Annotated in this window: 115 protein-coding genes, 1 tRNA gene and 1 pseudogene; 62 read left to right on the plus strand and 55 right to left on the minus strand. The window is 63.0% G+C overall.

Translation table 11 applies throughout. From position 1 onward, the window contains the following. Nucleotides 1–95: 95 nt before the first annotated feature. Nucleotides 96–701, minus strand: coding sequence for a hypothetical protein (locus EOC83_RS18890; protein WP_063169173.1), 606 nt, complete (start codon nt 699–701; stop codon nt 96–98). Between the two features lie 112 nt (nt 702–813). Beyond that, complete coding sequence (ykgO, locus tag EOC83_RS18895) at nt 814–939, minus strand: type B 50S ribosomal protein L36 (RefSeq protein WP_006203764.1); 126 nt, start codon at nt 937–939, stop codon at nt 814–816. A gap of 240 nt (nt 940–1179) precedes the next feature. Between ykgO and EOC83_RS18900 the strand changes: the two are divergent. Beyond that, nucleotides 1180–1603, plus strand: a pseudogene (locus tag EOC83_RS18900) (lysozyme inhibitor LprI family protein). 6 nt (nt 1604–1609) lie between these two features. Here EOC83_RS18900 and EOC83_RS18905 read toward each other — a convergent pair. The 9 genes from EOC83_RS18905 to EOC83_RS18945 form a co-directional block, all read right to left on the minus strand. Continuing rightward, the gene (locus tag EOC83_RS18905) at nt 1610–2689 is read right to left on the minus strand and encodes a 5-(carboxyamino)imidazole ribonucleotide synthase (protein ID WP_063169172.1); all 1080 of its coding nucleotides are present in this window, start codon (nt 2687–2689) and stop codon (nt 1610–1612) included. Beyond that, entirely contained in the window at nt 2686–3183 is a 498-nt protein-coding gene (gene purE / locus EOC83_RS18910) for a 5-(carboxyamino)imidazole ribonucleotide mutase (protein WP_063169171.1), read from the minus strand. The genes EOC83_RS18905 and purE overlap by 4 nt, the downstream gene beginning before the upstream one ends. Before the next feature lie 102 nt (nt 3184–3285). Continuing rightward, the gene (locus EOC83_RS18915; RefSeq protein WP_063169170.1) at nt 3286–4179 is read right to left on the minus strand and encodes a ribokinase; all 894 of its coding nucleotides are present in this window, start codon (nt 4177–4179) and stop codon (nt 3286–3288) included. Next, complete coding sequence (locus tag EOC83_RS18920; protein WP_013529211.1) at nt 4176–5051, minus strand: MurR/RpiR family transcriptional regulator; 876 nt, start codon at nt 5049–5051, stop codon at nt 4176–4178. The genes EOC83_RS18915 and EOC83_RS18920 overlap by 4 nt, the downstream gene beginning before the upstream one ends. Beyond that, a complete protein-coding gene (locus EOC83_RS18925) occupies nt 5048–6016 on the minus strand; it encodes an ABC transporter permease (RefSeq protein WP_032899090.1) in 969 nt (322 codons plus the stop codon). The genes EOC83_RS18920 and EOC83_RS18925 overlap by 4 nt, the downstream gene beginning before the upstream one ends. Before the next feature lie 9 nt (nt 6017–6025). Further along, complete coding sequence (locus tag EOC83_RS18930; RefSeq protein WP_027162481.1) at nt 6026–7540, minus strand: sugar ABC transporter ATP-binding protein; 1515 nt, start codon at nt 7538–7540, stop codon at nt 6026–6028. A gap of 68 nt (nt 7541–7608) precedes the next feature. Then, nucleotides 7609–8661 (minus strand): substrate-binding domain-containing protein, encoded by a 1053-nt coding sequence (locus EOC83_RS18935; protein ID WP_024502965.1) that lies wholly within the window; start codon nt 8659–8661, stop codon nt 7609–7611. 41 nt (nt 8662–8702) lie between these two features. Next, nucleotides 8703–9692, minus strand: a complete 990-nt coding sequence (locus EOC83_RS18940) for a TIM barrel protein (RefSeq protein WP_063170351.1) — start codon at nt 9690–9692, stop codon at nt 8703–8705. A 364-nt stretch (nt 9693–10056) separates the two neighbouring features. Continuing rightward, complete coding sequence (locus EOC83_RS18945) at nt 10057–10260, minus strand: DUF465 domain-containing protein (protein ID WP_013529216.1); 204 nt, start codon at nt 10258–10260, stop codon at nt 10057–10059. Between the two features lie 239 nt (nt 10261–10499). Between EOC83_RS18945 and EOC83_RS18950 the strand changes: the two genes are divergently transcribed. The 4 genes from EOC83_RS18950 (at nt 10500) to EOC83_RS18965 (ending at nt 14030) form a co-directional block, all read left to right on the plus strand. Further along, nucleotides 10500–10679, plus strand: coding sequence for a YdcH family protein (locus tag EOC83_RS18950; RefSeq protein WP_013529217.1), 180 nt, complete (start codon nt 10500–10502; stop codon nt 10677–10679). Between the two features lie 334 nt (nt 10680–11013). Further along, nucleotides 11014–12267, plus strand: a complete 1254-nt coding sequence (gene ispG / locus EOC83_RS18955) for a flavodoxin-dependent (E)-4-hydroxy-3-methylbut-2-enyl-diphosphate synthase (RefSeq protein WP_024502967.1) — start codon at nt 11014–11016, stop codon at nt 12265–12267. Between the two features lie 5 nt (nt 12268–12272). Next, nucleotides 12273–13127, plus strand: a complete 855-nt coding sequence (locus EOC83_RS18960) for a lytic transglycosylase domain-containing protein (RefSeq protein WP_063169169.1) — start codon at nt 12273–12275, stop codon at nt 13125–13127. An 87-nt stretch (nt 13128–13214) separates the two neighbouring features. Beyond that, a complete protein-coding gene (locus tag EOC83_RS18965; RefSeq protein WP_082826558.1) occupies nt 13215–14030 on the plus strand; it encodes a Stf0 family sulfotransferase in 816 nt (271 codons plus the stop codon). Nucleotides 14031–14048: 18 nt separating this feature from the next. Here EOC83_RS18965 and EOC83_RS18970 read toward each other — a convergent pair whose 3' ends face one another. The 3 genes from EOC83_RS18970 to EOC83_RS18980 all read right to left on the minus strand — a co-directional run bounded on the left by EOC83_RS18970 (nt 14049) and on the right by EOC83_RS18980 (nt 18373). Next, nucleotides 14049–16388 carry a response regulator gene (locus EOC83_RS18970; RefSeq protein WP_013529222.1) on the minus strand — a complete coding sequence of 780 codons (2340 nt, stop codon included), beginning with the start codon at nt 16386–16388 and terminating at the stop codon, nt 14049–14051. A 114-nt stretch (nt 16389–16502) separates the two neighbouring features. Next, on the minus strand, nt 16503–17309 hold the full coding sequence (locus EOC83_RS18975; RefSeq protein ID WP_063169167.1) for a methyltransferase domain-containing protein: 807 nt from the start codon (nt 17307–17309) through the stop codon (nt 16503–16505). A gap of 146 nt (nt 17310–17455) precedes the next feature. Continuing rightward, the gene (locus tag EOC83_RS18980) at nt 17456–18373 is read right to left on the minus strand and encodes a polyprenyl synthetase family protein (protein WP_063169166.1); all 918 of its coding nucleotides are present in this window, start codon (nt 18371–18373) and stop codon (nt 17456–17458) included. Between the two features lie 222 nt (nt 18374–18595). On the opposite strand from EOC83_RS18980, the gene EOC83_RS18985 reads away from it, so the two are divergent. The 3 genes from EOC83_RS18985 (at nt 18596) to EOC83_RS18995 (ending at nt 20315) form a co-directional block, all read left to right on the plus strand. Continuing rightward, nucleotides 18596–19357, plus strand: a complete 762-nt coding sequence (locus EOC83_RS18985; RefSeq protein WP_013529225.1) for a transglycosylase domain-containing protein — start codon at nt 18596–18598, stop codon at nt 19355–19357. A gap of 140 nt (nt 19358–19497) precedes the next feature. Beyond that, nucleotides 19498–19680, plus strand: coding sequence for a 50S ribosomal protein L32 (gene rpmF, locus EOC83_RS18990; RefSeq protein WP_008834724.1), 183 nt, complete (start codon nt 19498–19500; stop codon nt 19678–19680). A gap of 233 nt (nt 19681–19913) precedes the next feature. Beyond that, nucleotides 19914–20315 carry a hypothetical protein gene (locus EOC83_RS18995; protein WP_013529226.1) on the plus strand — a complete coding sequence of 134 codons (402 nt, stop codon included), beginning with the start codon at nt 19914–19916 and terminating at the stop codon, nt 20313–20315. 263 nt (nt 20316–20578) lie between these two features. Here EOC83_RS18995 and EOC83_RS19000 read toward each other — a convergent pair whose 3' ends face one another. The 3 genes from EOC83_RS19000 to EOC83_RS19010 form a co-directional block, all read right to left on the minus strand. Further along, nucleotides 20579–21010: a heme-binding protein gene (locus EOC83_RS19000; RefSeq protein ID WP_063169165.1), complete on the minus strand. Its 432-nt coding sequence runs from the start codon at nt 21008–21010 to the stop codon at nt 20579–20581. A gap of 164 nt (nt 21011–21174) precedes the next feature. Beyond that, the gene (locus EOC83_RS19005; protein WP_013529228.1) at nt 21175–21408 is read right to left on the minus strand and encodes a hypothetical protein; all 234 of its coding nucleotides are present in this window, start codon (nt 21406–21408) and stop codon (nt 21175–21177) included. 77 nt (nt 21409–21485) lie between these two features. Further along, complete coding sequence (locus EOC83_RS19010) at nt 21486–22007, minus strand: helix-turn-helix domain-containing protein (RefSeq protein WP_013529229.1); 522 nt, start codon at nt 22005–22007, stop codon at nt 21486–21488. A 98-nt stretch (nt 22008–22105) separates the two neighbouring features. Here EOC83_RS19010 and EOC83_RS19015 point away from each other — a divergent pair, with 98 nt between their 5' ends. Both EOC83_RS19015 and EOC83_RS19020 read left to right on the plus strand, forming a co-directional pair. After that, nucleotides 22106–22942, plus strand: coding sequence for an alpha/beta hydrolase (locus EOC83_RS19015; protein WP_063169164.1), 837 nt, complete (start codon nt 22106–22108; stop codon nt 22940–22942). 94 nt (nt 22943–23036) lie between these two features. Beyond that, on the plus strand, nt 23037–23693 hold the full coding sequence (locus EOC83_RS19020; protein WP_063169163.1) for a glutathione S-transferase family protein: 657 nt from the start codon (nt 23037–23039) through the stop codon (nt 23691–23693). Nucleotides 23694–23698: 5 nt separating this feature from the next. Here EOC83_RS19020 and EOC83_RS19025 read toward each other — a convergent pair whose 3' ends face one another. From EOC83_RS19025 to EOC83_RS19035, 3 genes are all read right to left on the minus strand, one after another. Continuing rightward, the gene (locus EOC83_RS19025; RefSeq protein ID WP_063169162.1) at nt 23699–23962 is read right to left on the minus strand and encodes a metalloregulator ArsR/SmtB family transcription factor; all 264 of its coding nucleotides are present in this window, start codon (nt 23960–23962) and stop codon (nt 23699–23701) included. Between the two features lie 32 nt (nt 23963–23994). After that, nucleotides 23995–25242, minus strand: a complete 1248-nt coding sequence (locus EOC83_RS19030) for an MFS transporter (protein ID WP_024502978.1) — start codon at nt 25240–25242, stop codon at nt 23995–23997. Nucleotides 25243–25331: 89 nt separating this feature from the next. Beyond that, entirely contained in the window at nt 25332–25526 is a 195-nt protein-coding gene (locus EOC83_RS19035; protein WP_063169161.1) for a DUF1192 domain-containing protein, read from the minus strand. A 123-nt stretch (nt 25527–25649) separates the two neighbouring features. Between EOC83_RS19035 and EOC83_RS19040 the strand changes: the two genes are divergently transcribed. The 3 genes from EOC83_RS19040 (at nt 25650) to EOC83_RS19050 (ending at nt 28143) form a co-directional block, all read left to right on the plus strand. Continuing rightward, a complete protein-coding gene (locus EOC83_RS19040) occupies nt 25650–26660 on the plus strand; it encodes an NAD(P)H-quinone oxidoreductase (protein WP_013529235.1) in 1011 nt (336 codons plus the stop codon). Nucleotides 26661–26821: 161 nt separating this feature from the next. After that, nucleotides 26822–26962 (plus strand): DUF1127 domain-containing protein, encoded by a 141-nt coding sequence (locus EOC83_RS19045; RefSeq protein ID WP_013529236.1) that lies wholly within the window; start codon nt 26822–26824, stop codon nt 26960–26962. Nucleotides 26963–27447: 485 nt separating this feature from the next. Beyond that, nucleotides 27448–28143: a DUF1013 domain-containing protein gene (locus tag EOC83_RS19050; RefSeq protein WP_013529237.1), complete on the plus strand. Its 696-nt coding sequence runs from the start codon at nt 27448–27450 to the stop codon at nt 28141–28143. A gap of 62 nt (nt 28144–28205) precedes the next feature. Here EOC83_RS19050 and EOC83_RS19055 read toward each other — a convergent pair whose 3' ends face one another. The 4 genes from EOC83_RS19055 to EOC83_RS19070 form a co-directional block, all read right to left on the minus strand. After that, nucleotides 28206–28925 (minus strand): YafY family protein, encoded by a 720-nt coding sequence (locus EOC83_RS19055; RefSeq protein ID WP_013529238.1) that lies wholly within the window; start codon nt 28923–28925, stop codon nt 28206–28208. Between the two features lie 125 nt (nt 28926–29050). Continuing rightward, nucleotides 29051–29458: a hypothetical protein gene (locus tag EOC83_RS19060; protein WP_063169160.1), complete on the minus strand. Its 408-nt coding sequence runs from the start codon at nt 29456–29458 to the stop codon at nt 29051–29053. Nucleotides 29459–29533: 75 nt separating this feature from the next. Beyond that, the gene (locus EOC83_RS19065; RefSeq protein WP_063169159.1) at nt 29534–30124 is read right to left on the minus strand and encodes a DJ-1/PfpI family protein; all 591 of its coding nucleotides are present in this window, start codon (nt 30122–30124) and stop codon (nt 29534–29536) included. Nucleotides 30125–30208: 84 nt separating this feature from the next. After that, nucleotides 30209–30376: a hypothetical protein gene (locus tag EOC83_RS19070; protein ID WP_013529241.1), complete on the minus strand. Its 168-nt coding sequence runs from the start codon at nt 30374–30376 to the stop codon at nt 30209–30211. 309 nt (nt 30377–30685) lie between these two features. On the opposite strand from EOC83_RS19070, the gene EOC83_RS19075 reads away from it, so the two are divergent. Next, a complete protein-coding gene (locus EOC83_RS19075; protein WP_024502993.1) occupies nt 30686–31633 on the plus strand; it encodes a ring-cleaving dioxygenase in 948 nt (315 codons plus the stop codon). Between the two features lie 114 nt (nt 31634–31747). Beyond that, complete coding sequence (locus EOC83_RS19080) at nt 31748–31909, plus strand: hypothetical protein (protein ID WP_013529243.1); 162 nt, start codon at nt 31748–31750, stop codon at nt 31907–31909. A 20-nt stretch (nt 31910–31929) separates the two neighbouring features. Here EOC83_RS19080 and EOC83_RS19085 read toward each other — a convergent pair whose 3' ends face one another. The 7 genes from EOC83_RS19085 to tkt form a co-directional block, all read right to left on the minus strand. Next, nucleotides 31930–32643, minus strand: a complete 714-nt coding sequence (locus EOC83_RS19085; RefSeq protein WP_063169158.1) for an SGNH/GDSL hydrolase family protein — start codon at nt 32641–32643, stop codon at nt 31930–31932. 62 nt (nt 32644–32705) lie between these two features. Further along, nucleotides 32706–33446: a thioredoxin family protein gene (locus tag EOC83_RS19090; protein ID WP_063169157.1), complete on the minus strand. Its 741-nt coding sequence runs from the start codon at nt 33444–33446 to the stop codon at nt 32706–32708. 164 nt (nt 33447–33610) lie between these two features. Continuing rightward, a complete protein-coding gene (locus tag EOC83_RS19095) occupies nt 33611–34636 on the minus strand; it encodes a class I fructose-bisphosphate aldolase (RefSeq protein ID WP_024502995.1) in 1026 nt (341 codons plus the stop codon). 133 nt (nt 34637–34769) lie between these two features. Continuing rightward, nucleotides 34770–35966, minus strand: a complete 1197-nt coding sequence (locus tag EOC83_RS19100) for a phosphoglycerate kinase (protein ID WP_013529247.1) — start codon at nt 35964–35966, stop codon at nt 34770–34772. A gap of 145 nt (nt 35967–36111) precedes the next feature. Beyond that, complete coding sequence (locus tag EOC83_RS19105; protein WP_013529248.1) at nt 36112–38001, minus strand: potassium/proton antiporter; 1890 nt, start codon at nt 37999–38001, stop codon at nt 36112–36114. A gap of 218 nt (nt 38002–38219) precedes the next feature. After that, a complete protein-coding gene (gene gap / locus EOC83_RS19110; protein ID WP_013529249.1) occupies nt 38220–39230 on the minus strand; it encodes a type I glyceraldehyde-3-phosphate dehydrogenase in 1011 nt (336 codons plus the stop codon). Nucleotides 39231–39388: 158 nt separating this feature from the next. Next, a complete protein-coding gene (gene tkt / locus EOC83_RS19115; RefSeq protein WP_063169156.1) occupies nt 39389–41380 on the minus strand; it encodes a transketolase in 1992 nt (663 codons plus the stop codon). A 263-nt stretch (nt 41381–41643) separates the two neighbouring features. Between tkt and EOC83_RS19120 the strand changes: the two genes are divergently transcribed. The 4 genes from EOC83_RS19120 (at nt 41644) to EOC83_RS19135 (ending at nt 44193) form a co-directional block, all read left to right on the plus strand. Beyond that, a complete protein-coding gene (locus EOC83_RS19120) occupies nt 41644–41916 on the plus strand; it encodes a DUF4164 domain-containing protein (protein ID WP_013529251.1) in 273 nt (90 codons plus the stop codon). An 11-nt stretch (nt 41917–41927) separates the two neighbouring features. Continuing rightward, nucleotides 41928–42293, plus strand: coding sequence for a cell division protein ZapA (locus EOC83_RS19125; protein WP_013529252.1), 366 nt, complete (start codon nt 41928–41930; stop codon nt 42291–42293). A gap of 224 nt (nt 42294–42517) precedes the next feature. Continuing rightward, entirely contained in the window at nt 42518–43177 is a 660-nt protein-coding gene (locus EOC83_RS19130; RefSeq protein ID WP_063169155.1) for a peroxiredoxin, read from the plus strand. A 143-nt stretch (nt 43178–43320) separates the two neighbouring features. Then, nucleotides 43321–44193, plus strand: coding sequence for an MBL fold metallo-hydrolase (locus EOC83_RS19135; protein ID WP_063169154.1), 873 nt, complete (start codon nt 43321–43323; stop codon nt 44191–44193). 138 nt (nt 44194–44331) lie between these two features. Here EOC83_RS19135 and rpoH read toward each other — a convergent pair whose 3' ends face one another. Together rpoH and EOC83_RS19145 are read right to left on the minus strand one after the other, a co-directional pair. Next, the gene (gene rpoH / locus EOC83_RS19140; protein ID WP_127325970.1) at nt 44332–45243 is read right to left on the minus strand and encodes an RNA polymerase sigma factor RpoH; all 912 of its coding nucleotides are present in this window, start codon (nt 45241–45243) and stop codon (nt 44332–44334) included. Nucleotides 45244–45444: 201 nt separating this feature from the next. Next, on the minus strand, nt 45445–46485 hold the full coding sequence (locus EOC83_RS19145; protein ID WP_127325972.1) for an RluA family pseudouridine synthase: 1041 nt from the start codon (nt 46483–46485) through the stop codon (nt 45445–45447). A 27-nt stretch (nt 46486–46512) separates the two neighbouring features. Here EOC83_RS19145 and EOC83_RS19150 point away from each other — a divergent pair, with 27 nt between their 5' ends. The 7 genes from EOC83_RS19150 (at nt 46513) to EOC83_RS19180 (ending at nt 50421) form a co-directional block, all read left to right on the plus strand. Beyond that, complete coding sequence (locus EOC83_RS19150) at nt 46513–46896, plus strand: fimbrial protein (protein ID WP_013529257.1); 384 nt, start codon at nt 46513–46515, stop codon at nt 46894–46896. A 48-nt stretch (nt 46897–46944) separates the two neighbouring features. Continuing rightward, the gene (locus tag EOC83_RS19155) at nt 46945–47352 is read left to right on the plus strand and encodes a VOC family protein (RefSeq protein ID WP_063169153.1); all 408 of its coding nucleotides are present in this window, start codon (nt 46945–46947) and stop codon (nt 47350–47352) included. A gap of 90 nt (nt 47353–47442) precedes the next feature. Beyond that, nucleotides 47443–47517: transfer RNA gene (locus tag EOC83_RS19160), tRNA-Glu, on the plus strand. 248 nt (nt 47518–47765) lie between these two features. Continuing rightward, nucleotides 47766–47942 carry a Flp family type IVb pilin gene (locus EOC83_RS19165; RefSeq protein ID WP_063169152.1) on the plus strand — a complete coding sequence of 59 codons (177 nt, stop codon included), beginning with the start codon at nt 47766–47768 and terminating at the stop codon, nt 47940–47942. A 274-nt stretch (nt 47943–48216) separates the two neighbouring features. After that, complete coding sequence (locus EOC83_RS19170) at nt 48217–48798, plus strand: VOC family protein (RefSeq protein WP_013529260.1); 582 nt, start codon at nt 48217–48219, stop codon at nt 48796–48798. 22 nt (nt 48799–48820) lie between these two features. Next, nucleotides 48821–49678, plus strand: a complete 858-nt coding sequence (locus EOC83_RS19175; RefSeq protein WP_013529261.1) for a glutathione S-transferase family protein — start codon at nt 48821–48823, stop codon at nt 49676–49678. A 374-nt stretch (nt 49679–50052) separates the two neighbouring features. Next, nucleotides 50053–50421, plus strand: a complete 369-nt coding sequence (locus EOC83_RS19180; RefSeq protein WP_063169151.1) for a hypothetical protein — start codon at nt 50053–50055, stop codon at nt 50419–50421. A 15-nt stretch (nt 50422–50436) separates the two neighbouring features. On the opposite strand, the gene EOC83_RS19185 is transcribed toward EOC83_RS19180, so the two are convergent. Further along, on the minus strand, nt 50437–50649 hold the full coding sequence (locus EOC83_RS19185; protein WP_013529263.1) for a hypothetical protein: 213 nt from the start codon (nt 50647–50649) through the stop codon (nt 50437–50439). A gap of 306 nt (nt 50650–50955) precedes the next feature. Between EOC83_RS19185 and EOC83_RS19190 the strand changes: the two genes are divergently transcribed. Beyond that, nucleotides 50956–51870 carry a DUF2865 domain-containing protein gene (locus tag EOC83_RS19190; RefSeq protein ID WP_063169150.1) on the plus strand — a complete coding sequence of 305 codons (915 nt, stop codon included), beginning with the start codon at nt 50956–50958 and terminating at the stop codon, nt 51868–51870. Between the two features lie 123 nt (nt 51871–51993). Continuing rightward, entirely contained in the window at nt 51994–52230 is a 237-nt protein-coding gene (locus EOC83_RS19195; protein WP_013529265.1) for a hypothetical protein, read from the plus strand. A gap of 87 nt (nt 52231–52317) precedes the next feature. Here EOC83_RS19195 and EOC83_RS19200 read toward each other — a convergent pair whose 3' ends face one another. Further along, nucleotides 52318–52668, minus strand: a complete 351-nt coding sequence (locus EOC83_RS19200) for a hypothetical protein (protein ID WP_013529266.1) — start codon at nt 52666–52668, stop codon at nt 52318–52320. 191 nt (nt 52669–52859) lie between these two features. Between EOC83_RS19200 and EOC83_RS19205 the strand changes: the two genes are divergently transcribed. The 7 genes from EOC83_RS19205 to phoB all read left to right on the plus strand — a co-directional run bounded on the left by EOC83_RS19205 (nt 52860) and on the right by phoB (nt 64118). Next, entirely contained in the window at nt 52860–57425 is a 4566-nt protein-coding gene (locus EOC83_RS19205; protein WP_164747166.1) for a PAS domain-containing protein, read from the plus strand. Nucleotides 57426–57937: 512 nt separating this feature from the next. Then, nucleotides 57938–58966, plus strand: a complete 1029-nt coding sequence (locus EOC83_RS19210) for a substrate-binding domain-containing protein (RefSeq protein WP_027163159.1) — start codon at nt 57938–57940, stop codon at nt 58964–58966. Between the two features lie 96 nt (nt 58967–59062). Further along, nucleotides 59063–60529, plus strand: a complete 1467-nt coding sequence (pstC, locus tag EOC83_RS19215; RefSeq protein WP_063169148.1) for a phosphate ABC transporter permease subunit PstC — start codon at nt 59063–59065, stop codon at nt 60527–60529. Further along, complete coding sequence (gene pstA / locus EOC83_RS19220; protein ID WP_063169147.1) at nt 60526–61842, plus strand: phosphate ABC transporter permease PstA; 1317 nt, start codon at nt 60526–60528, stop codon at nt 61840–61842. The genes pstC and pstA overlap by 4 nt, the downstream gene beginning before the upstream one ends. Nucleotides 61843–61859: 17 nt before the next feature. Next, nucleotides 61860–62678 carry a phosphate ABC transporter ATP-binding protein PstB gene (pstB, locus tag EOC83_RS19225; protein WP_013529271.1) on the plus strand — a complete coding sequence of 273 codons (819 nt, stop codon included), beginning with the start codon at nt 61860–61862 and terminating at the stop codon, nt 62676–62678. 26 nt (nt 62679–62704) lie between these two features. Further along, nucleotides 62705–63412 (plus strand): phosphate signaling complex protein PhoU, encoded by a 708-nt coding sequence (phoU, locus tag EOC83_RS19230; RefSeq protein ID WP_013529272.1) that lies wholly within the window; start codon nt 62705–62707, stop codon nt 63410–63412. A gap of 16 nt (nt 63413–63428) precedes the next feature. Beyond that, nucleotides 63429–64118, plus strand: coding sequence for a phosphate regulon transcriptional regulator PhoB (phoB, locus tag EOC83_RS19235; RefSeq protein ID WP_010911896.1), 690 nt, complete (start codon nt 63429–63431; stop codon nt 64116–64118). 16 nt (nt 64119–64134) lie between these two features. On the opposite strand, the gene EOC83_RS19240 is transcribed toward phoB, so the two are convergent. Continuing rightward, a complete protein-coding gene (locus EOC83_RS19240; protein ID WP_063169146.1) occupies nt 64135–65382 on the minus strand; it encodes an ROK family protein in 1248 nt (415 codons plus the stop codon). Between the two features lie 269 nt (nt 65383–65651). On the opposite strand from EOC83_RS19240, the gene xylF reads away from it, so the two are divergent. The 4 genes from xylF to EOC83_RS19260 all read left to right on the plus strand — a co-directional run bounded on the left by xylF (nt 65652) and on the right by EOC83_RS19260 (nt 70755). After that, a complete protein-coding gene (gene xylF, locus EOC83_RS19245) occupies nt 65652–66692 on the plus strand; it encodes a D-xylose ABC transporter substrate-binding protein (protein ID WP_013529274.1) in 1041 nt (346 codons plus the stop codon). A gap of 142 nt (nt 66693–66834) precedes the next feature. Then, nucleotides 66835–68187 carry a sugar ABC transporter permease gene (locus EOC83_RS19250; RefSeq protein ID WP_063169145.1) on the plus strand — a complete coding sequence of 451 codons (1353 nt, stop codon included), beginning with the start codon at nt 66835–66837 and terminating at the stop codon, nt 68185–68187. An 11-nt stretch (nt 68188–68198) separates the two neighbouring features. Beyond that, nucleotides 68199–68999 (plus strand): ATP-binding cassette domain-containing protein, encoded by an 801-nt coding sequence (locus EOC83_RS19255; RefSeq protein WP_063169144.1) that lies wholly within the window; start codon nt 68199–68201, stop codon nt 68997–68999. Nucleotides 69000–69126: 127 nt separating this feature from the next. Beyond that, on the plus strand, nt 69127–70755 hold the full coding sequence (locus EOC83_RS19260) for a CHASE domain-containing protein (RefSeq protein WP_063169143.1): 1629 nt from the start codon (nt 69127–69129) through the stop codon (nt 70753–70755). 95 nt (nt 70756–70850) lie between these two features. Here the strand turns inward: EOC83_RS19260 and EOC83_RS19265 are convergent, their stop codons facing one another. The 6 genes from EOC83_RS19265 to EOC83_RS19290 all read right to left on the minus strand — a co-directional run bounded on the left by EOC83_RS19265 (nt 70851) and on the right by EOC83_RS19290 (nt 74331). Beyond that, on the minus strand, nt 70851–71096 hold the full coding sequence (locus EOC83_RS19265; protein ID WP_013529278.1) for a YMGG-like glycine zipper-containing protein: 246 nt from the start codon (nt 71094–71096) through the stop codon (nt 70851–70853). 83 nt (nt 71097–71179) lie between these two features. Further along, the gene (locus EOC83_RS19270) at nt 71180–71506 is read right to left on the minus strand and encodes a hypothetical protein (RefSeq protein ID WP_013529279.1); all 327 of its coding nucleotides are present in this window, start codon (nt 71504–71506) and stop codon (nt 71180–71182) included. 121 nt (nt 71507–71627) lie between these two features. Next, complete coding sequence (locus tag EOC83_RS19275) at nt 71628–71807, minus strand: hypothetical protein (protein ID WP_063169142.1); 180 nt, start codon at nt 71805–71807, stop codon at nt 71628–71630. A gap of 123 nt (nt 71808–71930) precedes the next feature. After that, a complete protein-coding gene (locus EOC83_RS19280; protein WP_063169141.1) occupies nt 71931–72962 on the minus strand; it encodes a sensor histidine kinase in 1032 nt (343 codons plus the stop codon). A gap of 179 nt (nt 72963–73141) precedes the next feature. Continuing rightward, nucleotides 73142–73309 carry a DUF1328 domain-containing protein gene (locus tag EOC83_RS19285; RefSeq protein WP_013529282.1) on the minus strand — a complete coding sequence of 56 codons (168 nt, stop codon included), beginning with the start codon at nt 73307–73309 and terminating at the stop codon, nt 73142–73144. Nucleotides 73310–73536: 227 nt separating this feature from the next. Further along, a complete protein-coding gene (locus EOC83_RS19290; RefSeq protein WP_013529283.1) occupies nt 73537–74331 on the minus strand; it encodes a response regulator in 795 nt (264 codons plus the stop codon). A 213-nt stretch (nt 74332–74544) separates the two neighbouring features. Between EOC83_RS19290 and EOC83_RS19295 the strand changes: the two genes are divergently transcribed. Together EOC83_RS19295 and EOC83_RS19300 are read left to right on the plus strand one after the other, a co-directional pair. Beyond that, the gene (locus EOC83_RS19295; RefSeq protein ID WP_032809255.1) at nt 74545–74748 is read left to right on the plus strand and encodes a NepR family anti-sigma factor; all 204 of its coding nucleotides are present in this window, start codon (nt 74545–74547) and stop codon (nt 74746–74748) included. Between the two features lie 3 nt (nt 74749–74751). Continuing rightward, nucleotides 74752–75303: an RNA polymerase sigma factor gene (locus EOC83_RS19300; RefSeq protein WP_013529285.1), complete on the plus strand. Its 552-nt coding sequence runs from the start codon at nt 74752–74754 to the stop codon at nt 75301–75303. A gap of 13 nt (nt 75304–75316) precedes the next feature. On the opposite strand, the gene EOC83_RS19305 is transcribed toward EOC83_RS19300, so the two are convergent. Next, entirely contained in the window at nt 75317–75688 is a 372-nt protein-coding gene (locus EOC83_RS19305) for a response regulator (protein WP_027163154.1), read from the minus strand. Nucleotides 75689–75856: 168 nt separating this feature from the next. Between EOC83_RS19305 and EOC83_RS19310 the strand changes: the two genes are divergently transcribed. The 3 genes from EOC83_RS19310 (at nt 75857) to EOC83_RS19320 (ending at nt 77543) form a co-directional block, all read left to right on the plus strand. Then, nucleotides 75857–76618: a Crp/Fnr family transcriptional regulator gene (locus EOC83_RS19310; protein ID WP_027163153.1), complete on the plus strand. Its 762-nt coding sequence runs from the start codon at nt 75857–75859 to the stop codon at nt 76616–76618. 128 nt (nt 76619–76746) lie between these two features. Further along, a complete protein-coding gene (locus tag EOC83_RS19315) occupies nt 76747–77073 on the plus strand; it encodes a DUF883 family protein (RefSeq protein WP_013529287.1) in 327 nt (108 codons plus the stop codon). Between the two features lie 11 nt (nt 77074–77084). Then, the gene (locus tag EOC83_RS19320) at nt 77085–77543 is read left to right on the plus strand and encodes a hypothetical protein (protein WP_013529288.1); all 459 of its coding nucleotides are present in this window, start codon (nt 77085–77087) and stop codon (nt 77541–77543) included. A 13-nt stretch (nt 77544–77556) separates the two neighbouring features. On the opposite strand, the gene EOC83_RS19325 is transcribed toward EOC83_RS19320, so the two are convergent. Beyond that, nucleotides 77557–79032, minus strand: a complete 1476-nt coding sequence (locus EOC83_RS19325; protein ID WP_063170350.1) for an HWE histidine kinase domain-containing protein — start codon at nt 79030–79032, stop codon at nt 77557–77559. A 206-nt stretch (nt 79033–79238) separates the two neighbouring features. Between EOC83_RS19325 and EOC83_RS19330 the strand changes: the two genes are divergently transcribed. Continuing rightward, nucleotides 79239–79442, plus strand: a complete 204-nt coding sequence (locus EOC83_RS19330; protein ID WP_013529290.1) for a hypothetical protein — start codon at nt 79239–79241, stop codon at nt 79440–79442. A gap of 29 nt (nt 79443–79471) precedes the next feature. On the opposite strand, the gene EOC83_RS19335 is transcribed toward EOC83_RS19330, so the two are convergent. Then, the gene (locus EOC83_RS19335; RefSeq protein WP_013529291.1) at nt 79472–80392 is read right to left on the minus strand and encodes a diacylglycerol kinase family protein; all 921 of its coding nucleotides are present in this window, start codon (nt 80390–80392) and stop codon (nt 79472–79474) included. Nucleotides 80393–80642: 250 nt separating this feature from the next. On the opposite strand from EOC83_RS19335, the gene EOC83_RS19340 reads away from it, so the two are divergent. Continuing rightward, entirely contained in the window at nt 80643–81962 is a 1320-nt protein-coding gene (locus EOC83_RS19340) for a PRC-barrel domain-containing protein (protein WP_063169140.1), read from the plus strand. 51 nt (nt 81963–82013) lie between these two features. On the opposite strand, the gene EOC83_RS19345 is transcribed toward EOC83_RS19340, so the two are convergent. Further along, nucleotides 82014–83585 carry an alkaline phosphatase family protein gene (locus tag EOC83_RS19345; RefSeq protein ID WP_063169139.1) on the minus strand — a complete coding sequence of 524 codons (1572 nt, stop codon included), beginning with the start codon at nt 83583–83585 and terminating at the stop codon, nt 82014–82016. Nucleotides 83586–83810: 225 nt separating this feature from the next. On the opposite strand from EOC83_RS19345, the gene EOC83_RS19350 reads away from it, so the two are divergent. From EOC83_RS19350 to EOC83_RS19375, 6 genes are all read left to right on the plus strand, one after another. After that, nucleotides 83811–84743 (plus strand): VOC family protein, encoded by a 933-nt coding sequence (locus EOC83_RS19350; protein WP_024503019.1) that lies wholly within the window; start codon nt 83811–83813, stop codon nt 84741–84743. A gap of 4 nt (nt 84744–84747) precedes the next feature. Beyond that, on the plus strand, nt 84748–85368 hold the full coding sequence (locus EOC83_RS19355) for an alpha/beta hydrolase (protein WP_027163149.1): 621 nt from the start codon (nt 84748–84750) through the stop codon (nt 85366–85368). Nucleotides 85369–85370: 2 nt separating this feature from the next. After that, nucleotides 85371–85670, plus strand: coding sequence for a GNAT family N-acetyltransferase (locus EOC83_RS19360; RefSeq protein WP_013529296.1), 300 nt, complete (start codon nt 85371–85373; stop codon nt 85668–85670). Nucleotides 85671–85810: 140 nt separating this feature from the next. Further along, nucleotides 85811–86869, plus strand: a complete 1059-nt coding sequence (locus EOC83_RS19365; protein ID WP_013529297.1) for a dipeptidase — start codon at nt 85811–85813, stop codon at nt 86867–86869. 98 nt (nt 86870–86967) lie between these two features. Continuing rightward, a complete protein-coding gene (locus EOC83_RS19370; protein WP_063169138.1) occupies nt 86968–88278 on the plus strand; it encodes a flavin monoamine oxidase family protein in 1311 nt (436 codons plus the stop codon). A gap of 210 nt (nt 88279–88488) precedes the next feature. Further along, the gene (locus EOC83_RS19375) at nt 88489–88899 is read left to right on the plus strand and encodes a hypothetical protein (RefSeq protein ID WP_013529299.1); all 411 of its coding nucleotides are present in this window, start codon (nt 88489–88491) and stop codon (nt 88897–88899) included. Nucleotides 88900–89013: 114 nt separating this feature from the next. Here the strand turns inward: EOC83_RS19375 and EOC83_RS19380 are convergent, their stop codons facing one another. Then, nucleotides 89014–91101: an ATP-binding protein gene (locus EOC83_RS19380; protein ID WP_027163147.1), complete on the minus strand. Its 2088-nt coding sequence runs from the start codon at nt 91099–91101 to the stop codon at nt 89014–89016. Between the two features lie 67 nt (nt 91102–91168). Beyond that, nucleotides 91169–91942 (minus strand): response regulator transcription factor, encoded by a 774-nt coding sequence (locus EOC83_RS19385; RefSeq protein ID WP_181172685.1) that lies wholly within the window; start codon nt 91940–91942, stop codon nt 91169–91171. A 46-nt stretch (nt 91943–91988) separates the two neighbouring features. Here EOC83_RS19385 and EOC83_RS19390 point away from each other — a divergent pair, with 46 nt between their 5' ends. Next, nucleotides 91989–92690: a response regulator transcription factor gene (locus tag EOC83_RS19390; protein WP_063169136.1), complete on the plus strand. Its 702-nt coding sequence runs from the start codon at nt 91989–91991 to the stop codon at nt 92688–92690. A 72-nt stretch (nt 92691–92762) separates the two neighbouring features. Here EOC83_RS19390 and EOC83_RS19395 read toward each other — a convergent pair whose 3' ends face one another. Together EOC83_RS19395 and EOC83_RS19400 are read right to left on the minus strand one after the other, a co-directional pair. Further along, nucleotides 92763–92930: a hypothetical protein gene (locus EOC83_RS19395; protein ID WP_013529303.1), complete on the minus strand. Its 168-nt coding sequence runs from the start codon at nt 92928–92930 to the stop codon at nt 92763–92765. 37 nt (nt 92931–92967) lie between these two features. Further along, a complete protein-coding gene (locus tag EOC83_RS19400; protein ID WP_063169135.1) occupies nt 92968–93300 on the minus strand; it encodes a hypothetical protein in 333 nt (110 codons plus the stop codon). 353 nt (nt 93301–93653) lie between these two features. On the opposite strand from EOC83_RS19400, the gene EOC83_RS19405 reads away from it, so the two are divergent. Then, a complete protein-coding gene (locus EOC83_RS19405) occupies nt 93654–94109 on the plus strand; it encodes a L,D-transpeptidase (protein WP_013529305.1) in 456 nt (151 codons plus the stop codon). A gap of 198 nt (nt 94110–94307) precedes the next feature. Here the strand turns inward: EOC83_RS19405 and EOC83_RS19410 are convergent, their stop codons facing one another. Together EOC83_RS19410 and EOC83_RS19415 are read right to left on the minus strand one after the other, a co-directional pair. Continuing rightward, complete coding sequence (locus EOC83_RS19410) at nt 94308–97391, minus strand: efflux RND transporter permease subunit (RefSeq protein ID WP_063169134.1); 3084 nt, start codon at nt 97389–97391, stop codon at nt 94308–94310. After that, on the minus strand, nt 97388–98719 hold the full coding sequence (locus EOC83_RS19415; protein WP_013529307.1) for an efflux RND transporter periplasmic adaptor subunit: 1332 nt from the start codon (nt 98717–98719) through the stop codon (nt 97388–97390). The genes EOC83_RS19410 and EOC83_RS19415 overlap by 4 nt, the downstream gene beginning before the upstream one ends. 145 nt (nt 98720–98864) lie before the next feature. Here EOC83_RS19415 and EOC83_RS19420 point away from each other — a divergent pair, with 145 nt between their 5' ends. Next, nucleotides 98865–99398: a TetR/AcrR family transcriptional regulator gene (locus tag EOC83_RS19420; RefSeq protein WP_024503025.1), complete on the plus strand. Its 534-nt coding sequence runs from the start codon at nt 98865–98867 to the stop codon at nt 99396–99398. A gap of 124 nt (nt 99399–99522) precedes the next feature. Next, a complete protein-coding gene (locus EOC83_RS19425) occupies nt 99523–101124 on the plus strand; it encodes an inorganic phosphate transporter (RefSeq protein WP_063170349.1) in 1602 nt (533 codons plus the stop codon). Between the two features lie 426 nt (nt 101125–101550). Here the strand turns inward: EOC83_RS19425 and EOC83_RS19430 are convergent, their stop codons facing one another. Both EOC83_RS19430 and EOC83_RS19435 read right to left on the minus strand, forming a co-directional pair. Beyond that, nucleotides 101551–102711, minus strand: coding sequence for a patatin-like phospholipase family protein (locus EOC83_RS19430; RefSeq protein WP_024503027.1), 1161 nt, complete (start codon nt 102709–102711; stop codon nt 101551–101553). 47 nt (nt 102712–102758) lie between these two features. After that, nucleotides 102759–103505: an acetoacetate decarboxylase gene (locus tag EOC83_RS19435; RefSeq protein ID WP_063169133.1), complete on the minus strand. Its 747-nt coding sequence runs from the start codon at nt 103503–103505 to the stop codon at nt 102759–102761. Between the two features lie 223 nt (nt 103506–103728). Here EOC83_RS19435 and EOC83_RS19440 point away from each other — a divergent pair, with 223 nt between their 5' ends. The 6 genes from EOC83_RS19440 (at nt 103729) to EOC83_RS19465 (ending at nt 110217) form a co-directional block, all read left to right on the plus strand. Beyond that, nucleotides 103729–104517 (plus strand): 3-hydroxybutyrate dehydrogenase, encoded by a 789-nt coding sequence (locus EOC83_RS19440; protein ID WP_063169132.1) that lies wholly within the window; start codon nt 103729–103731, stop codon nt 104515–104517. 461 nt (nt 104518–104978) lie between these two features. Then, nucleotides 104979–106307: an NAD(P)H-dependent oxidoreductase gene (locus EOC83_RS19445; protein WP_024503031.1), complete on the plus strand. Its 1329-nt coding sequence runs from the start codon at nt 104979–104981 to the stop codon at nt 106305–106307. 2 nt (nt 106308–106309) lie between these two features. Next, entirely contained in the window at nt 106310–107338 is a 1029-nt protein-coding gene (locus EOC83_RS19450; RefSeq protein ID WP_063169131.1) for a thiamine pyrophosphate-dependent dehydrogenase E1 component subunit alpha, read from the plus strand. Beyond that, complete coding sequence (locus EOC83_RS19455; protein ID WP_027163140.1) at nt 107338–108336, plus strand: alpha-ketoacid dehydrogenase subunit beta; 999 nt, start codon at nt 107338–107340, stop codon at nt 108334–108336. The genes EOC83_RS19450 and EOC83_RS19455 overlap by 1 nt, the downstream gene beginning before the upstream one ends. A gap of 3 nt (nt 108337–108339) precedes the next feature. Further along, nucleotides 108340–109734 (plus strand): pyruvate dehydrogenase complex dihydrolipoamide acetyltransferase, encoded by a 1395-nt coding sequence (locus EOC83_RS19460; RefSeq protein ID WP_063169130.1) that lies wholly within the window; start codon nt 108340–108342, stop codon nt 109732–109734. Between the two features lie 114 nt (nt 109735–109848). Continuing rightward, complete coding sequence (locus EOC83_RS19465; protein WP_013529317.1) at nt 109849–110217, plus strand: hypothetical protein; 369 nt, start codon at nt 109849–109851, stop codon at nt 110215–110217. Here EOC83_RS19465 and EOC83_RS19470 read toward each other — a convergent pair. Next, nucleotides 110214–111185: a sugar-binding domain-containing protein gene (locus EOC83_RS19470; RefSeq protein ID WP_027162947.1), complete on the minus strand. Its 972-nt coding sequence runs from the start codon at nt 111183–111185 to the stop codon at nt 110214–110216. The genes EOC83_RS19465 and EOC83_RS19470 overlap by 4 nt on opposite strands. Nucleotides 111186–111433 lie beyond the last annotated feature (248 nt).

Here is a 111433-nt window from a genome sequence, read left to right on the forward strand (position 1 = left end):
GGGGAGTAGGGGAGTAGGGGAGTAGGGTGTGTGTTCCGCAGGTGCGATCTGCCCCTACTGTCTTACTGCCCTATTCCCTTACTCCCCTAGAGCAATCAAATGCCTTCACCGGCAAGTTCCTCCGAAATCGTGCCGACCTGGTCCTGGGCGCTGCGCATCATCGGATAGATGGCCAGCACCTTTTGCCAGGCCTCGAGCGCCGATTGCTTGTGGCCGGTCAACGCCATGATCTGCGCCAGGCCGGACAGCGCACCGAAATGGCGCGGCTCGAGCTGCAGCGTATGGTCGATGTCGGACATCGACTTGCCGTAGTTCTTCATCATGAAATGGACGGTGGCGCGCCGGTTCCAGCCCTCGGCATAAGTAGGCTGCAAAGTCACCACCTGGTCGAGGAAATCGAGCGCGACGTCGAACTTCTGGCCCTCGACGGCTTTTTGCGACCATTGCATCATCAGGTCGATCGAGGCGCTGCCGGATTGCGACCACTCGCTCCAGATGTTGCCGGCGATGCGCTCCGCCGCCTTTTCGTTGCGTTCGCGTTTCAAGTCGCTGAACAGCTGATCGAGGCGGGCTTGTTTCGTCGTTGGGGCGGGCGGCGCATCCTGAGTGGACGGCGGCGCGACAGCACCATCCGCCCATGCCGGGCCATAAATGACGCCGGAAACAAGCAGAGATGTCAAAAATGCAAAAGGAATCCGCATCGCCGGACTCTAGTCCCGGGCGAGAGAACGTCAAACTGAATTTGGCGTGAAAAGGCCGGCAGACGGCGACAAGCATCAAATGGGCGGAGGCGACAGCCTCCTGCCCGAAAACTCAGCCCTGACGTGCCTTGTAGCGCGGGGCGGTCTTGTTGATGATGTAGATGCGGCCCTTGCGGCGAACCAGCTGGTTGTCGCGGTGACGCGCCTTCAGCGCCTTGAGCGAATTCTTGATCTTCATGGTCTTGCCTGTCGGTGTGGACCCGGTTGGGTCGAAATTTTAAGGCGCGCCAGAAGACGCGCCTTTGAACTGTGGGTGGCTCATAAACGAGGAGCCTTGTCCCTGTCAACCGCAAGCGTGCTCCATAGCGGCTGTGAATCATCCCTGTCATCAATTATCCGCCATGTCTGCCTTGCGGCATTGCGCGGCCCTGGGCCGGCTGGGATGATGCGGTCGCCGTGAAATGATTTGGAGACGACTATGCGCCGGATGTTCCTGGCCGCCTGCCTTGTCCTGCTGGCGGCAGCTTCGGTTGCGCGCGCGCAGGAATGCGACCGCAGCGACGACAGCCAGCAAATGATGAACATCTGTGCCGGCGAGGATTACCAGGCGGCCGACGCCAGGCTCAACACGGCCTATCAGAACCTCACCAGCTCGGACGATGCCAACGGCAAGAGATTGCTGCAGGTGGCGCAACGCGCCTGGATCACTTTTCGCGATGCCGAGTGCGCGCATTCCACCGCCGCCAGCGAAGGCGGATCGATCCATTCGATGGAAGTTTCGCAATGCCTGACCCAGATTGACCAATGACCGCGTCAAGCAGCTCGCTGCCGCGGCCAATTGCGAGGAAGGCGATGGGAGTTGCGCCAATACAGGGCAGGACGAGAGCGACGACGCGCAGTAGGCAACCTTATGAGGCGCGACGTCTGATCCGAGTGAAATGACCCATCTTGCGGCCGGGCCGCGCTTCGGTCTTGCCGTAGAGATGCAGCATCAGATCGGGCTCGGCGAGAAGCTCCGGGACGCGCAGCACATCGTCGCCGATCAGGTTTTCCATCACGCAGTCGGAATGGCGGTCCGGGCCGCCGAGCGGCAGGCCGGCGATGGCGCGGATATGCTGCTCGAACTGCGAAACGACACAGGCGGCTTCCGTCCAATGGCCGGAATTGTGCACGCGCGGCGCGATCTCGTTGGCCAGCAGCGAGCCATCGGCCAGCACGAAGAACTCGACGCCGATGACACCGACATAGTCGAGCGCCGCAAGGATCTTCGATGCGGCCGTTCGGGCTGCTTGCGCCGTCTCCGGCATAATGGCGGCCGGCAAGGTCGATGTGTGGAGAATGCCGTTGCGATGGATATTCTCGGCTGGATCGTAGGCGACAACCGCACCGTCCAGCCCACGCGCCGCGATCACCGATATCTCGCGCTCGAACGGCACGAAGGACTCCAGAATCAGCGGCACATTGCCCATCGCCTCGCATGTGCCGGCAAAACCGCCGGCTTCCATGTTGCGGAAGACGCGCTGGCCCTTGCCGTCATATCCCATGCGCCGGGTCTTCAGGATGCCGCTGCCGTCGAATGCTTTCAGCGCCGCCGCCAGCTCGTCATCATTGTCGACGGCGTGGAAATCGGCGGTGGCAATGCCGATGCCGTTGAGGAATGTTTTTTCGTCCACCCGGTCCTGCGCCACTTCCAACGCACGCGCCGGCGGATAGACCGGAACCTTGGCCGCCAGCGCGCTGGCCGCTGCGACCGGGACGTTCTCGAACTCGTAGGTGATGACGGAACTTGACGCTGCCAGGTCGGCAAGGGCGGCCGGGTCGTCATAGGCGGCTGTTATCTGCCGGTTGGCGACCTGTGCGGCCGGGCAATCCGCTTGCGGCTCCAGCACCACGGTGCGGTAGCCGAGACGGGCGGCAGCAACAGCCAGCATGCGGCCGAGCTGGCCGCCGCCAATGATACCGATGGTCGATCCGGCGGGCAGGCTCACGGCGTATCCGTCGGTTCAGCCGCGACCTTGGCAGTCTGCGCGGCGCGCCAGGCATCCAGACGGACGGCAAGGCTGTCATCGTTCAGGGCCAGCACGGCGGCGGCCAAAAGGGCTGCGTTGGCGGCCCCAGCCTTGCCTATGGCCAGCGTTCCAACGGGAATGCCGGCTGGCATCTGGACGATGGACAGCAGCGAATCCTGCCCGGAAAGCGCTTTCGATTCCACCGGCACGCCGAACACCGGCAATGGCGTCATCGCCGCCGTCATGCCGGGCAGGTGTGCTGCACCGCCGGCGCCGGCGATGATCACCTGGTAACCGGCCGCCTTGGCGCCCTTGGCGAAATCATAGAGCCGGTCCGGTGTACGATGCGCGGAGATGATGAGCCGCTTGTGCGGGATGCCAAGTGCTTCCAGCGTTTCGGCGGCATGGCGCATCGTCGCCCAGTCGGACTGGCTGCCCATGATGATGGCGACGTCGGCGCGTTGATCGTCCAAGTCCGTGTTCCCCGGCGACAAAGGCGCGCCTTAGCGGAATTCGCGCGAGGCCGCAAGGATAGGCGGCCGCTGCTGCGGTCTGGCAAGACGGAAACCAGCCGGTCAGATGCCGTCGCGCTCGGCCTCTGGCGTCGAGACCAGCAAGGCCGAAGCCGCGTTGGCGGCGGTGATGGCCGCCCGCATGGTCTGCCCACGGGCAAGTCCCGCGGCCAGCGCGCCAACGAATTCATCGCCGGCGCCATGCGTGCTGGCGACCTTGACCGGGATGGCGGACAGCGCAAAGGCCTCGCCGCTCCGGTCGCAACAGGCGACGCCTTCGCCGCCCGCCGTGACGATCGCCACGGGATAGAGATCGGCCAATAGCCGTGCGGCTTGCGCGGCCCCGTCGAGTGTCTCGACCACTGCCGTGCCAGCCAGGAATTCCGCCTCGATGGCGTTGACCACCAATATGTCGACCAGGGCGATCAACTCCTCGGAGAGTTTGCGCGCGGGGGCCGCGTTGAGCACGACGCGGCTGCCCCGTGCCTTGACTGCGCGTGCGGCGGCAATGTTGGCGGCTTCCGGCACTTCGTTCTGCAGCAGGAGCACCGCCGTCTGTCCCACCACATCGGAAGCAGAGGCACTGTCGGCATGGCCCAGTGCCAGATTGCTGCCCGAGACGATCACCGCGCCATAGTCGCCGCCTTGGTCGAAGATCGCCACGCTCATGCCGGAGCCGGCGCCAGCGGCCACCCGCACGAAGCGGCGGTCGACCTTGGCGCGATCGAGATTGGCCAGCAACGCCCGCCCGAAATCATCGTCGCCGACGGCGCCGATCATCGCCGCATACACACCGGCTCGCGCCGCCGAGACGGCCTGGTTGCCGCCCTTGCCACCGCATTTGGGGTGCCAGGCATGGCCGGTCACCGTCTCGCCCTTGCGCGGGCGGTCGGGCGCGTCGACCATAATGTCGTAATGCAGGCTGCCGAACACGGTCACCAGCGGCGTTGTCGTCATGAGCCCCGGTCTTTTCGTTTCGATGTCACCGCCGACATAGTGCGGCCGAGATTTCGCTCCGCCGCCTGATAGTCGCGCTGCGCCACCGCGACGAACAACGCGTCGAGAATGTTGAGCTGGGCAATGCGGGCCGCTGCGTTCTCGCCCATCAGCGGCGAACCCTGCGCGGTCGAGCACAGAACGATATCGGCGACGGCGGCCAGGGGCGAGTTGTCGTAATTGGTGATGGCCAGCGTGCGGGCACCGTTCTTGCGGGCCAACTGAATGGCGTCGATAACGGCCGACGTGTTGCCCGAATGCGAGAAGCCGACGGCGATGTCGTCGCCGCCGAGCAGCGAGGCCGACATCAGCATCATGTGCGAATCGTCGTAGACGGATGCGCGGATGCCGATGCGCAGGAATTTGTGCGAAACGTCGCGCGCGATCTGCGCCGAGCCGCCGACGCCATAGAAATCCCGGTTCTTGGCACGGAAGAGCAGCTCGGCGGCGCGGTCGAAATCCTCGATGTCGAGGATCGCCAGCGTCTCCTCCAGCGCCTGGATGGAGGTGCGGAACACTTTTTGCACGATCTCGGCCGAACTGTCGTCGGATGACAGTTCCTGGTGCATCTCGGCGGTCGGCAGGCGACTGTACTCATAGACGGCGGTGCGGAAGTCGCGATAGCCGGAAAAGCCGAGCTTCTTGGCGATCTTGACCACCATCGCCTCGGACACGCCGGATTCCTCGGCGATCTGCTTCAGCGGAATGCTCTCGTCGAAGCCGCGCCGGCCGAAGACGGTTTCCACCACCTTCGCCTCCAGCGGAGTGAGATGCGGCATCATCATGCGGATGCGCGGTCCTACCGCTTTCAGGTCCAGCCCGCTCAAGGTCATCCACGCCCCCTCGTCACGCGATCGATAAGCATCGCGGCGAGGATTATAAGACCAGTTGCCAGAAGCTGATAGAAGGACTGGACGTTCATCAGCGTCAAACCGTTGCGCATGGCGCCGAGGATGACGGCGCCCAGGATGGTGCCGACGACGCTGCCCTTGCCGCCCATCAGCGAGGCGCCGCCGATGGCGGCAGCCGCGATGGCGTCGAGCTCCCAGAGATTGCCGAGGATGGGTTCGGCGGCGCCCAACCGGCCGATCAGGATCTGCGCGGCAAGCGCCGCCAGCAGGCCTGAGATCATGTAGGCGGCGATCTTGGTGCGGGCAATCGGCACGCCGGCGATGTAGGCCGCCTCCTCGTTGCCGCCGACGGCGAGCAGATATTCGCCGAAGGGCGTCTTCTTCAAAACGACCCAGGCGACGACAGCCACGCAGGCGACGATGACGACCGCCAGAGGCAGTCCGAACAGCGAACCGTTGAAGACGGCGCGAAAGCCTGGGGGCAGGCCGAGGACCGGATTGCCGCCGGTGTAGATCAGCGCCAGTGCCCGATAGGTGCTGAGCGTTCCCAACGTGACGATGAAGGGCTGCAGCCCAACATGGGCGACGAGCACGCCGTTGACGAGGCCGCAGGCAAGACCAATGGCGAAGCCGGCGGCGATGGCCAGCGGAAACGGCACGCCGGCGACCATCATAGAGGCCGAGATGACGGCCGAGAGTGCTGCCGTCGGCCCGACCGACAGGTCGATGCCGCCGGAGATGATGACCAGCGTCATGCCCAGCGCCAGACAGGCATTGATGCTCGACTGCTGCAGGATGTTGATCAGGTTGCGCTCGGCGAAAAAGCCGGGCACCAGCGCGCCGAACACGGCCAGGATCACGACAAGCCCGATCAGCGTGCCGGCGTCGCGCATGGAAACACCGCGCAGGAATTCGGCCTGGGACCGCACCAGAGTGGCATCCGACATATCCGTCACCTACTGCCTTGCCGGCTGTGCGGCCGGCGTTTGCGTTTGCGGGATGGCGTGCGCCGCGATCGCCTGTTCTGAGAGATTTGCCCTATCGAGTTCGGCGGCGATGGTGCCGTCGCGCATGACCAACACGCGGTCGGCAAGCCGGATCACCTCGGGCAGTTCGGAGGAGACGACGACCACCGCATGGCCCTCGGCGGCGAGTTCCTCGATCAGATGATAGATCTCCGCCTTGGCGCCGACATCGATGCCGCGCGTCGGCTCGTCGAACAAGAGGATGCGTGTTCCCGCCGCCAGCCAGCGGCCGATGATCGCCTTCTGCTGGTTGCCGCCGCTGAACAGGCGGATCGGCCGGTCGAGCAGGAATGGGCGCAGATTGACGCGGCTCATCTTCTCGGCCGCCACCTGTTTCAACCTGGCGTGATCGATGAGGCCGCGCGGCGCGAACACGGCCATCGAGGCCAGCGCCATATTGCTGGTGATCGAGCGCAGCGGCACGATGCCTTCGCGTTTGCGCTCCTCCGGCACCAGTCCGACGCCGGCGGCAATCGCGTCACGCGGGCTGAAGAACCGTGCCGCCTTGCCGTCGATTGCAATCGTCCCGGCCGTGGCGCGATCGGCGCCGGCCAAGAGCCGCAGCAGTTCAGTGCGGCCGGAACCGACCAGGCCGGCAATGCCCAGCACCTCGCCGCGATGCAGATCGAACGACACGTTGCGCACCTTCGTCGCCGAGGAGAGGCCACGCGCGCTCAGCATGACCTTGTTCGTGGCATGGGAATTATGCTGCTCCTGCGCCAGTTCGCGGCCGACCATCATCGCCACGACCGCTTTCTCCGACAGGTCGTTCAGATCGACGGAATCGACGACGACGCCATCGCGCATGATGGTGGCGCGCCGGCAGATGCCGAACACCTCGTCCAGCTTGTGCGAGACATAGACGACGGCGACGCCGTCGCGGGCGAGGCCGGTGATGACTTGCGCCAGCCGTTCGAATTCGCTCGGCGTCAGGCTCGATGTCGGCTCGTCCATGGCAACGATGCGGGCGCGATCGAGCAGCGCGCGGGCGATCTCGACAATCTGCCGCTGCGCCACCTTCAGGGTACCGAGGGGTGCAGCCGGATCGATGGAGGGATCGATGGCCGCAAGAGCCTCCGCAGCACGGCGCTCCTGTTCGCGCCGGGCGACGAAGATGGCGCCGCGCGTCAGCGGATGGCCTAGGAACATGTTCTGGGCGACGCTAAGGCGTGGTACCTGCTGCAATTCCTGATGGATCATGGCGACGCCCGCAGCGCGTGCGGCGACCGGGTTGGCGAGTGTAACCGGCTTGCCGTCGATGAGGACGCTTCCCGCTGTCGGCGTGTGGACGCCAGACAGGATGCGCAGCAGCGTCGACTTGCCGGCGCCATTTTCGCCGAGCAGGCCGTGGATTTCACCGGCACCTACCGAGAACGACACGCCGTCAAGCGCCCGCACGGCCGGAAACAGCTTGGAAATGCCCTGGAATTGCAGCCGGGGTGACATTGGGTTCTATCTCCGGGCAACGGTGCCGGCGGGAGCGAATTGCTCTGGCCGGCACTCGCCGATTGGCCTTACTGGCCCGCAGCCGCGTCCTCGAGCAGTGCCTTGCGCGCGCCGGCGCCGGAATAGCGGTCGGCATTGTCCTTGGTGATCAGTGCCTGGGGCGTGGCGACGACGCGGGGCAGCTTCTGTCCCGCGACGAGACGCAGAGCAGTTTCCAACGCCACTTCGCCGGTCAGCACCGGGAAACTGTCGACCGTGCCGGTCAGTTCGCCGGCCCGTATGGAGGCATAGGCGTCGGAAATGCCGTCGGTGCCGAAGACCGCAACCTTGTCCTGCAGGCCGGCGGCCTTGACTGCCTCGACGATGCCGAGCGCCATGCCGTCATTGTTGGCATAAAAGCCGATCAGGTCGGGGTGCTGCTGCAGGATGTTGGTGGCCGCATCATAGGAGGTCTGGCGGTCCCAGTTGCCGGGAACGCTGGCGACGACCTCGAACTTGCCTGCCTCGGTGATGGTCGACTTGAAGCCGTCGGTGCGCTGCACGGCGGCATAGACGCCAGCCTGGCCTTCGACGATGGCGACCTTGCCGCCATCCGGACGGTTCTTGATGAACCATTTGGCGACGCGCACGCCATTGTCGCGCTGGACATTGCCGACATAATGTTCGGCCTGCGGGATCACGGCGTCATTGACGTTGACCACCGGCACGTTGGCGGCCTTGGCTTGCTCCATGATCGGCTGCAGATTGGCATCCGTCTGCGGCGAGACGAGCAGCACGTTGTAGCCCTGCGTCACCAGGCCTTCGGCGATGGTGAGCTGGCCGAGCTGGTCGCCCTCGCTTTGCGCTGCCTGATAGACGACGGGAACGCCGACCTTGGCGCCGAATGCCGTGTAGCCCTCGCCCAGCGAGCGCCAGTATTCATTGGTCAGCGTCTTGGAGACGGCGCCTGCCTTGGTGCCTTCGGGCAGCTTGGGGAACGCGCCGAATTTGGCCTCGACCTGCGACCAGTCGATGCGGTCCTTTTCCGTGTCGGAATTGAGCGGCGCGAGGTCGGCCGAAAAGGCAGAGCCGATCGACAGCGCCATCAGTGCGGCGGTAGCCGTGGCAAGCAGAAGTTTCATTGTATTCCTCCCTTGTTGAAAACGATAATGGTGCGCATGCCTCAGCTATCCGGCCCGAGCATGATTTCCTGGATGATGGCCTGCGACGTCACCGCATCCTGGCTGTCCATGGCGGCGGACAGGCGATTGTCCTGCCCCAGCCGGTCGACGACGCGCAGCATGCGCTTGACGGTGGCGATGTTGACTTCGCACTCGCGCACCGGATCGAGCCCGGTCATGTCGGGGAACGTGTCGAAATAGATGGCGCCGGCGTAACCGTCGCGGCGAATCTGCCTGAGCAACTCGATGGTCTGCAGCGTGTGCACCGCGCCGACCATCAGGCCGTCGTCGCGCTTGGCGTAGCCGTCGTTCAGATGCACGCCGAGCAGCTTGCTGTGGCGCGCCACCAGGGCCGCGGCAAAGGCCGGCTGTTCGTCGGCATAGAGCACATGGGCGAAATCGAGGGTGACGCCCAGATTGGGCAGGCCGACATCGCGGATCGCCAGCAAGGTCGTCGCCGCATCCGGCATCAGGCTGTAGGAGCGTGGTTCGTTCGGTTTGTACTCAAGGCTGATCTGACAGTCGGGATCATGCGCGGCTACTTCACGAATCCCATCGATTTCGTGTTGCCAAAGCGTCACATAGTCGGCCTGGAAGGCGTAGTCGAAGCCATCCTGGCCGAGCCACAGCGTCATCAGGCTGGCGCCGGCCTCACGCACGGCATCGATGCCGGCTTTGGTCAGGTCGATGGCCTCGCGGCGCACCGCCGGATCCGGATTGGTGAATGCGCCGAGCTTGAAGGCGGGGTTGGAGTAGTAGCGCATGGCAAAGCCATTGATGGAAAGCCCGAGATCGCCGAGTTTGAGGGCGATTTCCGCAGGCTTTTCACTGACATGGTCGGGAAAGTTGAGGTCGAGATCGGTAAGCCCGCCGACCTTGGCGGCGCGCGCCGCCATCTGCAGCAGCGACGGCTTGCCGGTAAGATCAGGCCATTCGGCCTGCGGCCGCGAGGCAAAGGAATTCAGGCGCGTGGCGAAACGAGTGGCTGTCATGGTCGATCCTTCAATCGTCATGACTTCACATAAATACAAATATTTGTAAAGTTATTGTTTTGAGGGGCGGGCGGTGAGCTGTGTCGACGGCCGGGGCTGAGCCGCGCGAAGGCGCAGGTTTCCCAGCGGCGTCGCCGGACAATCCGTCAGAACGGTGGGATCACTGACCGAGAGCGTGCGACGAAGCCGTCGAGTTCGAGGTGCTCCATGTGCGAGATCGCCCGGCAGGACGCGCCGTCGCGGCTAGTGCACCGGCGAAAAAGAGCCCAACGATTGACCGGCCAAAGGCACCGTCACACGACCGCGCAGGGAGATGCAGATCGCCGCTGCCTGGCGCTCGATCAGCGTCAGCACATCACATCGTTCACGCAATGATGTCGGGAATGATCTTGTCTTCCAGCGCCATCAGCCGGTCCTTGAGGAACAGCTTCTTCTTCTTCATGCGCTGGATCTGCAGCGGATCGCAGGCCATGGCGATCATCGCGTTGATGGCTGCATCGAAATCGGCGTGTTCCTGCTTCAGGCGGGAAAATTCGAGGCGAATATCGGCCTGTTCCTGATCGGACATTCTCTACCGTCTGCACGTCTGCGGCGCCCAAAGCTGGGCCTGATTGGGCGGGGCCGGGTGTTTTGTCACCGGCGTGCAGCCCATATCACATTTCACAGTGTCGTGGAATGCTACCACGGATCATTCGACATCGCCCGCGGAAGGTGACACACTGTCACCGTGCCGTCACAGAAGCGAACCTGCGGTGGACGCGCCGTGACGGTTGCAATCGAGGAAAACCATGAAAGGGAGAACCAATCATGTCTCTTGCATCCCATCTTGATGAGTTGCAGCGGAAACACGGCGACATCGAACGTGAAATCGATGACGCGATGAATCATCCATCGGTCGACGACCTCGAAATCGTGAATCTTAAGCGACGCAAGCTGGCACTCAAGGACGAGATTGAAAAACTAAGAGGAAAACCGACCACGCATTGATGCCCTCCTGACATAGCCGCGCGGTATCCGCGGCCTCTTTTCCCGGCGGCTCCCCGCCGCCGGCGTGGAGAGGTTTGATTTCCCAGCACGGTCTGTCAGCCGAAGCTGGACTTGCACCCGGCTTAATATCCGCTTCGGCCGTCGCCCGTTTCGCCAGATCATCGATTGTTTTTGGTCGTTGGCGACGTGCCGATTCGGGCCAGTGGCGACCTGTCGCCATTGACAAGCCATCTTTGCTCCTCCACCTCATGCCCGGACCTCAGCGCATCGGCCCGGGGCGTCGTTGTGCGCCCATGCAGGACACAAGATGCTCCAGAGACAAAAGGCTGCCGGCATGACCGGATATTTTTCCTCTCCTTTCCCCCGCCGCACCTCGGTCGGCGTCGATGTCGGCGGCGTGGTCGTCGGCGGCGGCGCGCCCGTTGTCGTCCAATCGATGACCAACACCGACACGGCCGATATCGACCAGACCGTCGCGCAGGTCGCAGCACTGCACCGGGCCGGCTCCGAGATCGTGCGCATCACCGTCGATCGCGACGAGAGTGCCGCCGCCGTACCGCGCATTCATGAGCGGCTTCAGCGGCTTGGCATCAACGTGCCGCTGGTCGGCGATTTCCACTATATCGGCCACAAGCTCTTGGCCGATCACCCGGCCTGCGCCGAGGCGCTGGCCAAATATCGGATCAACCCCGGCAATGTCGGCTTCAAGGACAAGAAGGACCGGCAGTTCGCCGACATCGTCGAGATGGCGATCAGGCATGACAAGCCGGTGCGCATCGGTGTCAACTGGGGCTCGCTCGACCAGGAGCTTTTGACCCGGCTGATGGACGACAACCAGGACAAGGGTTTTCCGCTGACGGCGCAAGAGGTGATGCGCGAGGCGATCGTGCAGTCGGCCATTCTCTCGGCCGAGATGGCGGAAGAGATCGGCCTTGGCCGCGAGAAAATCATCCTGTCGGCCAAGGTCAGCGGCGTGCAGGACCTGATTGCCGTCTATGCCGAGCTCGCCACCCGCTCCAACCATGCACTGCATCTCGGCCTGACTGAAGCCGGCATGGGCTCGAAAGGCATCGTCGCTTCGTCGGCCGCCATGGGCATCCTGCTGCAGCAAGGCATCGGCGACACCATCCGCATCTCGCTGACGCCGGAGCCGAATGGCGACCGCACGCGCGAGGTGCAGGTTTCGCAGGAATTGCTGCAGACGATGGGGTTCAGGCAGTTCGTGCCGATCGTCGCCGCGTGTCCCGGCTGCGGCCGCACGACCTCGACCGTGTTCCAGGAGCTCGCTCAGAACATCCAGGCAGATCTCAGGAAGAACATGCCGGTGTGGCGCGACAAATATCCCGGCGTCGAGAACCTCAAGGTCGCGGTGATGGGTTGCATCGTCAACGGCCCGGGCGAGTCCAAGCATGCCGATATCGGCATTTCGCTGCCCGGCACCGGCGAGACGCCGACGGCGCCTGTCTTCGTCGACGGCAAGAAGGCGGCGACGCTGCGCGGACCGTCGATCGCGGCGGATTTCGAGAAAATGGTCGCCGACTATATCGAACAGCGGTTCGGTCGCGGCGGCAAGGCCGCGGCAGAGTAGGTCAAATGCAGCGTTTCCTGTGGGCGACGCTGGTCCTGCTGTGTGGGCTAGTCTGGTCGACACTGGCTCAGGCCGATCCGCCGCAATCCGCCAAGCAACGGCTTATCGACAAGGTCTGCAACCTGATCCAGGCGCATGCCGACCAGAATGGTTTGCCCAGGGATTTCTTCGCCCGGCTGATCTGGAAGGAGAGCCGTTTCGATCCCAACGCCGTCAGTCCCGTCGGCGCCGAAGGCATTGCCCAGTTCATGCCGGGAACCGCCAAGATGCGCGGGCTTGCCAATTCCTTCGACATCAATCAGGCGATCCCGGCTTCGGCGAAATATCTCGCCGAAATGAAAACCGGCTACGGCAATCTCGGCCTGGCGGCCGCCGCCTACAATGCCGGCGAGAGCCGGGTGTCGCGCTGGCTCAGTTCCGGCGGTTTCCTGCCGATGGAAACCGAAAGCTATGTCTTCGACATCATGGGCGAACCAGCCGACAAGTTCACCGACCGAGCCTATGCCGGAAGGGTCGAACCGCTCGACGCTAAGGCGGATTTTGCCGTCGCTTGCCGAAAACTGCCGGTGATCATGTCGCGGACCGTGGCGATGGCCTCGATCAACGTAAAGCCGTGGGGCATCCAGGTGGCCGGCAATTTCCGCCGCAGTGCCGCGATCAACCAGTGGCTCAGGATAAGGAGCCGGTTCCCGGCCCTGCTCAACGGGCACGATCCAGTGGTCAGCCGGGTGCGCACGCCGATCGGCCGGCGGGGTATCTATGCGGTCAGGATCGGTGTCGACCACCGCGCCGATGCAAACGTCATCTGCCAGAAATTGCAAAGCATCGGTGGGGCATGCGTGGTGGTGCGCAACCGGTGATTTGACCCCTGCCGGCAGGGTATTTTGTCTGAGAGAGGCATTTAGAAAGCGACAGCCGTGACGTCGCATCCACCAAGGATTTCAGCTATGGCGGCGGTCATCTTACCAGGAGCGACAGCCCCTGCCTTTGACAAGCCGCGTGGGCACAACATGTTCGATGGATACATTATCTGCGGCACACCGAGGACCGGAAGCACGCTGCTGTGCAAGCTCCTGGCGTCCACCAAGACCGCCGGCGATCCACATTCGTTTTATCGGCGCCAGGACGTGGTGGAGTGGGCCGAAGAGTGGAAGCTGCTCGATCGCGCCGCGATGAGCGAGCGCGAATTCGATGCCGCTTACCTCAATGCTACGATCGCCGCTGGCAAGGGTGGGACCGGCCTCTTCGGTCTCCGCTTGATGCGCGAAAATCTGGATGAGCTTTCGGCGATCCTCGGCCGGATTTTCCCAAAACTGTCATCCGACAGAGCACGGTTCGAAAGAGCATTCGGCAATGTTCTCTACATACACCTCTCGCGGGAGGACAAGCTTGCGCAGGCTGTCTCCCTGATCAAGGCAGAGCAGACCGGTCTTTGGCATATCGCTCCCGACGGCACCGAGATCGAAAGGGTCGCACCGCCGAAAGAGCCCCAATATGATTTCGAGCGGATCAGGCGTGAGGTCGAGGTACTCGAGACCTATGATGCGGCATGGAACATTTGGTTCGCTGAGCAAGGCATAACCCCGCTTCGGGTTGGCTACGAGCGCCTTTCGAGCAATCCGGCGGCGACGTTGCTAGGCATCTGTGAAGTCTTGGATGTCCAAGCACCAGACGCCGAAGATGTAAGGCCCGGCGTCGCAAAGCTCTCCGACGACACCAGCCTCGACTGGATGCGCCGCTATCGCCTCGACGCAGCCGCCTGATGCATCGATGGAGGCAGGCTAGGCCGTCTTGGCCACCACGGTCTCGCTGAGCCAGGTGCCGATCTTGGTGCCCAGTCGGTCGGGCGAAACGGGCTTCGGCAGATAGTCGTCCATGCCCGATTCGATGCACTTGTCGCGATCGCCCTTCAGCGCATGCGCGGTGACGCCGATGATCGGAATGTGGGTGCCCGTCGAGGTCTCCATGGCCCGGATCGCGCGGGTCGCTTCGTAGCCATTCATCTCCGGCATCGAGACGTCCATCAGGATCAGCTTGGGGCGCAGCGCCCGGTACATCTCGACCGCCGTGCGGCCGTTGCCGGCGATGCGGTAGCTCAAGCCCAAGCCATTGAGGATCTGGCCGAAGACCAGCTGGTTCACGTCGTTGTCCTCGGCAATCAGGATGTCGATCGGTCCGTTCGGCGTGGTTGTCGATTCCGGTGCTGCCGCGACTGGCAGCGCCGGGCCGCGGATGACGGTAAAGGCAGGCGGCGCTGCCGGGGGAGCCTGGACGATCGGTTCGCGGACAAACTGCGCCTTGCCGACCTGCGAACGGGCCTTCTGCACGACCGAAATAACGGTGCCGAGCAGGACCGCAGAGCGCGCCGGCTTCGTCAAATGCGCGGCAATGCCGAAGTCGATGATCATCTTGCCGAAATCGACCTGGTCGACCGAGGTCAGCAACACCACCGGGATGGAGGACAGCCGGCTGTCGGAAGCAATTGCCCTGGCGACGTCGGCGCCGTTCATGCCGGGCATCTGGTAGTCGAGGATGATGCAGTCGACGGCGGCGCCCAACTGAAAGGCGCGATCGAGGAAGGCCAGGCCGACGGCGCCGCTTTCGGCGGCGGCACAGTCGAAGCTCCAGCTTCTGAGCTGCTCGAGCAGGATTTCGCGGTTGACCGGATTGTCATCGATGACCAGCACGCGCGCGCCGGTGACGTCGACCGGCACGATCTCGTCGCGCGCCGCGGCCTGATGCGCGGGCAGCGGCACCGCGAACCAGAACACCGAGCCGCGGCCGATCTCGCTCTCGACGCCGATCTTGCCTGCCATCAGGTCGACGAGGCGTGCTGCGATGGCCAAGCCCAGCCCCGTGCCCTCGTGACGGCGGGTGGACGAGCCGTCGACCTGCGCGAATTTTTCGAACACGTTCTGCAGTTTCTCGGCCGGTATGCCGATGCCGGTGTCCTCGACGCGGATCTTGAGCTGGACCACGTCGTTGACGATCTCGCCGCCGACGTCGATCAGCACGTGACCCTTCTCGGTGAACTTCACTGCGTTGCCGAGCAGGTTGGTGATGATCTGCCGGAACCGGCCGGCGTCGCCGACGACATGGGCCGGCAGGCGCGGATCGACGCGCACGATCAGTTCGAGGTTCTTTTCGGCGACGCGCGCCGAGACCAGCGTCGCCACGTCCTCGACCGCCTCGGAAAGGCGGAAGGGAGCAGGGTCGAGGGTGAGCTGGCCAGCATTGATCTTGGAGAAGTCGAGGATGTCGTTGATGATGGTGAGCAGCGCGTTGCCGGACTTCACGATAACGTCGGTGAAGGTCTTTTGGCGTGGGGTCAGATCGGTCTTGGCCAGCAGTTCGGCCATACCGAGCACACCGTTCATCGGCGTGCGGATCTCGTGGCTCATATTGGCCAGGAATTCCGATTTGGCGCGGTCGGCGGCCTCGGCCTTGAACAGGGATTCGGCGGATTCGGCAAAGGCGCGGCGGATCGCCACTTCCATCGGGCGGAAGATCCAGAAGGCGACGATGGCAAGGGCCGCGAACAGGATGCCGCTGGCCCACAACAACAGCCTGTCGCTGGAGGCATCGGCCAGATGGCGCTCATCATCCATGGCGGTGCGGACGCGAACCAGCATGGGTTGGGCGAACAGGTCATTCTGGTTGCGGATTTCGCGATAGCTCCACTCGTCGACCTTCTGCGCCACCGACATCAGGTTGAAATTGCGCACCATGTCGCGCGGCGACCAGAACAGATCGCCGTTAACTGAAGCGGATTGGAGTTCGTCGACGGTTTTGATCGACAGCCGCGGCTTGATCGCCGCAAGCTGGGCGGTCAGCGTCTCGATCTCGCCGGTCAGGCGCTCCGAATGGCCGCGCGCCGATGTGGTCAGGGCATCGCGTGTCTCCGCCCGCCAGGCGGTGCCGGTCGTCTCGGCAAAGCTGGTCGCGTTGCGCAGGTCTCGGGTGAAGATGACGAGATTGCTGCTCAGCGCATCGATGTCGCGGCGAAAGGAATTGACGCGATCAAGCGCAATCACGATGCCGGCGGAAGCCAGCGCGAAGATCAGCAACCCTGAAATATAGCGGATCCGGACCGACCGGATGAAGGACGAATATTCAGGCATGCGCAACCCCAACACATACGCACCATTTTAATGGCCGGGATTACGCTTCATTTACATTAAAATTTCGTTCGTTCGGGCAGGCGAGCCGTGCGAGCCGCCGGATGGACAGCGCGCCTAGGCCGCGTCCACGACGAGGGCGCGGATGCGGCCACTCACCGGGCCTTCCCCGAACCGTTTCCCAAGGGCATTCGCCACGTATCGCGTCACCTCCTCCAGCGAGCCACCGCGCGCCTCGATCTCGACCCGCAGGGGCGTGCCCTGGCAATAGGCCGTGGCCGCCTCATATGGCGAGGAAGCGGCGCTGACGGCATCCAGCGGCTCTATGGTAATGTTACGGAAGCCGGCGGCATGCAGGTCGGCGCGGATGACGTCCGCATCGTGATAGCCATGCGGTGTCCTTGCCATGAAGCGAGGCGGATCGGCCGGGAAAAAATGGCCGAGCGCCCGCGTCACCTCATCGGCAAACTCGTTCTCTTCGATGGCACCCCAGACGTTGAACAGGAAGTGTCCGCCCAGCCGCATCACGCGCCGAACTTGCCCGTAGGCGCCCACCCGATCGGGGAAGAACATCGCGCCAAACTGGCAGGCCACGGCGTCGAACTGTGCGTCCTCGAAGGGCAGCGCCTGAGCATCGGCCTGCTGCCAGGTGATGCGAGGATCGTCCACCATCCGCGTGCGTGCGTGGTCGAGCATGGGCTGGTTGAGGTCGGTGACCACGATGCGCGCTTGCGCCGGCAGCTTTGCTGCGAGCGCACGTGTCACCACACCGGTGCCCGCCGCCACTTCGAGCACCGATTGCGGCCCGAGCTTCGACACCCGCTCCGCCAGATCCCGCGCATATGGCTCGAAGATCAGCGGCACCATCGCCCGGTCGTAGATCTCGGGAATGGAACCGCTGAACAGCTTGTCGGTGGTCGACATGGCATCCTCCAACTCTTATCCGCACCGCGTGCTTGCCGTGCGGATGTCAATCCTCTGCCTCGGCAGGCTTCCGCTCAAGTTCTATTTCAGAACCGGCCGGCGGGGACGTGCGTGCAATCAGCTCGATGTTCCGGCTGGCACCAACCTTAGCTGTTACGCGCCGCCACGAATGTCGCCGCTTCTTTCAGCAACTGGGCATCGTCGCCATAGGGCTCAAGCAGCGCATGCGCCTGTTGGACGAGGCCGTGCAGCTGGCCGCGTGCCCAATTTGCACCATGCAAGGCCACCAGCGTCGCCTTGCCGGCGGCGGCGTCCTTGCCGGTCGCCTTGCCCATCTGGCTGGCGTCGGCGGTCAAATCGAGCAGGTCGTCGGCAAGCTGGAAGGCAAGACCGATCGCCGAGCCGAATTCGGCCAGCCGCTCGCGGTCATCGGCCGGGGCGCCGGCGATGAGGGCGCCTGCCTCGCAGGCGAAGCGGATCAGCGCGCCGGTCTTCATCGCCTGCAGCCGGATGATGCCGGCCTCGTCCGGCGGCGTCTGTTCGGCTTCGAGATCGAGCTTCTGGCCGCCGACCATGCCGCCTGCTCCGGCGGCGCGGGCAAGCGCCAGCACCAGGGCTGCCCGCCGCTCCGCCGGCAGCGCGGTCGACTCGCCGGCAATGATGTCGAAGGCCAGCGTCAGCAGGGCGTCGCCGGCCAGGATCGCGGTCGCCTCGTCGAAGGCCTTGTGCACGGTCGGCTGGCCGCGACGCAGGTCGTCGTCGTCCATGGCGGGCAGATCGTCGTGGATCAGCGAATAGCAATGCACGCATTCAAGTGCGGCGGCGACACGCAGTGCCGCCTCGCCGTCGGTGGAAAAAAGGGCGGCACTTTCCATGACCAGGAAGGGCCGCAGGCGCTTGCCGCCGTTCAGCACGCCATGGCGCATCGCCGCCATCAGCCGGTCCGGCCGGGCGATCTCGCCCGAAAGCGCGCGGTCGTCGAGCAGTCGCCGCAGCAGCACCTCGACGGCGGCTGCCCGCCTGATCAGCGCCATTTCGAACGCCATTTGGTCGTCATTCGTCATGGCCGGGACCGGTAGCCGACACTCAGACGTTGCGCAAGAAGGCAAGCGCCATTATGCCGGAGCAGTATGAGCCCGTTCGGAAACTCTACTCCTGCGGTCATCTGAGGGCGTTTTCTGCGCTTCCGGTGCTTGCGTACTCTAATGTACGCTCCGCTCCGGTTCTCGAAAACACCGTCACATGACTCACAGGAGCGCGTTTCAAAACGAGCTCTCTGGCACGGGTTGGGCGGCTTGGCGGAACCGATCGTCGATCATGAAACCGAAAAGCTGGACATGGCGACGAGATCGCGGGGCGTAAACCGCCGTGGTCTCAAGCGCTGGGTCCGGCGCGGCATCGTCGTGGCCGCGGTGCTGGCCTTGATTCCGGTCGTGCTGACATTTCTGTACCTGCCGTTCTTCGTGCATCCTGTCTCGACGCTGATGCTGAAGGACCTGGCGACCTTCTCCGGTTACGACCGCCGCTGGGTGTCGATCGATGACGTGTCGCCGGTGCTGGCCAATTCCGTCATCATGTCGGAGGACGGGCAGTTCTGCTTTCATCGTGGCGTCGATCTCGGCGAGCTGAGAGGCGTCGTCGACGATGCGCTGGCCGGCGAAGCGACGCGCGGCGCCTCGACCATCACCATGCAGACGGTCAAGAACCTGTATCTCTGGTCGCGGCCGCTGGGCTCGGTGCGCAAGGTGGTCGAATTGCCGCTGGCCGTCTATTTCGATGCGGTGATGTCGAAACGGCGCATCATGGAAATCTATCTCAACATCGCCGAGTGGGGGCCGGGCATCTACGGCATCGAGGCCGCGGCACAGCACCATTTCGGCGTCTCGGCAAAACAGCTGTCGCGACGGCAGGCCGCCCTGCTTGCGGTCTCTTTGCCAAATCCGATCGCCCGCAATCCGGCCAAGCCCGGGCCTGGCCTGAGGCGGCTTGCCAATCTGATCGAGCGGCGAGCCGGCCGCTCGGGGGCCTATGTCGGTTGTCTCCGCTAGCCGATCCAAAAAAATTCGCGCCAGTGCTGGCCAAAACGGCACAGGGCGTGTATAGGCACCCGACTTTCTCAGATTTAGGCCCCGACATGGCCCTTTCACGAGGGCGGGCGGGGCTTTTGACCATGTAGTGGAGCATATCCATGGCCGTTCCGAAACGTAAAACCTCTCCGTCCAAGCGCGGCATGCGCCGCTCGGCCGACGCCCTCAAGGCCCCGACCTATGTCGAGGACAAGAATTCCGGCGAAATGCGCCGTCCGCACCATATCGACCTGAAGACCGGCATGTATCGCGGTCGCCAGGTGTTGACGCCCAAGGAAAGCTGAGACCAGCCTTCCAAAGGTTTGAATTCCAAAAGGACCGGCCAGTGGCCGGTCCTTTTGCGTTTGGGGGGCGGGGTAGCGCGCATCTCGACGCGTGGGCGGCAATCGTTGCAGGCAACCGGCTGACATTGTTGTTGCGTGCGGTCTTCGACCGTGTTCAACGCTGCCATCGAAACATCTTGACGGCGTGCCTGTGGCGCATTCTACAAAGGATTGCCCCCACATGGAGACGCCAGATGTTCGGTGCCATTCCGCTGCTGATCGTGCCTTTCGTGCTCTACAATCTCGGACTGCTGGGAATATTCGGCAGCGGTGACGATCCGTGGGCAAGCGAGGTCTTCTCATTCAGCATGATGTCGGGTGGCGTGTTCTCGATGACGCTTGGCGATCTGATGGTGCTGATTGGGCTGATCTTCCTGTTCCTCGAAATGGCGAAGTCGGTGCGCACCACCAACGCCTCGATCATGGACCATCTTCTGTCGACGCTGGTCTTCGTGGCCTTCCTGGTCGAATTCCTGCTGGTGAAGGGTGCGGCCCATTCCGTCTTCTTCACGCTGATGGTCATCGCGCTGTTCGACGTGCTGGCCGGATTCGCGGTGTCGATGCGGTCGGCCAGCCGGGACATCAATTTGAATTAGGTCCCCCGGCGCGGAAGGCGGAAGTTTGACGGGCACTTGCGCTGACAGTTGGCGCAAACGCCCCTAACGTCGTCATCCCAGGGCGTAGCAAGGAGCGTAGCGACGGGCGCAGACCCCAGGGTCCAAGCCGCGACACGTGAGCGTTTCAGCGGTCCAGAATTCTGCTCCGCTGCACTCTACGGCGGATGTTACGGAATGGATCCTCGGGTCTGCGCGACGGAGCCTCGCTCCTGCTCCGCCCGTGGATGACGAAGTTCCCGACCTCACCCCGGATCGGCGGTGAAACCGGCGGCCTCGATGCCGGCGATTGCCGCGGCTTCGTCATTGTCCGACGTGTCGCCTGAAATGCCGACGGCGCCGATGATGGCACCGGCCTTGTCGCGGATCAGCACGCCGCCGACGACCGGCAGCACGCGCCCGCCCGAGACGTCCGAGATGCCGGCGACGAGATGCGGGCGCTCCTTGGCGAAGGCCTCGACTTTGCGCGAGCCCATGCCGATGGCGAGCGCACCATAGGCCTTGCCGGCCGACATTTGCCGACGCAGGAACGAGGCGCCGTCCTGGCGCTGGAAGGCGACCAGATGCCCGCCGGCGTCGAGCACCGAGACGCCGAGCGGCTTGAGCTTGAGATCGGAGCCCTTGGCAAAGGCGGTTTCGATGATTTGCCTGGCTTTTTCGAGCGGCAGTGCGGTCATGGCGGTCTCCTGTTTGAAACGCGTCGATCATCGACCGTCGGCGGGTGAGATAACATCCCGGTTCCGGTTGAAATTGCTTCGCGTGAAAAGGCGGGATGGAAAACAGCCTTCGCCGGCTCTTCCGGATAAGCGTTGCCGCTTGTATGGCTCCAGACGTGGCTGGGCTACTTCTTCTTGGCGCGGGCCGGTTTCTTGGCGGGTTCCGCCGGCGCGTTGGCGAGGTCTTCCGCTTCCTTGGCGAGACGCAGTGCCCGCAGCTTGTTGGTCTTGGCCTGGCGGGCGTCGCTCTCGGCGGCGTATTCGGCCATCGCCTTCTGGCGGACGGTTGCCGCCTCTTCCTGCTTCTTGAAGCGCAGGTCGGCGCGTGCGCGGGCAGCATCCCGAGAGTTCTCAACCAAGACCTTATCCAATCCCGTGAATTGTGATTTTCCGCTTCTTCTAGCAGAGCCGGCCCCAAAACGGGAAAATAAGTTGGTTACGCGGCCGGGCTGGCGGCGAGGGCCTTGCTGGCAACCACGGCCTCGTAGGCGGCCTGCAAGGTCGCGCGGACAGAAGGGCCAGACATTGTATCGAGCGGCATGCCGAGATGTTCGTGCCGCAACTCGTCCATGAATTTGTCCCACATAGGCTGTCCGCCCTTTTCCAGCAGTTCGGCGCGGATCGACAATTCGTCGCTGACCGGCAGCCAGACGCGGCCCCAGGCGCCGAGATGGGCCAGGATCGGAACCAGCGTGATCGCCATCTCGGTCAGGCTGTAAATCGCCTTCTGCTTGTGCGAGGGATCGTCGGCCTTGGTCAGCATGCCCAGCTCCATCAGGCGCTTCAGCCGGTCGGCGAGGATGTTGGAGGCGATGCCTTCCATCGATCCGTTGAGCAGCTCGCGAAAATGGCGCCTGCCGCCGAAGATCATGTCGCGAAGGATGATCAGGCTCCAGCGGTCGCCGAAGACTTCCAGCGACAGATTGATCGGGCACCCGGACCGGCGATCCATGCTCATGAGATTTTTCTCCAAAACCGGTTGCATTATCGTAGCAGTTTTATTATCGTGCAACCGATTGCAAAATGCAATCAGTTTTGCAGAGAGGAGACTGCGTGATGAGGACCACCGAACGCCCTGAGATTATATCCGAAGTCTTTGGCGATCCGGCGAACCCGCCGCTGTTGCTGATCATGGGAGCGATGGCCTCGATGCTGTGGTGGCCGGAGGCGTTCTGCCGGAAACTGGCCGGTGCCGGCCTGTTCGTGATCCGCTACGACAATCGCGATACCGGCCGTTCGACGAAATACAAGCCGGGAGAGCCGCCCTACACGTTCGATGATATGGCCGACGATGCAATGCATGTTCTGGACGACCACGGCATCGGCAAGGCGCATGTCGTCGGGATGTCGATGGGCGGCATGATCGCGCAGCTTGTGGCGTTGAAACATCCCTCGCGTGTCGTATCTCTGACTGTGATCAGCAGTTCGCCGGTGGGAATCGACACATCCGGCCTTCCCGGGACGACCGAAGCCTACATGGAACACTCGGCCGAGGGCGCCAAAGTCGATTGGTCGGACCGTGGTCAAGTGGTCGATTTCATCGTCAGGGATGCACGGGCGATCGCCAGCACCACGCATCCATTCGATGCGGCGGGGATACGGGCCTTTGTCGAGCAGGATTACGACCGCTCCGGCGGCTTCCTGAGCGCGACCAACCATTTCATGCTCAAGGGCGGCGCCGCCTGGAAGGGCCGCCTGCACGAGATCGCGGCGCCGCTGCTGGTCATTCACGGCACGGCGGATCCGATCTTTCCGGTCGAACACGGCGAGGCGCTGGCCGAGACGGTCACCGGCGCAAGACTCATTCGCATCGAAGGTGGCGGCCACGAGCTGCATCCGGACGACTGGGCCGAGATGTCCGCAGCGATCATCGCGCATGTCCAAGCCGGTTGAAGCAGCATAGGCTGGTTTGACGGACAAGGCTAACCGCAACAGGCGTGCCGCAGGGTAGCGGCCACCGACAATCCACGAAACAGACGAGCAAAAAATGTCCCTGACACTTCATTTCCATCCGCTGGCCTCCTTCTGCTGGAAGCCGTTGATCGCGCTGTACGAGAACGCCACGCCGTTCACGCCTGTCATCGTCGACCTTGGCGATGCTGAATCGCGCGCGGCCTTCCTGAAGATCTCGCCGGCCGGCAAGATGCCGGCGCTGCGCGACGATGCGCGTGGCCGTACGGTGCTGGAATCGAGCATCCTCGTCGAATATCTGGCCGCGCACTATCCGGGGCCGGTCGACCTCGTTCCCGCCGAGATCGACATGGCGTTGGCCGTCCGCCAAGCTGACCGTTTCTATGATTTCTATGTGCAGGAGCCGATGCAGAAGATTGTCGGCGACCGGTTGCGCCCCGGCGACAAGACCGACCCGTTCGGCGTCGAGCAGGCTCGCGACCGGTTGCGCAATTCCTACGCCATCATCGAACAGGACATGCAGTCGAAGATCTGGGCGATGGGCGACAGCTTCACCATGGCCGATTGCGCAGCCTCCCCCGCGCTGTTCTATGCCAACAAGGTCGAGCCGTTGGGCGACAGGTACCCGGCTGTGAAGCGCTATCACGACCGCCTGCTGCAGCGCCCCGCCTTCGCTCGGGTGATCGGGGAGGCGCAGCCCTACTTCAAGTTCTTCCCCTACAACAACGGTTGATCGGGTCAGGTTTCCCAGAACTGATCGAGCCAGATGTTGAGTTTGAGGAAGCCAGTGCCGCTCACCGTGTAGACGCGCCTTGTTCCTTCCGGCTTGGCGTGGACCAGGCCGGCATCGAGCAGCACTTTCAGATGTTGCGACACGGCTGGGCGCGAGACCGGCAAGCCGGCGGCCAGTTCGGTGACGGTTTTCGGGCCGCGGCGAAGTTCTTCCAGAAGATGGCGCCGGTTGGGATCGGCAATCGCCATGAAGGCGTCGGAAAACATCATGCCTGTATTAGTGAGGCAAAGCCTTTCGAATCTCAACCGTCTGCTTCTGCTTTTCTTCTGGGATCAAGCCGCAATGCTTCCGGGGTGACCGAGCGGTCGGCCGGCTGCGTCTTGAAGGCGTCACGATCCCCGATCGGCACCGGCGCGCGGCGGCTGATGCGCAGCAGCGTGTAGCCCGCCAGGCAGAGATGCGCGAAGGCGGTCGCCAGGAACAGACCTTCCGGGCGCATCCAGCCCATCAGGGCAGCCGCAAGCAAAGGTCCGATCATCGTGCCGAAGCCATAGAGCAGCAACAGCCCGCCAGATACCTTGACGAAATCCTCCGAGCGCGCGTGGTCGTTGGCATGCGCCACGGCGATGGAATAGAGCGTATAGGCGAAGGCGCCATAGGCGGCGGTGAAGACGATGACGAAGACGCCGGAGCGTGGCTCGAACAGGAAGATCATGAGCGCGAAGAAGGCCCCGCCGAAAGCCGCCCCCGCCAGCACGAAGCGCCGGTCGGTCTTGTCGGACAGGCGCCCGGCCGGAAGCTGCATGGCGGCACCGGCAACGACCACAAGGCTCATCATCAGGGCGATCTCGGCCGTGGAAATGCCGATGCGCGCACCATAGACTGCGCCAAGCGTGCCCCAGGCGCCGTTGGCGATGCCGATCAGCACGCAAGCGACCGCCGACACCGGCGAATTGGCATAAAGGCCCCTGACATCAAGTGAGACATCCTGCAGCGGCTTGGGGTGGGAGGCGGTCGAGACCGCCGTCGGAATGAGCGACAGGCAAAACAGGATGCCGGTGATCATGAACAGCGACGCGGACTTCACGTCGCCGCCGGCGACGATCATCTGCCCACCCATGATCGAGGCATAAGTCACCATCATGTAGAGGCCGAAGACGGTGCCACGGTTCTCGTTGGTGGCCTTCTCGTTCAACCAGCTTTCGATGACCATGAAGGCGCCGGCCATGGTGAAGCCGGTGAAGGCGCGCAGCAGGATCCAGACATACTCGTCGATGATCAGCCCGGTGAGCAGCGCCACGATGGCGCCGGATGCGGCAAAGGCGCCAAAGGCGCGCACGTGGCCGGCGCGGCGCACGATGCGCGGTGCGAAGAAGCAGCCGGTGACGAAGCCGCCGGCCCAGGCCGTGCCCATCAGGCCGAGCGATGCGGTCGAGAAGCCTTCCAACTGACCGCGCAGGGGCAGAAGCAGCCCATGCAAACCAGATGCCGCGAGCAGGAAAGCGGTGCCGCGAAGCAGCGAGAGGATCGGTCGGTAGGTTGCGAACATTGGTTGATCCGGCTCAGGTTTGGCGGGGACGCTGGGTCTGAAGACAGTCGCATTCGGGCTTTTCGGCGGCGGGCTTTACGCCCGAGCGCCTATCTGCGGCGGAACAGTGCTTCGGCCGCGGATTTGGTGGTGTCCTTGGCCTTGAGTTCGGCTTCCAGGCGGGCGATTTCGTCGCGCAGGATGCCGATCCGCTCAGTCAAGTCGCTGACGGAAAGCAATGACAGGTCCTGCCCGATCTCGTGCGGGCGCGCCTTCTTCTTGGGTTCGTCGTCGAAGATCGCCATCGTCGCTCCTCCTCCGCCAAGACCAGATTGGCCATTTGCCTGATTTGGCAATCAGCATACATAGGGCAGGGGCGTCGATGCAAACAGCCGATCGGACAACGGCGAGGAAAGACGGGAAATCTCATGGCGAGCGGACAGAAAATTCCGGCAAGGATGACGGCCATCGCGATCTCGGAGCCGGGTGGCCCTCGGGTGCTGAAGCCGGAAACACGCGACGTGCCGCAGCCCGGCCCCGGCGAGATCCTGATCAAGGTGCATGCCGCCGGCGTCAACCGGCCCGACGTCCAGCAGCGCAAAGGCGCCTATCCGCCACCGCCCGGCGCATCCGACCTGCCGGGCCTCGAGGCATCGGGTGAAGTCGCCGCCCTTGGCGACGACATATCACGCTGGCGCATTGGCGACCGCGTCTGTGCGCTGACGCCCGGCGGCGGCTATGCCGAATATGTCAAGGTCCATGCAGGGAGCGTGCTGCCGTTGCCCGCCGGCTTCACCCACACCGAAGCCGCGGCGGTGCCGGAGAATTACTTCACCGTCTGGCACAATGTGTTCGAGCGTGGCGGCCTCAAGAAAGGCGAGACGCTGCTCGTCCATGGCGGCTCGTCCGGCATCGGCACGACAGCAATCCAGCTTGCCTCCGCCTTCGGCGCCTATGTCATCACCACTGCCGGCAGCAAGGAGAAATGCGACGCCTGCCTGAAGCTCGGCGCCGACCGGGCGATCAATTATCGCGAGGCGGATTTCGTCGCCGCGGTGAAGGAGGCAACGGGTGGCAAAGGCGCCAATGTCATCCTCGACATGGTCGGCGGCGACTATGTGGCGCGCAATTATGAGGCCGCGGCGGTCGAAGGCCGCATCGTCCAGATCGCCGTTCAGGCCGGCGCTGTCGCAAGCGCGGACTTTTCGAAGATCATGGTCAAGCGGCTTACCCACACAGGTTCGACGCTGAGGCCGCGAACCGTCGAGTTCAAGGCGGCGATCGCGGCGGCGCTGGAAGCGCAGGTGTGGCCGCTGCTCGGCACGCGCAAGGTTGCCCCTGTGATGGACATGATCTTCCCGCTCAGCGAAGCCTGGCGGGCGCATGAGCGCATGGAAGAGGGTGAGCATATCGGCAAGATCGTGCTCGACGTAGGCTGACAGCGCGCGAGGTCAGCGCCTCGCTGCCCACAAGATGAACAGAAGCTTAATGCTGCAATGCAGCATTTGCATCATTGCTATGCAAAATCAGCCATTCAAGTCCTCATCGATGACGCCTATTTGAGCACCATCGAAACGAACATCATTCTGGAGGGACTACCATGAACCCGATCCGCGCTTTCCGTAACTGGCGTATGTACACCGAGACCGTCCGCGAACTGAACCGTCTCAACGCACGTCAGCTCAGCGATCTCGGCATCAACCGCGCCGACATCGAAAAGATCGCCCGCAGGGCTATCTAAAGCCACGTCCTGGTCCGCTCCGGCGGGCCCAAGCCGTGGAAGCCAGAGCCGCACCAGACGAACTTTGTCGCGGTTCCGAGCCCGCTGGACCCAGTCCGGCGGGTTTTGTCGTTTTGGGCGGGAGATCAACGACCGTCCCAACCGATACCGGCCATCGAGCAGGGTTGACCTCGGTTTCCTGCATGGCATCTTGGCTCGGCGCTTTCACAAGGGCGAACCCTGATGGAAGCAGCGGCTCCGGCATGACAGGGGTGCCCCTATCTCAACCGATCTTTGCCAAGACCGGAACTCGCCAGCGAAGCCAGCTTGTCGTTCTGTTCAAGAGCGCGGAACGTTTTCGGTAAGTACCCACGGCTTCCGGTCTTTGCTCCAAAAACGTTGCGAAAGGACCCGAGAGCGGTTATACAGACCGCGAATTTCCCATTTTGGTGGCTCTAAACCACCGCCCGCGCGGGAACGCGGGCGAACGAGAAGGATTTGTAAAAATGGCCAATACGCTGCTGATGCCCAAGGCGACCGCCGTCTGGCTGGTCGACAATACCGCACTTTCCTTCGAGCAGATCGCGCAGTTCTGCGGACTGCATCCGCTCGAGGTCAAGGCAATCGCCGATGGCGAAGCGGCGCAAGGCATCAAGGGCATGGACCCGATCATGACCGGACAGCTGACCCGCGACGAGATCGCCCGTGCCGAGAAGGACCCGAACCAGCGCCTGAAGCTTTCGGACCCCAAGGTGCGGGTGCCCGAATCCAAGCGCAAGGGTCCGCGCTACACGCCGCTGTCGAAGCGCCAGGACCGGCCGAACGCGATTCTGTGGCTGGTGCGCAACCATCCCGAGCTCAAGGACGCGCAGATCTCGCGTCTCGTCGGCACCACCAAGTCGACGATCGAGCAGATCCGCGAGCGCAAGCACTGGAACTCAGCCAATCTGCAGCCGATGGACCCGGTGACGCTGGGTCTCGCCTCGCAGATCGACCTCGACATGGAAGTCAACCGCGCCTCGCGCGGCCGCGAACAGGCGCAGCCGGTCGGCGACACGCTGCTGCCGGCGGCCCTGACCGAGCGGTTGGTGCCGGCTCCCGAGAAGCCGAAGGACGAGGACGCCGAACTCGACGCCAACGCCGTGTTCGCCAAGCTCTCGGCCTTGAAGTCGAAGAACACGGACAATGACGACGACGAGTGAGGTTGTCTGATATCCAAGAAAAAGCCCGCTTCGAGCGGGCTTTTTTCTAACTGCGTCGGGTCTCAGCTTCGCGCGGCGCGGTCCGGCGCCATGCCATAGTCCTCGCTGCGCTCCACCGCGCGGTAGAAGTCGGCAAGCTGCTTGCCGCGCTCCGGCTTGAAGATGCGGCCGGCGATGACCACCGAGGCGATGCGATCGATGCGGAAGGCGCGGAAATCGTCGCGCATCTCGCACCAGGCGACCAGCGTCCACACCTTGCCCCAGAACCACAGGCCGAGCGGGCGGATATCGCGGGCGGTGCCGCGGCCGGCCTCGTCGGAATAGTCGATGGTCAGCACCTGGCGCTTTTCGACCGCGCGCTCGATCAGGTCGATCGCCTCGCGGGCGGCGTCGCTGACCACCCACATCGGTGTGTGGATCTCGGTGCGGGCGATGCGGTCTTTCTCCGCATCGGGCAATACGGCGCCGATCTTGACCAGCGCTTCGTCGGCGGCCCGCGCCATGGCGGCACCGCCAAAGGCACGCACCATGCGGGCGCCGGCGACCAGCGCGACGATCTCGTCACGCGTGAACATCAGCGGCGGAAGGTCGAAACCCTCCCTCATCATGTAGCCAACGCCGGCCTCGCCGTCGATCGGCACTCCGGTCGACTGCAAATCGGCAATGTCGCGATAGATGGTTCGCTCGGAAACTTCGAGCCATGTGCCGAGCTTCTGGGCGGTGACCAATCGGCCACCGCGCAGATGCTGCACGATCTGGAAGAGCCTGTCGGCGCGGCGCATCGTATGGTCCCTCGGCGTTGTCTCTATGCATGCCGCCCGAAACCGGTCCACCTCTGGGTGGCATGCATCGTGTTTTCGCGCATGCCGTTATCCCAAAACCGCAGAACACTTTTGGGCGGCATGCCTCATGGTTTCAGCCCTTCGCGCTTGCGCTGCGCGGCGACGAACTCCGCGCCGAAGGACAATTTCTTCGTCGTCGGTGTTTTCGCATCGAGCACGCGCCAGAACGGTGCCACGTCACTCGGCGTCATGCCGCGCTGGAGGTCCTCGTTGGCGGCTTCGGCAACAGTGCGCAGATGATAGCCTATGGTGACCGGGCATGTCACTTCGGCGCCATGCTCGACGGCAAGTGCTGTACGCAGCGCACGCACATCCATCTCGACGCCTTCGGGAATCGAGCGGATGAAATCATCGACCTGGCGCGCTGTCGGCACCAGCATAGGCTGGCCTTCGACGACATCGGCCATCGTGCGCGGCGTCGGCTTGACGCCGTTGATGCCTGGTGTGCTCAGTCTGTCGTTCCAACTCTTCATCGATCGTCCTTTCGACCGCCGATGCACGGGTGCCCTAAGCTGGCACCATTGCACGGCCCTCCTGACAGCATACTGTCAGGAGGCTTCAGCATACTCCTTGGCAAACAGCGTTCGCATCCGAGCGAGATCGCTGCCTCTTTCGGGGTAGAGCGTCTTCAGAAAGGCGAGCGCGAAGGTGCCCGGCGCCGAGCCTGGCGCGGAAACAATTTTGCCGTCGGCCATGGCATGCGGCACATCCTGATAGAGGCTGTCGCCGGCATAGCCGGCCTCATGACCATTGATCCAGTCGCGGCCATTGCTCGTATGCCTGGCCTTCTCGAACAGGCCGGCGCGGGCTAGCGCCAGCGTGCCGGCGCAGATGCCGCCGACCACGCCGCCGCGCGATGCAACAGCATTGAGCAGATCAGCAACATCGGGCGGTGCCTTGCCGGCCCACTCATCGGAGCCGATCACGGCGATGGCGTCGAGATCATCATTCTCATCCGCCCCGGCCGATCGATCGGGCGTCAGCCGAAAGCCGCTGATCCCGGTCACTGGGTTGCCATCAGGCGTCAGCGACACGGCACGGGCGCCGAACCATTCGACCGCCGAGGCCGCCAGCAGCCCATACTCCCAGTCGGCAAAACCTTCGATGAAAAGGAAACCGATCGTCTTCTGTTCGGGCATAGGCTCGCTCCCATCCTCACGCACCGGACCTGTTATCTGGGCGTTGACGCGCCCACATCCAATCGCCGGGTCGAAAAATTGGCTTCAATTGCCCCGAGGGCCACGGTCCGCATACATGTCCGGCCAGCCGATATCCTTGCGAATATCCGCCGGCAGCGAGTTCATGAACCGCTGGGTGCGGATCTCGTTGCGCATCGTGCGGATCTTGCCGACATAGTGCTGCATGCCGCGCAGAATGGTGTAACCGTTCATGGCCAGTCTCCTCTCTCTGTATGGAGGTACTATCGCATACCCCTCCTGACAGCAGTCTGTCAGGAGGATGTCAGGCGCGAGACGATAGTTGCGACCAGTGCGCGCGACGCAGGCAAGGCATCGCTTTTCGCCGCATAGAACGGTGCCGAAGGCAGGTTCGCGACTTCCGATTGTTCATAGCGACGACGTGCTCTGGGCGCCGCTGTTCAGTTTCCGGCGACGGACTGTCGGAATACGAGGCCTTCAGCGGGGTGACCGCAGTTCTGATATGGAGGGAGAAAATTGTTCCCCAACAGCAGGGAGACGACGATGAGCTTGCAACTGACAGGTATCCACCATCTGACCGCCATCACCGCCAATGCGCCTGGCAATCTTCATTTTTATACGAAGGTGCTGGGTCTGCGGCTGGTCAAGAAGACCGTAAACCAGGACGACACCTCGGCCTACCACCTCTTCTATGCCGACGGCGAAGCGACACCGGGCACCGACCTTACCTTCTTCGACTGGCCGGTCGGCCGCGAGCGGCGCGGCACGCACAGCATCGTGCGGACCAGCCTCAGGGTCGGCAGCCAGGAGAGCCTTGCCTGGTGGAAGCAACACTTGACCGACGAAGGCCTGGCAACAGGAGAGATCGGCGACATCGGCGGTTATGCGTCACTGGACTTCGAAGATCCCGAGGGCCAGCGTCTGCGCCTGGTCAGCGATGGCGGCAAGGGCGGCAGCCATCCCTGGGCGCAAAGCCCGGTACCGGCCGAGCACCAGATCCGCGGGCTCGGGCCGATCGTCATCAGCGTTCCCGACATCACCAACACCGAGGCGGTGGTGACCACGGTGATGAACATGCGCAAGGCGCGCGACTATGCCTCGCCGGAGGGCCAGGTTCACGTCTTCGAAATGGGCGAGGGCGGGCCGGCGGCGGAGCTGCATGTCCTGGTGCAGCCGGGACTGGCGCCGGCACGGCAAGGTGCCGGTGCGGTTCACCATGTTGCCTTCAGGGCGCCGGACCAGGAAACGCTGCATCAATGGACGGCGCGGCTGGCCGAGTTCCGGCTGCCGTCGAGCGGCGAGGTCGAGCGCTATTATTTCCGTTCGCTCTACTTCCGCGAGCCGAACGGCATCCTGTTCGAGATCGCAACCGACGGTCCGGGGTTCACCGCCGACGAGCCGCTGGAAACGCTGGGGGAAAGCCTCGCCCTGCCGCCATTCCTCGAACCGAAGCGCGCTTCGATCGAGGCTGGCCTCAAGCCGCTGAAGTAGATCGTTTGCCGGTCAAAGGGCGCCGCGTTCCGGTTCGGGATCCCGGCGTCCGTTCTTTCTCAGGCAATGAACGACGTGCTTTGACAGCCGGGCGCGTTGCTGGTCAAAGGCGGCATGACGAAATTCCTCGCCCTTGTCATCGCCGGTTTCATGGTCATTCAACTGATCAAGCCGCTTGGCTGGCCAGGCCTCAAGCGACGCGGTGATTTCTGGAAGCTGGCACTGCTCGCCATGGCCGCGATTTCACTGGCGGCCGTGCTCGGGCATTTGACGTAGGACGCACTTGTCGTCGCTGCTCAATGGCCAAGCACCGGGCCGACCAGATGCTCGGCCCAGGCCCGGTAGCCTGCTTCCGAGGCGTGAAAGCCGTCCGAGGCAAAGCCGGCTTCCGGATTGGTGATCGGCAGGCGCGGCGCCGGCACCGCGCCGCGCTCCAGGCAAAGGCGTTCGCCCATCCGGTTCATGTCGGTGGCGCGGATCTCAAGGATCTTTCCGAGCAGCGGCGGCATGGCTGGCGCCCGCGTGAACTCCAGCACCGGCGACCACACCACGCGCGCTTCCGGCCATTTGGCGCGCAGGCCGTAGAGCAGGCCACCGAACTCCTTCTTGAAGCGCGGCACGGAGTGGAAATTCTTGGTGTCGTTGGTGCCGATGGCCAGCACGATATGCGTCCACGGATCGGCCGACAGATTGGGCAGCACATGGTCGCGGATCTGGCCGGACGTTGCCGAATTGAAGCCGGCCGCCCGCCAGCGCACGGCGCGGCCGGTGCTTTGTGAAATCAGCACGGCGAGTTGCGCGGCAAGCCCGTCTTCCGAATTGCCGATGCCGACCGAAGCGGCGGAGGAATCGCCCAGCACCAGAAGCGAGATTGCCGGTGCTGCGCCTGATATTTCGTGCATGACCGGCCCTTGCGCCGGCAGCATGCGCGTGGTGCGGCGTCGCACGCCGAGGCCTTGCCAGATATAGACCGGGAAGGCGAGCCAGGAGAGTAGGGCCGGGAAGCGCATGGCAGTACCGTTAAACGATCAGCGGCAGCCTTAGCGAATGTTTTGGCCGACGGGAACGATCTTCAATCGCAGCAACTCGCCTGCCCCGCCTGCTTGCCCTGATATTCGTCGTGCAGCCGCACCCAATCCATCAGGCCGTGATAGGGGCCGTTCTCGTTGCGGCCCTTCGGCGTCATGTCGAGATAGTCGTAGGCGCCGATCTGCGCCTCGCCGCCGCGGGCGCGCGACATGAAGGTGAGGAAGATGTCGCCGGTCTCGTCCCTGTAGAAGACGCTGGTGCCGGGAAGCTCCTTCGATGTCCGTGGACGGGTCTCGAAATTGTAGGTGGTGCAGCCGGCGGCGATCTGCTTGTCGGTGAAGGAGACCTGCATGTCGAAGTTGAAATCCGAGACATAGGACGACACCCAGTCGAACTTCCAGCCCATGCGCTGCTTGTAAGGCAGAAGTTCCGCCAGGGGAGCGCGCGAAACCACGACCAGCGACACGTCGTGATGCCGTAGATGCTGATTGGCGCCGTCGATATGGTCGGCAAGGAATGAGCAGCCCTCGCAATGATGGGTGCAGCCCGGCCCGAACATGAAGTGATAGACGATCAGCTGGCTGTTAGTGCCAAACAGGTCGGTCAGTCTGTTTGGCCCTTGTTCGGTCTCGAAGACATAGTCTTTCCTGATCTTCAGCCAGGGCAGTTCACGCCGTTCCGCGGCGATCCGCTCGCGAAACCGCGTCAGTTCCTTCTCGCGCGCCAGATGTGCCTTGTGCGCCTGGAACCAGTCTTCGCGCGAAACGATCTTGTTGCGATGCATGAACCTCTCCCTGAATGTCATCCCAAGGACGTTGGGGATGGGCGCAACCCGACATCGCCGGAGAGGAAATAAGGACGGAGAGGCTCCGCCCCAAGCCCTGCAAGTCACAAACAAAAAACCCGGGCGCATCGGCCCGGGTTCGAAGGAGGAAGAAAGGACTGTGATCAGGCGGCCTGTTCCAGGCTCGCCTTCCATTTTCCGAGCGCTGCCAGATGGTTCATGTGGGCGCGATGGGTGAAGGCGGCCTGGCCGGCGGCAACGTTCGAGGCTTTGCCGCTCCAGGCTTTCTGTGGCGCGGCCTGCAGCGCGCGACCATAGGAGAAGGTCAGCTTCCACGGGTGCGGCCCGATGGCGTTGATGGCGTTGAGATTGGCGGTCGCCTCTTCGTCTTCCTGGCCGCCGGAAAGGAAGGCGATGCCCGGCACCGCTGCCGGCACTGTCTCGCGGAACAGTTTTATGGTCTTTTCGGCGACTTCTTCGGGGCTGCTCACCTTGCCCGATTTCCTGCCGGCCAGCACCATGTTGGGCTTCAGGATGGTGCCTTCCAGCACGACGCGCGCCGCATGGAGCTCGTCATAGAGCTTGATCAGCGTTGCCTTCGAAATGTCGTAACAAGTGTCGATGTCGTGGGCGCCGTCCATCAGCACCTCCGGTTCGACGATCGGCACGATGCCGGCTTCCTGGCAGAGGGCGGCATAGCGGGCGAGCGCATGAGCATTGGAGCCGATCGAGGTCGCCGAAGGGACGCCCTTGGCGATATCGATGTCGATTACCGCGCGCCATTTGGCGAAGCGGGCGCCGAGCTTGTAGTAGTCGGCAAGCCGTTCGCGCAGGCCATCGAGGCCTTCGGTGACGGTGTCGCCGGGAAACCTGGCCAGCGGCTTGGCGCCGGCATCGACCTTGATGCCGGGGATGGCGCCGGCCGCCTTGATGATGTCGACCAGCGGCGTGCCGTCGGCGGCCTTCTGGCGGATCGTCTCGTCATAGAGGATGACGCCGGAGATGTAGCGGGTCATCGCCTCCCTGGTGCGGAACATCATCTCGCGGTAATCGCGGCGGCTGTCGGCGGTCGATTCGACGCCGATGACGTCGAAGCGCTTCTTGATGGTGCCGGAACTTTCGTCGGCGGCCAGCAGGCCCTTGCCATCGGCGACGATCGCAGCGGCAATGTCTTCGAGACGTTCGCTCATTGTTGCTTCTCCTGAAACGGTTGTTCCGCGCTTAACGGAAGTCTACCGCCAAAGGAATGGCATCGGAAAGCTCGAATCGATTGAAGCCTCGGGCGGCCTTGTTCGCTCTCCGAGTGTTGATCGCCTCGGAGCCTCAGCGCTTCAACACATCGACGCCGGGCAGCGGCTTGCCTTCCATCCACTCCAGGAAGGCGCCGCCTGCGGTCGAGACATAGGTGAAGTCGTCGGCGACGCCGGCGTGGTTGAGCGCCGCGACCGTATCGCCACCGCCTGCGACCGAGACCAGCTTGCCTTCCTTGGTGCGCGACGCCGCATGCTTGGCCGCCGCCACCGTCGCATGGTCGAAGGGCGCGATCTCGAAGGCGCCGAGCGGGCCGTTCCAGACCAGTGTCGCGGCGCGGTCGATCCATTCGCCGATGGTCGTCACGGTTTTGGCGCCGACATCGAGGATCATCCCGTCGGCCGGCACATCGGAGATGGCGACGGTCTCGCAGGCCGCGCCCGCCTTGAACTCCCTGGCGACGACGCCGTCGACCGGCAGGATGATGGCGCAGCCGGCCTCGGCCGCCTCGATCATGATCTGCTTGGCGGTTGAGGCGAGATCATGCTCGCACAGCGATTTGCCGACATCGGTGCCGCGCGCGGCGAGGAAGGTGTTGGCCATGCCGCCGCCGATGACCAGCGCGTCGACCTTCTTCACCAAGTTCATCAACAGATCGATCTTGGTCGAGACCTTGGCGCCGCCGACAATGGCGACGACCGGACGAACCGGTTTTCCCAAGCCCTTCTCCAGCGCCTCAAGCTCGGCTTGCATGGTGCGGCCGGCAAAAGCCGGCAACAGATGCGCCAGCCCCTCGGTCGAAGAATGCGCGCGGTGCGCGGCCGAGAAGGCGTCGTTGACGAAGATATCGCCATTGGCGGCGAGTTTTTCGGTGAAGGCCGGGTCATTCTTTTCTTCGGCCTTGTAGAAGCGAGTGTTTTCGAGCAGCAGCACGTCGCCCTTGTTCATGGCGGCGACAGCGCTTCCGGCCGTGTCGCCGACGCAATCCGAGGCGAAACCGACGGGGCGGCCGAGCACTTCTGCCGTGGCTTTGGCGATCGGCTCCAGCGAGAATTCGGGCGAAGGCCCATCCTTGGGTCGGCCGAAATGGGCGAGCAGGATGACCTTGGCGCCCTTGGCCGATAGCTCGGCGATGGTCGGTGCGATGCGTTCGATGCGGGTGGCGTCGGTGACTTTGCCCTCAGTGACAGGCACGTTGAGGTCGACGCGCACCAGCACGCGCTTGCCGCTGATGTTGCCGATATCGTCGAGTGTCTTGAAGGCGGCCATGCGGGTTCCTTTCGCGAAAAACCGGGGGACCATACCCCGCATCGGCGACGATGCAAGGCTTAGGGCGCGCTCGAACCGAAATTTTGAAGTGGGCACGATCTTGCACTGGCGGGCGGATGAATGGCTCCGCTCAATAGCGGGTTTGTCAGCTTTCGGTTGCTGCCTTTTCCGGCGCTGGCTCTGGGGCCGGTTTCTCGTCCGCCCGCGCCTCGTCCGCCTGCGCCTCGGTCGGCTTGCGCCAATTGCGGATGAAGGCGGAAAGACGGTCGCCGATTTCTCCGGCGCTGAGGAAGACCGGCACCCGCGCCACCGGCGCGGTCGGCTCGAACGACAGGCCGAGGCCTATGATCTTCCCCTTGTCGTCGACGTCGCGGACGATCAGTTCTATCGGGCCGAGCAGGACGCGGTCGGCATATTCGGCATGGCCGCCGAGCCGCGCCGTGACCAGCGCTCCAACGGTGAGCTTTTGCTCCGCTTCGGTCAGGCCCGGCGTATAGGCTGCTTCCAGTTCGGCGGCGGGGCGCGCTGGATCGACGGCGAAGGCGCCGAAGAAATCGGCATCTTCGGGATCGACCACGGCACGGCTGGCGAACAGCTTGTCGAGCAGGCGCGGATAGCGATCCGGGACGAAAATGTAGACCTGGTCGCCGGCGGCGAGCCGGCCCATGTCCTGGAAGCGCATCGAACGGCCGTCACGCAGCACCAGCGAGGGTCGCGCCCAGCGTGGGATGCGCTCGCCGCGCGCCACCGGGCTGCCGGGTGCGACGCGATAGGCGAGAAGCTCGTGATGGGCCGAACCCGGCAATTCCAGCTCGACCTTGTCCAGCGGTCCGAGCCGCGCCGGCACGATCAAACCGAGGCGGCGCGCCAGCGGTCCGACCGTCCAGCCCTGGATGACCAGCGAAACCAGAACGATGATGAAGGCGGTGTTGAAGATGACACGGCCATTTTCCAGCCCGCCGAGCAGCGGGGTGATGGCGAGCAGGATCGACACCGCGCCGCGCAGGCCGACCCACGAGACAAAGGCGACTTCGGGGCGCGGCATGCGGAACGGGATCAGGCAGAGCCAGACGGCGACCGGCCGCGCCACGAACATCAGGAACAGGCCGAGCAGCACCGCCGGCACCATGATCGCCGGGAATTGCGAGGGCGTCGCGAACAGGCCGAGGATGAGGAACATGATGATCTGTGCCAGCCATGACATGCCGTCCTGGAAGCGCTTGAGGATGGTGACGGCGCGGATATCGGAATTGCCCGAGATGAGGCCGGCGATATAGACCGCCAGGAAGCCAGAGCCGCCAATGGCGCCGGCGGCGGCAAAGACCATCAACGACAAGGTCAGCACGAAGATCGGCAGCAGGCCATGGTCGAGATTGAGCCGGTCGACGAGACGCACGATGGCGAGGCCGCCGAGCACGCCGACGACAGCGCCAAGGCCCATGTTGAGGAGGAAGCCGAGGAAAAGGCTGGTGACCAGGACGTTGGTCTCGGGATTGGCATGAGCGGCGATGATCTCGACCAGCGTGATGGTCAGGAAGATGGCGATGGGGTCATTGGTGCCGGATTCCACCTCGAGCGTCGAGCGCACGCGTTCGCGCAGATTGATCTCGCCGGCACGCAGCAGGAAGAACACGGCGGCCGCATCGGTGGAGGCGACGGCGGCGCCGAGCAGGAAGGATTCCAGCCAGGTGAGGTCGAGCAGATAGTGGGCGGCGGCGCCGAACAGGCCGGTGGTCAGAATTACGCCGAAGGTCGCCAGCGACAACGCCGGGCCGGCTGCCTGCCGCAAGGCGTTGAGCGGCGTGCCGAAGCCGGAATCGAACAGGATGACGGCCAGCGCCAGTGAGCCGGCAAAATAGGCGATGCGGGCATTGTCGAACTGGATGCCGAGACCGTCGGTGCCGGTGGCGAGGCCAATGCAGAGGAACAGGAGCAGAAGAGGGGCGCCGAAGCGGAAGGCGATCAGGCTCGAAAACGCGGCGGCGACGACAAGCGCTGTGCCGACCAGCGTGACGAGATAGATCGCATGCTCCATCCTGAAATCAGCCCCTCAAATTTGTCTGTCTCCTGCTTTGCGAGAGAGTGGGGCGAAGACGTGACCAGTGCAAGGCGGCAGGGTGGCTTTTTGGTCTATGCCGCTGATTTTCGGATGTTTTGGCGCCCGGGACACAATTTGGGAAGGCGCAAGCTGCGCTCATGAAAAACGCCCGGGCAAAGCCGGGCGTTCCAAGTCTCGAAAAGAGGGCTTTGTGATCAGGCGATGGTCTTGCCGAAGGCGACCGATGTGTCGCCCATGCGGTTGGAGAAACCCCATTCATTGTCGTACCAGGAGAGCACCGATACGAAATTGCCGTCCATCACCTTGGTCTGGTCGAGCGCCATGATCGAGGAGCGCGGATCGTGGTTGAAGTCGATCGACACGTTCGGGTGATGGGTGACGCCGAGAATGCCCTTGAGCTTGCCGTTGGAGGCGGCGATCACCGCTTCGTTGATCTCCTGCACCGTGGTCGACCGCTTGGCGATGAACTTGAAATCGACGACCGAGACGTTCGGGGTCGGCACGCGGATCGAGATGCCGTCGAGCTTGCCCTTGAGGTCGGGCAGCACCAAGCCGATCGCCTTGGCGGCACCGGTCGAGGTCGGGATCTGCGACAGCGCCGCGGCGCGGGCGCGGTAGAGATCCTTGTGCATGGTGTCCAGCGTCGGCTGGTCGCCGGTGTAGGAGTGGATCGTCGTCATCATGCCTTTTTCGATGCCGACCGTTTCGTGCAGCACGGCTGCCAGCGGCGCCAGGCAGTTGGTGGTGCACGAGGCATTCGAGATGACGATATGATCCTTGGTCAACTGGTCGTGGTTGATGCCGTAGACCACGGTGAGGTCGGCGCCTTCGGCAGGGGCCGAAACGATGACGCGCTTGGCGCCGGCGGTCAGGTGTGCCGCTGCCTTGTCGCGGGCGGTGAAGATGCCGGTGCATTCGAGCGCGATGTCGATGCCGAGTTCCTTCCACGGCAACTGCGTCGGATCCTTGATCGCGGTGACCTTGAACGTCTCCTTGCCGACGGTGATCTGGTCGCCGGATACCGAGACTTCATGCGGGAAGCGGCCGTGCACGCTGTCATAGCGCAAGAGGTGCGCATTGGTCTCGACTGGGCCGAGGTCGTTGACGGCGACGACGTCGATGTCCTTGCGGCCGGATTCATGGATAGCGCGCAGGATGTTGCGGCCGATGCGGCCAAATCCGTTGATGGCAACTCTGACGGTCATAATTCTCTCCCTGGGAGTTGGAGGGCGGACGAGGGGTCTGCAGTTTCATAGCGGCGGAAGCAGAAAGAATCCAGCCGCACTGGCGTGGATTTAAATCGATTAAGTTGAGCCAGCCCGGCGAAGCCGTTTTCGCGGTTTCGCCGAACTGGCCCAGAATCTTACTTGGCGTGCAGGCGGGCTTCCGCCGCCTTGGCCGCGGCCTCGGCGGTAATGCCGAAATGCGGATAGAGTTGCTCGATCGTGCCCGACGCGCCGAAGCGGGTCATGCCGACGAAGATGCCGTCTGAGCCGATCAGATGATCCCATCCCTGGCGGATGCCGGCTTCGATCGCCATCTTGATCGGCGCATTGCCGATCGTCTTCTTGCGGTAGTCGTCGCTCTGCTGGTCGAACAGTTCGAAGCAGGGAACCGAGACGACGCGGGTCGGATGGCCGTGCTTTTCCAACAGCTCGCGCGCGCCAAGTGCGATCTCGACCTCGGAGCCGGTGGCGAAGATCGTTATCGCCGCCTCGCCGCTGGCGGCGGCCAGCTCATAGGCTCCCTGGCTGCTGAGGTTCTTGGCCGTGAATTCGGTGCGCACCGTCGGCAGGTTCTGGCGGGTCAGCGCCAAGGTCGACGGCGTCTTTTCCGACTCCAGGGCGATCTGCCAGCATTCCGCGGTTTCGACCGCGTCGGCCGGGCGGAAGACATTGTGGTTGGGGATCGCGCGCAATGCCGCCAGATGCTCGACCGGCTGGTGGGTCGGGCCGTCTTCGCCCAGACCGATGGAATCATGGGTCATGACGAAGATCGAGCGGATGCCCATCAGCGAAGCCAGACGCATTGACGGGCGGGCATAATCGGAGAAGCACAGGAAGGTGCCGCCATAGGCGATGAGGCCGCCATGCAGCGTCAAGCCATTGATGGCGGCCGCCATGCCATGTTCGCGAATGCCGTAGTGGACATAACGCTGGCCGTAATCGTCGGGCGTAATGTTCTTGGTCTGGCTGGTCTTGGTGTTGTTGGAGCCGGTCAGGTCGGCGGAGCCGCTTATGGTTTCCGGCACGGCGCCGTTGATGACCTCCAGCGCCATTTCCGAGGATTTGCGGGTGGCGACCTTCGGCTTGTCGGCCGACAGCTTCTTCTTGTAGTCGGCGATGACGGCGTCGAAATTCGACGGCAGCTTGCCGGCGAGGCGGCGTTCGAACTCGGCCTTCAACTTGGGCTCGGCCTTGGCCAGACGTCCCTCCCAGTCGGTGCGCGGCTTGGCGCCGGTTTTACCGGCGGCGCGCCATGCGTCAAGGATGTCGGCCGGAATCTCGAAGGGCGGCGAGTCCCAGTTGAAGAATTTGCGCGCACCGGCGATCTCGTCGGCGCCGAGCGGCGAACCGTGCGCCTTGTTGGTGCCGGCCTTGGTTGGAGCGCCGAAGCCGATGGTCGTCTTGCAGGCGATCATCGTCGGCTTGTCGGAGTGACGAGCGGCTTCGATGGCATAGGCGATGGCTTCCGGATCGGTGCCGTCGATGTGGCTGGCGTTCCAGCCCGAGGCCTGGAAGCGGGCGACCTGGTCGGTGTTGTCGGCAAGCGAGACCGGGCCGTCGATCGAGATGTTGTTGTTGTCCCAGAAGACGATCAGCTTGTTGAGCTTGAGATGGCCGGCAAGCGCGATGGCTTCCTGGGAAACACCTTCCATCAGGCAGCCGTCACCGGCCAGTACGTAGGTGTAATGGTCGACGAGGTCGTTGCCGAAGGCTGCGTTCATGATGCGCTCGCCGAGCGCGAAGCCGACCGAATTGGCGAGACCCTGGCCGAGCGGGCCGGTGGTCGTCTCTATGCCGGTGGCATGGCCGTATTCGGGATGGCCGGCGGTCTTCGAGCCCAACTGGCGGAAATGCTTGATCTGGTCGATCGTCATGTCCTCGTAGCCGGTCAGGTGCAGCAGCGAATAGAGCAGCATCGAACCGTGGCCGGCCGACAGGATGAAGCGATCCCGGTCGGGCCAATGGGGGGCCTTCGGATCATATTTCAGGAACTTCGTGAACAGCACCGTGGCGATGTCGGCGCAGCCCATGGGCAGGCCGGGATGGCCGGAGTTTGCCTTCTCGACGGCGTCCATGGAGAGAAAGCGGATCGCATTGGCCATCCGGTCATGTTGTTCACGCGACGTCATGGTTCCTCCAGAAGTGGGGGTTTGGGGGCTTGGGAGAGCCCTTGAAAAGGGTGCGCGACACATAGCAGGCGCGGGCTTTTAGTCAACAAATCGGGTGCACATTTGCCGGTCTTGTGATGCCGGCGGCGGACCTACATTAGCGTTAGCGGGGGACAGTCGCGAGAGCTTTGTTGACGTTGCCTTCACCCGGTGCCTAATGTTTCAGGGATAACGCGTTCTGAACGTGAACGATTCGGTGATGGGCAGGGCACAGGACGAAGGCCATGACCGGGGAAGCCACACTCAAGGAAGTCATCGCGAGGCTGGGCAAGGCCATCGAGGGGCTGGAAAACGCCGTCGCGGCCAAGCTCGAGCATGAACGCGACTACTCCGAAGCCGAGGCCGAGGTGCAGCGGATGAACGCCGATCGCTCGCGGCTGGCGCAGGAACTCGACAATTCCGAAGCGCGCGCCGAACGGCTGGAAGATGCCAACAAGGAAGTCTCGCGACGTTTGGTGACCGCCATGGAAACCATCCGCGCCGTGTTGGACAGATAGGAGCTGGCCCGATGGCACAGGTCACGGTTTCAATCGACGGCAAGCAGTATCGCATGGCCTGCGACGAGGGCCAGGAAGAGCATCTGATCGATCTTGCCGAACGTTTCGACCGCTATGTTTCACACCTGAAGGACTCGTTCGGCGAGATTGGCGATCAGCGGCTGACCGTGATGGCCGGCATCATGGTGATGGATGAACTCTCGGAGTTGCAGAAACGCGTCAAGGGCATGGAAAGCGAAGTGCTGACCTTGCGCAAGACCCGCGACGAGGCTCTGACCAAGGCCGACAAGAGCGATAGCGTGCTGACCAACGCGCTCAGCGCGCTGGCACAGCGCATGGAAGACCTGACTGTGACAATGGCGGTCAACAAGAGCTGAGGCAGGATCTCTCCTGTCCAGCCCAACAGGCTCTCATCCGCGTGCCGAGCATTCGGCAGCATAAAAATGCTCGCCTGCCACCGACAAGAGTTTCATATTGTCTTGCAGTCACGATTTTTGCGCTAAGATGCAACGATGCCCGGGCGGGGCAGTTCGATGGCAGCATGGGTTGCCGCTTGTCGTTCCTCGCTGCCGACGGGTTCCGTTTACAGGGGAGATGTACCATGAGCCTTCGTATCAACGACATTGCGCCGGATTTTACCGCCGAGACCACGCAAGGGACGATCAAATTCCACGACTGGATCGGGGACGGATGGGCGATCCTGTTCAGTCATCCCAAGAATTTCACGCCGGTCTGCACGACCGAGCTTGGCACGATGGCGGGGCTCGAAGGCGAATTCAAGAAGCGCAACGTCAAGATCATCGGCATTTCGGTCGATCCGGTCGAAAGCCACGGCAAGTGGCAGGACGACATCAAGACGGCGACCGGCCATTCGGTGAACTACCCGCTGATCGGCGACAAGGACCTCAAGGTCGCCAAGCTCTACGACATGCTGCCGGGCGGTGCCGGCGAGACGTCGGAAGGCCGCACACCGGCCGACAATGCCACGGTGCGCTCGGTCTATGTCATCGGACCGGACAAGAAGATCAAGCTGGTGCTGACCTACCCGATGACCACGGGCCGCAACTTCGATGAGATCCTGCGTGCGGTCGATTCCATGCGGCTGACCGCCAAGCATCAGGTGGCGACGCCGGCAAACTGGAAGCAGGGCGAGGACGTCATCATCACCGCTGCCGTCTCCAACGAGGACGCGATCAGGCGCTTCGGCGCTTATGAGACCATCCTGCCGTATCTGCGGAAGACCAAGCAGCCCTCTGCCTGACCGCTCCTCGGAACAGTTTTTGGCTTTCCTGTCGCCGCGAGCGAAATGATACTTGACTGGCTCACCCGAGCGGACAACCATGCTCCTCTCGGGTGTCGTCAGAGAAAATCATTCCTGACGACCGAGAGTTGGGGAAGCCAGAATTGGACGTAGCTTTGGCCAGGCCGCAGGTCAGCGGCTTCTACGACAAGCCGACCGGGGCCATCCAGTATGTCGTCGCCGACCAGGCGACGAAACGCTGCGCCATCATCGATCCGATCCTCGATTTCGACGAGAAATCCGGTGCTACGGCAACGACGAATGCCGATATCCTGCTCGACTTCGTCAGCGAGCAGGGGCTGAGCGTCGAATGGATCCTCGACACCCATCCGCACGCCGATCATTTCTCGGCGGCGCACTATCTGAGGGAGAAGACCGGAGCGCCGACAGCGATCGGCGACAGGGTCGTCGACGTCCAGAATTTGTGGAAGGCGATCTACAACTGGCCGGATTTTCCCGCCGACGGTTCGCAGTGGGACAGGCTGTTTGGTGAAGGCGAAACCTTCACGGTCGGCACGCTTCCGGCCAAGGTGCTGTTCTCGCCCGGCCATACGCTGGCGTCGATCACCTATGTGATCGGCGATGCCGCCTTCGTCCACGACACGCTGTTCATGCCCGACAGCGGCACAGCGAGGACGGACTTTCCCGGCGGCAGTGCCGCGCGGCTCTGGCGCTCGATCCAGGACATACTGGCGTTGCCGGACGAGACGCGGGTGTTCGTCGGTCATGACTATCAGGCCGGCGGCCGCGAACCCTTGTGGGAAAGCACGGTCGCCATACAGAAGGCGACCAACACCCATCTTGCCGCCGTCCGCAGCGAGGCCGAGTTCGTCGCCCTGCGCGAAGCGCGCGACAGGACGCTGCCGATGCCGCGGCTGATCCTGCATGCGCTGCAGGTCAACATGAATGGCGGGAGGCTGCCCGAACCCGAAGCGAATGGCCGGCGGTATCTAAAGTTTCCGCTGGATGGGCTTTGAGAGATCGCTGCCGGCGAAGCTGCAATCTCCCCCTTGCAGGGGAGATCGGATGTCGCCTCCGCTTTCGCCAACCACACAAGAAAAAAGCGGCGCCAGTTTCCTGGCGCCGCCTTTAGATCTTGTTGCCTTTAGCCGGCTTTAGGCTGCGGGCTGCGCCTCAATGGTGCGCAGCGCCTGGGTCTGGCGCTTGGCGGCGGCCTTGACCGCATCCTGCACCTTCTCGAAGGCGCGCACCTCGATCTGGCGCACGCGCTCGCGGCTGATGTCGAATTCGGACGAAAGCTCTTCCAGCGTCAGCGGCTCCTCGGCGAGGCGACGGGCCTCGAAGATGCGCCGCTCGCGCTCGTTGAGCACGGCAAGAGCGCCCGACAGCATGCCGCGCCGGTTTTCCAGCTCGTCCTGCTCGATCAGCATCTCTTCCTGGCTTTCGTGGTCGTCGACCAGCCAGTCCTGCCACTCGCCGGACTCACCTTCGCTCGCCCGGATCGGGGCATTGAGCGAGGCATCGCCCGACAGGCGGCGGTTCATCGACACCACTTCGGCTTCGGAAACGTTCAGCCTGGTGGCGATCTCGGCGATCTGATCGGGCTTCAAGTCGCCGTCGTCGAGCGCCTGGATCTTGCCCTTCACCTTGCGCAGGTTGAAGAACAGGCGCTTCTGGTTGGCGGTCGTGCCCATCTTGACCAGGCTCCACGAGCGCAGGATGTACTCCTGGATCGAGGCCTTGATCCACCACATGGCATAGGTCGCGAGGCGGAAGCCGCGCTCGGGTTCGAATTTCTTGACGGCCTGCATCAGGCCGACATTGCCTTCCGAGATCACTTCGCCGATCGGCAGGCCATAGCCGCGATAGCCCATGGCGATCTTGGCGACGAGCCTGAGGTGGCTGGTGACGAGCTTGTGCGCAGCGGAGGTGTCTTCATGCTCGGCATAACGCTTGGCGAGCATGTACTCTTCCTGCGGCTGCAGCATGGGAAAGCGGCGGATTTCTTCCAGGTAGCGGCTGATGCCGCCTTCGCCGGAAACGATACTGGGTAATGACTGGGCCATGATAGCGCCCCCTCTCTATTGGAGTGATGCCCCCGAAACGCGGCGGGCATGTGACGCGAGCACCAAAAGGCTCGCCCGCGACATCGGATCTTATACAGGAACAAAACCAGAAAAGACAGGCATTTGTTCAACACGAAACAGTGTGTCACGGTGAAGTGAACAATGTCAGTCAGGTTTTTTGATGGCTTGTCGGTGACGGGTTCAGAGTTTGCGGAAGCCGCCGACGAGTTCCTCCATGTCCCTCGGTAACGGCGCCTCGAACCTCATCGTTAGATGGGTAGTGGGGTGGCGAAATGCAAGGAGCCAGGCATGCAAAGCTTGCCGGGGAAATGCCTTGACCTGGCTTTTCAGCGGTTCCGGCAGCCGGTTGGCCTTGGTGCGGAAGGCCTGGCCATAATCGGGGTCGCCGATCACCGGATGACCGATATGCGCCATGTGGACACGGATCTGGTGGGTGCGGCCGGTCTCCAGCCGGCATTCGACCATGCTGGCGGTGGCGAACTCCTGTTGGCTCTCGCCGAAGCGCTCCTGCACGGCAAAGTGGGTGACCGCATGGCGGGCGTCGTCGCGTCCTTCCGGCACCACGGCACGGCGCACGCGGGCGGCGGCGCGGCCGAGAGGCGCGTCGACCCTTCCGGTCGGCCTCTGCGGTATGCCCCAGACCAGCGCCAGATAGGCACGTTCGAGATCGCCGGTGAGGCCGTGATCGGCGAAAGCCTCGGAGAGTGACTTGTGGGCGCGGTCAGTCTTGGCGACCACCATGACGCCGCTGGTCTCCTTGTCGAGGCGGTGAACGATGCCTGGCCGCCGCACGCCGCCAATTCCGGAAAGGCTGTCGCCGCAATGATGGATCAGCGCGTTGACCAGCGTACCGGTCCAGTTGCCCGCTCCGGGGTGCACGACAAGCCCGGCCGGCTTGTTGATGACAATCAGCTCGTCGTCCTCATAAAGCACATCGAGTGCGATGTTCTCGCCCTGCGGCTCCGCCGGCTCCGGCTCCGGCATGGTAACCGACACGCTTTCGCCCGGCGCCATCTTGCGCTTGGTCTCATCGATCAGCTTGCCGTCGACCGAGACCGCGCCCTGCCTGATCAGCATCTGCACGCGGCTGCGTGACATGTCCGGACCAAGCCTTGCCGCCAGCCACTGGTCGAGGCGCTGACCGGCCGCGTCCGCATCCGCCACCAGCACGGTCGGTACCGCCTCTATCAATTCAGGGGCCTCTTCGTTATGAGCGCTCATTGAAAAACCGTTCCGGAACTGTTTGCCATGGCCAGCCCGATCGCCGAAGAAGACCAGGATAAGCCGCTCGACCCCGAGGTCGAAAAGGTGCGCAGGAAACTCGTCCGCTTCGTCGGGATCAATCTCGGCCTGCTGTTCCTCGCCCTTATGGTGGTGATCGGCGCCCTTGTCTACAAAGCGCGCAATGCACCGCCGGCGAACCCGCCGCTGGCCGGGGATATCCAGACACCCGCCGGCGAACCGGTCAGCGGCGACATCGTGCTGCCGGTCGGGGCCAAGGTGGTCAGCCAGTCGCTGTCCGGCAACCGTGTCTCGATCGACGCCGAGCTTGCCGACGGCAGCCGCACGATCTTCGTCTACGACATCACTGAGCGACGCCTGATCGGCCGCTTTGCGATCCGCAACAAGTGACCGAGCCGCAACGATGAACGGCAGCAGGCCCATGAGCAAGCCTCGGGGATGAGCGGGTTCGCCGAACATCGTCGCGTCGCCACGGTCGCCCTGGTCGTCGCCAATTATGACGAGGCGATTGCCTGGTATGTCGAGAGGCTGGGTTTCCTGCTCGTCGAAAATGTCGATCTCGGCGGCGGCAAGCGCTGGGTCACAGTGGCGCCGGCCAACGGGCAGGGCGCCAGGCTGCTGCTGGCCGAGGCTTCCGACGAGGCGCAAAGCAAAAGTATCGGCGATCAGACCGGCGGGCGTGTCTTCCTGTTCCTGGAAACCGACGACTTTGCCCGCGACCACGCGGCGATGCTGGAGAAGGGCGTCGAATTCCGCGAAGCACCGCGCTTCGAGCCCTACGGCACGGTGGCGGTTTTCGCCGATCTGCATGGCAATCTCTGGGATCTGATCGAACCGAAACGATAGGCTGACGGCCGGCTTTTCCTCGACCGGGGAAAGCGGCCTAACCCCAGTTGCTTTTTCCCAGCGCTCAGCCTATATCGCCGGTTCTTGAACGCGCCCATCGTCTAGCGGTCAGGACACCGCCCTCTCACGGCGGGAACAGGGGTTCGATTCCCCTTGGGCGTACCAAGTTTTTCGACAAATTTGCAGGATGCCGTCGATTTCGTTTCTGAAGTCGCGGAGCCTCGATACTGTGGCGTCCGGGAAACCCGCTCTGCACAGGTAGCCGCAGCCTTAAAAACTCCCAGTGGCACCAACCAACCCGGCCTTTATTTCATTCGTCTGGCAAATGTTAACGGACGCGAAACCGGAACCTTAACGTCCCCGCAACTCACGGCGAATATTAGTTTTCGCTTTAGTAGCTGTAGGAGGTTGAAATGCAGAAAATAGCTTATCGTTTCGCTTGGGACGAGTCTGGCGCGACCGCGATCGAGTATGGCTTGATCGCAGCTCTCATCGCGCTCGCGATCATCACCGGCGCCGGGGCGGTTGGCAATTCGCTCAACGGGATCTTCACGACCGTCGGCACTACGGTCAACAGCAGCGGCTCGTAAGTCGGTACATCAATTCGGTCGGCTATCGGCCGGATTCGCCGATCTCAGCCTCCAAAGCGCAGCGCGTACGTGCTTCCGATGCCGGGCATCGGAAGTGCGGACGGCGCACTTTCCATCGGTCGGCTTTATCCGTTGCGTCACCGCGTTCGTCGCTTCTGGCGCCGCGGAGCTGTTTGCATTAGCATCACGTCATGGATCCTGGGGTACGGCTCCAGCGGCGCGCAGAACGCCGCGCTGTCCTTAGGGCCAGTTGATCCATGGGGGAGGAAGGCCAATGCAGAAGCTGCAATCGCAGGGCGTCCATCACATCACGCTGGTCGGCGCCGGGCGCCAGACCTCTATCGATTTCTGGGAAGGCGTGCTCGGCATGCCGTTCATCTTCGAACAGCCCAATCTCGACAAGCCGAGGGAAAGCCACCTCTATTTCGATCCCGGCGACGGCCGGCTGATCACTATCTTCACCGACGAGAGCCGGACGCCGGAGAAGCGGCGCACGCCTACCGATCCGGGCTGTGTTCACCACATCGCCTTTTCGGTGTCGCGCGTCACCTTTCTGCAGGCGGTCTCCCGGCTTGACGAGCGCGGCATCAAGCACAGCGGCGTCAAGGATCGCGGTTTCATGGATTCGATCTATTTCGAGGATCCGCTCGGCCTGCTGATCGAGTTGGCGTCCTACCGCTTCGAACCGCCGGCGGGCTTCACCCATGCGGATGTGCTGATGGAAGCGCACAGGCTGCGGGTCGGGCGCGGCGACTACAACATCGCCGAAGTGCATCTCGCCGATGCGATCCAGACGCTCGTAGAGCGTTCCCGTGCCACTCTGTCGGACGATCGGGCGCCGAAGAACCCATACTGAACAGACCAGAGGGAGGAACAAGATGGCCAAGACAGCGACGAAGACTGCCGGGAAATCCGCGGCCAAAGCTGCCGCCAAGCCGGCGGCGAAAGCTGCGGCAACGCCAAAAGCCAAGGCGGCCGCCAAGCCTGCGGTGAAGGCGACGGCAAAAGCCGCGCCCAGGGCCAAGGCCAAGCCGGCCAAGAAGCCGGCGCTGAAGCTCAGCATGCTGAAGCCCAGCGTCAACAACATGACCGTGCGGGTGTTTGCGCGCGCGGCGGGTTTCGACCACGCCGAGACCGATGCCTGGGGCCACACCCGTTCGCCGGAGTTCATGGCGCGAAATCCCGCCCATTTGACACCGATGATCGAGGACAAGGGCCTGCCCAGAGGCGTGCTGTGGGAAAGCTGCGCTATCATGCAGTATCTCGCCAACAAGCACGGGTTGGAGAAATTCTATCCGAAGGCGCCGGCCAAGCGGGCGATGGTCGACAGTGCGATGTTCTACCTGATCGGCACGCTCTACCCCTATGTGGCGCGCGCCACCTATCCGGCGCTCGGCTTCCCGCACTATGCCGGCGAGGTCGGCCACAGCGACGCCCATCCCGACAAGAAGTCCGAAGCCCAGAAGGCGGCGATGGCGGCGATTGCCGAGCCGCTGGAGGTCTTCCACTCGTTCTTCAGGGACGGCAAGCCGTTCATCGGCGGCAAGCATCCGTCGATCGCCGATATCCGGCTGGCGGCGACGCTCGAATTTCTGGCCGTCATCGACTATGCCTTGCCCAAATGGGCGAAGGACTATGTGGCGGCGATTGAGAAGAAGCTCGGCAAGGCCTATAGCGAGCCGGCCGGCGACGTGCGCGGTTATATCGCCCATGTGAAGTCCCAGGCCAAGGCCTGAGCTTAAGGGTTCGTTAACCAAAGCCCTGTCTACTGCAGGCAATTCGCTTTCGGCCCGCGACCACGGATGTACTGGCGCAGAACGTCGCAGCGATAGGAAAGGTCGGCGCAATGCCGGCCTTTTGCTTTTCGCACGCTTTGTTCGACGCAATTCCCAAGGGAAAAGCGTTATGCGCTTTTCCGGGAAAACCGTTTCACACTTAACCGGCATTGCTTTATCGCCAGGCGCGATCGAGCAGCGATCAGACCGCGCAAGCCCAGTCAGGTGTCGCTTTTTCGGCGTCAAGTTTGCCGAGAGATATTGCCATTGCCGACGTTGGCCCTACCATCCATTGAGCGTCCCAGATGGACCGTGGTCAGGCGTGAGGGCTGGCGATGAAAAGCGTTGCGAGACGGATTGCGGTTGCGGGCGTGGTGCTGGCGGGCGCTGTTCATGCGTCAAGTGCAGCTGAACTCAACACGATGGACGATGTCGGGGCCGCGATCCAGGCTTGCTGGACACCGCCGGCGGGAGCGGGAACCGCCAGCGTCACCTTGAGCTTCAGCTTCAAGCGGGACGGCACGCTGATCGGCCCACCGAGGCCGACAGCCATCAAGGTGGAAGGCGATGCCAAGGCGAAGAAGTCCTTTGTCGACGCCGCAACGACCGCCTTGCAGAATTGTCTGCCCCTGACCTTCTCAGCGAAACTGGCGCAAGGCATCGCCGGCAACGTGTTCACGTTGCAATTCGCCTCTCCCAAGTAGGCACCCGCCGCCGGCTCAATGGTGACTGCGCCGTGCCGCGGCATGCCGGGCAAGATCGGGCGTTTCGAAGACGTAGTCGTTCCAGGCCGATTCCGGAACCTGACCGGCCAGATAGCATTCCAGCAACAGGCTTTGTTCGGGATTGAGAGGCCTTGGCGCGCGCTGATCCAGCCCCAGCGAGTGAAACAGGTTTCTTGTCAGGTCCGAGACGGTGAAGTGGATCGACATCTGCGTTCTCCCTTTGGTCCTTCAACGCGGAAGACCGGGCAAAGGTTTCGAACGCCTGGCGATAATGGCGGTCCGTTTCGTTGCAGGTCCGCGGCGAGGGTCGGGCTTGCGCTTTCCTTTGAGGTTCGTCTCAATCTTGAAATAAAAATGTAATATCGAATTTACACGAGATGACATAATACAATAGACAAAAGCTTACCCCGGCTGAAGTTCTTGAGATAATTAGAGTTTACTCATATAGCTGAAACTTGTGTAAGTTATGGACTGTAATTCCGGGTTCTCCGCAAAAAGGACCGAGTTGTCCCGATGATCCGTTTCTGGCCTTCCATGGTGGTCGCATTGATTTCGCTGGCGGCGGTTTTGTTCGGGACGCTTCCGTCCTACGCGGACAGCTGCGGCGCGATCAGAAGCCAGTTGCTTTCGGGTGGCCGCAGCAACGGGGCGAACCCGGAGCTTGCTCAACTGCGCCGGCAACTTGCAGCCATCCAGACTATCGAGAGACAGCGCCAGTGCACGGCGAAAAGTTCGCTTGGTGGTCTCTTCAACGCTTGCGCCGATCTCGCCAGGAGCCGCTCGGATGTGCAGCGCCGGATCGCTGCCGCCGGGAATTCAGGCCGCGACACGGCGGGTCTGCAGGCGCGCCTCGTGGCGCTTGGCTGCGCGCCTTCGGCAAAGCAACGGTCTGCGCGCGCCGCGCCCGGCACCCAATCGGCGAGCACCACGTTCGGCGGCAATGCGATGCTGTTTTGCGTGCGTCTGTCGGACGGGTATTTCTTCCCGGCGCCAAAGTCGCAATTCGCCGCCAGCGGTGATCTGAAGGAGACGGCCGATCAATGCCGTTACATCTGCGATGACCCCAGCGTCGACCTCTACACGTTGAACGATGCCAGCCTCGAAACCGACCAGATGGTCGCGCTCGACACGCGCAAGCCTTATACCGAACTGCCGGCAGCCTTCAGATATCGCGATGATGCGAATTTCAAGGCATGCGACGTCAAGCGATACTACCAGCGGGTCACCGAACTGCGAGCCAGGACTGTGACGCCCGCCAACATGCGCAATGCCATTATTCCGCTGCCGACGGCGAAGCCGGATCTCGGCACGGTTGCGGCCGTCCCTGGAATCGATGCCGAAGCGCCAGGTGCCGCCCAGCACCTTTCGATCGAGGCCGGCAAGCGGTCGGTGCGCGTGGTCGGCCCGGCGTTTTTCCCGGCCGAATGATCGCCGGCTTCCCCAATTGGCGATCACCGGTTGCGGCGTGCCTGCTGCGATGCGGTTGCCTGATCCGGCTGGAACAGAGAGGCGCTCATGGCGTTGTGATCGACATCAGCCGGGAGAAACGCCGTGGCTACGTTCCGGGAAATGCGGGTACTGGAGATCGTCGAAGATGACTCGCTGACCACCGAACAGAAAATCGCCGAACTGCGCGAGATCGAATCCGAGGCGCGTGGGCTGCAGCGGGCTGCCTCGGAGGGTCCGATGGACGACGATGACGGCTGGCAGGAAGATCTGCGTCAGGTTCGTCTTGCACTCGACAAGCTCGGTGCGAAGGAGCCGAAAAAGGGCGCTGCTTCACTGTGAGGCCGGGTCACCGAAGCTATCCGCGGATCGCGTCTTGATCGCATCCCATCCGAAAACCGGGTCCCGCTTTTAGGGACCCGCTCCGATCTAATCGCAGACCATGCGAGCTCTCTTGCCAGGCTCGCTGACGTTCCTGCAGGTCAGCGGCTTCGCTGGCGCCGATAGGGAAGCGGACGCAGGCAACCTCGTCTGGTGCCGTCTCGGTGCGGCATGGCTGACCTTGCGCTCGGAAAAACGCCGGTCCGGCTGCGGCGCCACAGGAAAAGCGCCGTTCTCGACCTCGGATTGCCCATAGTCGACATTCGGTGGCGGCCGATCCCAGAATCGCCGGACATCAAGCGGTCTCGGGATGACGACCGTGCCGTCATAACTGCGCGAGCAACCGCCGCCGAAAAGCAGCGCCAGCCCCATGAAAAAAGGCACAATCCGTCCAAGCATCAGCAATACCCCTGCCGTTGCTTATATAGCGGGTTCGACCCCGCCGACAACCGGGCGGAATGAAGCAGACCGCGCCGCGCAATCCTGTCCAACCGACCGTTAAGGTTAGCGGATCCTTAATGCTTCTCGGGCAGATTCCGCCGACGAACCGCGGAGGAGGGTTCGGCCTTGGTTTTCGGGGTGGGGACGGCATGGCGGAAGCGGACGAAACAATCGGCGCGCGCGGCAAGCGCGGGCCTCGCAGATCCACAGTGCATGGCGACGATGCCTCATCGTCCGCCTCTTGCATGGATTCGAACGATGCGCTTCGCCAACTCGTCGAAGCCGGTTCGGACTGGGTCTGGGAAACGGACGCCGAACTGCGCTTCTCCTGGCTTTCGCAAAATTACCAGGCCGCCACCGGCATCGATCCGGCAAACGTGCTTGGCCGGTTCCGCTTCGACTTCCTCAACCAGGTCCTGAACGGCGATCGCAGTGGCGCGGCGCATCTGGAGGATCTGCAGGCGCACCGGCCTTTTCGCGACTTCGTCTATGAGCTCAAGGCTGGCAGCGCCGACTGTCGCTGGGTTTTGACATCAGGCTTTCCAAAGTTCGACGACGAAGGAAGATTTGCCGGCTATCGCGGCATCGGCCGCAACGTCACGGCTCTGGCCGGCGCCTTCAAAAGTCTGGGGCGGGAACCATCGGGTGACGGCGAGCCCGACCAGCATCTGGCCGACCTCGAGCGGACGATGGACGCCATGCATATGGGCGTCGTGCTTCTCGATGCCAGGCTCGACACGCTGATCGTCAACAAGGCCTATCGCGACCTCTCGAGGATTCCGGACGGCGCTGTTGCCGTCGGCGCTCCGTTCAGCCTGTTGATGGAGCTCAACCGCCGCAGCGGCATCTATGGCGACATCGACGAACAGCAATGGCAGCGCTACCTCGCTACTCGCCTCGACGAGATTCGCGCCGGATCCGTCGCGCCGCGCGAATTTGTCCATGCCAACGGCAGGACGATGATGTTTTCGGTGACGGCGTTGTCCGGGGGCAAGCGGCTGCTGACCTACTATGAGGTCACCGAGATCAAGCAGCGCGATGCGGAGATCAAAAACGCCAATGCCAGGAATGCCGAGACCTTCGCCAGTCTCCGCACAATGGTCGACCAGATGCCGATCGGTGTCCTCGTGCTCGACGCCGATATGCGCGCCGAGATCATCAACCGTGCTTTCTATGATTTCTGGCAGATCGACGCCCGGCGCGCCGAGATCGGCTGCAGCTTCCGCGATCTGATGGACGCCAGCCGCGACATCGATCCGTTTGGTGCCGACGATGCGTCATGGCAGCGGCATGTCGCCGAGCGCGAGGCGGAAATCAGGGCCGGTACCGCCGGATCGCGGCAGTTCCCGCGCAATGACGGCCGCACGCTGATATCGTCGATGGCGCCGCTGGCCGGCGGCAAGCGGCTGATCTCCTATGTCGACGTCACCGACATGAAGGACCGGGAGGCCGAACTTGCCGACGCGCTGGAGAAAGCGCGGCTGGCGGAAGCGGTGATCAACGCCGTCAAGGATCCGATCTTCGTCAAGGACGACCATCTGCGTTTCGTCTTCGTCAACGAGGCGTTCGCCGCTCTGTTTGGCCAGACGCCGCAAGCCATGCTCGGCAAGCCCGGCGGCGATTTCCTCCCAACGAACGCTGTCGCGCTTTTCGAGCAGAGCGAACGTGACGTCCTTGCCACCGGGCGGCCGTACGAAGTGGAAGAGAATTTCGAGGCCGATGGCGCCTGCCGCTCGCGCATCGTCCGGAAGAGCCGCGTCGGCATGGCCAGCGGCCGCAACTACGTTGCCGGCTTCCTGTTCGACATTTCCGACATGAAGCGCCGCGAGACGGAGGCGCAGGACGCACGCAAGCATCTCGCCAGCGTGCTGGAATCCTTGCCGGCCGCCGTGATCATCTACGATCGCGACGACAGGTTCGTTTTCGCCAACCGCAAGATCCAGGATACGCTGCCGGCCTTGAAGCCGGCGTGGCAGCCCGGCTGTACATTCCGCGAAGCACTCGTGCTGGGTCATGCGAACGGCTATTTCCGCAGCAGCGGCGATCCGCAAATCGACCAGCTCTACGACAGCGATCATGACCGCTGGCTGGACGCGATCCTCGCCCGCTACCGCTTGCCCAGTTCCTCCTACGAGCGTCACAATCCCGATGGCCGCTGGTATCAGGTCTACGACATGCGGACCGACGACGGCACCTTCATCGGCGTTCGCGTCGACATCTCCGAGATCAAGAGCCGCGAGGCGGCATTGCGCGATTCCATGCGCCAGATCGACCTGTTCCGGCATGTGATGGACGAGTTGCCGGTGGCCGCCTTCATCAAGGCGCAGGACCTGAGCATCGAATTCGTCAACAAGGCCTGGTGCGCGATCACCGGCTTGGCCAAGGAGGATGTCATCGGCCGCACCGACCGGCAGTTGTTCGGCGCGCAGGACGCGGATGGCTACAGCCATGACGACACGCAAGTCGCCGTGACGGGCGTCGTCAAGGAGGTCGAGGAACCCGTCACCCATCGCGACGGCACGGTTCGGCAGTTGATGACCCGCAAGAGCCGCCTGGTGGCGCTGGACGGGTCGGTGCATCTGGTCGGTTCGAGCACCGACATCACCGACGTCAAGGCACGCGAGCGTGCGCTGGAAGAAAGCATGCGCGAGAACGAGGTGTTCCGCAGCCTGATCGACAATGTGCCGGTATCGATCTACGCCAAGCGCTCCGATCTCAGGCAGTTCTATGTCAACAAGGGTTGGTGCGATCTGACGGGCTTCAGCAAGGAAGAGGCCATCGGCAAGACCGACATCGAGATTTTCGGGCCGGATGGCGAGGCCTTCGTCAATGGCGACCTCGCCGTGCTGCGCACCGGCGAAACTCAGGAGGTCGAAGAGACGGTCACGCTGGCCGACGGCAGCGTCAGGCATCAATTCGCCCGCAAAGGCGCGATGATCGCCTCCGACGGTTCGCTCTACCTGATCGGCTCGACCACCGACATCACCGAGCTGAAGATGCGGGAGGCCGAACTGCGCGAGGCGCGTCAGCGCGCCGTGCTCGCCGACCGCGCCAAGTCGGAATTCCTCGCCAATATGAGCCATGAGATACGCACGCCGATGAACGGCGTGCTCGGCATGGCCGAACTGCTGGCCAAATCGGACCTCGACCCGAAGCAGAAGACGTTTACCGACATCATCGTGAAGTCGGGCAATGCGCTGCTCACCATCATCAACGACATACTGGATTTCTCCAAGATCGATGCCGGTCAGTTGGTGCTCGATCCGGCGCCCTTCAATCTGGCCGAGGCGATCGAGGACGTGGCGACGCTGGTGTCGACGCGCGCCAAGGAGAAGGACCTCGAGCTGATCGTACGTGTCGAGCCTCGGCTCGAGAGCCTATTCATCGGCGATGTCGGCCGCATCAGGCAGATCGTCACCAACCTGCTCGGCAATGCGGTGAAATTCACCGATGAGGGCCATGTGCTGGTCGACGTCACCGGCGAGAGGGTTCCAGCCGGAACGAAGCTCACCATTTCGGTCACCGATACGGGCATCGGTATCCCCGAGGAAAAACTGAAACTGGTCTTCGAGAAATTCAGCCAGGTCGACACTTCATCGACGCGGCGGCACGAGGGGACCGGCCTCGGCCTCGCCATCACCTCGCGGCTCGTCGAGCTGATGGGCGGCGACATCGGGGTCGAAAGCGCCGAAGGCAAGGGTTCGACGTTCTGGTTCTCGGTGACGCTGCCGAGGGCCGGACAGCAAAACGGGCAACGCATCATGCCGATCGACGTGACCGGCGCGCGTGTCCTGATCGTCGACGACAATGCCGTCAACAGGGCGATCCTGACCGAGCAGATGACATCATGGACGTTCGATTCCTGCGCGGCCGAAAGCGGCGCCGAAGGCCTCAAGGTGCTGATCGCCGCAGCCGCCTATGGCGTGCCGGTCGATTGCGTCGTGCTCGACTACCAGATGCCTGAAATGAGCGGCGCCGAAATGGCGCGGATCGTGCGCAACACCGCTGGCCTTGCCGGAACGCCGATCATCATGCTGACCTCGGTCGACCAGTCGCTCGCCAACACCAGCTATCGCGATCTCGGCATCGATGCCCAGTTGATCAAGCCGGCGCGCTCTTCGGTGCTGCTGGAAACGCTGGTCGCCACCATCCAGCGGCATCGCCACAACACTGGCGGCAGCGACGCGCAGCCGCTCGCGGCCGACGTCGCTGCGAGCAATGTGACGCGGCCGCAGCCCTCGGCACCGTCCGAACAGCGGGCGCTGCTGCAGCCGCCTTCGATTCGCCCCCGGCCACCGGTGGCGGCTGGTGGCGACAGGCTGGACATACTGGTGGCCGAGGACAATGAGGTAAACCAGATGGTGTTCACCCAGATTCTCGGCGAGACCGGTTATGGTTTCGAGATCGTCGGCAATGGCCGCAAGGCGCTCGATGCCTTCGGCCGGCTCAACCCGTGCATGATCCTGATGGATGTCTCCATGCCGGAGATGAACGGTCTCGAAGCGACCGCCGCCATTCGCCGGCTGGAGGAAGAAACCGGCACGCATGTGCCGATCGTCGGCGTCACCGCGCATGCGCTGAAGGGCGACCGCGAGCGCTGCCTGGAGGCAGGCATGGACGACTATCTGCCCAAGCCGATCAGTCCCCGGGCGCTGCTCGAGAAGGTCGAGCGCTGGGTCGGCGCCAGCCGGCAGGCTCAGCGCAACGCCGGGTAGGGCCGGTCCTGCCTGTCCGAGTGCCGGGAATACGGCGAAGATTCGCGCCCTGCCAGCGGCCAAGACTATGGTGCGATCGCACCATATCAAAGGTTGTATCCAGCCGAGACAATGGCGGCGTTCGATTCCTCCCTTTCCAGTTACGGGCGGGAGCAGCGACCGCCGGCATGAGACAGCGTCAACCTACCCCAACGGACCTGTTTTCGGCGATGGCCCGGCCATGACACCGTCTGGCTGAGAGCAACGCGCTCCCGTCCGGCTTTTTTTCGTAAAGGCCGGCTAACCCCAAATCGCTGGCCAATCTCGGCCCCAAGCGGAGCAAGTCTCTGATTCCGGGGACAAAGCCGGGCTGCGTGTTCAGTGCCGGCCAGGCGGCGTTTTGCTCATCGCGATGACGCGTTACCGGGGTGACATCAAACTGTCATGCGACTGTTATAATCGAAGGCTATTGGCCTCAGCGGGCGCCGACTGACGAGCGCCGAGAGACCATCTTCCGAACAGGAGCAGGCCACATGAAGAAATTCCTCTATACGGCGTCGGCCGCTGCGCTTGCGCTCGCCGCGTCGTCCGGCTTCGCCGCCGCGCGCGACCAGATCCAGGTCGCCGGATCATCGACCGTGTTACCTTATGCCAAGATCGTTGCCGAGCAGTTCGGCGAAACGTTCACCAACTTCAAGACCCCGGTCGTCGAATCCGGCGGCAGCGGCGCCGGCATCAAGGAATTCTGCAAGGGCGTCGGCGAAGACACGATCGACATCGCCAACTCGTCGCGTCCGATCAAGGCGGACGAACTCAAGTCCTGCGCCGCCGCCGGCGTGAAGGAAGTCCAGGAAGTCCGGATCGGCTATGACGGCATCGTCTTCGCCACCGACATCAAGGGCCCGGACTGGGCGCTGGTTCCCGCCGACATCTACAAGGCGCTCGCGGCCAAGCTGGTCGTCGACGGCAAGCTCGTCGACAATCCGAACACCAAGTGGAGCCAGGTCAATCCGAAGCTGCCCGACTGGGACATCGCCGCCTACATTCCGGGCGAAAAGCACGGCACGCGCGAAGTGTTCGAGACCAAGCTCCTCGATGCCGGCTGTGACAAGGCTGCTCTCAAGGCCGCCGGCATTGCCGACGACAAGGAAATCGGCAAAACCTGCATTGCCATCCGCAAGGACGGCAAGGCCGTCGACATCGATGGCGACTATACCGAGACGCTCGCCCGCATCGACTCCAACAAGACCGGCGTCGGCGTGTTCGGCCTCGCCTTCTATGAGAACAATGCCGACAAGCTGAAGGTCGCCACCGTGGAAGGTATCGTGCCTTCGACCGAGACGATTGCCAGCGGCAAGTATCCCGTCTCGCGCCCGCTGTTCTTCTACGTCAAGAAGGCGCATCTGGGCGTCGTTCCCGGCCTCAAGGAATATGTCGAGTTCTTCCTCGACGACCAGATGGTTGGCCCGGAAAGCCCGCTCGCCGAATACGGCCTCGTTGCTGCTCCGGATGCCGAGCGTCAGGCCCAGCGTGACGCTTTCGCCGCCGGAAAGTCGATGTAATCAAGCTGCCGAACCGGGGTGCGGGTCAAATCCGCGCCCCGGTTTCACCGCAGGCCGCAATGGTGGCTGCGTTAGAATTTCCCTTGGGGTGGGTCCATGTCGTCCTTGCTCGTACTGGCCATCGTCGTTGCCGTCGGCCTGGTTGCCTTTTTCATCGGCCGGCAGCGTGCCGCGGCCCAGGACAATGGCAAAGTCAAGCCGCATTCGCGTGCCCACTATCACGGCTGGTGGGCCTTCCTGCTCGCCGTCCTGCCTGCTCTTTTGCTGCTTGCCGTCTGGGCCGTCGGTTCTTCGGTCTATCTTGACCGGCACATCCACGCTGCCTTGCCCGAGCGTACCGTCGACAGCAAGGTTGCCAGCGAGGCACTGGATGTCAGCCTGGTAAAGAGCCTCGCCAGGGGCCTGCGCAAACTCGATGCTGGCACACTGGCCGCAATGCCTGCCAGCTTTGCCGAGTTGCAGCCGCTGCTCGCCGCCAAGGGCGTGGCACTGGCGAGCGACACACAGGATTACATGATCCCGATCGCCGTCGAGGCGAACAAGGTCCAGGACCGGCTCGGCCTGTTCGGCGCCATTGTCATTCTGGCTTCCTCGATCGCCGGCGCCTTCTATGCGCTCAGGCAGATCGAGCCGCGCGCCAGGGCGCGCAACAATGTCGAGCGGTTGATGCTGTGGGGGCTGCTTGCCGCCTCCACCATCGCCATCCTGACCACCGTCGGCATCGTGCTTTCGATGCTGTTCCAGACGATCACCTTCTTCGAGAGCGTCTCGCCGATGAGTTTCTTCTTCGGCACGGTCTGGGATCCGCGTTTTGCCGCTGCCGGTTCGGGCGGCAGCCAGGGCCAGTTCGGCCTGATCCCGCTTCTTGCCGGCACGCTCTATATCGCCGCCGTCGCGCTGCTGGTTGCGGTGCCGGTCGGGCTGATGTCGGCTGTCTACATGGCCGAATACGCAACGCCCAGGGTGCGCTCGGTGGTCAAGCCGGCGCTTGAACTGCTGGCCGGCATACCGACCATCGTCTACGGCATCTTCGCCGTCGTCACGCTTGGGCCGTTCCTGCGCGACCTGTCAGCGGCGCTGACCGGCGGCTCGCCGTTCATCCAGGGCCAGAGCATCTTCACCGCCGGCCTGGTCATGGGCGTCATGCTGATCCCGGTCGTCTCCTCTCTCTCAGACGACATCATAACCGCGGTGCCGCGCGCCATGCGCGACGGGTCGCTCGGCCTCGGCGCGACCCGCTCCGAGACGATCAAGCGGGTGATCCTGCCGGCGGCACTGCCCGGCATCGTCGGCGCCATCCTGCTGACTGCCTCGCGCGCCATCGGCGAAACGATGATTGTCGTGCTGGCGGCGGGCGTCGCCGCCAACCTCACCATCAACCCGTTCGAGGCGATGACGACCATCACCGTCAAGATCGTCAACCAGCTCACCGGCGACCTCGAGTTCAATTCGCCGCAGACGCTGGTCGCCTTCGCGCTCGGGCTGACGCTGTTCACGCTGACGCTGGTGATGAACATCGTCGCGCTCTACATCGTGCGCAAATATCGGGAGCAGTACGAATGACCGACATTCCCATGGATACGATGGTCAGGCCGGCGGCCCATCCGCGCCGCGACATCGGCCTGAAGGCCCGTTACGCCGCCGAACGCCGTTTCCGCATCTATGGCGTCGTGGCGATTTCCGTAGGCCTGGCGTTCCTGGCAATCATGCTGATCACCATCGTCTCGAAAGGCTACACCGCCTTCTGGCAGACGACGGTATCGCTGCCGATCACGTTCGACGAGAAGGTGATCGATCCTTCCGGCAAGCGCGCAACCGATCCGAGCGTTCTGATCAAGGCGAATTATCCCAAGCTCGCAGAAAACGCGCTGGTGGCCAAGCTCGGCATCTCTCCTGATGACAAGCCGATGATCCAGAAGCTCAAGGGCTTCCTTTCGGAAGGCGCCCGCGTCCAGTTGCGCGACATCGTTGCCGCCGATCCCTCGGTGATCGGCACGACACGCGACGTCAACATCCTCGCCGCCGCCAATCTCGACTCGGCTTTCAAGGGCCAGATCGACCTCAGTGTCGAGGAAGCGCGACGCAAGGTCTCGGACCAGCAGATCACCTGGATGAACAAGCTCAAGGCCGAGGGCGCGATGGCCGAGCACTTCAACAGCGGCCTGTTCACCTACGGCGCCTCCAGCCGCCCGGAAACCTCGGGCATGGGCGTGGCGATCATCGGCTCGCTTTATATGATGGTGATCGTGCTGCTGCTCGCGCTGCCGATCGGCGTCGCCGCCTCCATCTATCTGGAGGAATTCGCCAAGAAGAACCGTTTCACCGACCTTATCGAGGTCAACATCAACAATCTGGCCGCAGTGCCGTCAATCGTCTTCGGCTTGCTCGGCCTCGCGGTGTTTATCAATTTCCTGGGCATGCCACGCTCCGCCGCTTTCGTCGGTGGCCTGGTGCTGACGCTGATGACGCTGCCGACGATCATCATCGCGACGCGCGCCGCGCTTGCCGCGGTGCCGCCGTCGATCCGCTCGGCAGCTCTCGGCCTTGGCGCCTCCAAGATGCAGATGGTGTTCCAGCACATCCTGCCGCTTGCCGCGCCCGGCATCCTCACCGGCACCATCATCGGTCTTGCGCGCGCGCTCGGCGAAACCGCGCCGCTGCTGTTGATCGGCATGGTCGCCTTCGTCGCCGATCCACCGACGACGCCTTTCGATCCGGCCACCGCGCTGCCGGTGCAGATCTATATGTGGGCGAACGAGGCCGAACGCGCCTTCGTCGAGCGTATGTCCGGCGCCATCATCATCCTGCTCGTCTTCCTCATGGCCATGAACATCACCGCGATCGTGCTTCGGCGTCGGTTCGAGCGGCGCTGGTAGAAAAAAGGCATTTTGGTATGAACATCATGACCGAACAGTCCCTTGAAAACGCAGTGGGCGACAAGATGAAGTCGAACGAAGTGATAAAAATGCGCGGCGACAAGGTCGGCGTGTTCTACGGCGAGAAGCAGGCGCTGTTCGACGTCGATCTCGACGTCCGCCTGAACCAGGTGACGGCGCTGATCGGCCCCTCCGGCTGCGGCAAGTCCACCTTCCTGCGCTGCCTCAACCGCATGAACGACACCATCGATTCAGCACGGGTAACCGGCAAGATCACGCTCGACGAAGAGGACATCTACGACAAGAACATCGATGTCGTCGAACTCAGGGCGCGCGTCGGCATGGTGTTCCAGAAACCCAATCCGTTCCCAAAGTCGATCTACGAGAACGTCGCCTATGGTCCGCGCATCCACGGATTGGCCAAGCGCAAGGCCGACATGGATCAGATCGTCGAGTCCAGCCTGAAGAAGGCGGCGATCTGGAACGAGGTCAAGGACCGTTTGCAGGAACCTGGCACGGGTCTTTCCGGTGGCCAGCAGCAGCGCCTGTGCATTGCACGCGCCATCGCCGTGTCGCCCGAGGTGATCCTGATGGACGAACCGTGTTCGGCGCTCGACCCGATCGCCACCGCTCGCGTCGAGGAACTGATCGACGAACTGCGTCAGAACTATACGATCGTCATCGTCACCCATTCGATGCAGCAGGCAGCGCGCGTGTCGCAGCGCACCGCGATGTTCCATCTTGGCTATCTGGTCGAGGAGGGCGCCACCGACAAGATGTTCACCACCCCCGACGACAAACGCACCCAGGACTACATCACCGGCCGGTTCGGCTGATCTCTGGCATATGAGGGACGAAGATCATGGGTGAACATACCGTTGCATCTTTCGATGAGGATCTGGAGCAGATCAGCCAGCTGATCCGCGACATGGGCGATCTCGCCCGCTCGATGGTCGGTGGCTCGACCAGGGCTTTGCTCAATTCGGACAATGCGCTGGCGCAGCGGGTGGTTTCCGACGACGCCATCATGGATGCACGCCAGCGCGAGCTGGACGATCGTGCCATCACGCTGATCGCCAAGCGCCAGCCAATGGCCAACGATCTGCGTGCGGTGGTCGGTTCGATCCGCATGGCCGGCGACCTCGAGCGCATCGGCGACCTTGCCAAGAACATCGCCAAGCGCGTCGGCACTGTCGGGCTGAGCGTCACGCCGCACGACCTTTCGCATTCGATCGACGCAATGGCGCAGCTGGTGCTGATCCAGGTGCAGGGGGTCGTCGACGAGTATGCCGCCGCTGACGCGGCAGCGCTTGCCACGCTCAGAAACAATGATGAACGCATCGACGTCAAATACACATCGGTGTTCCGCGAACTTCTGACCTACATGATGGAAGATCCGCGCAACATCACGGCGTGCACGCACCTGTTGTTTTGCGCCAAGAACCTCGAGCGGATCGGCGACCACGTGACCAACATCGCCGAAAATGCCTATTATGTTTTGACCGGCACGCAGTTGCCAGCCAACCGTCCGAAGCAGGACGAGACGGCAATGTCCGCGCCAGCGGCATGACAGGGGTGACCAGCCGATGATCGCGCCACGCATCATGGTGGTGGAGGATGAGGAGCCGCTAGGCGTGCTGCTCCGCTACAATCTCGAATCCGAAGGTTACCAGGTCGAGGTGGTGACGCGCGGCGACGAGGCCGAAATCCGGCTGCAGGAGAACGTTCCAGACCTTCTGGTGCTCGACTGGATGGTGCCTGCGGTTTCCGGTATCGAACTCTGCCGCCGGCTAAGGATGCGTCCCGAGACCGAGCGGCTGCCGATCATCATGCTGACCGCGCGAGGCGAGGAAAGCGACCGCGTGCGCGGCCTCTCGACCGGTGCCGACGACTATCTGGTCAAGCCTTTCTCGACGCCGGAGTTCATGGCCAGGGTCAAGGCGCTGCTGCGCCGGGCCAAGCCGGAAGTGCTGTCCAGCGTGCTCAAGGTCGGCGATATCGTGCTCGATCGCGAATCGCACCGTGTCTATCGCAAGAAGAGCGAAATCCGGCTCGGGCCGACGGAATTCCGCCTGCTTGAATTCATGATGCGCCATCCAGGCCGCGTGTTCTCGCGCAGCCAACTGCTCGACAATGTCTGGGGCGAGACGATCTACATCGACGAACGCACGGTCGATGTGCATGTCGGCCGGCTGCGCAAGGCGGTCAACAACGGCCGTATGCCCGATGTCATCCGCACCATCCGTGGGGCGGGTTACGCCATTCGCGAGGACTGAACTCCCTCGTTTGAACTCACGCCACGTTCTTGCCGCCGAGACCGGATCTCGCCTGCACGCCCGGCGCAAAAATCTCCTGATCGACGAAGATTAGCGCCCGCATGGCGCAGCCTTCGCGGATCAGCGGCAGTTCGTTCGGCTCGGTGTCGAAGGAAATCGACTTGGAATGCTGGCCGCCGGCGGTCTGGGCAATCGCTTGCCGCAATGCCGGCTCGATCAGGTCGAAGGCGGCGGCGCTGACGCCGACCATGGCGACCGGCGCCGGATCGATCAGCGCGAACAGGCTGCCGAGGCCGTAGCCGAGCGCTTCGCCGGCCTTGCGATAGGCTTCCCGTTCGGGTCCGTCCCTTTCGCGGGCGGCGGCAGCCAGGGCGCGCATGTCGGCATCGCTGACATCGGCGACGGGTTCTGCATCCTCGCCCATCTGCCGCGCGTTGCGCCAGATGGCATAATTGCCGGCATAGGCTTCGACGCAGCCGCGCCGTCCGCAGCGACACAGCGCCCCGTTCGGCCGATGAATCATGTGGCCGAATTCGCCGCCCGAGGAATGGGTGCCGGTGAACAATTCGCCCTTCAGCACCAGCCCCATGCCGATGCCGTGCGACAAAAGGATAGCGATGAAATCGTCGCGGTAACGATCGGGGTCGCGCCAGCGCAGCGCCACCGCCATCATGTTGCAATCGTTCTCCATAATGGCTGGGATGCCGAACTCGTCTTCGAATATGTCGGCGAAGGCGATGTCGGTGTGCGGCGTGATCGGCGACCACAGCATGGCGCGGGCACGGGTGTCGGTGATGCCCTGGACGGCCAGCGCGATACGGGCGATGCTGCGCACGTCCAGGTCGGGATCTTCCAGGCGGCGCCGCACGATTGCCGTGCACTCACCGATCAGCGAGTCGCGCGACATCGTCAGCGTGTCGAGCCGGCGCTGTTCCTCGGATATTACCTGGCCGGCATAGTCGATGACGGCGACCGAGAGGAAGTTCAGCGACAGCACCACGGTCATTACCGCGGCCGCTTCCGGATTGAGGCTGAGGCCGACCTGCGGACGGCCGCGTTTGAGCGAGCCGGCCTCGCTCGGCTTGCTTTCGGTCAGGATACCTTCGACGATCAGGTCGGATGAGATCGCCGAGATCGTCGAATGGCTGAGGCTTGTGGTTGCGGCGATCTCGGTGCGCGACGGCTGTCCGGCGCGGCGCACCGCCGCGATCACCATCGCGCGGTTGCGGCGGCGCAAATCGTCGTGGCGGATTCCGACCGACATGCTCTTTCATATCCTCCCGGTCGCCGCGGTTCTTCCTGCCCTGGAACGCTGTCGGTGACGCGGTCAAATACTGGCAGAAGCCGCGCGCCGTGTCATTTATTTATTCCGAGGCCCGAAAAAAATTCGAAACGACATCAAAATCCATCAGAATCGATGTTGACAGCGTTCGGGCGTTGGCCCAGTATTTTTTCGAGGCTCGAAAAAATAGGGCCTTTGTGCCGGCCTTCGGGCCAGTTTGGTCGCGCCATACGCGGCGCAGGGAGGATAATATGAAAAGATTCACAGCCGCCATCCTGGCGGGTGCCGCCATGTCGCTGACGCTCGCGTCTGTCGCGCAGGCGAAGGACAAAGTCGTCGGCGTTTCGTGGTCCAACTTCCAGGAGGAACGCTGGAAGACCGACGAGGCCGCCATGAAGACGGCGATCGAGGCCGCCGGCGACAAGTACATCTCCGCCGATGCGCAGTCCAATCCCGGCAAGCAGCTTACGGACGTCGAAAGCCTGATCTCGCAGGGCGCCAATTCCCTGATCATCCTGGCGCAGGATGCTTCGGCCATCGGCCCGGCCGTGCAGAAAGCCCTGGACGAAGGCATTCCGGTCGTCGGCTATGACCGGTTGATCGAGAACAAGGATGTTTTCTATCTGACCTTCGACAACAAGGAAGTCGGCCGCATGCAGGCCCGCGAAGTGTTCAAGGTCAAGCCGGAAGGCAACTACGTCTTCATCAAGGGCTCCGGTGCCGATCCCAATGCCGACTTCCTGTTCTCGGGCTCGATGGAAGTGCTCAAGGAAGCCATTGACAGCGGCAAGATCAAGAATGTCGGCGAAGCCTACACGGATGGCTGGCTGCCCGCCAACGCCCAGAAGAACATGGAACAGTTCCTGACCGCCAACGACAACAAGGTCGACGCGGTGGTCGCGGCCAATGACGGCACTGCCGGTGGCGTCGTCGCGGCGCTGACGGCTCAAGGCTTGGCCGGCACCGTGCCGGTCTCGGGGCAGGACGGCGACCACGCCGCGCTGAACCGCATCGCCCTGGGCACGCAAACCGTGTCGGTGTGGAAGGACGCGCGCGAGCTCGGCAAGAATGCCGCCGAGATCGCCTCGCAACTGGCCGACGGCAAGAAGACGAGCGACATCGCCGGCGCCAAGGACTTCACGACGCCGGGCGGCAACACCGTCAAGTCGCTGTTCCTGACTCCGGTTGCCATCACCAAGGACAATCTCAACGTCGTCATCGACGCTGGCTGGATCAAGAAGGACGAAGTCTGCGCGGGTGTCGCTGCCGGCACCGTCGCGGCCTGTAACTGATCCGGACCACTTCGAAATATCTGAACGCCGCGGCCCAAAAGCCGCGGCGTTTTCTCAAAGAATTGTGTTTCCGCATCATGCGGATAGCTTCTAGGCTGGGCTCCGGCATGCGCGTCAGACGGCCAGCCGGTGGGAGGAAATCATGACCGACACGACGTCCAACCCGCAGGCCGATACGGCGCGCGCGTCGGAACTCGGCGCCGTCGCCCGGTTCCTGAAGGCGACCGAGATCGACACCCGGATGCTCGGCATGATCGGCGCGCTGCTGGTCATCTGGATTGGGCTGCATGTCATTTCCAGCCTGCGCCTCGGCGTCAACCCGCTCGATTTCGACAGCCGCACCTTTCTCACGCCGCGCAATCTGTGGAACCTGTCGGTGCAGACATCCGCGGTCGCCATCATGGCCTGCGGCATGGTGCTGGTCATCGTCATGCGCAACATCGACCTGTCGGTCGGTTCCGCCGAGGGCCTGATCGGCATGGTGATGGGATTTGCCCAGGTGCATTTCCTGGTGCGTTTTGTCGGGCTCGAACTCGGCAATCCGTGGATCTGGGCCCTGGCGCTGGTCATCGGCCTGGCGCTCGGCCTGTTGATCGGCGCCTTTCAAGGCTTCGTCATCGCCTATCTCGAAGTGCCCGCCTTTATCGTGACGCTGGGCGGCCTGCTGGTCTGGCGCGGTGCTGCCTGGTGGGTCACATCAGGCCAGACCGTGGCGCCGCTTAACGCCACCTTTCAGCTGATGGGCGGCGGGCCGGCGGGATCGATCGGCGCAACCTGGAGCTGGGTTGTCGGGATCGTCGCCTGCCTCGCCGTGGTGTTTGGGCTGTTCAACGGGCGGGTGCAGCGCAAGCGTTTCCGTTTTCCGCTACGTCCGATCTGGGCCGAGGCGCTGCTCGGTGTCGTCACCTGCGGCGCCATCATGGGTGCGGTCTGGCTCGCCAACTCCTACCCCTGGCCGATCGGCATCGTGAACAGATATGCGGCCGCCAACAACATCACCGTTCCCGAAGGCGGCCTGTTCATCGCCCACGGTATCGCCATACCGGTGCTGATGGCGGTCGCCGTCGGGCTGGTCATGACCTTCATCACCAACCGCACCCGTTTCGGCCGCTATGTCTTCGCCATCGGCGGCAATCCCGAGGCGGCCAATCTCGCCGGCATCAACACGCGCTGGATCACCATGAAGGTGTTCATGATCATGGGCGTGCTGGCCACGATTGCCGCGGCGATCTCCTCGGCCCGGCAGAATTCGGCCACCAACGTGCTTGGAACGCTCGACGAGCTGCTCGTCATTGCAGCCGCCGTGATCGGTGGCACGTCGCTAGCCGGCGGGTCGGGAACGATCATCGGCGCCATGCTCGGCGCCCTGCTGATGCAATCGCTGCAGTCCGGCATGGTGCTGCTTGGTGTCGACTCGCCGCTGCAGAGCATCGTCGTCGGCGCCGTACTGGTGATCGCCGTGTGGCTCGACACCGTCTATCGCAAGCGCGTCTAGGAGGGCATGCCATGACTGACAAGACTGCTCCTGCAGCCACCGCGCTGATCGACATGAGGAACATCTCGATCGCGTTTGGCGGCATCCGCGCCGTCGACGACGCCTCGATCGATCTTTTCCCCGGCGAGGTCGTGGCGCTGCTCGGCCATAATGGCGCCGGCAAGTCGACATTGATCAAGATCCTGTCCGGCGCCTACAAGCGCGATTCGGGCCAGATCTTCGTCAACGGCGAGGAGGCATCGATCTCCAACCCGCGCGACGCCAAGAAATACGGCATCGAGACGATCTACCAGACGCTGGCGTTGGCCGACAATGTCGACGCCGCCGCCAATCTGTTCCTCGGCCGCGAGTTGATGACCGCCTGGGGCACGCTCGACGACGTTGCCATGGAGGCCGAGGCGCGCAAGGTGATGGGTCGGCTCAATCCCCGGTTCCAGCGTTTCAAGGAGCCGGTGATCAAGCTGTCGGGCGGCCAGCGGCAATCGGTGGCGATCGCGCGTGCGATCCTGTTCAACGCCCGCATCCTGATCATGGACGAGCCGACGGCCGCACTTGGTCCGCAGGAAACGACGCAGGTCGGCGAACTGGTCAAGCAGCTGAAGTCCGACGGCATCGGCATCTTCCTGATCAGCCACGACATCCACGATGTGTTCGAGCTTGCCGACCGGGTCTGCGTCATGAAGAACGGCCAGGTGGTCGGCACCGCCCGCACCACTGATGTCACCCAGGACGAGGTGCTGGGCATGATCATTCTGGGCAAATGCCCGCCAGGCGCCATTCCCGGACCGGGCGCGCTGAAGATCGCGGCCTGAGATCAAGCCAGATCGCGGTTGCCGGACACGTGATATGCCAGCCGTAGGGATGGCTTGGCCTTGGCATTGTGTTGGCAGGGCGACTTGCGCATAAAGGTCCGACATTGCTCAGGGACCGCACGATCCGTTGAAGAAGCTTTTCCCGATCATCGCCTTTATCGCCGTCGCGCTGATCAGCATGGTGATGGCAGGTTTTGCCTACTTCGCCACGCAGGAAGCCGCGCGCATCAAGTTCGAGGCGACTGCCGACGATGCGCTCAACCGGATCGAGAGCCGCATCGACCTGCATCTGTCGCTGCTGCGCTCGACGCAGGCCCTGTTCGACGCCCGCAATGGCGATATTTCTCGCAATGAGTTCAAGGCCTTCTTCACCGCGCTCGATGTCGACAAGAATTTCGCCGGCTTGCGCGGTATCGGCTTCCTCAGGCTGGCAAAGACGGGCGACGAGGCGACGGTCGAACGCGACATGCTGCACGATTATGGCGTCAGTCATCCAATCTACCCGGACACCACGCAACCCTGGCGCACCCCTATCGTGCTGTTCGAACCGCTGGATCCATCCAATCAAGCCGGCATCGGCTACGACATGTTCAGCGAACCGGTGCGGCGTGCGGCGATCGAAAAGGCGATGTCCGACGACCAGCAGCATGCCAGCGGGCTGGTGCAGCTGGGCCAGGACACGGGCGCCGCGCAGACGTTCACCGGCTTCTTCGTTTTCGTGCGGCTCAATGTCGAAACCGCTCCCGACGTCATCAATGCTTCGAGATCCTCGACATCAGGTTTTCTCTATGCGGCCTTCCGGGCTCGCGATCTGTTCCAGACCGCGCTCAGCCGGTCGCCGCTTTTGCCGGTCAACACCGAAATCTATGATGGCGATGGTGCCGTGAACGGCGACAATCTGTTGTTCCGGTCGGAGACGCCGCCGGCTTCCACTTTCGGGAACAGGCTGCTGGTCACGCGAAAGATCATCGTCGCCGGACAGCCATGGACTGTCCTGTTCCGGCCGACAAGCGCCTTCTCGCAGCCGTCGTCGCGCGCCATTCCGGTGATGCTGGGGCTGTTCGGCCTGCTGTTGGCGGGCGCAATCGCGCTTGTGGCGCGCTATCAGGAGCGGGCCTATGAGGCAGCGTCGCGATTGCACGAAACGACGGAAAAGAGCCTGATCGAAAAAGACCTGATGCTGCAGGAGATGAAGCATCGCATCAAGAATTCGATCACCAGGGTGCTGGCGATCGCGCGTCAGACGGCATCGCGGGCGACCGACGTCAACGAGTTTTCAGCGTCCTTCTCGGCTAGGCTGCAGGCGATGGCGGCCTCCCAGGACATGCTGACGCGCTCACGCTGGCAGAAGGCCGATCTTGGCGATCTCCTGCGCATCGAGCTGGGTCAGGTGTTCGGCAAGGAGCTGCCCGATGAGCTGTTGTCGGGACCACAGGTGCTGCTCGACGAAACCACGACGCAAGCGCTCGGCCTGACCTTCCACGAACTGGCGACGAATGCGCTGAAATACGGCGAGGCCGGCAATTCCGTTGGGGCGCTGAAGGTGGACTGGTCGCTCGAAGGCCGAGGGCGCGACAGGGTGCTGGCTCTCAACTGGCGCGAAAACGGGCAGAAGAAACTTGAAGCGCCCGCCGAGACCGGATTCGGCACCAAGCTGATCGACCTCAACGTGACGCGCGAATTGCGCGGTACGATCAAACGGGATTACCAAGCCAATGGGCTGAACGTGGAAATCAAAATTCCACTCGCCAATTGAGCGCGACCGTTGCCGACAAGGGGGAAGCATCCAGACATCAAAAACCCGGAAGCCGGCGGACCGGCCTCCGGATCGACGTTTCGATTATCGCCGAATTAGTTGCAGCGAGCCGTGTAGATCCGGCCGCGATGATCGCGATATTGGCAATAGCCGTTGCGCAGGTTGCGCACCAGCAGGCCGGAACCGGCACCCACGGCCGCGCCGATCAGCGCGCCCTTACCGCCGCCGACCAAGCCGCCGACACCGGCGCCGATCAAGCCGCCGCCAACCACGTCCTTCTCAGTCGAGGTGCAGCCGCTGACCGCGACCACCGCAACCAGGGCAATAATCATCTTCCGCATAGAGTCACTCCTCACTTTGTGTCCTCACTTTAGTAAGCTCCAGCCGCCATTTAGCATGAAATGACGGCCTTTGCTGCTGCAATCTATTGTTGGTGAAGATAGTCTTTTTCTGGGCGTATCGTGTTCGATGCCATTACCAGGCTGGAAATTGCCAAAGACGCGTCAAGCGTACCATCGGCGCGCACATTCCAGACGATCTGATCATAGTCGTCCTCAAGCGCCGGATCGACCGCAAGGCATTTGGCGACGATGTGGTCAGCCTGCCCTTGCACGTCGCCCAAGACGAATGGGCGTTCGGCCACGCATTGCTCGGCCGTCGCGAAAACGCTTACGGGCACCTGGAGTTCACGGCAGTCGGCCATCGTGTTCGAGCAACCGATGACCAGCAACAATGCAGCGATATGTTCCATGGCGAGAAGTCCTCTCGCCATAGTAACGGTCTACATTCGCCAAAGTTCCTGGCTGGCTTGATCGGCCGGGGAAATAAGATGGCGCTACAGCCGATTCGGCCACCGGCCGAAACGAGGTGGCCTAGTAGACCAGTTGGTGCAGGGCGACCGCCATGATCACCGCCACCAAGGCCAGCGCAACTAGGCGCAAAGCTCCGTTGGGAACAGGAGCCAGCGGTGGCGTGGAAGCCTCTGAGTCCTCAAACTCGCCCATGGAAATCCGGGCGGCCTGCTCCAGTCTGTTCATGTCGGCAACCGTCAAGGCATTCCTCCCACCATGCTGTAAATCCTGCTGCGGAAATGTTCGGTGATGCAACAAGTTCCAGCGGTATCTGGGAAAAACAGCATCTGCTTTTATGGTGAACGGCGGGTTAAGGAAGGTCGCTCAATCCGTCTCGAAATTGCCGTGCGGAACGACAAGGCGGTATTCAAGGCGGCCAGCCGCGATTTCGAGCGTCGCCGTTCCGTTCAGTGACGCCGGCACGACCCGTTCGAGTGCGACGCTGCCGAAGCGCTTCTCGCTACGCCTGACATCACTGGCGCCGATTGCCTCCGCCCATGTCAGGGACAGGGAGGTTCCCGTGTCGTCGGCGGTCAGGTTGGCTGTAACATTGACGTACCCGCCGGGCCGCGACAGGGCGCCGTAGCTCACCGAATTGACGGCGAGTTCATGCATCGCAAGGCCGATATGCAAGGCAGCGTTGGGATTGAGATAGGGGTTTGCCCCCTGAAACCTCAGGCTCCGAACCGGATCGCCGCCATAGCGGCCAACCTGGCCCGATACGAGTTCGCGAAGTGCTGCACCCCGCCAGTTGGAAGAGGTCACGAGATCCTGGGACGAGGCCAGCGATTGCAGCCGGCCGCGAAAGCGTGTCAGGAAATCGCCGATGCTGTCGGAGTAGCGGCCGGTCTGGGTGGCTATGCTCTGGATGATCGCCAGCAGGTTTTTCGAGCGATGGCTCACCTCTCGCAACAGCGTCGTCAGGGTCTGCTCGCGGCGCTTCTGCTCCGTCGTCTCGACCATCGTGGTGACGACGCCTTGCACGGTGCCACCATCGCCGTGATCGGCATCGATCCACACCTCGAACCAGCGGCTGCCATCCTCGACGGGAACGCTGATCTCGAGACGTTGGGGGTTGCCGGATGCAATGACGTCGCGCTTGGCCGCGCCGATGCGGTCGGCCTGCGCCTCCGGCAGGATGCCGATGCTGTCGGCGGTGTCCGAAACCCAGGGCGCACGCATGTTGCGCGCCCATACGGTTTTCATCTCGCGATCCTGGTAGAGAACGGAAATGCCGGCATTGTGCAACGCGTGAAGAAGAGCACGGCCGAGCTGCATGCCGCTGTCGGCGGGATGGAGGGCGATGACTTCATCGCTTTGCACGGCGTCTTTCCTGTTTCCGGTCCTGGAACCCATCGGCCAATCTGTCCACCCAATTCAGGCTGAACGGCTCATCGTTGAATGGGTTCCAAACAGGTTTCCGGAAAACCCGCCGCCAAAAACGGTCCGCCGGACGGCGTCCTTTGAGGGACACCGCCCGGCGGTGGCTGGAAACCGTTTGAGGGGTGCGGCTTCCAGTGTTCGGCCGTCCGTCCTTACGAAGCCCGTTTGAACAGGCCCGCAAGAAGCGAAATGACCAGGAAGGCGAGGAAGATGAAAAACAATATCTGCGCTATGCCGGCGGAGGTACCGGCGATGCCGCCGAAACCAAGCGCGCCGGCGATGATGGCAACGACGAGAAATACGAGCGCCCAGTAAAGCATGATCCATCTCCTTCGAATGGTGCGATGAAAACGTGGGTGGTTGCGGTTTGTTCCCACCCTTTGCCGAAAAAGACCGTGCTTGCAAATCGTTCGAGCGGAACCGCAGGAATTCACCGTCGCCGCCCGGGTGCATCAGGCGGCACGAAGTGACGAATTGATCATCTGGAGAGATTCGGGAGCGAGGCTATCGCCTTGGGTTCGTCAATTCCTCCACTCCCAATTCCCGACTATGCGGCGGCTTTCGCCTGCCGGTCAAAGAACAGTGCCTGGCTGATCAGCGCCTTGACCATGTCGGGATTGAACGGCTTGGTGACCAGGAAGGCCGGTTCCGGTCGTTCCCCAGTCAACAGGCGCTCGGGGAAGGCGGTGATGAAGATGACCGGCACCGACGTCGATGACAGGATTTCGTTCACGGCCTCGATGCCGGAACTGCCGTCGGCAAGCTGGATGTCGGCCAGCACCATCTTCGGCCGCGTCTTGCCGAACATCATCACTGCCTCGGCATGGGTGCGCGCCGTTCCAACGACGCGGTGCCCCAGGCTCTCGACCATTTCTTCGATATCCATGGCGATCAGCGGTTCATCCTCGATGATCAGAACGTCGGTTGCCACCTGACGGGATATCTCGTTGCTCGCCTGCGCAAGCAGCTCTGAAAACTCCTGGTCACCGACGTCAAGGATCTCAGCCGCTTCCTCCTCGCTGAAGCCTTCGACCGCCACGAGCAGGAAGGCCTGACGGGGCCGCGGCGCGATCGCATTCAGATTGGCGGCGGTGCGCTGTTCCCACGCCGATTGCGCCTGTTCCTGTGGAACGCGGATGGCGACCGATGTGAAAAGCTTGGCGAAAACCTTGTACAGCGCGATGCGGTCGCTCGATGCTTCGGGAAATATCTCGATATCGGCGATGATGGCTTCAAGCATCGCAGCGACCAGCGCGTCACCACTCTCTTGCGACCCGGAAACAGCCCGCGAGAAGCGGCGCAGGAAGGGCAGATGTGGTGCGATGGTGGCGGATAAGCTCATGGTAAGACGTCTCCCTCAGAATGACGCGATTGCGTAGCAGGTCAAGCTGACTGCAAGCCGTGATAACGCGGATTTTTTGAAAAAGTTCCACCTCGACGGAACAAAAGCCGGGGAGTGGCGTTTGTGGTGGGGATGGGCAACCAGACGAGGGCGCCGCTTGCGTTGTGTTGAGTACGGTAAGAGCGGCTTGAGCGCTGGGAATACAAGGGCAAAATGAAGGATATGACGAAAGATATTCTGACTGGCGCCGAGAGCAGGCGCCGGAACGGTTCTGGTGACGCTCTTGGGCCGAACTCCGAAATCGGACGCAAACTCAAACAATATTACGACGCGCTGGTCTCCGACGATGTGCCGGATCGCTTTTCCCAGTTGCTTAGCCAACTGGAACAGGCTGAACCCGCACAGAAGAAGGACTGAGGCATGGCCGCGGTCTCACAAGGCTTCAAGACTGATCTGCTTGGGGCAATCCCAAGTCTGCGCGCGTTTGCCGTGTCGCTGACGCAAAATGCCGATAAAGCCGACGACCTCGTCCAGGAAACACTCGTCAAGGCTTGGGACAAGCATGAGAGCTTCCAGCCCGGCACCAATCTCAAGGCCTGGCTTTTCACCATCCTGCGCAACGAGTTCTATTCGCAAATGCGCAAGCGCGGGCGCGAAGTGCAGGACAGCGACGGTATCATGACGGCCAGGCTTGCCGTTCATCCGGCCCAGCACGGTCAACTCGACCTGAAGGACTTTCGCGGGGCGCTGGAGCAGTTGCCGGAGGACCAACGCGAAGCCATCATCCTCATCGGCGCATCTGGTTTCTCCTACGAGGAGGCCGCGGAGATCTGCGGCTGCGCGGTGGGGACGATCAAGAGCCGCGTCAGCCGAGCCCGTACCCGCTTGCAGGAGATCCTGAAAATATCAGGTGAGGACGAGTATGGTCCGGACGCGATTTCGGCCCAGGTAACGAGTTCGCCGGCGAGCTGACCGCGATCGCGTCTCAAGCGCGTCCGCAGGCCGCCGCGACCGCTTGCACCAGGTCTTCGCCTGAGTAGGGTTTGCCAACCAGCCTGACGCCCGGAAACGATGCCTTGATTTCATCGGCATCCGAATAGCCGGACGCAAACACGAAAGGTATGCCTGCCGCGCGCAGCCCGGAAGCGAAATCGATCGTCGAGGCGCCGCCCAGCATCAAGTCGACAATGGCTGCATCGAATCGCGTGGCGACTTCCCGGCCATCGACCTCGGTCAGGTCACGGGCGATCACCACCTCATCGGCGCCATGATCGCGGCAAAGTTGCTCGACATCCATGGCGATGAGAAATTCGTCCTCCAAAACGAGAATCCGCAATCCGTCAAGCAATGTGGGCACAGGCAAAGACTCCTTGAAACGCCGGAGTCATGATCGCTAATTGGCTTGATGTCATTTAAAAAAGACATGTGGCCAGCGGGCGGAACCTCAATCCTTGCAACGCGTTGAAACGCGGCTCTCCAAGAGCGGCTTTCGAAGGGGGTCGAGCGGGCTTTCGAAGGGGGCGAAATGTCAGTCCAGAACAATAACGCTTTCTCCAGCCGCCAATATCCTTGCGAGAACTGCCCATTGCGGCCGTTGCCGGTTTTCCGCGACTTCGAAGAACAGGAGCTGGCCTTCATCAGCAAATTCAAGAAGGGTGAACTCGCGGTCGATAAGGGCGACACGGTGCTGGTGGAGGGAAGCCATAGCGCCCATCTCTACACCGTGCTCTCCGGCTGGGCGTTTCGCTACAAGCTGCTGCGGGACGGCCGTCGCCAGATCCTCAATTATCTCATGCCCGGGGATCTGATCGGCCTGCAAGGCAGTGTGATGGGCGAGATGCAGCATTCCGTCGAGGCACTCTCACCGATGCTGCTGTGTGTTTTCGAGCGCGAATATCTGCACGAGCTGTACCGCAATCATCCCGGGCTGGCCTACGACATCACCTGGATCGCATCGCGCGAGGAGCGGATGCTGGACGAGAATCTGCTCAGCCTCGGGCGCCGCAGTGCGATCGAGCGCGCCGCCTATCTCATCGCCTTCATCGGCAGCCGGGCCAAGGTCGTCGGACTGAATGGCAGCCAATCCGTCCAGATACCGATCACGCAGCAGCACATTGCCGATACGCTCGGCCTGTCGCTGGTTCACACCAACAAGACGATCCGCAAGCTGATGGATCGCAAGCTGATCGTCTGGCGCGACGGCGGCTGCGCGGTCTCCGACAATGAAGGGCTCAAGCGGCTCGCCGGCTGGGAAGGGCTGGGCGAGGCGCGCCGGCCACTAATCTGAGGAAGCGTCTTTTTGCGAAGCCGGCGGATCGGGTGCGCGCCGATGCGTTTTCGGCTACTTTGTCCGCAGTGGCGGAACCATGAGGTGCGCAGCGCGTTTGAAACCGAGCAATCACAAGGAGTTAAGCCATGGCCACTGCCGCAGGAAAGACCGCAACCGACGCCCGTGCAAATGCGGACCTGGAAGCCGACATCAGGCAGTTGAAGGCCGACATCGACAAGCTCACCAAACAACTGGCCAAGACCGGCGAGCATGGCTATGGCACCGCGCGCCGTGCAGCGACAGAAGGGGTCGAGCAGTTGCGCGCGCAGGGCGAAGCAGCCTTTGACAGCTTGCGCAGCAATGCCAAGGACATCGAAGCGCAGATGATGGCAAGCGTGCGTGAAAAGCCGGTGACGTCACTGGCAATCGCCGCTGGCGTCGGCTTCCTTTTCGCGCTCATCGCGCGTCGCTAGTCGCGCTACAGATGGGAATGTTGGCAACCCTGATCTCGGGCCTCGCCTCGGGGGAAACCGTGGCCGCCGTTCACCGGGCGCGCACGGCGGCAATCGTCTATGTGATCGCCATGGCCGCTGCGCTTTGCGGTCTCGGCTTTCTGGTCGGGGCCGCCTATATCTGGACGGCGATGCGCTACGGCTCGCTTGCCGCCGCGCTCGGGTTTGGCGCCGGTTTCCTAGTGCTCGCCGGACTTATCCTGCTGATCTACCGGATATCCGCAGGTTCGCGCGCCCGGCGCCGGGCGCAGCGCCGCAATGCCGACATGAAGGCGATCGGCGTCACCGCCGCACTCGCCGTGCTGCCGAGCCTGCTCAAGGGAAAAGGCGGTCTCGGCGCCATTCTGGGGCCGGCCGTGGCGCTCGCGGCCTACGCCATCTACCGCGAGAATGTGAAATCCGACGATCCGGATGAGAGCGAGCGGACATAGAGCTGTTGGGAGATCACTTCGACAGCTCTTCCAGGGGCATCGATATTTCGGCAAACACGCCTTCCGGCCGGAATTCATGGGTCACTTCGCTGGAAATGACCTTGGCCAGGCTGCGGCGAATGAGGATAGAGCCGAAGCCTTGCCGATCCGGCGGAGCGACTTGCGGCCCGCCGCTTTCGCGCCAGGTCAGCACAAGACGCCGGGCATCCTTCCTGCCTTGCGTCCTCCAGCCGAGGTCGACCCTGCCTGACGGCACCGACAGCGAGCCATATTTCAGCGCGTTGCTGGCGAGTTCATGCAGGATCAGGCCAAGCCCGACGGCCTGGTCGGGCGACAGCAGCAGGTCGTCGCCGGAGATCGTCATGCGCGGCTGCTCGGCCGTTTCGAAAGGTCTGACCTCGATCTGGACGAGTTCACTGATGCCGATGCCACGCCACTCGCGGTCCGACAACAGATTGTGGGCGATGCCCAAGGCCTGAAGCCTGGCGCCGAAGGCCTCGAGGAACTGGCTTGGCTGGCGGGCATGGCGCACGGTCTGGGTTGCCAGCGCCTGGACGGTCGCCAGAGTGTTCTTGACGCGATGGTTGAGTTCACGCAGCAGCAGCCGTTGCCGTTCGTCGCCGAGCTTGCGCTCGGAGATGTCGTAATTGACGCCGAAGATCAATGTCGGCTTGCCGTCGCCGTCACGCTCGATCACACGGCCGCGCGTGGCGAGCCAGCGCGGCGGGTGAAAGCCCTTCACCCGGTATTCGCCGAAATAGTCGTCGCTGCCGGTCAAGGCGTCGCGAAAGCGGGTTTCGGTCTGGTAGACGTCGCGCGGATCGATGGCGGTGAGGATGTCGCGTGCGCGCAGCCGGTTGGAGCGCGGCAGGTTGAACAGCTCCGACATCAATGTGTCGCATTCGATGACATCGGTGCGGATATCCCATGCCCAGCTGGCGAGCGAGGCCGCATCGAGTGCGATGGCGCGTCGTTTTTCCTCGCGCGCAAGTGCGGCCTCGGCGATCGCGCCGCTGCGGGTTGCGTCCTTTAGGGTGAACAGGCTGGCGGCCAGGCCGGCGAGCGCCTTCAACTGGTCGAGCTCGGTTCGGGATGGAAAACCATGCGGCTCGCGGTCGAGCACGCACAGCGTGCCGATGCGGGCACCTGCCACGATCATCGGCGCGCCGGCATAGAAGCGGACATGGTGCTTTCCGGTGACCAGCGGGTTGGTCTTGAAACGGGGGTCCGCCGTTGCATCCACGACCACCATCGGCTCGTCGCCGGCGGCAATCGCATGGGCGCAGAAGGAGACGTTGGTCGCGGTTTCGGTCTCGTCCAGGCCGAAGCAGGATTTGAACCAATGCCGTTCAAGGTCGACGAGTGTGACCAGGGCCATCGGCACCTGCATCACCGCTGCGGCAAGGCTGCTGACGCGGTCGAAATCGGGGTCGGCCGCCGTATCCAGCATCTCCAATCCGTGCAGCACGGCCAGCCGGTCGATATCCATGACTGCTAGCGCAACTTCGGCCGGCAGATCGGGTGCTGTTTGCGTCTTGCCAATCACCCCAATTGCCTCGTCCCGGTCTTCGTCGCCGCATGCTTGCGCTGGTGCAAGGCCAGCACGCTTTTCCGGAACCATCCTAGCGAGGAACCGTTACCCGACCATGATTTGCCGGGCGCGCCAGTTGGTGCAGAATGAGACAGGGATCGAGCATGGCCAAGATCATTCCAGAAAACAAGGCGCGGCAGGGGCGATGGGGCTGGCATGGATTTCGGATCCTGATCGCCGCACTGCTTCTGGTGTTTGCTGCATGGGGCATTGCCGAGATCTATGGTGTGTTGATCAAGGCGCCTAACAGCGATGAACAGCATGTCCCCACACCGCCCAACACCACCGAGCAGGCTCCTGCCGGGTAAAGCGGGCCTGTCCGTTGCGCCGCACCTCATCAGGCGGCTCTCGACTGGGCCGCGCTCGCCGGAACCAATACATTCAGTGCGCCAGGCTGAATCTCGATTACCGTTTCACGGTCAAGCCTGACCAGTTCGCCGTCCATGACGGCGCGAAATTTGCGGCTGCCCGAATGGATTTTCAGCACCGTTCTGTTTGTCTGGTGGATTTCGACATGTTCGTTGTCGCGCCATTTGCCGCGCGCCATGTTGAAGAAGAACTTGACCAGTTCGGCGCGCTGCTTCGCCACCGTGACATAGACACCGAGCACGCCGCCCGCAGGATTGTCGGCATAAGGCAGATGGCCTTCACCGAATAAGTTGTTGGTGATGCCGATGCCGGTGATGCGTGCCGCCATTTCGGCATCGCCGATGCTGAGCGTCACATTCATCGCAGGTGGATTGTTGATCGTTGCCCAAGCCGCCTTGGCCGAGGCGCGGATCTTTCCCAACCGCGAACCGAACTCCATCTTCTGGCGCAGTTGCACCATCTTCGCGTGCATGCCGATCGAGAACTGGTGCACGAAAGGTTGGCCATTGGCCGTCGCCACATCGACAGCAATGATTTCGCCGTCGGCGAAGGATTTCAGCGCCCCGTCGAGCGACTGCGGAATGCCCAACCCGCGTGCGAACAGGTTCATGGTGCCGGCTGGCAATATGGCAAGCGCCTTCTTCGTGCCCATCAGTCGGGCGGCCGCGGCGGAAATGGTCCCGTCGCCGCCACCCGCCAGCACGATGTCGACCGAGCGACGCGAAGCGGCGTTGTCCAGCGTCTCCACCACATCCTTGCCGGCGACAATTTCGATGCTGAGCGAGTGGCCTGCCGTTTCCAGCGTCTGATGCATCCTGTCGGAGAAAGCGGCGAGGTCGGTGGTGCGCAAAGTGCCGCCGTCCCGGTTCAGCACCGCTGCAAATCTCATGCCCCGCTCCACCAGGTCAGCCAAATGGCGGCCGGGATATACCCAGCCAACGGCTGAAACGCGGCGTCGACAGAAAGGTTCCTCTTGCCACGGGGTGACTACCCCAGCGGCTCAATAATTTCCGTGGTTTCGTTCCCGGACCGCAGCGCTTTGTCGGAACAACTGACCCGGTCACGACGTTGTGAACCTGCAGATGCCGCGTTCCCCAAGGAGACGCGGCGCATGAGATCAGGCACGAGGAGAGACTACCATGATCCGCAATCTTTTAGCCACGACGGCGCTCGCAACCTTTGTCGCGACCGGCGCCTATGCGCAGAACGCAACAAATACGGCGCCTGCCACGCCCGCCGTCCAGGAGCCCGCCGCCGCTCCTGTGGCACGCGCAGAGGGCAGCATCGTCACCAACATCATCGGTGAGTCCGTCTACAACGGCACCGGCGACGATGCCGAAAACATCGGCAAGGTCAGCGACGTCGTGTTCGACAAGGATGGGCAGGCGAAATCCGTTGTCATCGACGTCGGCGGTTTTCTGGGTGTCGGCGCCAAAAGCGTTGCTTTCGATTACGGCAAGCTGCAGTGGGCCGAAAAGAATGGCGACCGCTGGTTGGTGGCCCAGACGACCAAGGACGAACTGACGGCGCAGGCAGAATTCGATAAAAAGCCTTACAGCCCGACCCCAGCACCTGCGGCATCGACCGACGCAACAGCGCCGGCAGCACCCGCGACGACGGACACAGCGCAAAAGCCTGTCGACATGAACGCCGCTTCGGCAGAACCAGTCAAGCGCGCCGACGGCAATCTCGCCACCAACATCATCGGGGAAAACGTCTATAACGGCACCGGCGATGACGCCCAGAACATCGGCGACGTCAACGACATTGTGCTGACCAAGGATGGCAAGGCGCAGTACTTGGTCATCGGCGTCGGCGGTTTCCTAGGCCTTGGCGCCAAGAACGTCACCTATGACTTCTCGAAGGCGCAGTGGGCCGAGAAGAATGGCGACCGCTGGCTGGTCGCCCAGACCACCAAGGAAGAATTGCAGGCGCAGCCGGATTTCAACCGCAAGGCCTATGACCCTGCGCCGGCAACGACGGCTTCGAATGCGCCGGCAGCAGTCGCGCCCGCCGCAGCCCCTGCCGTCGCTCCGTCCGACAAGACGGCACAGGCTCCGGCGCCCACGACCCCCGATGCCTCGGCTCCGGACCAGACAAAGACCGCAGCCATCGACAAGTCGACGCTGACCGAGATGCCGGTTGGTGAGATTCGCGCCGATGACCTCAAGGGCACGACTGTCTATGGCGCCAACGACGCCAAGGTCGGCGAGATCGGCGATGTCGTGCTTGCGCCCGACAAGAAGGCCGATGCGGTGATCGTCGATGTCGGTGGCTTCCTCGGCATTGGCGAGAAGGAAGTCGCGGTCGGCATGGATAATCTCAAATTCATGACCGACAAGGCGGGCAACAAATACCTGTACACGACCTTCACCAAGGAACAGCTCGAGGCACAAACCGCCTATGACAAGGGCAGCTATGCCGAGAAGCGCGATCAGCAGCGCATGATCGTCAGGTAGTTTCCACCCAGTCGGATACAGGCCCGCGCCGGCAACGATGCGGGCCTGTGTTCATGTGTGGCGTGGAGGCAGGCCAGCGGCATGGCCGACGAGGCCGTTCTCGGTCAATTCGGCCAGTGCCAGCGATTGATCGAGATGTTCGGCCCGCCAGGCGAGCAGTCGTTCGGCGAATTCCAGCCGCACGGCGAGATGGCTGGGGTCGGCCGCGAGGTTGTCCAATTCGTCCGGATCGTTTTCCAGATCGAACAGCAGCGGCGGCAGGTTGCCGCCGAAATGCACATATTTGAAATGTTCCGTGCGGATTACGGCGAGATTGCATTGGCGTGAGGCGATGCCGAAATGGCGTTCGGCCTCGCCCGCGGCAACCGAGCGGAAATCGAACTCCCAATGCGCGGCATCGCGCCACGCCGCCGGGGCCTCTCCGCTCAGGAACGGCTTCAGCGACCTGCCGTCGAGATGCGGCGCGGGCTCTTCGCCGAGCAGGTCGAGAAACGTCGGCAAAATGTCGACCGCTTCGGTGAAGCTGTCGACCTTGCCGCCGGCCGCCTTGCCGTGGCGCGGATCGCGGATGATCAGCGGAATGTGGTAGCTGCCGTCGAAATAGCCTCCCTTGCCCAGCATGAAATGGTCGCCCATCATCTCGGCATGGTCCGAGGTCAGCACGACGATGGTGTCGTCCCACGCGCCGGCCGCCTTGACCGCTTGCCAGATGCGGCCGAGCTGGGCGTCGACCTCGGAAATCATGCCGTAATAGATCGCGCGGAGGACGCGAAAATCGTCTTCGCTCCAGTCGTGCACCTTGCCGCTGGCGTCGGGGCGGAATTTCATCTGTTTCTGCCGGCCGAGATCATAGGCTAGATAGGGATGGTTTTCCGCCTCCTCCTGCCAACTTGCCGCGCGCCGAAAGGCCGGGCCGTCAGCCGGATCGTACATTGTGTTGTAGGGCTCCGGCACTATGAAGGGCGGGTGCGGGCTGATGAAGGAAAGATGCGCGAACCACGGCGCGGCGTGCTCCTGTTCGCCAAGCCAACGCGCGAATTCGCCGGTCAGGAAGGCCGCCGGGGTTTGCTGCCCGGAGTAGACGGGCGGCGCGTTGTCGACGGTGGTTCCGACCGCGCCGTCGGCCACCGGGCGATGGATGTCGGGAGATCCGGCGCTGGCGTCGACACCTTGTAGTTCCAGCCAGGATAGCCATTGCTTCTGATGCTCGGGCAGCAACTGGCGCACCGTAAAGCCCGGCAGCACGCCTTCATAGCTTTGCAGCCGCGGATCGCCTGGCGCCAGCAGGCGCGGATCGAGCGACACATCGGTGTAGCCGAACAGCGTCGGATCATAGCCCAGGGCGCGAGCCGAAAGCGCAATGTTGCCGTGGCGAGCGTCGAGCGGCGTGCCATTGCGGCAGACGCGGTTGTTCATCTGGTAGAGGCCGGTATAGAGGCAGGCGCGAGCGGGCGAGCAGGGCGCCGCGCCGCCATAATGCCGCTTGAACAGCACGCCCTCCGCGGCCAAAGCGTCGGCATTCGGCGTTCGCACGATCGGATGACCGGCGGCGGACAGACAATCGCCGCGCCACTGGTCGCATGTGATCAGGAGAATGTTAGGCCGCCTGGCTTTTCCAGTCACTCACGATACCTTTGTCCCGGATGTCGAACGCCGTTTATGGAACCGAATTCTGGCCATGGCGCAAGTCTGACCTGCGAGCCAATTGGTGAACGAACCTTGTTCCATCGTTCACTTTTATGACACAGTCTATTCTGTGTTTGCCGCCTTTGCGGAAACTGCCCTGGTCCTCATATTGGCGTGGACAGCGGCGAGGGCCGCACATGTACCAAGGGAAGGAGCAAGACAATGCTCGACCAGATCAAGGGCCTGCATCACGTCACGTCGATGGCCAGGGATGCCCGCCAGAACAACGATTTCTTCACCAGGAAACTCGGTCAGCGCCGGGTCAAGAAGACCGTCAATTTCGACGCGCCCGATGTTTACCATCTTTACTACGGTGACGAGGCCGGTACGCCGGGTTCGGTGATGACCTATTTCCCCTTCCCCGACATCGGCAAGGGCCGGCATGGGGTCGGGGAAGTCGGAACCACCGTCTACTCGGTGCCGGAAGGCACGCTTGGCTATTGGGAAAAACGCTTTGCCGATGAGGGCGTCACCGGCCTCTCGCGCGAAGAAACCTTCGGTGAGAAGCGCCTGGCTTTTGCCGGACCGGATGGTGACGGCTTCGCGCTGGTCGAGTGCAAGAGCGACAGCAGAGCACCCTGGGCGAAAGGCGGCGTTCCCACGGATGAGGCGATCCGAGGCTTTCATTCCGTGTCGCTCAGGCTGAAGGATGGCGGCGCCACGGAAGAGCTGCTGAAGTTCATGGGCTATGAGGAAGTCGACAAGTCCGGCAATCTCAGGCGGCTGGCGGTGAAGAACGGCAATGGCGCCGATGTCATCGACATCGAATCGCTGCCGAGCACGGCCTTCGCCGATCTCGGCGCCGGCTCCGTCCATCACGTCGCCTTCGCGGTCGAGAACCGCGCCAGGCAGCTGGAAGTACGCAAGGCGTTGATGGACACCGGCTATGGGGTGACGCCGGTGATCGACCGCGACTACTTCTGGGCGATCTATTTCCGCACACCGGGTGGCGTGCTGTTCGAAGTCGCCACCAACGAGCCGGGATTCGATCGCGACGAGGATACCGCTCATCTGGGCGAGGCGCTGAAGCTGCCGACGCAGCACCAGCACCTGCGGCCCTATCTCGAGCAGCATCTGCAGAAGTTGGAAGGCTGAGACCATGAGCAAGGACGCTTACATCCACAAGGTGCTGCCCGGTTCGCCGGGCGGTCCATTGCTGTTCGTCTTCCATGGCACGGGAGGCGATGAGAATCAGCTTCTGTCGCTGGGGCGCGATCTCGCGCCCCAGGCAACCATCGTCTCGCCGCGCGGTGATGTGTCGGAACAAGGTGCCGCGCGCTTCTTTCGCCGCGCCGCCGAGGGCATCTACGATATGGACGACCTGGCGCGGGCGACGACCAAGATGGCGGGCTTCGTCAAGGCCCATGTTGAAGCAGCGAAGCCATCGGCCGTGCTGGGTCTCGGCTATTCCAACGGCGCCAATGTCCTAGCCTCGGTGGTGTTCGCGGTTCCAGCGCTGTTCGACGCGTCGGTGCTGATGCATCCGCTGATCCCGTTCGAACCTGAGGTCAAGGGCAGCCTCGCCGGCCGCCATATCCTGGTGACCGCCGGCAAGCGCGATCCGATCTGCCCACCGAACCTGACCACGCGGCTCGAGGCCTATTTGCGTGCCGACGGCGCCGATGTCACAGTGGAATGGCACGATGGCGGGCACGAGGTGCGGCCAAACGAGATCGAGGCGGCACGGCGGTTCTTTGCCGATACTGCCCAAGGAGCATAGCAATGCCTGACCAACTGCCTGAGATCGAACTTGAGGATCGCGGTTCCAAGGGCCGCTACGTCCTGCGTGGACCCGATGGCGCCGAGGCCGAGATGACTTTCACCAAGATCGGTGAGCACCAGATCATCATCGACCACACCGAAGTGCCGGACGTCTTTCGCGGCCAGGGTGCCGGGCTTCGGCTTGTCACCCGCGCCGTCGAGGATGCGCGTGCGGCGGGCAAGAAGATCATCCCGCTCTGCCCGTTCGCCAACGCTCAGTTCCGCCGCCATCAGGAATGGGCCGACGTGCTGAAGCGGTAGGGATTCGTTGCTTGGAAACGGCGCGGCAAGCGGCTGCCATCCCACCGGGGCGGCTTTGGCATTTGCGCGGGTGGCGCATCCTGCCTAAGTAGATAGGATATATCTTAGCCGCGCCGACAAACGAACCGAATGATCCCCCAATGACCGAAACCGATCTCGTTCCCGTCTTCGACGGCCACAACGATACGTTGCTCAGGCTCCATCAGTCGAAAGACACGGACGTCGAAAAACTGTTCATCGAGGGGAAATCGGGCGGCCATATCGACCTGCCACGCGCGAAAGCCGGCGGCTTCGCCGGGGGCATGTTCGCCATCTTTCCGCCGCCTGTCGAGAAATCCAGGCGCGGCGCCGTGCCCCTGGCGCCGGGCGCCGCCGAACCGCTGCCGCCCGAGGTTCCCCGCAATGAGGCGCTGACCTCGACCATCGCGATGGCCTCGATCCTGTTCAGGCTGGAACGGGCCGGAGCGCTCACCGTCTGCCGCAGCGCCGGCGATGTGCGCAATGCCATGGCGCAAGGGTCGATCGCCGCGGTGTTCCACATCGAAGGGGTCGAGGCGATCGATCCCGAGCTCACCATGCTCGACGTGCTGCATGAAGCCGGCCTGCGCTCGCTCGGCATCGTCTGGAGCCGTCCGAACGCCTTTGGCCACGGCGTGCCGTTCCGCTTCCCGTCTTCGCCCGACACCGGCCCTGGCCTGACCGATGCCGGCAAGGCGCTGGTCAAGGCCTGCAACCAGTTGAAGATCATGATCGACCTGTCGCATCTCAACGAGAAGGGCTTTCGCGATGTCGCCGCACTCAGCGATGCGCCGCTGGTGGCGACCCATTCCAACGTGCACGCGATCTGCGGCCATTCGCGTAACTTGACCGACTGGCAGCTCGGCGCGATCCGCGAAACCGGCGGCATGGTCGGGCTGAACTTCGCAACCGGCTTCCTGCGCGAGGACGGTCGCATGAATGCCGACACCAGCCTCGATATCATGGTGCGCCATATCGATTCGCTGCTGCAGGCGCTGGGTGAGGATGGCGTTGGTCTTGGCTCCGATTTCGACGGCGCCATGATCCCGGCCGTCATCGGCGATGTCGCCGGCCTGCCGAAGCTGATCGATGCATTGGCGGCACGCGGTTTCGGCCGCGCGCTGATCGAAAAAATCGCCTATCGCAACTGGCTCAATATGCTCGAGAAAACGATAGGTTAGAGACAGCCTGCGGCATGGTGTGTTCGGCCCGCCGGCATATGTCGACAAGGACATAGTTCGTCGGTGGAAGCCGGATACGATTGGGTGGATAGCCGGCAATGCTGAAGACCTTCACGGATGAGGGCGGCGAATTCGAGCGAGCCGATGTCGTCATCGTCGGTGCGGGTTTCACCGGCCTGTCGGCGGCGCTTGAGATGAAGAAGGCCGGCATCGATTTCATCCTGCTCGAAGCACGCGACCGCGTCGGCGGACGCGTCGAGTCCCGATTGAACGGACTTGGCGAACGCATCGATGGTGGTGGCCAGTTCCTGTGCGAGGACATGCCGGAATTGATGGCCATGGTCGAGGCGCGCGGCAAGACGCTGGTTGAAACCTATGTCGATGGCGACTTCATCACCCAGCCGACGATGTCCGCACAACGAGCTGAGCGGACCTATCATGCCGCGATGGCGATCCGCGAGCGCATGAACGGGATCGATCCGGACGATGCCTCGATTGCCGGACTGACCGTCGCCGACTGGCTTGCCTGCCAGCACGATTCGGCCGATGCAAGGATGGCTTTCCGTTCGATGATCGAAGGTCTCTGGTGCATGGCGCTGGACCAGATTCCTCTCTGGTATTTGATCGACAATGACCGGCGGGTCACCAACGAGGTGACGGAACTGCAATATTCTGTGCGCGAAACCATGCATTCGCTGGCCGACGATCTGGCCCGCGACCTTGGCGATCGGTTGCGGCTAAGCGAGCCGGTCACGCGCATCGAGCACAGTTCGCCAGGTGTTCTTGTCGTTTCGGCCGGGGGTGCCGTCGAGGCGCGCACGGTTCTGGTTGCCGTCCCGCCGGCGAAGGTGACGGAGCTCGCCTTTGCCCCCGCTTTGCCGGCCGGACTGGGGCGGGCACTCGGCGCCTGGGAAAGCGGCGCGGCTATCAAGATCCTGGTGCGCTATGCCAAACCGTTTTGGCGGGCGCGGGATTTGAGCGGCATGGTGATGTGGCTCGAGCCGCCGGGGCTGTTTGCCTGCGACGCCGGCAAGGATGCGGAGCATGCGGCGCTCGTCGTGTTCGCCGGCGGCTCGCTCGCGCTGCGTTGGCGCGACCTCGGCGAGGCGGAACTGCGTGCGGAGGTGACCGGCCGGCTGGAGGCAGCCCTTGGTCCGGATGCCGGTGACGTCATCGATTTCAGTTTGCGTGACTGGACAGGAGATCGCTGGAGCGGCGGCGCGTACAGCGATCTTATTGTCGATGTTACAGCGACAGACGCCGAGCGAACGATCCTTGCCGGCGCACCGCCGGTGTATCTCGCCTCTTCAGAACTCTCGCCATCGTTTCCGGGGTATGTCGAGGGCGCCATCATTGCCGGGCGCATCGCCGCGCACAAGATCATTGCCGAGCTTCAAGCTCCGGGCTGAGCCTGATCTTTTCGAAAGACTGTTCGGTAAGATCGGTCAAGTTGCGCCTCGAGCCTCGGCGCCGTCGAAGCCATGCCCGATTTTGCCCGACTTCGCCCGAAATGCTGTTTCGAATTCGTTACAGTGCCAATCCTTCGCCACCCCATCACCGTTACAAAGCGCGGATAAGTTCATTTCACCGCCAAAAGAAACTCAGCGAAGGGGAAGGTAATGCATGCAAAAATCCAGACGATCCGCGGCGAGAGCCGCCTTCAGGCTCCAGAGCGCAATGACCGCCGTCCGAAACTGGCGCTGCGCCAGCGGGCCAGCGACCACCCCATGGCGATGTTCATGGTGCTGGCTGCTTGCGCCTTCGTCGGCATGGCGTTCACGCCGACAATCGGGCCGGCCTTCGCTTCGTTGAATCCGCCGGCCAATCTCATCGACGGCGCGCAGACGACGACCAGGACCGCGCGTCTGCCGGTGCCGTTGACCGACTTCGCCTGCAAGGGCCAGGCCTGGGGTGCCGAGAGCATGGATTGCCTGCGCGCCATCGCCGAACAGTCCGGAACACACAAAAGCCGGGCGATCCGCATGATCGCCAATGCCGCGCCGTTGACCGGCACGCCGAATATTTTCTGATTTCCGTCGAAGCATGGTCCCGAAAACCGTTCCCGTTTTGTGGATCATGCTCTGACCTCCCCGAGCGCCCTCCAGTGCGCTCCTTTTGGCTCCCGCCCCCGGGAGCCTCTTTTTTTATCCTTTCAAGGCCGCCTGTTCGGCGATGGCGGAGAGCACGCTGCGCACATCCAGCGTGCTGAACGGCTTTTCCAGAATCTGCGGTCGCTGGTGCGCCGGCAAGGCTTCGATTTCGGCTTTGGCACCGATCAGGTCTCCGGTGACCAGCACGAAACGCCGCGCCAAATCGGGCTTTTCGGCGAGCAGCTCACGATAGATCGATATGCCGCTGACGCCGGGCATGCGCAGGTCCGAAAAAACGATGTCCGGCGGCATGTGGCCGCTCAAGGTGGCGGCGGCCGATTCCCAGACCGGCACGATCCGCGACTTGATGCCCATCAGTTCGAGGATGTCGGAGAGTGACCCGGCGACATCCGGCTCGTCGTCGATGATCAAGGCATGGCGCAGGCCGCTCGATCGCGGCTGGTTGTCGCCGGCGGTGGCGAGGCCGGCCACGATGGCCGGCAGCTGGACGACGAAACGCGCGCCTCTCGGGAGCACTTCCTCGAACCAGACATTGCCATTGTGCCGCTCGATGATCGATTTCGAGATCGACAGGCCGATGCCGGTGCCGACGCCGACCGGCTTGGTGGTGAAATAGGATTCGAAGATGCGGCCGCGGATCGCTTCCGGCACGCCGGGCCCATTGTCCTCGACCGAGAAGCAGGGATGATCCCGGTCGCTGCGGAACGTCCGCACCTTGATCAGCCGGTCGCCGGCAATGCCAGCCAAAGCGTGCTGGCTGTTGATGAGGAAATTGGCCGCCACCTGCGTCACATGGTCGGCGTCGGCCATGGCCAGCAGCGGGCCTGCGGCGAAATCGGTGTCGATGATGATGCCGCTTGAGCGCGCGCCATAGGCGGTCACTTCAAGTGCCGCCCGGATCACCTGGTTGAGGTCGGTCTCGGCTTGTGCCGCGGGATGGAGGCGGACCATCGACAGGAAGCTCTTGACGATGCGGCCGCAGCGCTCGGCGGCCGCGCGGACCTTTTCGGCGCGCACCTTGGTTTGCGGATCGGAGGCGAATTCGTGCAGCAGCGTCGATTGCGCCACAACCACGGCCAGCGGGTTGTTGAGCTCGTGCGACACACCGGCCAGCAACGAACCCATCGCCGCCATCTTCTCGTTCTGGTGCAGCTTCTCGCGTTGCCGGCCGATTTCCTCCTCGGCGCGCAATTTGTCGCGCAGGTCGCGGATGGAGCCGAAGATCAGGCGGCGGTCGGCAACCCGCATCTCGGTGGCCGTCAGCTCGATCGGGAACACTTCGCCGGCGGCATTCTGGGTCACCGTCTCGAGCCGCTGGCCGACCATCGGCGCGCCGCGGCCGGACATGTATTCGGCTCCTGAGGCATAGCCCTTGCGGTAGTAGATCGGCACGATCGTATCGAGCAGGTCCTTGCCGAGGATGTCGCTGCGCTGGAAGCCGAACATCTTCTCGGCGGCCGGATTGAATTCGATGATCGAGCCGGTCTCGTCGATGACGACAATGGCGTCGAGCGAGGCCTGCAGCATGGTGCGGCGAATGACCTCGCTGGCGTGGGCGTCGGAGGGCGAGCGCTCTATGGCGTCGCCGATGGCCAGCGCGATGATGTGCAGCGTCGCCTCTTCCTCGTCGGTCCATGCACGCTCGTTGATGCAGTCATTGACCGCCAGCGTGCCCCAGAGATGGCCGTGCGCGAAGACCGAGACCGAGAGGAACGATTTGATGTTCTGCTTCTCGAAATCGGTCCTCAGGAAGCCTTCGAGGTCGCGCGTATGACCGGCGAAGATCTTGCCTTGCCTCTCGTCCTCGGCAAGCCGCTCCAGCAGCGGGTCGGAATTGACGATCGATTGCATGATGACGGTCGGTGATGCCAGTTCGCCGCCGAAAAGAGGGTCGATCCAGTAGGCGGCGACGGATTGGGCGAAGCCCTGGCCAGGCAGTTCGCGCAAGCGAAACAGGATGCCGCGCTGGCAATCCATGGCCCGGCAGAGCGTTTCCAGTATGCCGTCCATCTCGCGCTGCCAGTCGCCGGCCTCGCGCAGCCGGCGAACGACGCGCACGGCCGCCATCGCCGCGCCCTGCCTGAACCCTTGCATATCGGTGCTTGCTGCTTCAGCGATCATCTTGTGCTGTCATTCCGGAGTCGCGCCAATTCGGCCGGCGAGCAACTACATCCTTCTGGCCCGGTGCTCAGTTGCCGTCGCCGGCCGGCAGCGAGAAGATATAGCCCTCGCCGCGCACCGTGCGCAGGAATTTCGGATTGGCGGGATCGGCCTCGATCTTTTTGCGCAGCCGCATGATGCGAATGTCGACCGCGCGTGACGATTCCGGATCTTCGGTGAAACCGATCGCCTCGGAGATAGCGGCGCGGCTCAGCAGCCGGTTGGCGCGGGTGAGGAAAATCTCCAGCACGTCGAACTCGCTCTTGGCCATGTCGATCACCACGCCATTGGCGCCGGTGACCAGCCTGCCGTCGAGATCGGCCTGGAAGGGGCCGAAGGCAACGGAACGGCGATCCGCCCCGGCCCTCTTGTCCTGCAGCTCTTTGGGCTGGGGAACCCGGCGCAACACGCTGCGCACCCTGGCCAGCACCTCGCGCAATTCGTAAGGCTTGACGATGTAGTCGTCGGCACCGAGTTCCAGCCCGACAATGCGGTCGAGCGCGGTGCCGGCCGCGGTCGCATAGATGATGCCGATCGGCAGTTTCGAACGCAGCCAGCGGCCAAGCGAGAGGCCGTCCTCGCCGGGCATGGCGATGTCGAGAATGGCAAGATGAAACGACTGCGTTTCAACGAGGCTGCGCGCGGCGGCCGCACTTTCAGCGGTGGCCACGTCATATCCGGCGGCGCCAAGGTATTCGGCGACAGCGTCCCTCAGGTCGGGCTCATCCTCGACGATGACAATTCTTGCCCGCACGATGCTTTCGCTCCCACTTTCAGTGGAAAGTAGATTGGGTATAAACATCATGTCCAGCACTCATATCGGGGTTGCCAGGGAACGGTTGGAAAACATGGCCGCACGATCCGTCATTGCGCTCGTTTCGGTAGCCGAAGTGGTCGCGACCGAACTCGCCGACCATCTTGAACGGCGCGGCCATGACGTGCATCAGGCACGCCAGCCCTGGGAGGCCGAATCGCTGCTGTCGGGAAAGGGCATCGACGTCGTCGTCGTCGGCGACAGCCTCAGCCAGGCGGAGGGGCGGGACCTGCTCAGACGTTATGGCGGCCAAGGAGGAGGCGGTGAGGGCGGACCGGATTTCATCCTGATCTGCCGCCCGGCCGATCTTGTCGACAAGGTGCTGGCGCTGGAGCTTGGTGCGGCCGACGTCATCGAGAGCCCGCTCAATGTCCGTGAACTGGCCGCCCGTGTCGGCGGCCTGCTTTCGCGCCGCGGCAGGGGCACCCAGGAACTGATCGTGCTGGAGAACGCGACCGTCGATCTGAGATCGGCGATGGTCATGCATCGCTCCGGCACGGAGGAACAGCTTTCGCCCGGTCAGGTGGCGCTGCTCAGGCTGTTCCTGGCCAGTCCGCGCAAGGTTTTGACGCGCGACGACATCATCGCCGCGGCGCCGGCCGAAAACGCCGATGCCTTCGATCGCTCGATCGATTCGCGCATCGTGCGGCTGCGCCGCAAACTCGACACCGAAACCATCACCACCATACGCGGCGCCGGCTACCGGTTCGATCCGCCGCGGCAATTCGCGGACTGATTGCCGGGCACTGACGCAGTCTCTGGTTTCGGGCATCGGATTTTCCATCTCCGGCCCCGACGCTCTTGGCGCTCAGCGTACCAGCAGAAGCGATGGACCCACCGGCATGTCACTGCCCATGGTCAGCTCGCCAGCGTGGGCGCGGTCCCTGAGCAGCACGGTGGCAAGGCCGGCAAAGCCGAGCAGGCCCTGGGCGTAAAGCAGTGCGGAAAGCACCGAAGCGGCAAATTTCGTTTTCATCGTACCAATTCCCCAAAATGGTTTGTTGCGGGTCGCTTCAGGATACCCCCGAAGCGCCCGCGCCGCCCACGGAACCCCCCGTCTCGGCGCGGGCCTTCGGTCCTCTCGGCAGCAAGTTGCCGGAGGCGCCGCGCAAACCCGTCAGCCTAAGGCCGACCCGCCAGAGGGCCTTTAGCCGGGCGATGCGCAGGCTGGAAACAATCCAGACCGTGGCGAAAAACAGTGCGGCGTGCAGGGTCGAAATCTCGCCTGAAGTCATCGCGCCGAGGCTTGTCAGCGGGGTGCCGGCAACCATGCCGACGCCGCCGATGACCGCTGCCGCGATGCTGATCCTGAAAAGCCAGGACAGCGCGTTCGATTTCGTTCCCATGTTCGTTACCGGCTGTTTTCGTTGCGTCAACTTTGCTTGCGGCCCGTATCCGGATCATGCCGCTTGAAACCTCGCTTTGTTGCAGTTCGGTTTCGAGATCTACGGCGGTCCTTTCGAATACTGCTAATTCGCACTTTCGTTTAGCGACGGATACCCATGTTCCTGACCTTGGTCTTGCTATGGTCTCGCTGGCGGGCCACCGACGGCTCTAATGGGGTTGGCGTTTGTTAACCAGTGGAAACAGATTCGAAACACAAATGAGCATTTTGCGAAATCTCTCCGAAACATGACGTTGGGATAAGCAGCCATCGAATTGGAGCCGGCTGGACCGGCAGAGAGAGGGGATTTTCTTCATGCATACCGCCATTTCCGCCAAGCTCATCAACATCGCCGCCGCCGCGCTGACCGGTGCCGCACTGCTGTTCGGCTCGGGCGCCGCGCATGCCGCCAACAAGATCGTGGCGCGCGTTTCGCTTTCGCAGCAGATCATGGAAGTCTCCGTCGACGGCCGGCCGACCTTCGCCTGGAAAGTCTCCACCGGCGACCGGGCCCATGTGACGCCGACCGGCTCGTTCAAGCCGACCCGCATGCATGAAATGTGGTATTCGAAGAAATACGACAACGCCCCGATGCCGCACTCGGTCTTCTTCAGCGGCGGCTATGCGGTGCACGCGACCTATGCGATCAAGCGCCTCGGCCAGCCGGCTTCGCATGGCTGCGTGCGGCTGCACCCCGACAACGCCGCCGATTTCTACCAGCTCGTCGAAACCTTCGGGGCGACCAACACCAGCATCGTCATCGTCAAGTAGCAGGCTGGAAACGGTGGCGTGGCAGCATGCTGCCGCGCCTCAAAGCTCCCTCCGGAAACGCTGCGGTATTGCGTACAGTTCAAACCGGCGGTATCGAGCCCAGCCAAAAAGAAAAGAGGCCGGGAATTTCCCGGCCTCTTTTCTTTTGTTTCCATCGATTTGCCCCGCGCATTTCTGGGCGGGACTCCCTAGACCGTCCTAGCTCGGCAGTGCCGGCATCAGCTTGGGGTCCGGCTTCTCCGCCAGATGAGGCAGGTCCTTGCTGGCGATAAAGGTGTAGAACATGGGCACGACGAAGAGCGTGAATATGGTGCCGACCAGGATGCCGGTGAAGATGACCAGGCCCATCGAATAGCGGGCCGCGGCACCAGCGCCGCTGGACGTGATCAGCGGCACAACGCCGAGCGCCATCGCCGCCGTCGTCATCAGGATCGGCCGCAGGCGCACCTTGGCCGAGGCGATGATGGCATCGCGCCGCCGCATGCCATGCTTTTCACGCTGCTGGTTGGCGAACTCGACCAGCAGGATGCCGTGCTTGGTTATCAGACCGATCAGTGTGATCAGGCCGACCTGCGTGTAGATGTTGAGCGTGCCGAGGCCCAGATTGAGCGGCACGATCGCGCCGAAGATCGACAACGGCACCGCCATCATGATGATCAGCGGGTCACGGAAGCTTTCAAACTGCGCCGCCAGCACCAGATAGATGACGACAACTGCGGCCGCGAAAGCGATCAGGATGGTGTTGCCCTGTTCCTTTTCCTGTCGCGATTGACCGGAATAATCGATGAAGAACGTGTCGGGCAGGCTCTCCTTGGCGATGTCCTCCAGCGCCTTCAGCCCGTCGCCGGTGGTGACGCCGGGCAGCGGAAGCGCCGAAATCGTCGACGAATTCAGCTGGTTGAACTGCTCGATTGCCGCCGGCGCCGCATTGGTCGAAATCTTGACCACCGCCGATAGCGGCACCATCTCGCCGGTCACGCTGCGCACGAAGTATTCGCCGAGCTTGTCGGGGTCGTCGCGGAACTCCTGCGGCACCTGCGGGATGATGTCGTAGCTGTTGGAATCGCGGTCGAACTGCGCCACTTCGGCGCCGCCGACCAGCAAGGTCAGCGTGCGGCCGATATCGGCGATCGGCAGGTTCAGCGCGGCGGCGCGGTCGCGGTCGATGGTCACCGTCACCTCCGGTGCGTCATAGGCCATCGAATTCTGCACGACGATGAAGCGGCCGGAGGCCTGCGCCTTGTTCTTGATCTGCTCGGCCACCTCGTACACTTCCGAGGAAGCGCCGGTCGATCGCACCACCATGGAAATGGGCAGGCCGCCGCCGGAGCCCGGCAGCGTCGGCGGTGCGAAGACGAAGGCCTCGACACCGGCCACTTTGGCGATACGGGCCGTAATGTCAGCCTGCAGTTCCTTCGAATTGCGCTTGCGTTCCGCCCAGTCCTTGAAGGCATAGCCGACGAAGGCGCTGTTTGTCGTGCCGCCGAAGGCGACGGCCGAGAACTGCGCCCGTGTTTCGGGAATATCCTTCACCAGGCCGAGGATCTGGTTGACGTATGTCTCGGTATAATCGGACGTCGCATAACGCGGCGCCGTCACAATCGAGAGCAGAAAGCCCTGGTCCTCTTCCGGCGCAAGTTCGCTCGAGGTCTTGGTGAACATGAAGCCGGTGACGCCGACAAGCGCAAGCACGATGATCAACGTCAACGGGCGATAGTTCAGCGATCCGGTGACGGCGCGTTCATAGACATGCTCGACGCGCGCGAAGGTGCCGTCGACAATGCGCTGGAAACGGCCCGGCGTGCCGGACTTCAAGAGGCGTGCCGACATCATCGGGGTGATGGTGATGGCGATGACACCCGACAGCACCACCGAGCCGGCGAGCGTGACCGCGAATTCACGGAACAGCGCGCCGGTCAGGCCGCCGGTAAATGCCAGCGGTGCGAACACGGCGGCCAGCGTCATGGTCATGGCAACGATGGCTGATGCGATTTCGCGCATACCGCTGAACGCAGCCTGCATCGGCGACATGTGATCTTCTTCCATGTGACGATGGATGTTCTCCACCACCACGATGGCGTCGTCGACGACCAGGCCGATCGCCAGCACCATGGCCAGCAGCGACAGAAGGTTGATCGAGTAGCCAACCGCGAACAAAAGGAAGCAGACGCCGATCAGCGACAACGGGATGGTGATGATCGGCATCATCACCGACCGGAAGGAGCCAAGGAACAGAAGGATGACGACGACGACGATGGCAACCGCCTCGCCGATGGTCTTGAACACCTCTTCAATCGAGGCGCTGATCTGCCCGGTCGCGTCGTAGACGACCTCGATCGTCATGCCTTTCGGCAGTGTCTCCTGAATCTGCGGCACCAGCTTGGTGAGCGCAGCCGCCGTGGTCAGCGGATTGGCCGCCGGCGTCGGGAAGATGGCGAGGAAGGTGCCTGGCTTGCCGTTGAACGAGACCCTGGTATCGGTGTTCTCGGCGGCGAGTTCGACGCGAGCCACGTCGCGCAACCGCACCACATTGCCGTCGGTCGAGCGCAGCGGCAGCTCGGCGAATGCCTCCGGCGTCTGCAATGTCGAGCGCACGGTGATCGAGGAAACGACATACTCGTTCTGGGTGTTGCCGGGCGCCGACAGGAAGTTGGAATTGTTGATCGCCGTCAGCAGTTCGGAGGCGGTCACGCCGCGCGCTGCAAGTTTGACCGGATCGATCCAGACGCGCATCGAGTATTCCTGGGCGCCGAAGATCTGCACGTCGGCGACGCCTTCGACCGTCGACATGCGCGGTCTGATGACGCGCTCGATATACTCCGTCAGCTGCTCCTTCGTCATGTTCGGATTCTGCATCGAGATGTACATCATCGCGAACTGCTGGCCGGTGCCCTTGACGATGACAGGGTCCTTCGACGCGTCCGGCAAAGTGCCGCGCACGCCCTGGACCTTGGACAGAACTTCGGTCAGCGCGACGTCGGGGTTCGAGCCGAGCTTCATCTGCACCGTCACGGTGCTGGAGGACGGGCGGCTGGACGAGGTGACGTAGTCGATGTTTTCGGTCGAGGCGACGGCGCGGGCGATCGGGGCGGAAATGAAGCCCTGGATCAGATCGGCGCTGGCGCCTGGATAGGCCGTGGTGATCGTGATGGCCGTTTCATCGACCTTCGGATACTGCCGGATCGACAGATTGAAGATGCCCTGGAAACCCAGGAGCAGGATCATGCAAGCAAGGACCGTCGAAAGAACAGGCCGGCGAATGAAGAGATCTGAAAAGCTCATTGCTGGTCGGCCTGCTTGTTCGCCGATTTGGTCGGGTCGATGGTGTTGTCCACAACGACGGACATGCCGTTGAAGAGGCGGTTCTGACCGGCGGTGACGACCTCGTCGCCGGCCTTCAGCCCCTCGACGATCTCGACCATGCCTTGATTGCGGCGGCCGGGCTTGACGAACACCTGCGACAGCACGAGCGCGGGCTTGTCACCTTCCGCCGCCGGCTTGGCCCCATCGGCAGCCTTGTCAGTTGGCTTTGCCGCATCGGCGGCAGGCTTGGCTGCATCAGCCGCCGGCTTCATGGCATCGGCCGGCTTGGTGTCCGCAGGCTTGGCGTCAGCCGATTTGTCGGCTGCCGGCGCAGCGGGTTTTTCCTCCGGCTTGGCAGCTGGCGCTGTCTCGGCGGGCTTGGCTGGCTGCACCACGAAGATGTAGTCGCCATAGAGACTTGTCGTCAGCGCCGTCTGCGGCAGGGTCAGCACGTTCTGCTCTTCGGGCAGCTCGACACGCACCTGCACGAACTGGCCGGGGGTCAGCTTGCCATCGGGATTGGCGACTTCCGCCCGGATGTTCACCAGCCGGCTGGACGAGTCGATCTTCGGGTCTATGCCACGAATGGCGCCTGCGAATGGCCTGTCCTCGCCGCCAAAGCCCAATCGAATCGTCTGGCCGATCTTGAGCAAGGCGAGTTGCTGTTCGGGAACCGTGAAATCGACCCGCATCGTGTCGAGGTCCTGCAATGTCACCACGGCGGTGCCGGGCGCCAGATACTGGCCGACATCGATCTTCGGGATACCCACCGTGCCGCCGAAAGGCGCCGTCAGCTGCTTCTGGTCGAGCACGGCCTGCAGCTTGGTGACTTGGGATGCCGAGGCCGAGGCCGCCGCACGCGCCGTGTCCAGCGTCGAGTCGGAGCCAACGCCACGCCTGGTCAGTTCGATGGCGCGGGCAAGTGAGGTCTGGTCTAGCGCGGCCTGCGCCTTCTGTGCATCGAGGTCGGCGCGCTCGACGGCGTCATCGAGTTGCAGCAGAACCGCATTGTCCGCCACCTTCTGGTTGGCATGGAAAAGGATGTCCTTGACGATACCGGTAGTCTCGACCGTCAGGTCGACACCGCGCACCGCCTTGACCGTGCCGATCGCCTCGACGCCTGGCGTCCAGGCCGAAGGCTTGGCGATGGTCGTCGAAACGGTTGCCGCCGGCGGCTTCATCGATGCGAAGTACTGCTTGATGCCGTTGTCGCGCAGGAAGTTGAAGCCGACGATGCCGCCGACCACGACGACGAGCAGGGCCAGAACCAGAACAATGATAAAGATACGGAGTATGCGCTTGAACAAGGAAGTCCCCTCAGTCGAAATCCGGCGCGAAGCGCGGATATCGGGACACATACCGACTGCGGGTCCCGATTTCAAATAATGGCGGTCTTCCTGTACCGTCTGGACGGTCTTGTCAATTGGGCCTAAGCTTGCGATGGGAGGCACCATGAGAGCCCAAAGACCGAATTCGCGCGAGAAGATTCTCGCCGCGGCGGCTGATGTTGCCCGGGAATCCGGACCAGGCAGCCTGTCGCTGGATGCCGTCGCCAGCCGTGCCGGCGTGTCGAAGGGAGGGCTCCTCTACAATTTCCCGACCAAGGCCAAATTGATGCAAGGTTTGGTCGAAGGCTATCTGCGCGAGTTCGAGCACGCGCTGGAAGCCGCCAGCACAAATGACAAGGACGAAAATCCCCTGGCCGTCTACATCAGGCTGTCGGCCAATGATTGCGAGGAAAAGCAGCCGTCGGCGTCCTGGATCTTCTCGGCCATCGCCGAGGATCCCGATTTCATGATGCCGATAAAGACCTTCAAGCGGCAGCTTTTCGAGCGGCTGAAGGGCGAGACGCCGGATCTCAAATCGCTGTTGATCTGCTATCTCGCCATCGAGGGATTGCGCAGCATGAACCTCTTCGATTCGGATGTCCTGTCGAAAGACGAGCGCCAGTTGTTGGTATCGTCGCTGCTCGAGATTGCCAAATAGGCGCCGCCCACCCGCTTTTCGGCAGGCCTGTTCGTGAACGCGGCGTTCGCCGGCGTCACACAGGGTTCATCGTGCGGACATAGCGTCTTCCCAGTTCTTTGCTGCAATGCATCTGGAGTGGGACATGGTGGACATAGTTTCTAGCGAGGCGGGCATTCCGAGACCGGATCATCCGCTGGATCAATCGGGCAGCGCGAAGTGGTTCCTGCCGGCCTTCGGCGTGCTGGTGCTCGTCGGCATCGCCTATGTCGGCTACGCGCTCAGCCAGGATCTTGCGGTGGCCAAGACCGTGCCGTGGATCCTGCTTGGCATCGCCTTGCTGATCGCGCTCGGCTTCGAGTTCGTCAACGGCTTCCATGACACCGCCAATGCGGTGGCGACGGTCATCTACACGCGCTCGATGCCGGCCGAATTCGCCGTCATGTGGTCGGGCGCCTTCAATTTCCTCGGGGTTCTCACCTCCAGCGGCGCGGTCGCCTTCGGCATCCTGTCGCTGCTGCCGGTCGAGCTGATCCTGCAGGTCGGCTCGTCCTCGGGCTTCGCCATGGTGTTCGCGCTGCTTGTGGCGGCGATCCTGTGGAATCTCGGCACCTGGTTCCTCGGACTGCCGGCGTCGAGCTCGCACACGATGGTCGGTTCGATCATCGGCGTCGGCCTTGCCAACCAGTTCATGGCGCCCGCCGGCAGCGCCACCAGCGGCGTCGACTGGTCGCAGGCGACCAATGTCGGCGTCACCCTGCTGGTGTCGCCGATCATCGGCTTCTTCGCCGCGGCGATCCTGCTCTATGTAATGAAGCTGCTGGTGCGCAATCCGGCGCTCTACGAGGCGCCGAAGGGCAACACGCCGCCGCCATGGTGGATCCGTGGCCTGCTCATCTTCACCTGCACCGGCGTCAGCTTTGCGCACGGCTCCAATGACGGACAGAAGGGCATGGGCCTGATCATGCTGATCCTGATCGGCGTCGTGCCGACGGCGTATGCGCTGAACCGCACCCCCGACATCAACTATCTCGAAGCCTACAAGTCTGCTTCGGTCAGCGTCGAAACGGCGCTGGGCAAATATGCCAAGCCCGGCGTCACCGTCGCCGATGCCAAGGCCGCCGTCCAGGATGCCGTGCGCACCAGGACATGGAGCGACCAGACGACGGTTGCGCTGCAGACCTACATCCACAACACGACGGCTGGCCTGCAGCCCTATGCCTCGGTCGAGACGGTGCCGACCGATCTGGTCAGCAACGCCCGCAACGACATCTATTTGATCGGCGAAGCGCTCAAGCTGATCGACAAGAAGCAGCTGCTGCCGATGGAGGCGGCCGATCTGAAAGCGGTCACCGACTATCACAAGGCCGTCGACAACGCGACGAAGTTCATCCCGATCTGGGTGAAGGTCGCCGTCGCGCTGGCGCTCGGCCTCGGCACCATGGTCGGCTGGAAACGCATCGTCGTCACGGTCGGCGAGAAGATCGGCAAGAGCCATCTGACCTACGGCCAGGGTGCGGCGGCCGAACTCGTGGCGATGGTGACCATCGGCATGGCCGATCGGCTGGGACTGCCGGTGTCGACGACTCATGTGCTGTCGTCGGGCGTTGCCGGAACGATGGCGGCGAACGGTTCGGGGCTGCAATGGGCGACGGTGCGCAATCTGCTGCTTGCCTGGGTGCTGACGCTGCCGTGCTCGATCACGCTGGCCTTCGTGCTGTTCATCATCTTCCGCCAGGTGTTCTGAGCCGAGCGTAAGCTTCCGAACAAAAGGCAGCGCCGGGTGACCGGCGCTGCCTTTTTTCTTTAAGTGAGCACTGCGTTCAAGGGGTGAAGACGTATTCGTTTCTGTTGACGTGGAACATGCCTAGGAAATTGCCGAAACGCCTTTCGCTTCGTCATCCTGTGGCGGAGCAGGGAGCGAAGCGACGCGGCGCAGACCATAGGATCCATGCCGCGACTCCTGAGCGTTGCCGCGGTGCAGAATTCTGCTCCGCTGCACTCCGTGGCAAAGGTCACGGCATGGATCCCAGGGTCTCCGCGACGGAGCTTCGCTCCTGCTTCGCCCAAGGATGACGAAGTTTGGAGGCGTCGGCCAATCTCGAGCGTTGGCGATGGCCGTTCAAACGAATCCTGGCCAACAACGCTGAACCGTTGGGCATAACCGGCCTGGCTACGTCGGGTCTTCGCGATGCAGGTCATGGATGGCCACACCGTCGACATTGGTCGGCATCGTCAGCCACTCACGATGGCGCAAGGTGCGCTGCGTGTCCTCCAACCCTGTCTCCCAATGCTCGCGCATCGAGGTGCCTGAGAACTCATAGTCCTTGGCGTGACCCTCATAGCCCTTGTGCTGATAGATCAGGTGCACGATGTTGACGGTGCCGGCGTCCGAATAGTCCTCGATCAGCGCTTCCTCGGCCGGCGTCCGCAACTCCTTCGGCACCCGTTTCAGTGCATCGAGCAGGCGCATCTTGAGACCGTGGATGCGTTTGAAATTGTCGGTGTTTTGCCGTGTGCGGCTTGAATACATGATGTCCTTGTGGCGCGACAGCACGTCCGGCATGCTGCGCGGCAGGACGCCTCGCGCGCTGAACAGGTCGACCTGGAAAACCAGCGAGGAACGGTCCTCTTCCTGGTCGAGCAGATATTGCAGCGGCGTGTTGGAGACGATGCCGCCGTCCCAGTAATATTCGCCTTCGATGCGGATCGACGGGAACGCCGGCGGCAGCGCGCCGCTGGCCATGATGTGCTCCGGTTCGATGCGGACCTTGTCGGTGTCGAAATAGACGAAGTTGCCGGTCCGGACGTTGACCGCGCCGACGCTCAACCGCTTCTTGCCGTCGTTGAGGATGTCGAAGTCGATCAGGCTTTGCAGCGTCTCCTTCAGCTCGGCCGTGTCGTAGAAGCTGGTGGCGCCCTCGGCGCCGGGCTGCTCCATCCAGGGGTTAGGATTGCGCGGCTTGAAGAAGCCCGGCTGCCCCATGACCATGGTCATCCACGAACTGGTGCGATTGCGGATATCACGGTAGATGTCGCCTTCCGGCGTATAGGCCCAGATCTTGCGACCCGAAATCGTCTGCCAGAATTGCTCGAGGCGCTGCAGCCGGCGGCTCGATTCATTGCCGGCGATGATCGCCGCATTGATGGCGCCGATCGACACGCCGGAAAGCCAGCTCGGCTCGCAGCCGGCCTCTGCCAATGCCTGGTACACCCCAGCCTGGTAGGCGCCGAGCGCGCCGCCTCCCTGAAACACCAGCGCGACGCGGTCATACTGCGCCGAGATCTCCGCGATGGTGGCGGTGGCCTCCTTGTTGCGATTGCGTTCGAGCACGGCTTTGGTCTCCGACTTCTGTTTGGGCTCTGAAAGGCTTGTGCAGCTCAGGTGCGGTCGGCGAGATAATCGTGAACCACTTCGCCCAGCCCAAGCGTCAGGTCGGCGGTGAAGTGGACGGCGGATACGATGTCGAGCACCGGCAGCCGCGCCACGTCGGCCATGACGTGCGGCCGCAAATCGAGTGCGGCGGGCGCTGTCCAGGCTTCCTTCAGCGTGATGTCGGTGAGGTGGTAGCGGACCAGTTCGCAGATGCGCGGCGTGCCGTCGACATGCGGGACGATCTTGATCAGGAAATTGGGCGCGGCCAGCGAAGCGAGGACAGAGCCGTGATCGGCTTTCTTGTGCTTGTAGCCCATCGTGCCGGTGGCGCACAGAACGCTGCCATAGTGCAGCGTGCCGACGATGACCTCGCCTTCATGCACGATCTTGGGATTGGCAAGCTTCTTGGGAAAGCCCCACAGTTCGCGGCCGCCGGCGATCGGCGCGTCGTCGTCGAGATACATCGAATGGACGTAGGCGCCGTGCTGGCCCTTGTAGCGCACCGGGATGACCTGGCCGGTCTCGGTGTAGTCGCCGAAACCGGTCGAGTCAGGCATGCGGATGAATTCGTATTTGACCAGCGGCTCGTCGATCTCCAGCGGCTCCGGCACGACAGCCTCTAGCGCCTCGCGCGTCGTGCGGTAGGTGATGATGACGTATTCGCGGTTGAAGAAACGGTACGGCCCGGGCGGAAAGGAGGGGTTGGTCAGCGGCATCGCATAGGCGCGCTTCACGACATCGGCGATCTGCAAGGCTGTAGCCCCATTTTGGTTCAGGAATGACTGCGCGAATGCGCTCCGGATTATGTTGCACGGCACCATGACAGTGCCGTGTCAGCCGCCTGACAGCCGCCCAAGGGGCCTGTCGACGGCCGTCTCAACCCTGTAATCGCACCGACATATGGCTATGGCACTGTCATGGTGCGGCGCACAAAGGCGGCCCCGTTCGTTCCCTCCCACCTCTTGCGAGATCATCATGGGTTTCCTGTCTTCGAAGAACGCCCTCGTCACCGGCTCGACCAGCGGCATCGGCTTGGCCATCGCCCGCGCCTTTGCCGTGGAAGGCGCCAATGTCACCATCAACGGCCTTGGCGATGCGGCTGCCATCGAGCACGAGCGCGCCGGCATCGAGAAGGATTTCGGCGTCAAGTGCCGCTACTCCGGTGCCAACATGATGGATGGCGCGGCGGTCAGCGCCATGGTGCATGAGGCCGAGGCTGCCTTCGGCAGTCTCGATATCCTGGTCAACAATGCCGGCATCCAGCATGTCGCGCCGATCGAGGAGTTTCCCGATGACAAGTGGGAAGCCATCATCCGCATCAATTTGCTCGCCGCGTTCTACGCCATCAAGGCGGCACTGCCGGGCATGAAGACGCGCAAATGGGGCCGTATCATCAACACCGCCTCGGCGCATGCGCTGGTCGCCTCGCCGTTCAAGTCGGCCTATGTGTCGGCCAAGCACGGCATTGCGGGCCTCACCAAGACGGTAGCGCTCGAAGCAGCGCTCGACGGCGTCACCGTCAATGCGATCGCGCCGGGCTATGTCTGGACGCCGCTGGTCGAAAGGCAGATTCCCGACACGATGAAGGCGCGCGGCATGACCGAGGAACAGGTCAAGCACGATGTGCTGCTCGCCGCCCAGCCGACCAAGGAATTCGTCACCGTCGACGAGCTCGCCGCGCTGACGCTGTTCCTGTGTTCGGACGCGGCCAGGCAGGTCACCGGCACAACCTTGCCGATGGATGGCGGCTGGACGGCACAGTAGAGGGTAATCCAAGCGTTCCGTTTGCCTGCTGGTGCCGCTGGGCGCTGGCAGAAAAGCACCCGGCTATGCCGTGATCTTAATCGATGCGGATGGCGTGGTCGTGCATTTCCATGATTTTGCGATCGACGCGGCGGGTTGCCCGCCTCCGGCAGGCTTCGCGGGGCACTGAGCAGGACTTCCCGCGAGGGCCAAGATGCCGCCAGTCGCATGTGCCGGCCTATTGCACGGCAGCGCAACAGGCTGCGCCGTTGGCTGAGCTGAACGATCCCAACCGATGCCCATCCGCGCACTGACGGCGACTGCGCGGCATCGGGTTTCCCAGCCTCTTTCTCGTCCCGCCGGACTACGGTGAAAGTGTCCGAAAAAGCACGGGAATATGGACATTAGTCTTGACAGAAATACAGATGTTCAATACCCGTCAGGCAATCGAACAAGCCTGCATTATGGGAGGAACGAGCGGTATGGCTTCCAATGTTTCGTTGACGGGTCTTGCCCGCGATCTCGAGGAACGCGCAAAGTCGGGCAAGCCTATCCGCATCGGCCTGATCGGCTCGGGCGAGATGGGAACCGACATCGTCACTCGTGTCGCCCATATGTCGGGCATCGAGATCGGCGCCATTTCCGAACTGAACCTGCCGGCTGCCAGCAAGGCCGTCGATATCGCTTTCCAGGAAACCGGGCATGCGCGCGAAGTGTCGAATGCTTCGGCTATGACGTCGGCGATGGAAGCCGGCAAGGTCGCGGTCACCAACGACGCCGACCTTGTCATCAACAATGATCTGATCGACGTCGTCATCGATGCCACCGGGGTTCCCGCCGTTGGCGCCGAGATCGGGCTGCGCGCCATGGAGCATGGCAAGCATCTGGTGATGATGAATGTCGAGGCCGACGTCACCATCGGCGCCTATCTGAAAAGCGAGGCCGACCGGCTCGGCGTCACCTATTCACTGGGCGCCGGCGATGAGCCGTCCTCCTGCATGGAGCTGATCGAGTTCGTCTCGGCCATGGGTCACCCGATCGTTGCCGCCGGCAAGGGCAAGAACAATCCGCTCAACATCGACGCTATTCCCCCGGACTATGAGGAGGAAGCCAAGCGCCGGCACATGAATGTCCGCATGCTGGTCGAATTCGTCGACGGCTCCAAGACCATGGTCGAGATGGCGGCAATCGCCAATGCCACCGGCCTGGTTCCAGACAAGGCTGGCATGCATGGCCCGGCGGCGACGCTTGGCGAACTGTCCAAGGTGCTGGTGCCGCAGAAGGATGGCGGCGTTCTGTCGAAGGTCGGCGTCGTCGACTATTCGATCGGCAAGGGTGTCGCGCCCGGCGTCTTCGTCGTTGCCGACATGTCGCATCCGCGCATCTCCGAGCGCATGGAAGATCTGAAGATGGGCAAAGGCCCGTATTTCACTTTCCATCGTCCCTATCACCTGACCTCGCTCGAGGTGCCGCTGACCTGCGCGCGCGTCGTGCTCTACGGCAAGGCCGACATGGTGCCGCTGGCCAAGCCGGTGGCCGAAGTGGCCGCCGTGGCCAAGAAGGACATGAAGCCCGGCGAGAAGCTCGATGCGATCGGCGAATATTGCTACCGCGCCTGGATCATGACGACGCCTGAAGCGCGCGCCGCCAAGGCCATTCCCTGCGGCCTGCTGCAGGGCGGCTCGGTCACCGCGCCGATCAAGAAGGGCGAACTCATAACCTACGCGAATGCAGCGCCCGCGGCGGGCTCCAAGATCGCCGAACTGCGCGCTCGCCAGGACAAGCTCGTCTATGGGACCGTGGGAGCGTGATCATGGCCACAGCCAGCAAAGCCGTCACTGACAGTCGCGCCAATCTGCCCTTCGTCTACCGCCAGTACAGCGCCGAGCAGCTCAAGCAGGTGCTCCACAAGATGTACCTGATCCGCCGCTTCGAAGAGGGCGCGGAGGAGTGCTACACGCGCGGCCTCATCCATGGCACCATGCATTTGTCGATCGGCCAGGAAGCCAGCGCCATGGGCATCTGCATGCCGCTTGCCGAGGATGACCAGATCACCTCGACGCATCGCGGTCACGGCCACTGCATTGCCAAGGGCGCCGAGGTCAAGCGCATGTTCGCCGAGTTCTTCGGCAAGACCACAGGCTACTGCAAGGGCCGTGGCGGCTCGATGCACATCGCCGATGTCGGCAAGGGCAATCTCGGCGCCAATGGCATCGTCGGTGGTGGTATCCCGATCGCCGTGGGGGCGGCATTGTCCTCCAAGATGATGAAGACCGGCAAGGTCGTGGTCTCGTTCTTCGGCGATGGCGCCAACAATGAAGGCGCTTTCCACGAGGCGCTAAACATGGCGGCGGTCTGGAAGCTGCCTGTCATTTTCGTCTGCGAGAACAATGGCTACGGCATGTCGACATCGACAGCCCGCTCGACCGCGGTCAAGAACATCGCCGAGCGCGCCGCCGCCTATTCGATGCCCGGCGTCATCGTCAACGGCAACATCTTCTCCGAGGTCGCCGAGGCGTCTCATCAGGCTGTTGCCCGAGCCCGCGCCGGCGAGGGGCCGACGCTGATCGAGTCCAAGACCTATCGCCATCGCGGCCATTCCAAGAGCGACCGCAACCGCTATCGCACCAAGGAAGAGATCGAGGACTGGATGTCGAACCGCGATCCGATCACCCTGTTCGAAAGCGAGCTCAGGGAATTCGGCTTCATCGACGACAAGGGCATCGAGGCCATTCGCGATGCCGTGGCGCAAGAGATCGCCGAGGGCATCGAGTTCGCCAAGGCGAGCCCATCGCCCGATATCAGCGAGACGGGAAATTACGTGTATACGGAGCAGGCGTGATGGACGCGATGGTGCGTGAACTGAGCTACGCCCAGGCGATCCAGGAGGCCATGGCGATCGCCATGGACATGGACGAGCGCGTTTTCCTGATGGGCGAGGATATCGGCGTCTATGGCGGCGCCTTCCAGGTCACCGGCGACCTGGTCGAACGTTACGGCGCTGACCGCGTCATCGACACGCCGATTTCGGAACTGGGCGGCGCGGGCGTTGCGGTTGGGGCTGCGCTCACCGGCATGCGGCCGATCTTCGAGTTCCAGTTTTCCGATTTCGCCACGCTTGCCATGGAGCAGATTGTCAACCAGGCGGCCAAGATGCGCTTCATGCTGGGCGGCGAGGTTTCTGTTCCCGTGGTGATGCGCTTTCCCGCCGGTTCCGGCACCGGTGCGGCGGCTCAGCACAGCCAGAGCCTCGAAGCCTGGCTCGGCCATGTGCCGGGTCTGAAAGTCATCCAGCCGGCGACCCCCTATGATGCCAAGGGCATGCTTTTGGCGGCGGTCGCCGATCCCGATCCGGTCATGATCTTCGAGCACAAGCTGCTCTACAAGATGAAGGGACCGGTGCCCGAAGGCTATTACACCGTGCCGATCGGCAAGGCCGATATCCGCCGCGAAGGCCGGGATCTCACCATCGTCGCCACCTCGATCATGGTGCAGAAGGCGCTCGACGCGGCAGCCGTGCTGGAGAGCGAAGGCATCGACGTCGAAGTCGTCGATCTCCGGACCATCCGGCCGATGGACAAGCAGACCGTCATCGACAGCGTCAAGAAGACGTCGCGGCTGCTATGCGTCTACGAAGCGGTCAAGACGCTGGGCATCGGCGCCGAGGTCAGCGCCATGATCGCCGAGAGCGAAGCGTTCGACTATCTCGACGCGCCGATCGTGCGGCTGGGCGGCGCCGAAACGCCGATCCCCTACAATCCGGAACTCGAGAAGGCGACGGTGCCGCAAATTCCGGACATCATCACCGCCGCGCGCGACCTCGTGAAAGGGGTCCGCTAGACCATGCCGACCGAAGTCATTCTTCCCAAGGTCGACATGGACATGGCGACCGGACAGATCTCGCGCTGGTTTGCCGAGGAGGGCGCGCACGTCAAGAAGGGCGATGTGCTGTTCGAGATCGAGACCGACAAGGCGGCGATGGAAATCGATGCGCCGGCCAGCGGCGTCCTGCGCGATGTCACCGGCAAAGAGGGTGTCGATATTGCGGTCGGCGCTGCCGTGGCGTGGATCTATGCCGACGGTGAGGCCTATGGGGCTGATGCTGCTGCGGCCAAGCAGGACAAGGCGCCAATCTCCCCCCCCGCGGGGGAGATGTCGACGAAGTCGACAGAGGGGGGCGCTGTCGCGCCAACGTCTCATTCTGTCACGCACCCCTCTGCCCTACCCTCTTTGCCGCCACTTGGCATCTCCCCCACAAGGGCGGAGATCGGCCAATCGCCATCGGCCGGCCGTGCAACACCGCTTGCCCGGCGCCTGGCCCGTGAGGCCGGCCTGAACCTCTCGACCGTATCTGGCACCGGCCCGTATGGCCGGGTGGTGAGGGCCGATGTCGACGCGGCCATTGCCGGTGGCGGCGCCCAGACGGCGCCTGCCGCCAAGGCTCCGGCTGGCGTGCCGGCTGCTGCTCCTGCCGCGCCGGTAAAGGCGATGTCGGACGATCAGGTCCTGAAACTGTTCGAACAGGGCTCCTACGACCTTGTCCCGCATGACAGTATGCGCAAGACCATTGCGCGCCGCCTGGTCGAGGCCAAGACCACCATTCCGCATTTCTACCTGACGCTCGACTGCGAGCTCGATGCGCTGCTGGCGCTGCGCACGCAGATCAATGCGGCAGCCCCGGTGAAGAAGACCGACAAGGGTGATGCTCCGGCCTACAAGCTGTCGGTCAACGATATGGTGATCAAGGCGATGGCGATGGCGCTGAAGGCGGTGCCCGATGCCAATGCCTCGTGGACCGAAAGCGCCATGGTCAAGCACAAGCACGCCGATGTCGGCGTTGCCGTGTCGATCCCCGGCGGGCTGATCACACCGATCATCCGCAAAGCCGACGAAAAGACGCTGTCCACCATCTCCAACGAGATGAAGGACCTCGCCAGTCGCGCCCGCAGCCGCAAGCTGAAGCCGGAAGAGTATCAGGGTGGCACCACGGCGGTGTCCAATCTCGGCATGTTCGGCATCAAGGATTTTGCCGCGGTCATCAACCCGCCGCACGCGACCATCCTGGCAGTCGGCGCCGGCGAGGAGCGGGCAGTGGTCAAGAACGGCGAGATCAGAATAGCCACCGTGATGTCGGTGACGCTGTCGACCGACCACCGCGCCGTGGACGGTGCGCTGGGTGCCGAACTGCTGGTCGCCTTCAAGAACCTCCTTGAAAATCCGATGGGCCTGCTGGTCTGATCCACCAAGCAGAAGCCGGCGCCGACTGATGCGCCGGCTTGCGACAGAAACGACTTGTCAGGCGCTGACCCTTGACCCATGTTCTATCTGGATTGCGATCCAGGGAGGCCAAATATGCCTGCATTCGACCCATCTGACGTCAAAACCCTGTTCGGCAAGGTCATGGGTGCGTCGCCATCCGACATCAAGCTGGTGGCGCAGCGCCTGCACGACCACGCCTTCGAGCCTCGCATGTCGGCGGAGGAGACCAGGCAGCTCGTCGCCAGCCTCGGCTATGACAGTCTGGACGCGTTCTGCGCCGACATCGGTCTGCCCACGCATATCGCCGAGCGGTGGAGCCGTTTTGGTGTTTCCGGCGAGATGAAGCAGGTGTTCACACTGTTGGCGGCGCAGCGCAAGCGGGTGGCCGAGGCGATCGCCGAATTCGAATCCATGACCCATGTCGGCGTCGAGGATTTTTTGCGCGAGCGCGGGCTGATCTAACCGCCCTTGGCAAGCAGCGCCGTGGCGGTATCGCTGTCAGTGATCAGCACATTGGTGTCGACGGCTTTCAGTGCGGCGAGGATCGCCGCGACCTTGCGCTTGCCGCCCGCGGCGAGAACCACATTCGGCACCTTGCCGACCACATCGAGATCGATGGCCATGACACGCCCGTTTACCTCGTGGTCCACCAAACGGCCATTGGCATCGACGAAATAGCACAGCATGTTGGCGACCGCGCCCTTCGCTTTCAACGGAGCGATCAGCGATGACGGAACGATGCCATGCCGGAAGATGGTGGCGTCCGGCGACATGTCGCCGACGGTGAGCAGCGCGATGTCGGCGGCGGCCGCGCGTTGGCGTACATCCTGCAGGGTCGGCTGCGCCCAGAGGAGATCGCGCAGCGAGGAATTGTCGACCGTGACCGGCGCGGTGATCTGGTAGCTGTCGACCTCGAAGACATCGGCTACCTTGGCGGCAACGATGGACGGATTGATCCATTGCGAGTGCGGCAGGCTGCCGACGAGCGCCACCACACAGGCACGCTTCAACTGCCGGCGGGCAAGGAAGCCGAGGCTGGCATGCAGGGTCGCGCCGCCACCGATGGCGAGCGTCATGCCGTCCTGCATCTGCTCGCCGAGATAGGCCGCGACGGCATGGCCGATGGCTTTCTCCAGATGGTCATGCGCCGAAGGCGTCGGGATGACGACGGCGGCATTCAGACCCCAGCGCTTTTCCAGTCCCCGCTCGAGCGCCACCTGCCCGGCGGTCGGCGCGTTGATCATGGTGACGACAATGCCCTCGGCGGTGCAGGAGGCCAGCGTACGCATGACCTTCACCCTGGAGACATCGAGCTTTTCGGCAATCTGTTCCTGGGTGAAACCTTCGACATAGTAGAGCCATGCCGTCTTGACGGTAAGGTCCGACGAGACCATCGGCAGGCGAGCCTGTCTGGGTTTTTCTGTGGTCATCGGTTCCTGTCCCTCATGAGCCGTGGCCTGACCGGTGCTCATCAAGGAAATACCGGCCGGATGTCAACTGATGCCGGATCTGCGGCGTGTCGATTGTCGCACATTTCTGTTCATTTGTAATTGACATCGTACATATGAACATATTTTGTGGGTTTCACGCGCTGTGTCATCCACCAGTCATATGCGCCGTGCAGGGAGGAAGAGACGGGGAGCCGGCCAGAGCCGGACCGGTCATGCACAGAAAGACA

The organism is Mesorhizobium sp. Primo-A, from assembly GCF_003997175.1.
GTDB classification, from domain to species: Bacteria; Pseudomonadota; Alphaproteobacteria; order Rhizobiales; family Rhizobiaceae; genus Mesorhizobium; species Mesorhizobium ciceri.

Excerpts from the sequence above, each read along its gene's own strand:
- EOC83_RS18945 (WP_013529216.1), bottom strand. The coding sequence starts at position 10,260 with ATGTCCGATCAGGAACAGGCCGATATTCGCCTCGAATTTTCCCGCCTG.
- EOC83_RS19120 (WP_013529251.1), top strand. The coding sequence starts at position 41,644 with ATGACCGGGGAAGCCACACTCAAGGAAGTCATCGCGAGGCTGGGCAAG.
- EOC83_RS18890 (WP_063169173.1), bottom strand. The coding sequence starts at position 701 with ATGCGGATTCCTTTTGCATTTTTGACATCTCTGCTTGTTTCCGGCGTC.
- xylF (WP_013529274.1), top strand. The coding sequence starts at position 65,652 with ATGAAAAGATTCACAGCCGCCATCCTGGCGGGTGCCGCCATGTCGCTG.
- EOC83_RS19020 (WP_063169163.1), top strand. The coding sequence starts at position 23,037 with ATGTCCCTGACACTTCATTTCCATCCGCTGGCCTCCTTCTGCTGGAAG.
- phoB (WP_010911896.1), top strand. The coding sequence starts at position 63,429 with ATGATCGCGCCACGCATCATGGTGGTGGAGGATGAGGAGCCGCTAGGC.
- EOC83_RS19015 (WP_063169164.1), top strand. The coding sequence starts at position 22,106 with ATGAGGACCACCGAACGCCCTGAGATTATATCCGAAGTCTTTGGCGAT.
- EOC83_RS19105 (WP_013529248.1), bottom strand. The coding sequence starts at position 38,001 with ATGGAGCATGCGATCTATCTCGTCACGCTGGTCGGCACAGCGCTTGTC.
- EOC83_RS19055 (WP_013529238.1), bottom strand. The coding sequence starts at position 28,925 with ATGCGCCGCGCCGACAGGCTCTTCCAGATCGTGCAGCATCTGCGCGGT.
- EOC83_RS19340 (WP_063169140.1), top strand. The coding sequence starts at position 80,643 with ATGATCCGCAATCTTTTAGCCACGACGGCGCTCGCAACCTTTGTCGCG.
- EOC83_RS19280 (WP_063169141.1), bottom strand. The coding sequence starts at position 72,962 with ATGGGTTCCAGGACCGGAAACAGGAAAGACGCCGTGCAAAGCGATGAA.
- EOC83_RS19250 (WP_063169145.1), top strand. The coding sequence starts at position 66,835 with ATGACCGACACGACGTCCAACCCGCAGGCCGATACGGCGCGCGCGTCG.
- EOC83_RS19100 (WP_013529247.1), bottom strand. The coding sequence starts at position 35,966 with ATGGCCGCCTTCAAGACACTCGACGATATCGGCAACATCAGCGGCAAG.
- EOC83_RS19300 (WP_013529285.1), top strand. The coding sequence starts at position 74,752 with ATGGCCGCGGTCTCACAAGGCTTCAAGACTGATCTGCTTGGGGCAATC.
- EOC83_RS19325 (WP_063170350.1), bottom strand. The coding sequence starts at position 79,032 with ATGGATATCGACCGGCTGGCCGTGCTGCACGGATTGGAGATGCTGGAT.
- EOC83_RS19320 (WP_013529288.1), top strand. The coding sequence starts at position 77,085 with ATGGGAATGTTGGCAACCCTGATCTCGGGCCTCGCCTCGGGGGAAACC.
- EOC83_RS19175 (WP_013529261.1), top strand. The coding sequence starts at position 48,821 with ATGGCCAAGACAGCGACGAAGACTGCCGGGAAATCCGCGGCCAAAGCT.
- rpmF (WP_008834724.1), top strand. The coding sequence starts at position 19,498 with ATGGCCGTTCCGAAACGTAAAACCTCTCCGTCCAAGCGCGGCATGCGC.
- EOC83_RS18920 (WP_013529211.1), bottom strand. The coding sequence starts at position 5,051 with ATGACCTTGAGCGGGCTGGACCTGAAAGCGGTAGGACCGCGCATCCGC.
- EOC83_RS18930 (WP_027162481.1), bottom strand. The coding sequence starts at position 7,540 with ATGTCACCCCGGCTGCAATTCCAGGGCATTTCCAAGCTGTTTCCGGCC.
- EOC83_RS19085 (WP_063169158.1), bottom strand. The coding sequence starts at position 32,643 with ATGCGCTTCCCGGCCCTACTCTCCTGGCTCGCCTTCCCGGTCTATATC.
- EOC83_RS19045 (WP_013529236.1), top strand. The coding sequence starts at position 26,822 with ATGAACCCGATCCGCGCTTTCCGTAACTGGCGTATGTACACCGAGACC.
- EOC83_RS19425 (WP_063170349.1), top strand. The coding sequence starts at position 99,523 with ATGGTGGACATAGTTTCTAGCGAGGCGGGCATTCCGAGACCGGATCAT.
- EOC83_RS18970 (WP_013529222.1), bottom strand. The coding sequence starts at position 16,388 with ATGCCTGAATATTCGTCCTTCATCCGGTCGGTCCGGATCCGCTATATT.
- EOC83_RS19030 (WP_024502978.1), bottom strand. The coding sequence starts at position 25,242 with ATGTTCGCAACCTACCGACCGATCCTCTCGCTGCTTCGCGGCACCGCT.
- EOC83_RS18935 (WP_024502965.1), bottom strand. The coding sequence starts at position 8,661 with ATGAAACTTCTGCTTGCCACGGCTACCGCCGCACTGATGGCGCTGTCG.
- EOC83_RS19180 (WP_063169151.1), top strand. The coding sequence starts at position 50,053 with ATGAAAAGCGTTGCGAGACGGATTGCGGTTGCGGGCGTGGTGCTGGCG.
- EOC83_RS19290 (WP_013529283.1), bottom strand. The coding sequence starts at position 74,331 with ATGAGCTTATCCGCCACCATCGCACCACATCTGCCCTTCCTGCGCCGC.
- EOC83_RS18960 (WP_063169169.1), top strand. The coding sequence starts at position 12,273 with ATGCAGCGTTTCCTGTGGGCGACGCTGGTCCTGCTGTGTGGGCTAGTC.
- tkt (WP_063169156.1), bottom strand. The coding sequence starts at position 41,380 with ATGACGTCGCGTGAACAACATGACCGGATGGCCAATGCGATCCGCTTT.
- EOC83_RS19170 (WP_013529260.1), top strand. The coding sequence starts at position 48,217 with ATGCAGAAGCTGCAATCGCAGGGCGTCCATCACATCACGCTGGTCGGC.
- EOC83_RS19060 (WP_063169160.1), bottom strand. The coding sequence starts at position 29,458 with ATGAAGAGTTGGAACGACAGACTGAGCACACCAGGCATCAACGGCGTC.
- EOC83_RS19460 (WP_063169130.1), top strand. The coding sequence starts at position 108,340 with ATGCCGACCGAAGTCATTCTTCCCAAGGTCGACATGGACATGGCGACC.
- EOC83_RS19155 (WP_063169153.1), top strand. The coding sequence starts at position 46,945 with ATGAGCGGGTTCGCCGAACATCGTCGCGTCGCCACGGTCGCCCTGGTC.
- EOC83_RS19125 (WP_013529252.1), top strand. The coding sequence starts at position 41,928 with ATGGCACAGGTCACGGTTTCAATCGACGGCAAGCAGTATCGCATGGCC.
- EOC83_RS19310 (WP_027163153.1), top strand. The coding sequence starts at position 75,857 with ATGTCAGTCCAGAACAATAACGCTTTCTCCAGCCGCCAATATCCTTGC.
- EOC83_RS19440 (WP_063169132.1), top strand. The coding sequence starts at position 103,729 with ATGGGTTTCCTGTCTTCGAAGAACGCCCTCGTCACCGGCTCGACCAGC.
- EOC83_RS18915 (WP_063169170.1), bottom strand. The coding sequence starts at position 4,179 with ATGACGACAACGCCGCTGGTGACCGTGTTCGGCAGCCTGCATTACGAC.
- EOC83_RS19000 (WP_063169165.1), bottom strand. The coding sequence starts at position 21,010 with ATGACCGCACTGCCGCTCGAAAAAGCCAGGCAAATCATCGAAACCGCC.
- gap (WP_013529249.1), bottom strand. The coding sequence starts at position 39,230 with ATGACCGTCAGAGTTGCCATCAACGGATTTGGCCGCATCGGCCGCAAC.
- EOC83_RS19395 (WP_013529303.1), bottom strand. The coding sequence starts at position 92,930 with ATGAAAACGAAATTTGCCGCTTCGGTGCTTTCCGCACTGCTTTACGCC.
- EOC83_RS19040 (WP_013529235.1), top strand. The coding sequence starts at position 25,650 with ATGGCGAGCGGACAGAAAATTCCGGCAAGGATGACGGCCATCGCGATC.
- pstA (WP_063169147.1), top strand. The coding sequence starts at position 60,526 with ATGACCGACATTCCCATGGATACGATGGTCAGGCCGGCGGCCCATCCG.
- EOC83_RS19330 (WP_013529290.1), top strand. The coding sequence starts at position 79,239 with ATGGCCAAGATCATTCCAGAAAACAAGGCGCGGCAGGGGCGATGGGGC.
- EOC83_RS19150 (WP_013529257.1), top strand. The coding sequence starts at position 46,513 with ATGGCCAGCCCGATCGCCGAAGAAGACCAGGATAAGCCGCTCGACCCC.
- EOC83_RS19420 (WP_024503025.1), top strand. The coding sequence starts at position 98,865 with ATGAGAGCCCAAAGACCGAATTCGCGCGAGAAGATTCTCGCCGCGGCG.
- EOC83_RS19185 (WP_013529263.1), bottom strand. The coding sequence starts at position 50,649 with ATGTCGATCCACTTCACCGTCTCGGACCTGACAAGAAACCTGTTTCAC.
- EOC83_RS19080 (WP_013529243.1), top strand. The coding sequence starts at position 31,748 with ATGACGAAATTCCTCGCCCTTGTCATCGCCGGTTTCATGGTCATTCAA.
- EOC83_RS19295 (WP_032809255.1), top strand. The coding sequence starts at position 74,545 with ATGAAGGATATGACGAAAGATATTCTGACTGGCGCCGAGAGCAGGCGC.
- EOC83_RS18965 (WP_082826558.1), top strand. The coding sequence starts at position 13,215 with ATGGCGGCGGTCATCTTACCAGGAGCGACAGCCCCTGCCTTTGACAAG.
- EOC83_RS18940 (WP_063170351.1), bottom strand. The coding sequence starts at position 9,692 with ATGACAGCCACTCGTTTCGCCACGCGCCTGAATTCCTTTGCCTCGCGG.
- EOC83_RS19065 (WP_063169159.1), bottom strand. The coding sequence starts at position 30,124 with ATGCCCGAACAGAAGACGATCGGTTTCCTTTTCATCGAAGGTTTTGCC.
- rpoH (WP_127325970.1), bottom strand. The coding sequence starts at position 45,243 with ATGGCCCAGTCATTACCCAGTATCGTTTCCGGCGAAGGCGGCATCAGC.
- ispG (WP_024502967.1), top strand. The coding sequence starts at position 11,014 with ATGACCGGATATTTTTCCTCTCCTTTCCCCCGCCGCACCTCGGTCGGC.
- EOC83_RS19255 (WP_063169144.1), top strand. The coding sequence starts at position 68,199 with ATGACTGACAAGACTGCTCCTGCAGCCACCGCGCTGATCGACATGAGG.
- EOC83_RS19265 (WP_013529278.1), bottom strand. The coding sequence starts at position 71,096 with ATGCGGAAGATGATTATTGCCCTGGTTGCGGTGGTCGCGGTCAGCGGC.
- EOC83_RS19335 (WP_013529291.1), bottom strand. The coding sequence starts at position 80,392 with ATGAGATTTGCAGCGGTGCTGAACCGGGACGGCGGCACTTTGCGCACC.
- EOC83_RS19240 (WP_063169146.1), bottom strand. The coding sequence starts at position 65,382 with ATGTCGGTCGGAATCCGCCACGACGATTTGCGCCGCCGCAACCGCGCG.
- EOC83_RS19010 (WP_013529229.1), bottom strand. The coding sequence starts at position 22,007 with ATGAGCATGGATCGCCGGTCCGGGTGCCCGATCAATCTGTCGCTGGAA.
- EOC83_RS19470 (WP_027162947.1), bottom strand. The coding sequence starts at position 111,185 with ATGACCACAGAAAAACCCAGACAGGCTCGCCTGCCGATGGTCTCGTCG.
- EOC83_RS19405 (WP_013529305.1), top strand. The coding sequence starts at position 93,654 with ATGCATACCGCCATTTCCGCCAAGCTCATCAACATCGCCGCCGCCGCG.
- EOC83_RS19450 (WP_063169131.1), top strand. The coding sequence starts at position 106,310 with ATGGCCACAGCCAGCAAAGCCGTCACTGACAGTCGCGCCAATCTGCCC.
- EOC83_RS19370 (WP_063169138.1), top strand. The coding sequence starts at position 86,968 with ATGCTGAAGACCTTCACGGATGAGGGCGGCGAATTCGAGCGAGCCGAT.
- EOC83_RS19130 (WP_063169155.1), top strand. The coding sequence starts at position 42,518 with ATGAGCCTTCGTATCAACGACATTGCGCCGGATTTTACCGCCGAGACC.
- EOC83_RS19145 (WP_127325972.1), bottom strand. The coding sequence starts at position 46,485 with ATGAGCGCTCATAACGAAGAGGCCCCTGAATTGATAGAGGCGGTACCG.
- EOC83_RS19350 (WP_024503019.1), top strand. The coding sequence starts at position 83,811 with ATGCTCGACCAGATCAAGGGCCTGCATCACGTCACGTCGATGGCCAGG.
- EOC83_RS19200 (WP_013529266.1), bottom strand. The coding sequence starts at position 52,668 with ATGCTTGGACGGATTGTGCCTTTTTTCATGGGGCTGGCGCTGCTTTTC.
- ykgO (WP_006203764.1), bottom strand. The coding sequence starts at position 939 with ATGAAGATCAAGAATTCGCTCAAGGCGCTGAAGGCGCGTCACCGCGAC.
- EOC83_RS19385 (WP_181172685.1), bottom strand. The coding sequence starts at position 91,942 with ATGTTTATACCCAATCTACTTTCCACTGAAAGTGGGAGCGAAAGCATC.
- EOC83_RS18975 (WP_063169167.1), bottom strand. The coding sequence starts at position 17,309 with ATGTCGACCACCGACAAGCTGTTCAGCGGTTCCATTCCCGAGATCTAC.
- EOC83_RS19270 (WP_013529279.1), bottom strand. The coding sequence starts at position 71,506 with ATGGAACATATCGCTGCATTGTTGCTGGTCATCGGTTGCTCGAACACG.
- EOC83_RS19380 (WP_027163147.1), bottom strand. The coding sequence starts at position 91,101 with ATGATCGCTGAAGCAGCAAGCACCGATATGCAAGGGTTCAGGCAGGGC.
- EOC83_RS19190 (WP_063169150.1), top strand. The coding sequence starts at position 50,956 with ATGATCCGTTTCTGGCCTTCCATGGTGGTCGCATTGATTTCGCTGGCG.
- EOC83_RS19455 (WP_027163140.1), top strand. The coding sequence starts at position 107,338 with ATGGACGCGATGGTGCGTGAACTGAGCTACGCCCAGGCGATCCAGGAG.
- EOC83_RS18995 (WP_013529226.1), top strand. The coding sequence starts at position 19,914 with ATGTTCGGTGCCATTCCGCTGCTGATCGTGCCTTTCGTGCTCTACAAT.
- EOC83_RS19285 (WP_013529282.1), bottom strand. The coding sequence starts at position 73,309 with ATGCTTTACTGGGCGCTCGTATTTCTCGTCGTTGCCATCATCGCCGGC.
- EOC83_RS19465 (WP_013529317.1), top strand. The coding sequence starts at position 109,849 with ATGCCTGCATTCGACCCATCTGACGTCAAAACCCTGTTCGGCAAGGTC.
- EOC83_RS19410 (WP_063169134.1), bottom strand. The coding sequence starts at position 97,391 with ATGAGCTTTTCAGATCTCTTCATTCGCCGGCCTGTTCTTTCGACGGTC.
- EOC83_RS19400 (WP_063169135.1), bottom strand. The coding sequence starts at position 93,300 with ATGGGAACGAAATCGAACGCGCTGTCCTGGCTTTTCAGGATCAGCATC.
- EOC83_RS19360 (WP_013529296.1), top strand. The coding sequence starts at position 85,371 with ATGCCTGACCAACTGCCTGAGATCGAACTTGAGGATCGCGGTTCCAAG.
- EOC83_RS18950 (WP_013529217.1), top strand. The coding sequence starts at position 10,500 with ATGTCTCTTGCATCCCATCTTGATGAGTTGCAGCGGAAACACGGCGAC.
- EOC83_RS19390 (WP_063169136.1), top strand. The coding sequence starts at position 91,989 with ATGGCCGCACGATCCGTCATTGCGCTCGTTTCGGTAGCCGAAGTGGTC.
- pstC (WP_063169148.1), top strand. The coding sequence starts at position 59,063 with ATGTCGTCCTTGCTCGTACTGGCCATCGTCGTTGCCGTCGGCCTGGTT.
- EOC83_RS19210 (WP_027163159.1), top strand. The coding sequence starts at position 57,938 with ATGAAGAAATTCCTCTATACGGCGTCGGCCGCTGCGCTTGCGCTCGCC.
- pstB (WP_013529271.1), top strand. The coding sequence starts at position 61,860 with ATGAACATCATGACCGAACAGTCCCTTGAAAACGCAGTGGGCGACAAG.
- EOC83_RS19070 (WP_013529241.1), bottom strand. The coding sequence starts at position 30,376 with ATGAACGGTTACACCATTCTGCGCGGCATGCAGCACTATGTCGGCAAG.
- EOC83_RS19035 (WP_063169161.1), bottom strand. The coding sequence starts at position 25,526 with ATGGCGATCTTCGACGACGAACCCAAGAAGAAGGCGCGCCCGCACGAG.
- EOC83_RS19365 (WP_013529297.1), top strand. The coding sequence starts at position 85,811 with ATGACCGAAACCGATCTCGTTCCCGTCTTCGACGGCCACAACGATACG.
- EOC83_RS19050 (WP_013529237.1), top strand. The coding sequence starts at position 27,448 with ATGGCCAATACGCTGCTGATGCCCAAGGCGACCGCCGTCTGGCTGGTC.
- EOC83_RS19025 (WP_063169162.1), bottom strand. The coding sequence starts at position 23,962 with ATGATGTTTTCCGACGCCTTCATGGCGATTGCCGATCCCAACCGGCGC.
- EOC83_RS18925 (WP_032899090.1), bottom strand. The coding sequence starts at position 6,016 with ATGTCGGATGCCACTCTGGTGCGGTCCCAGGCCGAATTCCTGCGCGGT.
- EOC83_RS19090 (WP_063169157.1), bottom strand. The coding sequence starts at position 33,446 with ATGCATCGCAACAAGATCGTTTCGCGCGAAGACTGGTTCCAGGCGCAC.
- EOC83_RS19445 (WP_024503031.1), top strand. The coding sequence starts at position 104,979 with ATGGCTTCCAATGTTTCGTTGACGGGTCTTGCCCGCGATCTCGAGGAA.
- EOC83_RS19355 (WP_027163149.1), top strand. The coding sequence starts at position 84,748 with ATGAGCAAGGACGCTTACATCCACAAGGTGCTGCCCGGTTCGCCGGGC.
- EOC83_RS19375 (WP_013529299.1), top strand. The coding sequence starts at position 88,489 with ATGCATGCAAAAATCCAGACGATCCGCGGCGAGAGCCGCCTTCAGGCT.
- phoU (WP_013529272.1), top strand. The coding sequence starts at position 62,705 with ATGGGTGAACATACCGTTGCATCTTTCGATGAGGATCTGGAGCAGATC.
- EOC83_RS19315 (WP_013529287.1), top strand. The coding sequence starts at position 76,747 with ATGGCCACTGCCGCAGGAAAGACCGCAACCGACGCCCGTGCAAATGCG.
- EOC83_RS19165 (WP_063169152.1), top strand. The coding sequence starts at position 47,766 with ATGCAGAAAATAGCTTATCGTTTCGCTTGGGACGAGTCTGGCGCGACC.
- EOC83_RS18980 (WP_063169166.1), bottom strand. The coding sequence starts at position 18,373 with ATGACGAATGACGACCAAATGGCGTTCGAAATGGCGCTGATCAGGCGG.
- EOC83_RS19075 (WP_024502993.1), top strand. The coding sequence starts at position 30,686 with ATGAGCTTGCAACTGACAGGTATCCACCATCTGACCGCCATCACCGCC.
- EOC83_RS19095 (WP_024502995.1), bottom strand. The coding sequence starts at position 34,636 with ATGAGCGAACGTCTCGAAGACATTGCCGCTGCGATCGTCGCCGATGGC.
- EOC83_RS19205 (WP_164747166.1), top strand. The coding sequence starts at position 52,860 with ATGGCGGAAGCGGACGAAACAATCGGCGCGCGCGGCAAGCGCGGGCCT.